Genomic DNA, 113466 nt, shown 5'->3' on the forward strand with positions numbered 1-113466 from the left:
GCCCGAAGTTCGTGCCGTTCGTGGAGCGGGGGATTACCTCCGGCAAGCAGGTGCTGGAGGTGGCGCGCGGGTACGTGGAGCCGTTACGCGCGGCCGGCGTGGATACTCTCGTGCTCGGCTGCACCCACTACCCGCTGCTCTCCGGCGTGATCCAGCTGGCGGTGGGCGACGACGTCACGTTGGTCTCCTCCGCCGAGGAGACTTCGAAAGACGTGCTGCGCCAGCTCACGGAGGCGGACATGTTGGCGGATGCGGGTCGCACCCCGCAGCACGTGTTCGAATCCACCGGCGACCCGGAGACGTTTGACCAGTTGGCGCGGCGTTTCCTCCGCCCGCCGGTGCATGCCGTTGGGCGGGGCGCCTAGCCTGCGGTATGCAGCTTTTGCGTAAACCGGTGGGAAATTCCGTGCGTTTCGTGGCACAGTGATTTCATGAAGTTGACCATTCTCGGGTGTTCGGGAAGCCTGGGCGCGCCCGGTAACCCCGCCTCCTCCTACGTCATTTCGGTGCCGGGTGAGACGGACATCGTGATGGACTTCGGGCCCGGGGCACTCGCCGCGATGCAGGAGCGTTTCGATCCTGCGGCGGCGCACGTGATCTTCAGCCACCTGCACGCGGACCACTGTTCGGATTTCCCGTCGCTTTTGGTGTGGCGCCGCTACCACCCGCATTCGCCGGCAAATTGCAAGCACCGCCTGATCGGCCCGAGCTACGCACCGGTGCACCTGGGGCGCATGAGCGCCGACGGGCCGGACGAGGTCAACGACTTTTCAGACACGTTTGAATTTTCCGCGTGGCGACCAGGGGAAGCGGAGGAGCTTTCCGGGCTGACCATCACCCCGTTCCCGGTGGTGCACCCAGCGCAGGAATCCATGGCACTGCGCGTTGAGGCCCCATCCGGCAAAGTGCTTACCTTCTCCGGTGATTCCGCCTTCACGCCCGCGCTTATCGACGCTGCCAAGGGCGCCGATCTCTTCCTCTGCGAAGCAGCGTGGGGCCCGAGTTCCGAGGGCAAGGCCGAGGGGATGCACCTTTCCGGCGCAGAAGCCGGCCGCATTGCCCGCGAGGCCGGGGTGGGCACGCTGGTTTTGGTGCACATCCAGCCGTGGACCGACGTGGAGGCCACCGTGGAGGCGGCCCGCGCAGAGTTCGACGGGGAAGTGGTGGTGGGCACCACCGGAGCCGTGTTCCAGCTGTAGCGGTTAGGCTGGTGTGCATGACTGCACCAGATTTTTCCCGCGCCGACGGCCGCGCGTTGGACGAGATGCGCCCGGTGCGCATCACCCGCGGCTTCACCTCCAACCCGGCGGGCAGCGTGCTCGTGGAGTTTGGCCAGACCCGCGTGATGTGCACCGCCTCCGTCGAAGTCGGGGTGCCGCGCTTTAAGAAGGATTCGGGCGAGGGCTGGCTCACCGCGGAGTACGCGATGCTGCCTTCCGCCACGCATGAGCGCATGCCGCGCGAATCCATGAAGGGTAAGGTGAAGGGCCGCACGCACGAGATCTCTCGCCTGGTGGGCCGTTCGCTGCGCGCCGCGGTGGACTTGAGCCAGCTCGGGGAGAACACGATCCAGCTCGACTGCGACGTGCTGCAGGCCGACGGCGGCACGCGCACTGCCTCCATCACCGGCGCGTACGTGGCGCTCGCGGACGCGATCGCCGTGCTGAAGGACGCCGGCGTTGTGCCGGGGGAGCCGCTGCTCGCGCCGGTGGCAGCAGTGAGCGCAGGGCTTATCGACGGAAACGTGTGCCTCGACCTGCCCTACGAAGAGGACTCCCGCGCAGAAGTAGACCTGAACGTGGTCATGCAGGAAGGCGGCAACTTCGTCGAAATCCAGGGCACAGGTGAGCACGGCCTCTTCGGCCGCACCGAGCTCAACCAGATGCTGGACGTGGCGGAGAAGGGCTGCAACGAGCTCATCGCGGCGCAGAAGGAGGCCCTGGGATGGTAAAAGTCCTCGTTGCCTCTGGGAACCCGGGCAAGCTACGCGAACTGCAGCAGGTGCTCGCGGACTTGGACATCGACGGAGTCGAGCTAGTTTCGCTTCGCGACGTAGACGAGTACCCCGAGCCAGCAGAGACCGGCCTGACGTTCAAGGCAAACGCCGAGATCAAGGCCCACGCCGGCGCGGCCGCCACCGGCTTGCCGTGCGTGGCAGATGACTCCGGCCTAACCGTCGAGGCGCTCAACGGCATGCCGGGAATTCTCTCCGCCCGCTGGTGCGGCGCCCACGGCGACGATGAGGCGAACAACCGCCTGCTGCTCAACCAGATGGCCGACATCGAGCACCGCGCCGCCGCATTCGTGTCCTGTTGCGTGCTGGCCACCCCGGACGGCCAGGAGTTCACCGCGGAAGGGCGCTGGGAAGGCGAGCTGTTACGCGAGCCGCGCGGCAAAGGCGGCTTCGGCTACGACCCGTTGTTCGCCCCGGCAGACGCACCCGGGAAATCCTCCGCGGAGCTGTCGCCGGAGGAGAAGAACGCGTTGTCGCACCGCGGCAAGGCACTTAGGGAGCTCGCGCCGTTTATCGCTGCGTTGCGGTAGCGGTATTCGTCGCCCCTGGATTGCTGGTGGCGCGCGCTCCCGAGAGGGTTACAGTGGAGGGCATGATGACAACGAAGAAGAAATCCACTGTGTTTGCCACCACGCTTGCAGCTGCGGCGCTTGCCCTTGCTGGATGCGGCCAATCCGGCGACTTCGACGGCACGTGGTCCGGCGACGTTACCGCCACCCAGGCCGACCAGCAGGGCGGATCCGCGACGTTGACTGTCGACGGCGGCGACTGCTCCTTCGAGCTGACCGAGTCCAACGGCGAGACCAACGAGGGCAACTGCCTGCGCGACGACGAGGAGTTCAAGCTGGAGGATCCGTTGACCGGCCAGGATCTGGAGTACACCGCGCAGCTCAACGGCGACTCGCTCACCCTGACACCGGACAACGACGCCGCCGACAAGGTTGGCGTGATGGTGCTAACCAAGGCTGGCGAGTAAGCCACCCGGTGCGGCTGCCCGCCGCCAATGACACGTGCACCCCGGCAGGGCAGCCTGCCGGGGTGTTTTGTCTGAGTGCGGGTGAGAGGTACGTTATGCCAGCTGGAACGCGTGCGTGACTTCCTTGCGGCGCTTCGCTTCCACGACGAAGGAGAGGAACGGCACGACACCCGAGATAGCGGTGACCAACCACGTCGCCGCGGGCCAGCGAGCTTTCAGCCCGAGGTTGAGCGATGTCATGAGGAACGCGATGTAGGCCAACCCGTGCACTCGGGCGACCCAGGCGAGCGCGGAGACATCCATGTCGAAGCCGTACTCCAAAATCATGCGCAGGCACAGCAAGAGCAGCAGCACGCCGGTCACCCAGGCGGCGACGGAGAACATCGACAGCGCCTGCTTCACCCGCTTCTGACGCTCAGGGTGGATGCGTGCCGCGGGCGATGGGCCCGGGTTCCCAGCTCCCTCGGTACGCGTTTGCGTCGGCTGGTTCTCATTCGGCGTAGTCATAGGGTGTAGCTTCCTGCTTCTAGATTTCGTGGCTGGTTTCGGGGCCTTTACCTGAACCGCGACGCGGCGCGAGCATCTCGTTGTACGTATCCACGTCCATCTCCGGGCGCTGCGGGAGGAAATCTTCGTCAATCTCGGTCACCGGCGCTGTCTCGTCGGCCCCGTACCTAGCAAGGTCAGCTTCGTAGAGGTCCTCGAAAGCTTCCCCGGAGTTCACCGCGTCGATTTTTTCGTTTTCCATCTTCAGCCCCGCGCGGTACGCGAAGATAAAGAACACGGCGAAGAACGGCCACTGCAGGGCATACCCCAGGTTTTGGAATGTGCCGGTGCCGGATTGGTAGCGCTCCCACTGCCAGCGGGCCAAGAGGAGGCAGGTCACAGCCGCGGCAATGAGAAGGAGGATGTGCCACCAGCGCACCTTCACCCGCTCGCGCTTCTGGGGTGCGTCGGCTGCGACCGTATCCTCCGTTGTGTCGCCCGTGCTCCTCGTCTCGCTCGCCTTGCTCACAGGGTTTAATTCTAGCAATCATGTGTTAAAGGCCAAACGAAAGTTGTACGCGGGGTATTCAACGCCAGACAGTTTCAAGGCTCACCAGGTGGGCGTGTACGATGCTTTTCTACGCGCCCGTGGCGGAATTGGCAGACGCGCTGGATTTAGGTTCCAGTGCCTTACGGCGTGAGAGTTCAAGTCTCTCCGGGCGCACCATTTGGGGGCAATTTGAACGTCTGCTGTGACTCTGGACAGCGTTTACTGCGAAATCTCTCTCGCGTGGGGGGTAGGGGAGGGGGTATTTTTATCTTCAGATTTGATCAGGAATGCTTTTACGGCTGGAAACGATCTTTGCCGGATCGAGCGGGTCGTTGATCTGGTCCTAGCGCCGATCCCGTAATCTGCCTGCCCTTATAAATGGTCAAGCATGAAAGGCCGCAGGCGGATCACAGCGGTGGAATACCGGGCTCGACGTAAAGACTTTTCATATTTTTCATAGCGATTAGGTCAACCGTTGATAACCGTTCCCTGTGAAACTACTCTTTTTGCTGGTAGCAGCCTGTCATATCCGTTTGTCAGGTGATGCCTGTCCTAAAGGGCCTTAGAAATTCCGATTCGGGGAAGGGGTAGCAGTGTTCAGTAACGTCAAGCACAAGCCAAGATTGGGGGTGTTGGTTGCTCTAATCACGGCGCTGTCGATGATCGTCTCGATGGTTGTCGCACCAGCTCCTGCGAATGCACAATTGATTAAAGTAGGGAAGCTGTACGGTTCACCGATTGCCGGTGGGTACGACATTTCAGAGAGCAAAGTGTTGGAAAAGACCAACTACGTTGATTTGGGGGAAACCCCTAAGCGAATCCCTTTCCACCTCCTTCAGTTGACCGGCGCGGACGAGGACTCGTCGTATACATACTTCGCCTACTGCATCGAGCACTTCAAAGGTGACCCTCAAAGTGAGCCCGGGGACATTAAAGCTCCGACCGAGTACAACGGTAGCGCTAATCTGGACAACCACTCTAGGATTCTCGCAGTCTTAGCGAACAGCTATCCGTACCTGTCGCAGCAAGAAGCGTCTCGTGTTGCTGGGGTCGATGAGGTCTTATCTCCGAGGGTTTTGATTGCGGCGACACTCGGGGCGGTGCAGTATTACACCGATGGCGTGGAGTTTACGTGGGATGACCGTAACGCTACCGAGCGTCAGATCAAACAGGTCTATGAATTTCTTCGCAGCGACAACCTTGTGTTGCCATCTGACTTGAACGGAGAAACGGGCAATATTTGGCACAACCAGACCGAAGGCCAGGATGCAATTATCGTCGATCCGCCGGCCAGAAAGGTTGAAATCGACACGATGCTCGCTACTTCCAAGTCGGAGAAGGTAGCGCGAGCGAACAAGAACGCCGATTTAAAAGATGCTGTAAACGTTTCGGGTGACATTCAACTCGGCAAACACAAATTCATTGGAACCCTGTACGACAAAGAAACGGGCCAGGCGACCGACATCACCGCAAAACGGAACTATACAGTCGACGCAAACGATCTCGGCGGTTTTCAGGTGTCGTTGACCTACGACCTTCCTAGAGTGCTGGCAATAGACGGGAAACAATACGTTTCCGTTGTAGAGGTCATGCGTAACGGCGAAACCGTTGGAACTCACCACGACCTTTCTGACTGTGCGCAAACAATTCAGATCGGTGGATCTTTCTCTTGTGATCCTGAACCGCCTAGCTCGCAAACCACAACTCCACCGACGACGGGTGCGGGAGGGGCTAGCACGACTGAAGTGGTCCCGCCATTGACCACGACGATAAGTGTGCCGGTCGAAACCATTACGGTGACTCCCACGACAACGGTGACGGCTGCGACGTCTACCACGACGGTACCGGGTACGACTGTGGTTGAGAATGGTCCGTCGACTACGACCACTGCGCCTGGTACGACTGTGGTTGAAGATGGTCCGTCGACTACGACCACTGCGCCGGGTACGACTGTGGTTGAAGATGGTCCGTCGACTACGACCACTGCGCCGGGTACGACTGTGGTTGAAGACGGTCCGTCGACTACGACCACTGCGCCGGGTACGACTGTGGTTGAAGACGGTCCGTCGACTACGACCACTGCGCCGGGTACGACTGTGGTTGAAGACGGCCCGTCGACTACGACCACTGCGCCGGGTACGACTGTGGTTGAAGACGGCCCGTCGACTACGACCACTGCGCCGGGTACGACTGTGACGGTTACCGAGGGGAAGGTAACTGAGACAACGACGGTTGGTACCTCCACGCTGACCACGACCCCGGTTGTCACCATCACCCTCCCGAACGAGACCACCACGGTCACGCGTGGCTTCACTCCGAACCCGGAGATCCGTACGCGTGCGGAATTCAAAGATGCCGCGTCTCAGGTGAAGGCTGGCACCACTGTGGTGGATACGGTGTCATACTACGGCCTGGTTGCAGGTAAGAACTACACGCTGAACGCAAAGCTTGTAGATAAGCAAGATGCGAGCCGCGTCTTGGGCACTGGTGCGGTGACCTTCAAGGCAGAGGGCACCGAGGGTCAGCTGGTGAACGGCTCTGTCAAGGCGGAGATCGCCGTAGACGCGAAAGTGACGGAGCCGGTGGAGGCCGCGGTTGCGTTCGAACGCCTGACCTCCACCGAGGTAAACGCGCAGGGCGAGGACAGCTCGAAGGGCGCGGACACACCAAAGTATTCGTCCGACGATAACTTGATCGCGACGCACGAAGACATTAGCGACGAGGCCCAGACGGTTCGCAGCCAGCTGGACGAAAGCACGACGCCGGAGACAACCACCGAAGTAACTAACTCGGAGGAAACGACGCCGGAGACCACCGACCCGACCAATACGGTTCCGGGTGGGGTGACCGAGCCGTCCACGACGCCGGTTACTACGACGCGGGTGACGGAGCCGTCGACAAGTGAGACTGCTCCGAGCAGCACCCCGGTGGTGCCGCTGGTGCCGTCGAACCCTGAGGGCAAGATCGACACCAAGGTGACGGTGAACGGCAAGACCATCGTCGATGGCAAGCCGGTGACCGTGACCGAGCAGGACGTGATCAACGGCCTGAAGGTGACGGACGAGATCACCTACTCCGGCCTGGTTGCGGGTGCCAAGTACCGTTTCGAGGGCCAGCTGCAGCACGTTGAGTTTGACGAGGCGGGCGAGGTTACCAAGGTCACCTCGGTGACCGAGGTGAAGTCCACCGACGTTGTGGCTGCGGAGAACGGCGCGGGTACGGCGACCGTCGACTTCGGTACGCTGACCGAGCTGACCGCTGGTGAGACGTACGTGGTGTACGAGCGGGCGATCCCGCTCGACGAGAACGACCAGCCGACGACGAACCCTGACGGCACGCCGAAGGATCCGTCGAAGGACAACCGCAAGGTTGTTGAGCACAAGGACCCGAAGGATAAGGCGCAGACGTTCGTGGTTGAGAAGACCCCGACCACTTCGCCGACTGTGCCGGTGGCTCCGTCCACCACGCCGGATAACTGCGTGCCGGTGACCACGGTGAGCACGGTGCCGGGTACGACGGTTGCGGAGTCCACGGTTCCGGGCACCACCGTTCCGGGCACGACGAACCCGGGCAGCCCGGAGACGCCGGGTACCACGGTTCCGGGCACGACGAACCCGGGCAGCCCGGAGACGCCGGGTACCACGGTTCCGGGCACGACGAACCCGGGCACCACGGTGCCGGGTACGACGGTTGAGGAGTCCACTGTTTCGGTGACGACGCTGCCTGAGCACTGTGTGACCACGACCCCGGTGACCACCACTCCGGTGGCCCCGACGACCGAACCGACGGTGCCGACTGAGCCGACGCAGCCGACTGAGCCCACTCAGCCGAAGCCGAGTGTTCCGGTTGTCCCGCCAAACCCGACCACGACCACTCCGGACGTGCCGGGCCTGGTCTGGTTCCCGACGCCGCAGATCGGCACCAACGCGGACTTCGCGGGCGGTGCAACGGAAGTCAAGTCTGGTACCACCATCGTGGATACGGTGAAGTACCAGGGCCTGGTTCCGGGCAAGACCTACACGCTGACCGCTGAGCTTGTGAGCAAGGACGTATACAACGGCCTGGCTGACAATAACGCTTACGGCGAGGCTGTCATCGGCACCGGCACCGCCACGTTCACCGCGTCCGAGACGGGCGTGGGCACGGTGACGGTGGACATCCCGGTCATCGACGGCATCACAGAGCCGGTTCGCGCGGCAGTGGCGTTTGAGACGCTGACCTCCACCGAGGTCGACCGCAATGGTAAGGAGAACTTCGCTGGTGGGGACACCCCGGGCGATGTCTCGGACGACAACCTGATTACTGAGCACAAGAACATCAACGACCTGAATCAGACGGTGCGCAGCCCGCTGGTGCCGGGGACCCCGCAGGTGTTCGAGCCGTACATCAGTACCACCGCAAACTTCGCGGAGGGCTCCGCTCAGACGGTGGCAGGCGAAAAGGTCATCGATACCGTGAAGTACTCCGGCCTGGTGCCGGGGAAGACCTACACGCTCACCGCTGACTTGGTGGCAAAGGACAGTCAGGCCGTGATCGGCCAGGGGCGCACGCAGTTTAAGGCGGACGCTGCAGGCTTCGGTTCGGTTGACGTGGAGATCACGGTGGCGGACTGGGTGAAGAACCCGGTCTATGCTGCAGTCGCGTTTGAAACGCTGACCTCTACCGAGGTCGATGCCAAGGGCACCCCGCAGGAGCCGGGCAACCGCGTGCCCGTCACCATTGCGGACCACCGCAACATCGAGGACGCCTCACAAACGGTGATCACACCGGACTTGGATGAAGGTATCCCTTCGGTGAAGACGCCTGGTGTATCCACTAACGCTGACTTCTCGAAGGGCGCGGAGGTGACCAACAGTGCAGTGATCCGCGACGTGGTGAAGTACTGGGGTCTCGTCCCGGGTAAGGAGTACACGGCGACTGCGGACCTGATGGAGCGTCTCGGCGCCGATGCTCCGTACAAGGCGGGTCGCAAGCTGGGTACCGGCACCGCAACCTTCATTCCTACGCAGCCGGCAGGGATGGTTACGGTGGAAATCCCGGTAACCGGTTTGAACGACGGTGAAAAGGTGGCCGCCGCCGTCGCCTTCGAGACGATCACCTCCACTGAGGTGGATCGCTTTGGCAACGAAACCCCGAACGAGGGCGGCAACAAGATCGCTGAGCACAAGGACATCAACGACAGCTACCAGACGGTGGTGACGGACGGTGGCCAGACGCCGCCGACCACCACCACGACCACTCCGGGCACTCAGCCGACGCCGGGAGACAACCAGAGCTCCGAGTCGAACCTCTGGTGGTTGTTGCTCATCCCGGGCCTCGGCCTGATCCCGGCGCTCATCGGCGGCGGTGGCGGCTCCTCACAGCCGACTCCGAAGCCGGCACCGACGCCGGTGCCTTCGAAGCCAGCTCCGGCGCCAGCAACGTCGACGGCTCCGAAGCCGCAGGGCAACCCGGTCGCGCCGGATAGCCCGCGCTCGGTGATTCAGCAGGTGCCGTCCGGCGGTACCGCCCGCGACGCGCAGATGCCTGCCTTCATCTAGGCGGTACGCGGCTGCGCTAACGCCAAAAACCCACCTTCCGGCCGTAAGGCACGGGAGGTGGGTTTTTGTTTAAATTGATGCGCTAAATCTCCCAGTCGCGCAGGATGCGGCCCACATGTCCGGTGGCCTTGACGTTGTACTGTGCTTTTTCAATCGTGCCGGTGCCGTCCTCGTCCACTGAAACCAGGAACGTGGAGCGGATCACGCCCTGGACCACCTTGCCGTAATTCTTCTTCTCGCCGAACGCGCCGTAGGCAGACAGCGTTTCCTTCGACGGGTCCGAGAGGAGCTCAACCTTCAGGTCGTGGTCGGCGCGGAACTTGGCCAGGGCTTCGGGCTTGTCGGGGCTGATGCCGATGACGCGGACGCGGGCATCGTCGAAAAGCTCGAAGCTCTCGGTAAAGTCGCATGCCTCAGTGGTGCAACCCGGGGTGTTCGCCTTCGGGTAGAAGTAAACGATGACTCGGGAGCCAGCGAAATCTGAAAGTGAGACTTCCTCGTTACGGTCGTTCGTGAGCGTGAATGCAGGTGCCGAATCGCCTGCTGCAAGCTGTGTGGTGTCAGTCATGACACTCCGTTTTACACTAGGCTGGTAAAAGTTGAACCGAAACTAGCGAACCCCTGAGGAGCATCACATTATGGCACGTGACATCCACGACATTGAGCGCGACATCGAGCGCACCCGCGGCCAGCTCGCCTCCACACTGGACGAGCTCGCGGACCGCACCAACCCGTCTAACCTCGCCGACAGCGCGAAGGGCCAGGCGAAGGCCTGGGCTCAGGACGAGACTGTGCAGAAGGTGCTCGGTGGCATTGCCGCCGGCGTCGCGCTGCTGGTAGCCATTAAGGCGTACAACGGCCGCAAGCGCAAGAATGAACTCAAGGAGCTTCAGCGCCTGCTCGCGCGACGCTAAACTCAACTGTATGTCTACGCGCATCTCCTTCGACACCCCTGAGCCACAAGAGCCACCGGAAAGAGCGGGGGAGGAACGCGCGCAAGAGCGCAACCGCCGTCCGCTGTGGATCATCCTCGCAGTGGCGGCGGTTGCTCTTGTGTTGCTGCAGTTCGCGATCTTCTCATCGCGCCAGAATTCGCAACCGCTTGACGACGCTTCGGGGACCAACCCACAGGAAACTGCTGCCGAATCGGCTGCGCAGGACCCCTCGGCACCCGAGTCGCCGGTGCCAACCGACGGTGGCTACGTCGACCCCGCCGGTGAGCAGGAAGTGCCCTACGAGCCTGCGCCCGGCCAGTTCGTCGGGTTTGAGGGTATGGCGATGAGCATTGGCGGCGATGTCGCTGCCGTGGACCCAGTGCAACTCACTGACACAGGCTCTCTTATTCCGCCTGTGGATGTGCAGCGGCTCGGCTGGTACTCGGCCTCCGCCGTGCCGGGCGCGGAGGGACCCGTGGGGACCTCCGTGATCACCGGCCACATTAACTACCAGGGTCAGGGCACGGGCTACGCGGCCCGGTTTGCGAATCTGGAGCTGGACCAGGAATTCGACATACTTATCAACGGTGAACCGCGTACCTTCCGCGTCACGCAAGCGCCGTACCGCCTGCCGAAGGGTTCGGACTTCCCTCCGGAGGTCAACGACATGAACGGGCCCAACCGCGTCGTCCTGATCACCTGCGGAGGGCAGTTCGTCGGCGGTGCGCTGGGGTACGCTGACAACATCATCACAATTGCGGAACCGGTCGCACCTGTCGCTCCGGTCGCACCGTTAGAGGAGGAGTTTTAATGACCAACGCTGACCGCGACCCCGAGCTTGAGGCCATGCGCAGCAAAAAGCCGCTGTGGATCGGACTCGCCGTCGTCGCTGCGATCGTGGTGCTTGTCGCCGCGCTCGTGCCGATGCTGCGCGGTTCGTCCGTCGGCGATGAGGCGCCAGGCGACGAGGCGTACAACGCCACCGATGTCCATTTCCTTGGGATGATGATTCCGCACCACGATCAGGCGATCTACATGTCTGACGTGCTGCTCGATTCCGACGTGGAGGATCCGGAGGTGCGCGACCTGGCCCAACGCATCAAGGACGGCCAGGAGGCGGAGAACGAGCAGATGCGCGCCTGGGCCGACGAGTGGGGCATCGAAGAGGATATGGAGATGCACTCCAACCACGTCGCGAACGGGATGTTCATGCCCGCGGACCTGGAGGAGTTCGCGAAGCTCCGCGGCGACGAGCTGCGCACCACGTTCTTGGAGTGGATGCACCACCACCACAAGTACGTCATCGACATGACGCAGGGCGAAGTCGCCGCGGGCGGGTACGAGCCGCTGCGCGAGATGGGCAAGCAGATGATCGAGGTGCAGACCGCCGAGATGGCGGAGATGGAGCAGATGCTGGGTTACACGCCCGATCTGACCGAATAACCCTTCGGGTTGTAACCCTTCGGTTCCGCCGGCGGCTTGAGCTCTGTTTTAGACGAGCTCGGCGCCGGCATTCATCATTTCCTCGAGGGCTTGGGCGCCGCGCTTGTCATCCACCGGGGAACACATGCTGCGCAGCACACGCACCTTGAAGCCTTCCTTTAGTGCGTCGAGCACTGTGGCACGCACGCAGTGGTCGGTGGCGATGCCGCAGATGTCCAGCGTGCGAACCTCGTTTTCACGCAGCCAATCCGCAAGCAGCACACCGTCGTCGTTTTTGCCCTCGAACCCGGAGTAGGCGGCGGAGTAGTGGCCCTTCTTGAAAAACACGTCGATCTTCGACGTGTCCACGGGGCCGCGGATCTGCGCCCCGTACGAGTCGGCGACGCAGTGCACGGGCCAAGTATCCACAAAGTCCGGCTCGTCGGAGAAGTGCTCGCCCGGGTCGATGTGCCAGTCTTGCGTTGCCAGCATGTGGGAGTACTCGCGTGCACGGGTATCCGGATCGGACACAAGCTCAGCGATTTTCGAAGCGACTTCGTCGCCCCGCGCGGTAGCCAAGTTTCCGCCGGGGCAAAAGTCGTTCTGAACGTCCACAAGAAGTAACGCGGTCTTCATGTTTGACAGCTTACTCTCAGTTCCGGACAAGCGACGAGGACGGGTGTTCGGTGTGAGGCTTGTCTCTGCTACGGTACGAAAAAGGCCGACCCGGGGAGCGTGATGCTCCCCGGGTCGGACAATTGGTGCGCCATCAGGGAATCGAACCCCGAACCCACTGATAGGCAAACCTGGCGTTTGCGTTTCTGACTGTTTTGGTCTAGTGCCGAGTACTCCCAGTGTATAGCGTCAGACGTGCTGACCGTTCCGTCTTATGTTGCTCGTTATTGGCGACTATTTGGCCACTTTTTGGCCATTTTCGGACGGGAACAAGTGATCGTTAAGCACCTGGGCGACCGCCGGGCCGGCCTTCGGCCGCGATATGTAGTGGTGCTGCGTGACTGTTGTGTCGGCGTGGCCAAGTTGCTGAGTCGCCGCGTTGACACTGACGCGCTCCGACAGCACCGTCGCGACGTGCTTTCGCATCGTGTGGAACGTCACCCACGACACATCTGGCTGGCCTTTTGATTCGTTGGCCTTCGCCCATTCGTGCCGCGCTTCGCGTATCCACCGCTCGGCGGTTGACTTCGAGATGTGCGTGCCCGTGGAAGTGGGAAAGAGCCAATCGAACGTGCCGCCGGTGTCTTCGAGTTGATCGCGTGCGGCGTCGGCCGCGATCTTCGGTAGCTGAACGACGCGGGTTGAAGTGCCGCCGTCCTTCGTCGGCCGCACGATCGCTGTTGGCGTCTCGGCGTTGAGGTCGACGTCGCCCGCGCGAATCGACAGTGCTTCGGACAGGCGCACGCCGGTGCCGACGAGGAAGCGCACCAGGCGGGGGAAGGCGGCACCGCGACCTTTGCGGCCGCTGGTGGCGTAGAAGTCAACCATGTCGAGGAACGTCTTGAGCTCGTCGCCCTGGAAGGCGCGTACTTCGCCCCGCTTTTGCTTCGGTGCGATGGTCTCGCGAATCGGGTTCGATGCGATGAGGTCTTGCCGCACTGCGAGACCGAATGCCGACGAGAGTATCGACCGGGCGCGCTTCGCTGTCGCTGGTGTCTCGTCGAGTTGGTGCAGGAAGGTTTGCATCGTTGACGGTCGCACTTCGTTGAGTCGTAGCTGTCCGATGTTCGGTGTGATGTGGTTGCGGGCGGTGCTTCGGTAGACGTCGACGGTGCCGGCGGCGCCGTCGTGGTGGTCGAGCCAGTGGTCGACGAGCTCGGCGATGGTGCTGTTGGTGCGTAGCTCGTCGTTGTCGCGAAGGCTGACGGCTGACGCCGCTTGTGCTTTTACTTTGCGGGTGGCTTCCGCTTTCGTCTTGCCGCGCACCCGTATGCGCTTCGTCTCGCCGTTGAGAAGTCGAACGCGCGTGTGCGCTTGCACCTTGCCGCCGGCAAGGTTGGTGTAGCTGATCTCGCCGTGCGTGCCGGGCTCGAGCGCCGGCCTACCCCTCGGCATCAGGTTTCTCCCAAGTCGTGTAGCCCAACTCTTTCAGCCGCTTGTTGATCTCTTCGCGTCGCGTGATAATCCTCGCGAACTCTTGCCGGAACGCCGCATTATCACCCTGGCCCAGGCTGCCAACGTGAAAAAATTCGTTCAACCGCAGCCTTTCCTCAGTAAGCTCATCGACCTCATCCGGCCTTCCTCCAATAGGCACGTCGGCATTGTCGGAGAAGTCTGCTTTAAGCCGACCCGTAAAGATGAGGGCAGCTTGTTCCGCTGTTGCCGGCCAGTCCGGAAGGTACTCGACGAGACCGTCCGGATAGTTAGGCCACAGAAGCCGAGCCGGAGGTACATCGAGTGCGGCTGCCAGTACTAGCAGCTCCGCGACGTCCAACCTTGCGCCCCGGCGGCCATACTCCAGATTGGAGAGAACCGATTGCCCGATGGGGTAGCCAAGCTTTGCGGTTTCGTCGGCCAGCCTTTTGATAGACCACTTTGGATTCTTTGCTTTTCGAAGCCGGGAAACCTCTCCGGCGACTGTCGCTGCTAGCCGTTCGGCCCAATCTCTATTTTCTGCCATAGAGACACAATATCCGCGCCGTATTGCGCTGTCCAAACAAATGTGGTTAGTATGTTCCTGTAGCGCAAATCCGTTACATAATGTGTCGCAGGAACATAGAAAGGTTTGCTTCATGCCTGCAACCCGCCCAACACTCAACATCGCTGAAGCTGCGAGTCTGCTCGGTATCGGCCGCAGCAGCGCCTACGAAGCCGCGCGCACAGGCAAGTTTCCGACGCCCGTTCTAAAGATCAACGGCCGGTACGTCGTGCCGACGAAGCCGCTTCTCGACGCGCTCGGCCTGGACGAGCTCCCCGCAACCGCCTAACTGGAAGGAACCACCATGCTTTTTATTCCCACCGTCGAGAAGCGCGGCGCTACCGCCGCCGTCTTGCTCGACGAGCCCCGCACCTTCGCTGAAGGTCTCGATTACGACACCGCTCGCGATATGGCCGCCACGCTTTCGGAGCGCTTTGAGATCTACGCGATCAAAGACAACGCCGGCTACATCGTCATGATCTACGCCAACGAAGAGTGCATCGAGACCGTGAAGGTCGAATCGTGGAGCGACGCCCTCGATGCCGTAGCTCAACGCTCGGCCGATCTTGCCCCGGAAGATTCCCTCGAAGGTGCCGAAGATTCCTACTCACACGAACGGGAACCTTCCGGCACCTTCGAGACCGCACACTCGCCACGTATTGACTACTCGCCGGTTGATTCCCTGCGATTCCTCCATCACGGCAACCCGCTCGACATTGCTCTCAACGTGCTCGCCGAGTGCCCTGAAACCGACGAACTCGACGAAGTTCGTGCCGTAATCGAGCAAGCGATCGCACAGATTCGCCGCGAATACATGCACCACCGCGACGCGAACGAAGACCCGGCCGCCTACTCGAACGGCATGCCAGTGTCGACCGTCGTGCCGCACATCGCCAACGACGGCAAGCATGCCTTCGTCTCGCCCGCGCAACACATCAACCACCCCGGCGAAGGCTTCCGACTCTTAACCCGCTCGGCCGACGCCGACCGCTACTTCGACGGCCTAGAAGACGGCTACGTCGCTTAGGAGAACCCCAATGACTACACCGAAAGATAAAACCCCGGCGGCCGCGCCAACGACCACCAGGGCACAGGAGAAGCTTGAACAGGGCATCTCTGCCAAGAACGATACCGCAAAGCCGGTCGAACTCCACCTACCGAACCGAACGAACGGACGCCTGGACACCTGGGGCGAGTGCGACATCCTCCAAGAGAACCGTCGAACTGTATTCGTCGACGTCGCCGATTACCTCGACATGAGCGACGGAGCGCGATCCGCGCAGCTTTGCCCGGCATGTGTCGACGCCGCAGTTGCCCACTCCGAGCAGGAGAAGCGCAAGGAAGAAGAGCGACTTCGCCGCCAGAAGGAGACAGAAGAAGCTCAGCAACGTCGCGTGCGCGAGCTAGAGATGCATTACGAACTCGTCGACGCGTACCGTGCCGGCGACACCGAAATGGTGACGAAGCTTCTCGACGAGCTTCTAGCCGAAGACGATGCCACACTCGCCCGGCTCGGCATCTCGTCGTGGGACGAGGTTAACGACGATGAATGACCTTCTCGACCAGGCCGACGCCTTGATCGTCGCCGACGCTGAAGACCTACTCGCCAACCTCGACCAGGTTCACGCCGTCGCCCTAGCCGGCTAACGCAGGGCAAGCCGACAAAGCAGGCAGGCGGGTGCAAGCCCCGCCCGGCTACTGGGTAGCCGTCACCCGAGTACCAATGAAAAACCACGACATACCCCCTCAAGATGGAAGGACATCATCAGGTGACAGCCAGAATGAACGGCGTCAACGCCTTCGAAAGATTGCGTGCCGCCGTGGAAGAAGAAGGGCTTGCCTGGAATGAGACCGAAAGCGGCCGGCGCGCGCGTTTCCAGACACCGGGGCATAGCCTGCGGCACGCGAACGATCTCGGAGGCGCGGTGCTCTACGATGGCGAACAGGTATCGTTGCACTTCTTCGACGAACCCGACGAGAAAGAGGTCAAAGAACGCTTACTCGGCGAACTCGGCCTAACGTGGGCCGACCTCTTCGACAACAACGAAATTCGCTACCCGTACTCCGACGGATTCGTCGTGCGGCGCCTGCCAAACAAGGTCTTCCGCCAGGTGTGCAAGCACAACAAAACACCTTCGAGGTGTGAGGAATGCAAGTACATCGACGTACGCGCGCTGTACGGCATCGACACTGTCGGCGACACGGGCCCGGTCTACATCGTGGAGGGGGAGAAGGACGTCAACTGTGCCCGCAAGTTTTGGGGCGCATCCGCGGTGTCACAAGCGCAAGGCGCGCAGACTGGGCCGGAGAAGGCCGATTGGGCGCCGCTCATTGGCCGCGAGCTCGTCATCGTCACGGACAATGACGAGCCGGGGGAGAAGCGCGCCCGCAAGGTCTTCGACCACCTCGTCGCGATCGGGCAACCCGAAGACAAGATCGCTCTCGTCCGTGCCGCTGAGGGGAAAGACCTCACCGATCACATCGCTATCGGCCACGGCCCGGACGAGCTCGTCACTATGTCGGAGCGGCCGAACGCCCGACGAATCACCCTCATCCCAGCATCGAGCGTGAAGACCGAACGGCTCGACTGGCTCATTCCGAACTGGATACCGAAGCGCTCACTTACCCTGCTCGCTGGTCGCGAAGGGCTTGGCAAGTCGACGATCGCGTGCGATATCGCGGCACAGGCCACGCGCGGCGAGCTCACCGGCGCGCCGATGCGGGTTGCCTACCTCGCGACCGAAGACAGCCCCTCGATTACGGTGAAGCCCCGCCTGCAAGCCGCCGGCGCCGACCTCGAAAACGTCTACTTCTTCGAAGTCGCCACCGAGACCGGGGGTACGGGTTCGCTCACCCTCCCCGGCGACACAGGGCTACTCGCCCGCGCGCTGGTCGACCAGGACGTGCATCTCGTCGTGCTCGACGCGGCAAAGAGTGCGATGCACGGGTCGCTCGACGGCTACCGCGACGACGATGTGCGGCAGTTCCTCGAACCGCTCGCGAGCATGGCCGACAAGCACGATATCGCGGTGCTCGGTCTCGTCCACTTCGGTAAGCGCGAAAGCGCCGACCCCGGCAAGCTGATTCTCGGTTCGATCGCTTGGTCGCAGATCGCCCGAAGCGTGCTCTCCGTGGCCGCGAAGGAAGATGGCGGTCTCGTCGTGACGAATACCAAAGGCAATCTCGCCCCGGCAACTGTCTCGCGGGAAGTCCGTATCGTCTCGGCGACCGTTGACGTCGACCAGGGCGGCAGCGCTGAAGTTGGCCGCGCCGAGTGGGGTGAGGAGACCAACATCTCAGCCGCCGACCTACTTGCCCCGCGTGACGAAGCGAACGACGAGCGCGACGAGATCGAAGCCGTCGTGATCGACTACCTCATCGCCAACGGCGGCAGCGCCCCGGCTAGCGACGTGCTCAAGGCGACACGTGCCGCCGGTCTCAACGACGGCGCCGTGAAGAAGGCCCGTAAGCGAATCGGCGTCAAGACTGAGAAGCGCGGCATGAATTCGGGCTGGGAATGGTCGATCGACACTGCGAAGGTTCCCGAAGAAGCCCGCGCATTTTTTGGGGAATCTTCGGCACCTTCGGAACCTTCGGCGGAATCTTCGGCGACTTCTTCGGGGGACAAGGGCGCCGACAATCCGCCCCGATGGGCGGAGAAGCGCGCCACTACGGGGCCGGCACTCGACGATCTGCGCGACCCGATTCTTGAAGCGCTCAGCACGCACACAGGGCTGTCGCTTGCCCGCGTGCAGGCATCCATCCCCGGCAAACTTCTCGGCAAGCACAACCCCGGCCGACACCTTGCGAAGGCGCTCGACGATCTCGTTGCCGCCGGAGCTGTACGCCAGGACTCTCGCGGCAACTACTACCGGAACGGAGCGGCCGCATGAGGGCACGCTTTAAACAGCCCGGGCTATGGTGGTGCACCGTCAACGTCACCGTCGAAGCTGGCAATAGGGAAGGACACCGGCGCGCAATAGTCACTGTGACGAAAAAAGACGGTATCCGACATACCCTCGAACTCAACCAGTCAGACGCCTACGAGCTCGCCGACCGCATCGTCGACGCGATGGAAGGCGGTGCCGCATGAGAGACGAGCCCGCACGCCCGCCGCTACCAACTCGCGCCGAAGTCGCCGCGGCACCGGTGCGACTGCCCGGCCCCGCGCTACTGCGATTCGTCAGGAACATTCAACCGGCATACGACCTACGCTCAGGCCGGTGCGTAGGGCAAGCGCCACGCTTCGACACCGACCGACTGGAAGGCGAGACCCAAGCGGACTATACGGAGCGCATCGAGTGGGCACAGGGACAGTGCCGCAGCTGCCCGATTCTCGCCAAGTGCGGCATACGAGTGCCGAAGAATGCGGATGGAGTGTGGGCGGGCGAGCTTCGCCGCTTCGGGAAGCGGCCGGCAACGAAGGCGTCGAACCAATGAAGCCGGTATCAATTCCCGAACCGTCGGTTGTCATCGCCGCTTCGGATGCGCACGAATTGGCCGTGGCAGTCTTCGCTGCCGCCGATCTCGCCGCCCGCCACGGCGCCCGTATCTCGCCGCGGGTGCTCTCCCTAGCTACCGATCTCGTTTCCTCCGCCGGAACTACGGAACCCGCGTATGTCGAGATCGAAGACCATGTCGAACATGAGCAGATCGACACCGCCACCGCCGCCGCGCTTTTGGGTTGTACCGACCGAAACGTGCGTGCACTCGCCGCGAAAAAACATCTCCCCGGCGTTAAAAATGGCGGCCAGTGGCGGTTCAACCGCGACGACGTCGAAACCTTCCGGGACTACCGACACTAAGCGCTTCTGCTCATTCCCCGGTGTCGAGCTCGCCCGCGTCGGCAAGTGGCACGCTTCGACCGGCCCGGTCGAAATCACCCGCGCCGACCTGGCGGCCGCTGCCGCGGCGTCGCACCGGCTACCACATCCGGTTCTCAAACTTGGCCACGATGACCCCCGCTTCGGCGGCTCACCGGCCCTCGGCCACCTCGAGAACCTCCGCGTGACCGACCGCGGCAACACACTCGTCGGAGACCTCGTCGACGTGCCGCAATGGCTCGCCGCCGACATGGCGAAGCACTACCCGCAACGAAGCATCGAAGCGTGCGCCAACTACGAAACCAACGGCCACACCTACCGCTTCGTTATCACCGGGCTCGCGCTACTCGGCGCGACATGGCCCGCCGTCACCGACCTACCTTCCCTGCAAGACCTACTCGCAAAGGAGCTGTAGCCAATGGCACAGATCGCCCCAATCTCGATTCGCGACGTAATGAGCCACTGTCCGATCGACCTCAACATCAAACCGCAGGCTGGCGGCGCGAACGGCTACGCCTTCACCCTCCCCGGCATCGAGGGAAGCCCCGCGTACCGCGAACTGTCCAACCTCGCAGCTTGGTTCATCGGCTACGTCGCCGGCCAGGCCGCAGCCGACAAAACGAAGGAGGACTAACCATGAGCTTCTACCCCGCACGAGCTGACTACAACGACGGCGTCATCTCCGTCGACGAAGCACTCACCAACCCGACCACCATCACCGAGCGGATCGCCGAAGTCGCTGCCCGCGACCTTCTCGTCGAGACGATCTTCTCAACCGATTCGACCCCGGTACAGGGCGGCGCGGTCATCTTCTCGAAAACCACCGAGAAGAACTTCTACACCGAAACCGACGTCACCGCCCGCCAGCCAGGCGACGAATACGGCATCGTCTACCGCGAGCGCCCGGCCGCCGAGCTCGCCCGCGTCGAAGACTACGGCGGCAAGTTCGCCGTCTCCGACGAAGCACGCCGCCGCAACGACAACGTCAGCTTCGACAACGACGTCACCGTCCTTGCAAACACCGTCACCCGCAAGCTGAACCAGCGAGCAATCGAAACCGTACAAGCCGCCGAAGCAGCCGGTGAAACAACCGTCGGAGCGCACACCGGGGCATCGTGGGAGAACGTACGAATTGACGGCCCGAGCGACCTCATCACTCCACCGATCGACCGCCCGATCTCGATGATCGCTAATCTCTTCGCAATCGCCGAGAGCAAGGAGCTGGGAATCCAGTACACGAAGATGCTCGTCTCCCCGCGCACGCGCGCTGAGATGCGCATCGCCTACGGCCAGGACCTCAAACCGCTGCTCGATACCTACGGCCTTGAACTCATCACTTCCACCTTCGTGCCGGATGATCGAAGCTATCTCGTCGACCCCGGGAAGGCCGGCTTCGTGAAGTTCGAGGAGCCGCTCACCGTCACCACGTGGCGCGACGAGCACCACCGCCAAACCTGGGTGCAGGCCTACGCCATGCCGGTCATGGGCATCACCATGCCCGCTGCGATCGCAACCATCGAGTACCACACATAAGGAGCGAAGATGTACACCAACCAAACCCGTGACCGGTTCAACCCCGGCACCGACCTCACGGCCGTCGCCGCCGTCGACGTCACCGGCAAGACCTTCGTCGCATACGCCGGCCCAATGCGCAAGGGCAACATCACCGTGCGCCCCGCAGCCGCCGGAAAACCAGTCGCAGGCGTGGCAAAGTACGACGCAACCACCGACCGCCTCGTTGGCGTCGCCCGTGGCTCAAGCCGCGTGCTAACCGTCACCACCGACACGCCACTTACCGCCGGCGACCCGGTCGAGGTAGGCGACGGCGGCCGCGCCACCAAAGCGACCACAGGAACCGTTGTTGGATGGGCCGCAGACGACGCCGAAGCCAACACCGACGCCCTCATCAGTCTCGCCCACTAAGGAGCTACCGTGAACCTGTTCAATCTCAAGAACCAACGAATCACGCTCAGCGCTCCGCAAGACGAAGAAGCCGCCGACACCGTCGACGTGCCCACCTTCACCGCCGAGCAGTGGGAGACCCTCACCGCCGCGCTCGAGCTCGAAGACACCGCCGGCACCGACGAAGTCCTTGCCGCCGTCACCGAGCTCGTCGAAAGCAAGACCGGCGACAGTGAGAGCGCGGAGATCGCGGCGGCCGGCGCCGACGTTGAGCAGCCGGTCATCATTGACCCGGTTGTCTGGAAGGACATGCAGCGCTCGCTGAAGGTTGGCATGACAGCCGAGAAGCAGCGGCATCGTCTAGCGGCCGAGCAAGTGGTCGACCAGGCAATCCGGCTAGGCAAGACGGGCGCGGGCCAACGTGAACGATGGATCGCCGCCTACGGGCAAGACCCCGAAGCAACCCTTCACGCGCTTAACCGCGGTGAAGAGATTCCCCGAATGGAGATTGGCTACGGCATCGACCCCGAGGCCGGCGACGGCAAGAAAATGCCGAAGGGCTGGGTTCGGTAGCGCAATAGTGGGGCCCCCGATATTCTTTGGCACCCCCCAGCCCTGACTGACCCCCGGCAGCCCGAGTCAGGTTTTCTCTCTCCCCGAGTTTAAGGGGGGTCGCGCGCGTTATAGAGGTATCCGTCTTTCTGGCTCAAGTTGCCGCGCGCGGGAAATCTGTTCGACCAGTGCCGTTGACAATCTGGCCATTATTTGGCCACTTTATGGAAATTGGCCAGGTTAGGGAGTGAATATTTACCCTCTGACCTGGCCTTTTGGTGCGCCATCAGGGAATCGAACCCCGAACCCACTGATTAAGAGTCAGTTGCTCTGCCAATTGAGCTAATGGCGCGTATTTTCTTGTGTGTTGCTCGTTGGCAACGAGAAGATACTTTAACACCGCAGTGGTGTGGTGTGAAATCGCCTGTTCAACGCGGTTTTCTCACGTGCTGAAGCGGGGCGCGACATTGCGGTTGCCAATAGTGGTTTTTTAAGCGATTCCCGCTAGGGTAGAGGGGTATTGCCGGTAATGGATACACCATCTGAGGGGTAGAGAGTGCGCAAGTTTGGGGCGGTTCGCCGCGTTAACGCGGCCGTGGTTGCAGTGGCCGCAGCAGCCGCATTGGTGGCATGCTCGGCTGACCAGCAGCGATTGGAGCCGATGGCGCAAACGGATACCTCAGTGGCTCCGGAGGAGGTGGCGCGGCCACCGAAGGCGTCGGTAAGCAATGGCGCAACTGAAGTGGAGCCCGGCCAACCTGTCACTGTCTCCTCGGCCGCGGGCCTGGAGAAGGTCACCATGACTAATGAGGACGGCAAGGAAGTCGAGTCGGAGTTCAACGACGACAAAACGGAGTGGACCACCGCGGAGCCGCTTGGTTACGGGCGCACGTACAGCATCGTGGCGAAGGACACTGAGGGCCAGACGATGAAGAGCTCGTTTACCACCGTTTTGCCTTCGGCACAGGTGAACGCCTACATGTCGCCGATCGACGGTTCGGAGGTTGGCGCCGGCCAAGCCGTGACCATCCGCTTCGATTACCCGATTGAGGACACCGAGGCGATGGAGAAGCTCATCGATGTGGAGACTTCCAACGACACTGAGGGCGGGTTCTTCTGGCTCGACCCGTACGAGCTGCGCTGGCGCCCGAAGGAGTACTGGGAGCCGGGCACCGAGGTCACGGTGAAGGTGAACCTGTACGGCCGCAAGCTTGCCGAGGGTGTGTACGGCGCCGCGGATACGGAGACCTCGTTTACCACCGGCGACCTGGTCGAGGCGGTGGTGGACAATAACCTGAAACTGCTGCGTGTGTATAAGAACCACGAGTTCGTGCGCGAGTTCCCGGTGGCGCTGGGCACTGACGGCAGCTTTGACACGCCGAACGGTTTCTACGTGGTGGGCGACCGCCACGACAACCTTGTGATGGATTCGCGCACGTACGGTCTGGGTTTGGAGAGCGGCGGCTACGTCACCCCGGTGGATTACGCTACGCAACTGTCCTATTCCGGGATCTACGTGCACTCCGCCCCGTGGGCGATTGGCAACTTGGGCTACAGCAATGTCTCCCACGGATGCATCAACGCCAGCCCGTCCGACGCGCAGTGGTTCATGAACTACGTCAAGCGCGGCGACATCTTCGAGGTGCGTAACACCGGCGGCGAGACGCTGAGCCCCTATGACGGTCTCGGCTACTGGAACTTGGATTGGGAGCAGCGCTCCGGCGGTAGCGAGGATCCGCTGTACGAGTAAGCAGAAGCTTATCTGCGAACTAAAGCCCGGTCTGCGAAACGATGCAGACCGGGCTTTAACTTTGGGGTGGCTGACGGGACTCGAACCCGCGACACCTAGGATCACAACCTAGTGCTCTACCAGCTGAACTACAGCCACCATATGTAATTCGCTGCTGTTTTTGCAGCGGGATCTACCTTAATACCTGGGCTGTGGTTTACAAAAACCGCTGGTAGGCGTCGCTTGCCTCGTTGCTTGCCTGGGCGGCGGCGGCGGAGTCGGGCCCGGGTAGGTTTACGAACACGCTGCGCCGGTAGTAGTCCAGCTCCCGAATAGATTCCACGATGTCGGCCAGCGCGCGGTGGGCCATGCCTTTTTCCGGCTGGTGGTAGTACGCCTTGGGGAACCAGCGGCGGGAGAGCTCCTTCACGGTGGAGACGTCGATCATGCGGTAGTGCAGCGCCGCGTCGAGGCGCGGCATTTGGGCGCGGATGAAGGAACGGTCGGTGGCGATGGAGTTTCCGGCTAGCGGCGCCGGGTGTGCAGGGTCGCAGTGCTTCTCGACGAGGGCGAGCACCGCGTCTTCCGCCTCCGTAATCGACACCGGGGACGCCTTGATTTCCTCCAGCAGGCCATTTTCGGAGTGCATGTTGGTCACGAAATCGTCCATCTCAGCCAGCTCGGCGTCCGTGGCGTGCACCACCAGGTCGATGCCTTCGTCCAGGATGTTCAGGTTTGCGTCGGTGACCAACGCGGCAACCTCGACGATGACGTGGCGGGAAGTGTCCAGGCCCGTCATCTCCAGATCGACCCAAACGACGCGGTCGTCCTTGGCTGCTACGGTGTGCGCGTCCATCTATTCTTCTCCCATCTGCGCGTAGAACTTGCCAATTACGGGCGGCAGGACGCCGCGCGGCGCGTAGTTGGACACCACGTCCATGGTTTTGCCGATCGGGCCCGGCACAATGCGGCGGGCGTTGCGTCGCATGGCTTTCAGGGTGGTGGCGGAGCAGGACTCGTAGGTGGTCCACAAAACGTCCGGCACAACCCTGTCCACGATGGTCTGCTCGTCCTCGGGCACCACGGCCTCGCGCACCGGGCCAGGCGCCAGCAGAGTGACGTGCACCCCGGAACCTTTGAGCTCGTAGTGCAGCGCCTCGGTGAACGCGTTCACGCCGGCTTTGGTGAGCACGTAGGTGGCGTTGTTCGGAATCGGGATATTGCCCGCGGCGGAACCGACGTTGCACAGCGCGCCCTCGCCGCGGGGCACCATTTGGTCAAGAACGGCCTTGGTGATGCGGAACACGGCTGTCGCGTTGAGGTTGAACTGGTCCGTCTCGTACTCCCAGTCCTGCGCCATAAACGGGCCGAAGGAGGCGATTCCGGCGGAGTTCACACAGATGCTCACCGTGCGGTTTTCGATGTGTGCAAGGAGTGCGTCGAGGTCGCGGCGCTTCGACAAATCGGCGGCGAAGACTTCGATGTGTACGCCGTGGGCCTGCGAGAGCTCGTCGGCAAGCTGTGCAAGCACCTCCTCGCGCCTGGCAACGACGATGAGGTTGTAGCCAGCTTTCGCGAGGTCGCGCGCCATAGCTTCGCCGATGCCTTGGCTCGCGCCGGTGATCAGCGCGTAGGAGTCGATGCTCGGTCCAGGAAAACTCATGGGTACGAATCTACCCGCCGGCAATCTCACGCAGCGCCGCGATGTGCCCCTCGTAGGCCGCGCGACCTTTCTCTGTGAGCGTCACCCACACGGTATCCTTCGCGCGCGACGAACCGTATTCGCGGAAACGCGTGACGTAGCCGTGTTCCTCAAGGGTGGCCAGCTGCTTCGACAGCGCCGAATCCGAAAGCGCGGCAGTTTCCGCGAGCGCGCCGAAGCGCATTTCGTGCCGGGACGTTTGCTTCTCGACGGCACCCGCGTGGTACAGGGCCGCGCAAATCTTGAGCCGGGTGAGCGGGTGGATGACGGGGTCAATGGCGGGGTCAACGGCGGGTTCGCTCATCGCTGCATCTCCCCGTAGGCCATGAGCCCGGTGGTGACGGCCGCGGCGACGATGCCAGCGATCGTTGCGCCGACCACGCTGCCCTCCGGGACGAACCAGATCAGCGGCATGATGAGTACGGGTCCGGCCACGCCGAACCAGTTCGGTTTCGGATCCTCCTGAAGCGGCTGCTTCATGCTCGGGCGCACGTTGCGGTTGTGCTCCCACACGGCGATTCCAATGCACGCAATGATCACCACTGCGAACAGCGCCCACCAGTACGTCCACTGCATGATCGCCCCTGCGACCGTTGCTCCGAACGAGATGCCGAGTACAGCGTACGTCCACATGGGCGTCGGCTTTGGTGCGGCGTTTCGCTGGATCCCGTCCACCGACTCAAGGGCGGTGCGGGCCTCCTCTTGCGAAATCTGTTTACTTTCCATATGGCCAAGTGTGCCACTTGCCGGAGTGGAAAACAAGGGCGGTCCTAGATTTCGTGCATCTCCTTATCCTTCGTTTCGGGCGCCGTGACGATAGCCACGAGGGAAATCGCGGTGACTACGACGAGGTAGATGCCCACCGCCTGGGGGCCGTACTTCGCATTGAGTGCCGTTGCGATGAACGGCGCAATGGCCGCACCCAGGATGGAGGAGACGTTGTAGGCGATGCCCGAGCCGGTGTAGCGCACGTTGGAGGGGAACAGCTCCGGCAGGATCGCGGACATGGGGCCGAAGATGAAGCCCATCAGGATCATGCCGATGAACAGGAAGATGCCCAGCGAGATCATGGTGAAGGTCTCCGGGTTGAGCAGCCACTTAAAGCTCAGGCCGTAGACGATGATCGCCACCGACGTCAGCCCCAGCACCGGGCGGCGGCCGTAGGTATCGGCGAGGTGTGCCGCCACAGGGATGCCGGCCATGAATCCGAAGATGCACACCAGCTGCAGTTTGAGGAACGTCGGGTAGGCGATACCCAGGCCGACACCCTCCTCGGCGGAGCCGATGCCGTAGGAGAGGAACCAGGTGGTCACGATGTAGAACAGCGTGTAGCACCCGACCATGATGAAGGTGCCCTGGATAAGCGGCTTCCAGGCCGTCTTGAACACCTCGGCCAACGGAGAGGCCGCCTTCTGGTCGTTCTGCTCCACCTGCTGGAACACCGGGGTCTCTTCAACCTGCAGGCGCACCCAAAGTCCGATGGCCACCATGACGATGGAGAGCAGGAACGGGATGCGCCAGCCCCAGCGCATAAACGCGCCCTCGAAGTCGCCGGAGGTGTGGCCGAGCACGGTGACCAGGATGAGGAAGAGGCCGTTCGCCAGGAAGAACCCGAACGGGGCGCCGAGCTGCGGCCACATACCCGCCCATGCGCGGCGGCCCTTCGCGGCGGTTTCGGTGGAAAGTAGTGCCGCGCCGGACCACTCGCCGCCGAGGCCGAGGCCCTGACAGAAACGCATCAGGGCGAGCAGTGCCGGGGCCCAGATGCCGGCCTGGGCGTAGGTGGGCAACAGGCCGATGATGAACGTCGCCAAGCCCATGGTGAGCAGCGCTCCGACCAGGGTGGCCTTGCGGCCCACCTTGTCGCCGAAGTGCCCAAACAAAATCGAGCCGAGCGGGCGGGCGATGAACGCCAGTCCGAACGTGGCGAACGACGACAAAAGCGCTACCGTGCTCGACTCGGACTTAGGGAAGAACAGGAACGGAAACACCGCGACGGCGGCGGTGGCGTAGGCGTAGAAATCGTAAAACTCGATTGTCGTGCCGATGGTGGAGGCGATGCGTACGCGACGGCGTTCTTCTCGGGTCGTTTCGCGGATGGCTGCCGGGTTCGCCGAGGTCGACGGCGGGGGTGTGGGGTGATTGCCGACTGCGGTCATCTCCCGTCCTTTCATTCCAGTGTGCAGGACTGCTGTTCTGTAGAACAGGAGAAAGGTATCACAATGCGAGATATGAATCTCATATCGGAGGTCGCAAACGGCTTCCTGGCTGGATATGCCATGAAAAACCGGCCGCCCGCGTGATGCGGGGGCCGGTGTCGAAGTAGTGGGTGAGCTAAGCGCGATCGTCGCTGACGCCGCGCTCCACCTGGTCGGTGCGCTGCTCGGTGTTTGGGTGCTCGTCCTGGTGGTCAGAGTCCGTGTCGAGGGTCTCGTTCTCCGCGTTCTCAAAATCATCCACGGAGCTGAAGTTCGTCGGTGCGTTGCCGATGCGGGCAGTGGCTGCGTCGAGGAGCTTGTCCAGCTCGGATGCCTGGCCTGCGTCCGGGTTCAGGTTCTGCTCGTTGGTATCAGCCATTAGTTGCGACCATCCTTTTCAAAGTCGTTGTCTTCGCCGGTTTCCTGTACGGATGCGTCCGCGTCCGGGTCGGAGAGGTTGTTTACGCTGTCCTCGTCGATCGGGCTCGACGGCTTCTTCTCGGCGTCGTCGAAGTTGGGGCGAGTCATGGAGCCTCCTTTTGAAAGGGTTTGCCGTTCGTGGCCCCGATGATACGCACACCCCTCCCCATAAAATGTGATTTAGAGCACAAAAAGCGCCCCCAGCAGGATTCGAACCCGCGACCAGCCGGGTAGAAACCGGATGCTCTAATCCACTGAGCTATGGGGGCAGCGATTGGTGCGAACGTTTCGCATCCGGGAGGACGTCGATAAGCATGCGCACCGAAAACGCGGACCATATTGTAACGCAGCGCTGGTTAGGGCAAACAATGCACCGAAAGTAGGGTGATGGGCATGACTGACACGGTTGCGCAAAAACCGGCGGGAAACCCCACGGCGAAACGGGGCGCGGCCCCCGGATGGCCCATCTACCTCGCCGGGGCGCTCATCGCCGCCGTGGTAGCGGGCGCTGTGGCGCAATCGATGGCGGGGGAGTCGCTCGTTGCCCTCGGCATCCCCGATCCGGGCGTGGTGACCACGTTCGGCCTGCCCGCGATGCGCGGCGTGGCCTGGATGCTCATGGCGCTAGCGGTGGGTTCCTTCATGTTCTCCGCCTGGCTCATCGCGCCGCAACGAACGGGCGAAGATTTCAACGGCGCGCGCTTGACCGTCGACGGGCACATCGCCGCCCGCACCGGCGCGCACGCCTCGTTCGGCGTGGCGCTCATCGGGCTGGTGATGATCCCGCTGGTGCTTTCCGACGTCTCCGGCCAGCCGCTGTCCACAGTCTTCTTCAGTCCGGACATGTGGGCGGTGGCGCTGGGGCAAGTGGCGGACGCGCAAATCTGGCTCATCGTGGCCGCGCTCGCAGCCGTGGTTGCGATTGGTGGGTACGTCGCGAATAGCTGGTGGCCGCAGGTGGCGCTATTCATCGGGGCGATTGCCACCACGATGCCGCTGGCGCTTTCCGGCCACTCCGCAACCGGCGGCAACCACGACTACGGCACGAACTCGTTCATCTGGCACCTGGTGTGCATGATGCTCTGGGTGGGCGGGCTTATGGCGTTGCTCGCGCACGGTCGGCGCCTTGGCCCGGATCTCGGGTTCGCGGCGCGACGCTATTCGCGCATCGCGCTGTTCGCCTTCATCGCGATGGCGCTCTCCGGTGTGATTAACGCCGCGATCCGGGTGCGCTGGGAGGACCTTACCCAGTACGCCTACGGCTGGGTGCTCATCGTGAAAACCATCGGCATTCTCGTTTTGGGCGTGATGGGCTATATCCACCGCGAGCGCACCATCCCGAAGCTGGGCACCGAGCCGCGCGCGTTCACGTCGTTGGCCGCGGTGGAGGTCGCCGTGATGGCCGCCGTGACCGGGCTAGCCGTCACCCTCGGGCGCACCCCGCCACCCCCGCCGCTGGACCCGGACCTCACTCGCATGGAAGTGCAGATGGGATACAACCTGCACGAGCCGCTCACCGTGGGCAACTGGCTCACCCTGTGGCGCCCCGAGTTGCTGTTCAGCGTGATCGCGGTGCTGCTGGCCGTGTATTACCTGCGTCTCACCCGCCGCGTAGAGGGGTGGCAGGCGTCTCGCACCGTGTGGTGGCTGTTGGGGTGCGCGACGGTGGTGGTCACGTTGTCGTCGCGAATCGGCATGCACATGCCCGCCGCCTACTCCGCCCACATGACGGTGCACATGATCCTGTCCATGGTGGTGCCCGTCTTCCTCGTCCTCGGCGCACCGTTGACGTTGGTGGCGCGCGCGTACCCGGCGGGCGAATTCAATCCGCGCGCGTGGGTGGAAAGCTTCCAGCGCTCGAAGTTTTTGAAGGTGATCACCTACCCGCCGGTGTCACTGGCGCAGTTCATTTTCTTCTTCTATGCGCTCTACGTGTTCATCCCGCTCTATGAGCTGATGATTTCGGAGCACGCCGGCCACGTGATCATGAACGCCCTGTTCATGCTCTCCGGCTACTTTTACTTCTGGGAGCTCATCGGGCCGGATTACATTGAAGGCCGCCGCGACGCGAAAATCCGCCTTGCCTGGCTGTGGATCTCAATGCCCGTGCACCTGTTCATGGGTGTCTACCTCATGCAGCTCAACATCGTGATGGCGGAAGACTTCTACACCTCGCTCATGCTGCCGTGGGAGCCGGACCTGCTCGCCGACCAAAAGGTCGGCGGTGGCATCGCGTGGGCGTCCGGCTCGTTCCCGCTTGTCATCGTGTTCGGGGTGTTGTTCAGGCAGTGGCTTATCGACGACCGCAGGGAAACCACCGAATCCGACAAGCGGGCCGAAGAGACTGACGACGAGGACTGGCGCCGCTACAACGAGATGTTGGCGCAGTACAACAAATCCCACTAGCTGCGATTTGGGGATAACTTCGAAAAAACTATCCACAATTTTCGCGCCCCCTTTTCCAGGGTTGCGCACCGTGTGACGCTAATGCGCACGGCGAGGGAACACCCCGCGCCGGGCCAGCCGGCGCACCCGGCGGGCGCAACCTCAAATTTTGGAAAGGGGGGCTCTTCCATGAGCCACTTGAGCACGAACTTCTCCGGCAACCTGACGAACGACCCGGTGTTTAGAAAAGTGGGGGACAACAAGGCGGTGACCCGTTTCCGCCTCGCGTCGTCGCGGCGGCGCATGACTGGGGAGACTGATCAGAACGGCAACCCGGTCTGGGAAGACACCGACACGTTGTACATGGACGTGGAGTGCTGGGGGCAGCTCGCGTTGAACACCGCGGCCTCGCTGTCGAAAGGTAGCCCAGTCCTGGTTGAAGGCAAGCTGGTCACTGACACCTGGGAGACCAAGGTGGGGGAGGACAACTTCGGCAAACCGGTGATGGAGACGCGTTCGAAGAACGTGATGAAGGCCAACCGCATCGGCTTCGACATGTCGAACTACCAGGTCACTGTTCGAAAGGTGACGGGCGCGAACGCCGAGCCGGAGGAGCCTTTGACCGTGGAGCAGGCCCTCGCCCGCCAGGCGGCGGCCGAAAACGGGGTGGATGAGCGCCGGGTGAGCGCGGAGGACTTCGCGGCTTCGTCGGCAAGCGGCGGGGCGACCGGCGGCGGTGCTGCTGACGGTGCTGCTGAGGATGCGACTGACGGCACCGAAGACACTTTCGCGAAAGACGATAATGCGGTCCTGGTTGGTGCCGGTGAAAGGGGAGATAAGAAGCCGTTTTAGCGGCGGCAACGGCACGGCGTGGGGCTTGGCTGCGTGATGTACCCTGATACGCGGTATTTGACTACTAATTCGTATCTAAAGGGGAACCCACGTGGCTGAGTTCATCTACACGATGAAGAATGTTCGCAGGGCCATCGGTGACAAGGTCATTCTGGACAACGTCACCATGGCCTTTTACCCCGGCGCCAAGATTGGTGTCGTGGGCCCGAACGGCGCCGGTAAATCGTCGCTGCTGAAGATCATGGCCGGCATCGACCAGCCCAACAACGGCGAGGCCTTCCTGCAGCCGGGCGCAACCGTCGGCATCCTTTTGCAGGAGCCGCCGCTGAACGAGGACAAGACCGTCCGCGGCAACGTGGAAGAGGGCCTGGGCGAGCTGTTTGAGAAAAAGCAGCGTTTCGAGGAAATTGCCGAGGAGATGGCCACCAATTACTCCGACGAGCTCATGGAGGAAATGGGCAAGCTCCAGGAGGAGCTGGACGCGGCGGATGCCTGGGAGATCGACTCGAAGATTGAGCAGGCGATGGAGGCGCTGCGCTGCCCACCGTCGGATGCGCCGGTGACCAACCTGTCCGGTGGTGAGCGCCGTCGAGTAGCGCTTGCGAAGCTGCTGCTCTCCGAGCCGGACCTTCTGCTTCTCGACGAGCCGACCAACCACCTCGACGCCGAGAGCGTGCTGTGGCTGGAGCGCCATCTGAAGGACTACCCGGGTGCCGTGCTCGCCGTGACCCACGACCGCTACTTCCTGGACAACGTCGCGGAGTGGATCTGTGAGGTCGACCGTGGCCAGCTCTACCCGTACGAGGGCAACTACTCCACCTACCTGGAGAAGAAGGCCGAGCGCCTTGAGGTGGCCGGCAAGAAGGACCAGAAGCTGCAGAAGCGCCTGAAGAAGGAGCTGGACTGGGTTCGCTCCTCCCCGAAGGCACGCCAGGCGAAGAACAAGGCGCGCCTGGAGCGCTACGAAGAGATGGCAGCCGAGGCCGAGCAGTACCGCAAGCTCGACTTCGAGGAGATCCAGATCCCCACCCCGCCACGCCTGGGTAACAAGGTCGTGGAGGTCAACGAGCTGGTCAAGGGGTTCGGCGACCGTGTGCTGATCAAGGACCTGTCGTTCACCCTGCCGCGCAACGGCATCGTCGGCGTGATCGGCCCGAACGGCGTGGGTAAGACCACCCTGTTCAAGACCATCGTGGGCCTGGAAGAACCGGATGCCGGCACCGTGGACGTCGGTGAGACCGTTCAGCTGTCCTACGTGGACCAGAACCGCGAGAACATCGACCCGGAGCAGACCGTGTGGGAGGTTGTCTCCGGCGGCTTGGACTACATCCAGGTCGGCCAGAACGAGATGCCTTCGCGCGCCTACCTGTCGGCGTTCGGATTCAAGGGTCCGGACCAGCAGAAGCCGTCCAAGGTGCTCTCGGGCGGTGAGCGCAACCGTTTGAACCTGGCGCTCACGCTCAAGCAGGGCGGCAACCTGATCCTGCTCGATGAGCCGACCAACGACCTGGACGTGGAAACGCTGGGCTCGCTGGAGAACGCTCTGCAGAACTTCCCGGGCTGCGCCGTGGTGATTTCGCACGACCGCTGGTTCCTGGACCGTACTTGCACCCACATCCTCGCCTGGGAGGGCAACATCGAAGAGGGCAAGTGGTTCTGGTTCGAAGGTAACTTCGGCGACTACGAGAAGAACAAGGTGGAGCGCCTCGGCGAAGAGGCCGCGAAGCCGTCACGCGTAACGCACCGCAAGCTCACCCGCTAGCCCAGTAGGACTCCACGAGACTACTTCGCTTAAAGATACCCGCCGCCTGTACCCCTCACCGGGTACGACGGCGGGTTTCGCCATGCGAAGGTAGGGTGTTCACCATGGCTGAACAGGACCTCTCAGGCAACATCCACGTGCACAACATCCCCGTCCGTTGGGGCGACTTCGACCGCTACGGCCACGTGACCAACTCCGCCTACATCGAGTTGGCGCAGGAGGCGCGCCTGAAGTTCGCGCAGGACAACTTCTACTCCCAAGGCCACGAGTTCGTGGTGTTCGTCCGTCGCCTTGAGGTTGATTACGTTCGCCCGCTGCTGCCGAATACCCAGGTAGTTACAGTGGAAACGCGGGTGTCCAACGTTGGCACCACTTCGTTCACCACCCGCCAGGAGCTCAAGGACGCCCAGGGGCGTGTTTGCTGCGTGATTGAGTGCGTGCAGGTCACGGTGGATACCCAGACCACGTCGCCGCGTGAGATCACAAGCAAGGAGATCGGCATTCTTTCGCAGACCGCGGCGAGTAGCGCCGAGGGCCAAGCCGAGTAGCGGGCACAGGAGGTGGAGTCCCTCGAGATTATTTCTGGCGCCCGCGGTTTGACTACGTTGCTGGGGCGCGCGGTGGACCTCGACGCCCGGGCGCTCGCCCGCGTGCAGCAGGTCGGCGAAGACGCGGTGGATGTGTTTGTGACCACCCCGTTCGAGTGCATTGCTTCTCGACGCGTCCGTGCCACCCCCTCCCGCAACGGCGCCACCGTCGCCGCCGCGGATGCCCTCACCGCGCTGCGCGGCGGCCAGGTTGAGATCGGAACCGCGCGCGATGCGGCGTGGGCGGGCGCGTTGCCGCCAGTAGACGGCTTCGTGCAGCGAGACATCGTTCCGGTTGGGGTGGCGCGTCGCTTAGCTGACGAGGGGCGCTCGCTTGCCCGGCAGTTTTCTGGACCCGCGGGCCCGCCGAAATCCCTGCTGGAAGGGGTCGTACTCACAGCGGACGCGGAGTCGGCCGACCCGGTGGAAATCCCCATGCGGATGATCTTCACGTGCACGGCGCTGGGTCTCATTCCGGGCTTTGAGGCTCCCACCGAGGTGCCCCGCTACCTTCGCGTCGCTACCGCGGGGCGCTGGACCCGCCTCGACGCGCCGTTCGGAAGCGTGTACCGCGCGCAGCAACTCAACCTGCTGTTTTAAACCCCTCCGCCCCGCCGCAGGGGGCCGCGAGTTAGTAGGCGCGCGGGCCCTGGTTGATCACCATGTATGCCACCCGCTGCATGTGGTTCCACATCAACGCGCGGTAGCCCTCCGGCAGCTCCTCGCTGCTGAACTGGTCGAGCGAGTTGCTCATCAGCTCGAGCCACCTGTCGGCCTCCGGCTCGCCGATGGGGAAGGGGAAGTGACGGCGGCGCAGCATCGGGTGGCCGCGCTGCTCCTGGTAGGTGTGGGGCCCGCCCCAGTACTGGATGAGGAACCAGCGCAAGCGGTTTTCTGCGCCCTCCCAATCATCGTCCGGGTACATCGGACCGATGAGGTCGTCGCGCTTGACCTGGTCGTAGAAGCCGGCGACAAGTTTTTGGAAGAAAGGTTCGCCACCCACGGCGTCGTAAAGCGATTGCTCCTCGTGCGGGCTAGTCATTGCTACCTCCGTTGATGCCCCCGTCGATGCGCTGCACCTGCATCGGGTCGATGCCCGCCTGCTGCAGGGCAGTGAGAATGCGCTGGTTAATGTGGCGGGCCACCGTCCACTGCTGGCCCGGAAGGGTCTTCACGCTCACGCGGAAGGACATGTGCGTGGGGTTAAACTCGCTCGCGCCGAGCAACTCCGGGTCCTCGAGGATAAGATCGCGGACCTCCGGGTCGAAGGAAGCGTCGATCGCGGCCTGCTCGATCACCGGGGCAGCATCAGCGGGGTCAACCAGCAGGGAAACCGGGATCTGCAAACGTGCGATGGAGAAGCGATCGGAATGGTTGCCCAGGCGCGAGATGTCGCCGTTTTGGATGTACCAAAGCGTGCCGTCGATGTCGCGGATGGTGGTGATACGAAGCGTCATCTCCTCGACATCGCCCACGATGTCACCGACCTGAATGGTGTCGCCCACGCCGTACTGGTTCTCAATAAGCATGAAGATGCCGGTAAGGAAGTCCTTCACCAGTGACTGGGCACCGAAACCCAGCGCCACACCCAGCACACCGGCCGAGGCGATCAACGGCGCGACGTTCACGCCGAGCTGGTCCAAAATGGCAAGCGCCGCCCACACCCAAATCACAATCGCCGCGGCCGAGCGCCCCACATTCGCGAGCGTCCTGATGCGCTGGACGCGCCGGGCTTCCTGCGAGCGGGCCTGCGGCGAATCATCCTGCTCCGCAACGCGCAGCTGCGTGTTCTCGATCGTTTTGTTTGCGGCGCGGTTGATGATGCGGTTGGCAAAGCCGTGGAGGGCGAGCGCCACCAGAATAATCAGCAGGATCTTCGCCGGGCGGGCGATGAACAGGTCTTGAGTCGCCGGGTCGTTCCACCAGCGCGAGACGCCGTCCACAGCTTCGTCCACGGTGGGGACGGGGGGAGCGTCCTGAGCCAGAACGAGCGCGTCTGCGTGGGCAGAGACGTGGGAAAAGGTTTGCGCGAGGTTCATCACGGCCATGAGTGTAGCCGACCGGCCTGCGAGCCAGATTGGCCCTAGCTGTGCATATTAATCCCAGGAAAACCCACCCAGAACGGACAGCATGGTCTACTGTGGGGGTCGATTTTGCGCACCAACCATACTCGCCGCCACCGGCGGCGCTTGTAAACGCGCACCGACCCCGAAAGGACATCAGATGACCGACGGTTCCACCCCCGGGTTCACCACGAACGCCATCCACTCCGGCTACGAGCCGGACAGCCTCTACGGGCCGATCAACACACCGATTTACGCCTCCACCACCTTCGCCCAAGATGGCTTGGCGGAGCTGCGCGGCGGCTACGAGTACACCCGCGTGGGCAACCCGACGGTGACCGCGCTGGAGAAAACCGTGGCGGCACTTGAAGGCGCGGACTTCGCTGTCGCCTACGCCTCGGGTATGGCGGCGGTCGACACGGTGCTGCGCATCCTGCTCAAACCAGGCGACCACATCGTGGTGAGCAACGACGCGTACGGCGGCACCTACCGCCTGATCCAGCAGATCTTCACCCAGTGGGGCGTGGAGAACACCGTGGTGGACATGACGAATGCCGACGAGGTTGCCGCCGCAGTACAAGACAACACCAAGGCGATCTGGGTAGAAACGCCCACGAACCCGATGCTGGACATCGTGGACATCGCCGCCATCGCCGCGGTGAAAGGTGACGCGAAGCTGGTGGTGGACAACACCTTCGCCTCGCCGTACCTGCAGAAACCCTTCGACTTCGGCGCGGACGTGGTGCTGCACTCCACCACGAAGTACATCGGCGGGCACTCCGATGTGGTCGGTGGCGTGGTGTGCGGCAAGCACGAGCTTATCGACGCTTTCGAGGAGAACCTTCGCTTCTTCTTCGGCTGGGTCGGCCCCATCCCTTCGCCGTTCGACACCTACCTCACCGCCCGCGGCCTGAAGACACTCGCGGTGCGCATGGATCGCCACTGCGACAACGCCGAGGCGGTGGCACGCTACCTGGACGCACAGCCGCAGGTGGCGCGAGTGTGCTACCCGGGGCTGGAATCGCACCCGGGCCACGAGGTGGCGAAGCGACAGATGACCCGCTTCGGCGGCATGGTCTCCGTGCTGTTTAACACCACCGAGCAAGCCAAGGCGTTCTGTAAGTCCACGAAGCTGTTCTGTCTCGCCGAGTCCCTCGGCGGCGTGGAGAGTCTGGTGGAGCACCCGGCAACCATGACCCACGTCTCCGTGGCAGGCTCCGCGCTCGAAGTGCCGGGCGAGCTGGTGCGCATCTCCGTGGGCATCGAGGACGAGGCCGACCTGATCGCCGACCTCGAGCAGGCGCTGGCGCAGATTTAGGCGCGCGCGTTAGCCGTCGAAAAGCAGCTGCATCATCCCGTACGGGTGGTACGGGTTCGCTACCGGGGTGCCGCGGGGCGAGACCCAGATGCCGCGCCCGCGGATGATCTCGATGTGGCCGCGTTTTCGACGGTGGCGGTCGTCGTCGTTGACGCGGTTGTGGTAGCGGCACAGGGGGACCAGGTTGCCAACGTTGGTCTCCCCGCCGTGCTTCCACGCGGTCACGTGGTGCGTCTCGCAGTGGATCGCGCCGCGCCCGCAGTCGGGGAACGGGCAGACCGGGTTCGCCATCCGCGCCAGGTCGCGCTGCTTCGAATTCGCGTGGCGGCTGCCGCGGTACAGGTTCACCGGCCCGGACTGCGGGTGGAACAGCGCGAACTCGAGCGTGTCGCCGAGCAGCAGCGGCAGCAGTTCCGCGCCGGTCATCGTGGTGCCGTTGTCCAGGCCGAAGATGGTCTCGTCGCCTTCGTGGCGCAGCACCCGGATGCAGTCGGGCAGCGGCACGCCGACGATCGGCCGCTTGACGGCGCGGGTGACGCCCCCGGCGTAAAACGCCGCGATCAGGTTTTTCGCCATCTGCTTCGACTCCGGCGCGCGCGAGTCCAGCTTGACGCGCGCGGCGGCGACCATGTCGGCGATGACGTCGTCGTCGGCGGTCAGGCTCAGCCTGCTCTTGCCCTGATAAGACTTCGAGGTGCGCAACGCATCATCTGGCGCCTTGCGCTCGGGCTTCGGCACGATCTCGGCGGCGCGCCGCTTCAGCGCGTCGAAGTTGCCCCGCACCCGCAGCAGCGTAAGGCGCAGCTCGCGCCGCTCGCCCGGATTGTCCACGTGCGCGATCCGCGACTCGATGTAGGCCAGCTGGTCCAGCGACTTGCCGCTTTCCAGCGCCTCCGAAAGCGCCCGCGCCTGCTGCTTCGGGGCGTTCGTTGAACCGTAGTAGGCGTGGTGCACGCGCTCCCACGCGCGCACCTGCGTGGGGTTCAAGCCCGCACGCAGCGCGGCGTCGCGGTCAAAGCCCGCAAGCGCCTCAAGCCCTGCCCCCAGCAATGCGCCGAGGAGTTCGTCGAACGTCATGCCTCAAAACCCTAGACGCGCCCAGCAAAAGCACAAGACCCCCCCGGGAAAACTGTGGATAACTTCGTTGCGGCGCCGAAAAACTGGGCTAGTTATCCACAGACGCCGCGTCCACGGTGCGGTTGCGAAGCGCACGAGCCGCGCGGTCTTGCCCCTCGGCGATGACGCGTTTCAAGCCGGCGGGCACGTCCGAGTTCAGCAGGTCGTTCGCCTTATCGATGGCACCCTGCTCAATATCCCAGCGCGGGTACATCCCCTCCAGCGTGCGCTGCGCCATCTCGTTGGTCAGGCGGTCCCACAGGCCCGGTGCTACGCGGAAGTACTCGTCGGTAAGCCCCTCGAGACTCTTTTCAAAGAAGGTCAGGCCGTCCATGAGGTAGCGGGCCTCGAGGTTGGTCAGATCTTCGTTGACCAGCTGATCCCAAGCCCAGCGCTTATCCACTGTGGCGCGGGCGCGTAGGCGGGAGATCCTGCCCTCGGAGGAGTCGTCCTTCTCATCCTCGGCAGCCGAAAGCGGCAGCTCACCGGCGGCGATGAGGTTGGTCAGCGCGAGCCAGCGAACCTCCTGGTTGCGCTCCGGCGCGTCCGGGTCCTCGGTGCGCTCCAGCAGGTTCTTGAAGTAGGCGACAGTCTCTTCGGTCGGCTCGAGGCGGGCCAGCGCCCGGTCGAACACTGCCTTCGGCTCCGCGCCACGGAATGCCACGTTGAGCAGGTCGAAGCCGGTGCCCCGCCAAGCCGGGTCGACGTAGCGCTTCACCGCCTCGGTGGCCTGGGCGGCGATGCGCTCCTGCATGTCCGGGTTCACTTCGCGGGCCACCAGCTCCACGTAGTCGCGGGCGGGCAAGCGGCCATCGCGGACGGACTCCCACAGCGAGGACCACACCAGGGTCTTCGCCAGCGAATCCTCAATCTCGCCGAGGTGGGCTACCGCGAACTCCTGCTGCGCCGGGTCGAGGCCCATGAGGCAGTAGGTGAGGTCGTCGTCGTTGACCAGCGCGAGGTCGTGCTCGATACCCGCGAGTTCTGGGACCTCGGTGCGCTCGCCAGTGACATCCAGTTCGACTTGATGGGTCCGCTTCACGGAGCCGTCGATAAGCGAATAAAGCCCCACGCGAACGCGGTGATCGCGCAACACCGGCGACTCCTGAACCACCGTGAAGGTGCCGTCCGAACCGATCTCCGGGCGGAGTCCGGAAACGCCGGTGGTGCGCAGCCACTGCTCGGCCCAACCGGAAAGGTCGCGGCCCGAGGCCTCCTCGAGTGCCCCGAGCAAATCGTCGAACGTGGCGTTGCCGTAGGCGTGGTTGTCGAAGTGCTTGCGCACACCGGCGAAGAACTCGTCGTAGCCCACGTAGGCCTGGAGCTGCTTCAGCACGGACGCGCCCTTGGCGTAGGTGATGCCGTCGAAGTTCTGCTCCGCGGTCTCGATGTCCGGCGCGTCCGCGGCGATCGGGTGCGTCGACGGCAGCTGGTCCTGCGAGTACGCCCAGGCCTTCTCCACGGTGGCGAAGGTGGTCCAGGCCTCCGGGTACTCACCGATGCCCACCTGCGCGGTGGCGGCGGACCACGTGGCGAAGGACTCGTTGAGCCACAGGTCGTCCCACCACTCCATGGTGACCAGGTCGCCGAACCACATGTGCGCCATCTCGTGGAGGATGGTGTCGTTGCGGCGCTCCAGGCGGTACGGGGTGGGGGCAGAGGTGAAGACGTACTCGTCGCGGTAGGTCACGCACCCCACGTGCTCCATGGCGCCCATGTTGTACTCGGGGCAGAAGACCTGGTCGTACTTGTCGCCGAACGGGTAGGTGCGGCCGAAGTTGGCGTGGTAGAAGTCGAAGCCGTCCTTCGTCTGGCGGAACAGGCGCTCCGAGTCCATGCGGGGGATCAGGCTCGCGCGGGCGTAGAGCCCGAGCTCGATCGTTCTTTCTTGGCCATCATCGCCCGCGCAGGTGTAGGTGTCCGAGACGCGCTCGAACTCGCCCGCGCAGATGCAGATGAGGTAGGTCGACAGCGGGTAGTCGATGGCGGTGGACCAGGTCGCCGTGCCGTTGCCGTTGTCCTCGCGGGTGACCTCCTCGTTCAAAATCACGGTGTAGCGCTCCGGCGCCGTCACCCGCACGTTGTAGGTGGCTTTGAGGTCCGGCTGGTCGAATCCGGCGAACACCTTCATCGCCATCGCCGGTTCGAACTGGGTGTACAGGTAATCCTTGCCGTCCACCGGGTCGGTGAACTTGTGCAGGCCCTCGCCAGTGCGGTTGTACGGCTCGGTGGCCTGCACGTGCAGTTCGTGGGAGCCTGCCTTGAGGTTCAGCGTGCGCCCGTCGAGGACGTTGCCGTTCAGCGTCGCAGTGAACTGCTCCGCAACGAGGTCGAAGAACGTCTCGCCAGCTTGCGCGTCGAATCGGATGGTGGTGGTAGAGGTGAACTTCTCCTCCCCGGTGATGTCGACGTGGATGTCGTAGTGGATGTTCGAGATGAGCTTCGCGCGCTTCTGCGCGTCTGCGCGGGTGAGGTTCGTTTTCATGGGCCCAACTGTACAAGGGCCAAAATGGCTACCCTGGGGTGGCATGACTGAAGCAAACCGTGAAAAAGTGACGTTCTACTTCGACGTGTCCTGCCCGTTTTGCTGGCAGACCTCCCGCTGGATGAAGGAGGTGGAAAAGGTCCGCGACATCGAGGTGGAGTGGGTGCCAATGTCGCTCGCAGTGCTTAACGACGGTCGCGACCTCCCCGATGACTACGCCGCCATGATGGAAGCGAACTGGGGCCCTGCCCGCGTGTTCGCCAAGGTGAAGGAACAGGAGCCGGAAAAGGTCGACGAGCTCTACACCGTGATGGGCGAGATGGTCCACCCGGGCGGCGAAGGCGGCAAGAAAGGCTACGGCGCCTACGACGACATCATCGCCAAGGCGCTGGACAAGGTGGGCCTGCCGGCGGCTTTCGCGGAGGTGGCCAACACCTCCGACGAGGACGACCTGCTGCGCGGCTTCCATGCCCAGGCCATGGAGGCCGTGGGCGACGAGGTGGGCACCCCGGTGGTGAAGTTGGGCGAGACCGCCTTCTTCGGCCCGGTGATCACGCGCGTGCCGGAGGGCGAGGACGCGGGCAAGCTCTTCGACCACGCCGTGGGTCTTGCACAGTTCGACTACTTCTTCGAGCTCAAGCGCTCCCGCACCGAGGACCCGCAGGTGTAGACCCGCCCCGGTCCGGCGGCCCGGCGGCCCTCACGCGTCAGCTCGTACCACCCCAGGGCAAGGGCCCGAGTGCACTACTGTGAGACGCATGCGTATTTATCTTGGAGCAGACCACGCCGGATTCGAGCGGAAGAACCAGATCAAAGCACACTTGGAGGCCCAGGGGCATGAGGTGACCGACTGTGGCGCGCACGAGTACGACGCGCTGGACGATTACCCGGCGTTCTGCATCGCCGCAGCTGAGGCGGTAGTGAACGACCCGGGTTCGCTGGGCATCGTCCTTGGCGGTTCCGGCAACGGCGAGCAGATCGCGGCGAACAAGGTCAAGGGTGCGCGCTGCGCGCTCGCATGGTCGGAGGAGACTGCGAAGCTTGCCCGCGAGCACAACAACGCCCAGCTCATCGGCATCGGTGGCCGCATGCACACCGAGGAAGAAGCACTCGCGATTGTCGACGCGTTCGTGGCCCAGCCGTGGAGCGAGGAGGAGCGCCACCAGCGCCGCATCGACATTCTCTCCGAGTACGAGAACACCGGCGTCGCCCCCGAGGTGCCGCAGGCGTAGCGCGGGCATGTGTAACCACGATCGTAGATCGCCTACCACCCGGCGAAGTAGCGCTCGAGCTGCAGCGGCCCATTGACCGGGGTGAGCCCGATGTCCTCTGGGTGCGCAGATTCCGGCTCGAGCCCCAGCGCGGCTGCCCGCGCGGTGCGCACCATGGTCCCGTCGGGGCACAGTACGTATTCGAAGCTAAGCAGCTTATCGACGTCTAAAGGCGCCCACGCCGCCCCCACCGCCACACGCACCCGCGCTGCAGGCCCGTCCGGTTCCGCGGCAGACGCGCCCACACGCGGGTCGGCCTCAAACAGCGGCGGCACCTCCGCCACCTGCACGTAGGCCCCGATCTTCACCCACTCTGCGATGAGGAACTCGGTCACGCCTTCCTCGTCGAACGCGGGGATGGTCACGGCGATGTCGAAGGTGTCGAAGACGACGTGCTCGGGGCGCGCGAGCGGGTGCGTGATGCGGCGCGCCAGCGCGAGCGACTCGGCGTTTTTCACCCGCACGGCCTCCGCCGGGTCGTCGTAACGCGACCCGAAGTCCTCCTCCTCGTGCACCGCAACGGCCGCGGGTTCGTGCACGAACGTGGCGCCGGCGTTCCAGGCCCGGAAGCCGAATTCCCAGTCTTCGCCGCCGTAGCCGACCATCGTGGCGTCGAAGCCGCCTACTTCGCGGAAGAACTCGGTGGAGCAGCTCAGCACGGCGGAGATGATGAACCGCCAGGAGGTGTGGTCGGCGTCGCGGAGGTTGGTGGTGTCCCGCCAGGCGTCGATAAGCCATTGCGGCTCTTCGCGCTGCGCACCGGTGAGGCGCGCGCCGATCACCACTGCGCGGCTGTCGCCCATGATGTGCGGCACGACCGCGGAGAGGTAGCCGGGCTCGGGGACGGTGTCGGCGTCGATAAACGCGAGCACCTCGCCACTGGCTGCCTGCGCCCCGAGGTTGCGCGCCGCCGCCGCCCGGAAGCCCTGGTCGTCTTGCCGCACGACGGTGACGCCCTCGATCACCGGTACTTCAGCGGAACCGTCGTCTGCGACCACGATTTCCACCGCGCCCGCGTAGTCCTGCCCGCGCACCGCCTCGACTACCCGGGCGAGCGACTCCGGGGCGTTGTAGTGCGGGATTACCACTGTTACTGCAGGCCAGCTGAACGCCATGCATCCTCCCATTGCTGTGCTACCTCCGCCCAACCGTAGTGCGGCGGGTCCATGCGTTTTGGCACATGCTTATCGACGGCTCCGCGCAACCCACCCGGCCCCACCAGCTCCACGCGGCCGGGCAGCCACGCGTCGATCTCTCGTGCGTAATCTGAATCGCTCACCAGCACGTTTCGCCCCGCGCCGAGCCACGCCATGAGCGAGCCGGAGGCCGAGAAGTGCCGGTGTGCGCACACCGGGGTCTCGATGCGACCCATCTCTTTGGCGAGCTCTTCGTCGGTCAGCCAGCCGGTGACCTCCATGTTCACCCCGCGCTCACGGGCCGAAGCGACAAGCTCATCGGCCCACGCCTCGTGGCCCGCCGACACGGCTCCTAAGCACCGCAATGTGCGGCCGGTGCCGGTGAGCGCCTCGATGACGTCCTCGTGCCCTTTGCCGGGGTAGAGGAACCCGAGCACCCCGACGGTGCCGGGCTCCGGGGCGAAGTGAGAATTCACCACGGGGATGGGCAGGCGTATCACCGCTGGCGCGTCGGCCGCTGGCGCGTTCGAGGTGAAGAAGCGTGCTTCGTGCTCCGAGTTCACCACCGAAAGCTGCGCCGCGCCCACCACGCGCCGGTAGATCTCGGCGCGGCGGCGATAGCGTGCTTCGCCTTCCTCCGGCTGCGGGATGTCGTGCAACGACACCGAAAACGCCCGGCCAGCAAGGCGTTCCAGCAGTGGCGCGGCCGCGTCGCCGAAGAGGTGGTCGGTGAACGTGACGTGGATGGGCCCTTCGGGTAGCGGGCCGGTGCCAAAGGTTTCCTCGCGGATGACCTGCGCACCGGTGGCCTGCGCTAGGCCGCGGGCGTATTCGGTAACCCCGTGGCCGTCTGGGCCGACAATGAGATGTTTCACGCCAGCAACCCTAGGTTGGCTATCCGCTCCGCGTGGCGCTCTAGCCCGTGCTGCACGAGCGCGGGGCGCTGAAGGTAGTGCGCGAGCTGGGCCGAGACGATCTCGGATGCATCAATCACGCCGGCGGAGCGGTCGCGCCACGCGTCGCGGCCGGCGACCTTGGCCGGATCAACGCCGAGCGCCGCCGCGGAGTCCGCATCCACCGGAGCGTCGAGGCCGCCGAGCATCTCGTAATCCGGCGGCTGTGGCTCACCGTCCAGGCGGAGGGCCTCGAGCACCCGCGACGCCAGAAACGTCAGCGTGGCGTTGTCCGGGTGGTTCACGGTGTGCCATACCGGGTTGGTCTCCAAATAGTCGGAGACGGCCACCGCCCCGTGGGCGCGTTCGCGTACGCGGATGTGCTCGACTGACATGGCGGCAGCTCGTCGCAAAGCATCGTGCCCTGGATTGGCCTCAACCGGCGCGTCGAGGCCCCGCGCGGCCGCCGCGAGAATGCGCAGGTCGTGGTACGGCACCACCGGCGGGTTAAGCGAGGTGTCCGCCGGGTCGCGGATGATCGCCTGGTAGGGCATGAGCCCGTCGAAGCGCAGCACCGGCACCACCACGTGGCGCGCGCCGCGGGGCAAAAGTTCGCGCATCTGGCGGGTGCCCACGGGCAGGCCGCGGTAGTCGTCGCGGATCGGTTGGGTGACTAGTACGTCAGTGCGCCGCAGAAGCTCGGTGAACCAGCCCATGTCGGCCTGCTCGAGTTCGTGGACGGGGGTGATGCGTTCGCCGGCAAAATGCCCGGTGCTCATGAGCAGTTTGCGGGTGGATTCGGCCTGGCAGTTGCCCACCACAGTGAGGATTGGCATGCGCACCAATCTACAGATGCGAAAGGGTTTATATTAGTGGAATGACCAATGATCCGGCCGCGCTGCGGGTGCTGTCCATCCCCGCGCAACACCCCTACACGCAGGCGATTCGTCCTGCGTGCGCGGAGTTTTTGCCGGATCCGGACATCGACGGCAACTGGTGGCCGCACCCAGCGCTCGAGGCCGAGTACTGGCAGCAGCCGCGGGACGTGGATATAGTGCACATCCACTTCGGCTTCGAGCACCGCACCCCGGCCGAGATCGCCGAGCTCACCCGCGCGCTGCCGGTGCCGCTCGTGCTTACGGTGCACGACTTGGATAATCCGCATCTTGAGGATCAGGGGCCGCACCACGAGCGGTTGCAGTTGCTTATCGACGAAGCTTCCGCCGTAATCGCCCTCACCGATTGCGCCGCCGAGGTCCTCTCCCGCGACTACGGCGCCCAAGACGTGCACGTCGTGCCGCACCCGCGTATCACCGGCGAGCCCGTGGCAGTGGAGCGCGGCGAGCGTGCGGCGGTGTTCGTGAAGTCGCTGCGCGGCAACGTGGTGGCGGACCCGCAGTTCTACCTGGACGCAGCCGCCGAGGTGCCGCTGGATGTCTACGTCCACGACGTGGCAGCGACGGAGCAGCTGCGTCGTGCGCTGGAGGCGGGCCCTGGCGACCTGCACCTGCATGTGCACGAGCCGATGAGCGACGCGGAGCTGTTTACAGCTGTGGGCCGCGCCCGCGCATGCATCCTGCCGTACACTCGGGGAACGCATTCCGGGTGGTTGGAAATGTGCCGCGACCACGGCACACCCGTGGCTGTGCCGGACACCGGCTGCTACGCGGGCCAGGCGGACGTTGCCGAGGCGGTGCGTGTCTACGCCGCAGGAGATGGCCGGGCTGCCGGGCGTGCGGCGGCGGAACTGACAGCTTTAGGCCCGGTGCCGTACGCGGGCGACCGTGCGGTGCAGGCGGAGAAGGTGCGTCAGGCGCACGAGGAGATCTACAGAAGGGCGGTGGCGAGGTGACGGTGGTAGCGCAACCAGCGGTGCGTTGTGACCGCGCCCCGGGTTTACGCATCGCCTTCATCGGCCCCGCCCGCTACCCGGTGCGCGAACCCTACGCCGGTGGGCTTGAGGCGTTTTGCCACACCATGGTCGCCGCGCTGCGCGAGCAAGGCCACGAGGTGGACTTCTACGCCGCCGAGGGTTCCGACGGCAACGTGAAAGACTTCGAGCTGCCGGGCGTGGACTGGGGCGAGCACCCGGAAGACGCCACGGACACCACCTACCCGGCCGGCGGCAAAGAGCGCGAGGACATCGCGTTCGCCGAGCTGCGCCGCCGGTTGGTGCGCGAAGACTACGACGTGGTGCACAACAACTGCCTGAACCCGCTCATCTTCCCTGGCCCGCACAGCCCCGAGCCGTTGCCGATGCTTACCACGTTGCACACCCCGCTTGTGGAGGAGATCCAGGACGCGGTGAGCGCCGTAGGCCGTGCCGCAGGGCGTTTTGCCGCGGTGAGCCGCACCACGGCGCAGGATTGGCGCCTGCCCACGGAGCCGGTGATCATCCCCAACGGCGTCGACGTGCGTAAGTGGGCACCCGGCCCGGGCGGCGAGCAGGCGGTGTGGTTCGGCCGGCTTGTGCCGGAGAAGGGCGCGCATTTGGCTATCGACGCCTGCCGGGCCGCCGGCATCCCCCTTGTGCTGGCCGGGCGCAACGGCGACCACCACTACTTCCGTGAGGAGATCGAGCCGCGGCTTGCGCGTGCGGGTGGCCCGCCGGTGCGCTGGCTGGGGGAGTGCTCGCACGCCGAGCTGCGCAAGCTGGTGGCGCACTGCTCGGTCGCTGTGGTCACGCCGCGCTGGGAGGAGCCCTTCGGCCTCGTGGCGTTCGAGGCGCTGGCCTGCGGCACGCCAGTTGCCGGGTTCAACCGCGGCGGTATGGGCGAGCTGCTGGTGGACGCCCCGGCGGTACTCGCACCGGCCGACGATGTGAACGCGCTCGCCGCCGCCATCGTCGAAGCCCAAGACATCGACCGGGCCGCCGCGCGCCAGTGGGTGGTGGCGAACCACTCGCTCACCGAAACTGCCCGGCGCTACACCGAGGTGTTCGCGCACGTGGCGGCGCAGTACGGGGTACGGAAGGCGGCGTGCGAATGAGCGCGGACGTGATCGGGATCTACGCGCATCACCACGGCTCCGGGCACATGCACCGCTGCCGCGCCATCCAGCGAGAATTGCGCTCGCTCGGCTTCGATGGCGGATGGCGCGGCACGGCGGATGGCGCGGACATTTCGCTTATCGACGATGCCCCTGCCCCCGGTCAGCCCTCCCACGGCAAGGGCAACGGGCGCGCCATGACAGCGGGCGGCACCTTGCACTACGCGCCGTACGGCCTGCCGCAGCTGCAGACGCGCTTCTCCCAGATCGCCTCCTGGGTGGCCCAGCACAACCCGGCGGCGTTTTACGTGGACGTGTCGAACGAGGTCGCAGTCTTCGTGCGCACCATGGGCGTGCCCGTGGTGGTGCACGCCATGCCCGGCTTCCGCGGCGACGCGCCGCACCAGCTCGCCTACGCGCAGGCGGACGCCATTGTTGCGGCGTGGCCGGACTGGGTGGAGGTTCCCGCGCCCCTCGCGCTGCATGCAGACCGGCTGCGCGCCGTCGGCGGGATCTCCAGGCTCACCCCAGCCCAGGGCGTGGAGCGAGACCCGCGCCACGTGCTGGTGATGGCCGGCAAGGGTGGCTCCACCTGGTCGCCCGAGGACTGGGAAGCGGTTCAGGCGGCCTGCCCGCAGTACTCTTTCACGTTCCTCGGCGGCGACAACCACGTTGACGACCCGACTGAGCTGCTCCAAACCGCGGGCGTAGCAGTGATCGCGGGCGGGCAGAACTCGATTGCGGATGTCGCAGCCACGCGCACCCCGGCCGTCGTCCTGCCACAGCCGCGCCCGTTCACGGAGCAGAAACTCGCCGCCCGGGTGCTCGCGGACGCCGGGTTGGCGGTAGTGCGCGAAACCTTCCCGCCGGCTGACGCGTGGCCTGGGTTGCTGCGAGACGCGGCCGCACTCGGCGGGCAGTGGCAGCGTTGGCAGACGCAGGGCTCGGCGCGCCGGGCTGCGGAGGCGATCGCCGCGGTGGCGCGCGAGCCCGGCCAGCCGAAAACGTGCGTGGTCACGCTTGCCGACGCAAACCGGTCCGAGCACCTCACCCGCCAGGTCGACCTCATGCCGATGGGCGTCGACCACGTCACGGTCGCGCTCGCCGACGCAGAAGTACTGGCCAAGGCTGTGCCGAAGAGTCACGTGGTCGAGGCGCCGTCGCAAAGCATGCACCGCAACCTCGCCGCAGCCCGCAACTTCGGGGCGCGCACCGCCATCGAGCGCGGCGCCGAAGTGATCGTGTTTCTAGACGCGGACTGCCTGGCTTCCGACGGGCTGGTTCCGCGCTACGTTTCTGCGCTGCATCGTCGCCCAGACGCCGTGGTCGCAGGCCCGGTGACCTACATGGCAGAAGACGAGGTGCGGGTGACGCGCCCGGACCCACACCCGGCGCGGCCCAACCCGGCGGACGGGGAGCTGGAGGACGCGGAGAACTACAGCCTGTTCTGGTCGCTTTCGTTCGCCATGACCGCCTCCACGTGGCAGCGCATCGAGGAGGACTTCGGCGGCTTCGACGAAACCTTCGAAGGCTACGGCGGCGAGGACACCGACTTCGGCTGGCAGCTCGAGGCGCACTCTATCCCTCTGCTGTGGGTCGGCGGGGCCCACGCGTTCCACCAGTGGCACCCGGTGTCCTCCCCGCCGTGGGAGCACCTGGACGACATCGTGGACAACGCGAACAGGTTCCACACAAAGTGGGGCGTGTTCGCCATGGAGGGCTGGCTCGACGAGTTCGAGCGAGCTGGGGCGATCGCGTTGGAGGGTGGGGCGTACCGTCGCCAAGCGCAATAGCCCAAGAGCGAATACCCTCGCACACATGGCTGCGAACTTCACCATCACACCCGGCTCCGAGGACTGCCCGGTCATCCTGCACGTGCCCCACGCCTCCCGCGAAATCCCGGAGGAGGTGGCGGCCGACTTCATCGCCAGCGACGAGCAGATCGCCGACGAATTGGACAAGGTCACCGACGACTACACGGACACCCTCGCCGAAGCCGCGCGCGCAAAGACGCAGGTTGAGCCGTGGATGATTGTGAACAACCTCTCGCGCCTCGTCGCCGACCCGGGCCGGTTCTCCAACGAGCGCGAGTCCCTCGAGGCCACCGGGCGCGGCGCCGTGTTCACCAAGCTCGCCGACGGCAACCCGCTGCGCCCGGCCGACATGAGCCTGGCCGACCTCAAGGCCGACTACTACTTCCCGTACGCCGACGCCGTGTCGAAGCTCACGGGCGAGCGGATCCGCGCCTGCGGGGCCGCGGTGATCGTGGACATCCACTCCTACAACAACCAGCCGGACGAGTACCAGATCCACCCCGGCAAGCTGCTGCCGGACATCTGCATCGGCACGCACTCCGTGCACACCCCGGCGCTGCTCGCCGACACCGCGGACCGCGTGTTCACCGCCGCCGGGTTCAACACCGAGCGCAACACCCCGTTCGCCGGTGCTTACGTGCCGCTGGATTACGACAAGAACACGCAGGTACTCGCGGTGATGCTCGAGGTCCGCCAGGACCTTATGGAGGATGAAGAGACGGCCCGGCGCGTCGAGGACGCGCTCGCCGAGTTGGTGGCCAAAGCCGCGGAGATCAGCCAGATGGGCATGGGCCGGCCACTGTAGACGCCGTTAAGCGAACATGCCCTCGCCGATGTAGCCCTCGTCCCCCACGCCCGGCACGATGAGGTAGGTGCCGGTGTTGGTGGTTTTCAGGTACTCGGTGAACATCTCGTCCCGCGACATCGACTTGTGCACGCGCGCGAAACGCTCCGGTGTCTTCGTGAACGCGATGAAGAACAGACCCGCGTTCATGCGGCCCTGCTCGTTCGTGCCGTCGACGTAGTTGAAGGGGCGGCGCAGCATGCGGATGCCGTCGTTTTGCGCCGGGTGCACGTTGAACAGGTGGGACGCGCGGTCGATCTTCGGGTTGCCGCGCTCGTTGACCGCCTCGAAATCGGGCTCGGTGAACTCGTCGCCGCCGGACAGCGGAGCGCCGACCGGCTTGTCGCGGCCGGTCACGCGCTCCTGCTCGCGCAGCTGCAGCGTGTCCCACACCTCGATGTTCATGGCGATGCGGCGCACCGTCATGTACGTCCCGCCCGCGGCCCACGGCTGGGAGCTGTCGGCGGGAATCCACACGTGCTCCGCTAGCTCCGCGTCCTCGTCCGCGCGGATGTTTGCGGTGCCGTCCTTCTGGCCGAACAGGTTGCGCGGCGTCGCCTGCTCCGTGCCGGTTGCACCCGCGCGCCCGAATCCGAGCTGGGTCCAGCGCAGCGTCGCGGTGGGCACGGCCAGGCGGGTGAGGTTGCGAATCGCGTGGCTTGCCACCTGCGGGTCGTTCGCGCACGCCTGGATGCAGATGTCGCCCTCGGAGAACTCGGGGCGCAAAAAGTCGTTGGTCATCGTGGGCATCTCGGTGAACTCGGCGGGGAGTTTACCGGCAGTGCCCAGCTGCTCGCGGAAGAAGGAGCGGCCGAAGCCGAAGGTGAGCGTGAGCCCGGAGGGGCCGTGGTCGACCGCCTCGCCCGAGTCGTCCGGCGGGAAGCTGTCGCCGGTGCCGAACGCGCCCTTGGCCGAGACGTCGCCGCCGAGCGTGAGCCGGCGCGCCGCCGCGGTCCAGCGCTCAAGCAGGTCGATCACGTCCTCGCGGTCCGCCTTCTTCGAAATGTCGAACGCCGCGAAGTGCAGGTCGTTCTGCATGGGCGTGATGATCCCGGCTTGGTGCTCGCCGGCAAAGTCCACGATGAGCTCTTCGCTTATCGACGAACCCCCGGCCCCACCTGCCGTCTCCTTCTTCGCCCCGTCCTCGTTCGCGCACCCGGCGAGGGCGGCCGTGCTGGCCGCGCCCAGGGTGCCCAGGCCGCCGAGGGTGAGAAGCTGTCGCCGGCTGACCATTAGCCCAGCTCCAGCACGGTGCCGGTGAGCTGCGACAGCGGCTCGCGCAACGCGTCGAGCGCCCGGGTCAGCTCCGCCTGCGCGGCGGCGTCGACCGTGTCGTAGGAGACGAACCCGGTCTCGAGCGAGCCGTACTCCTTGAGCAGCTCCTCGACGTCGTCGTAGCGGTCGTTGATGTCTTGGACCAGCTTGGCGCCGGTTTCCCCGCGGTCCGCGGCGATGGGGGCGACCAGGTCGAACGCGATGCGCGAGCCCTGGATGTTCGCCGCGAAGTCGTAGAGGTCGGTGTGGCTCCACCAGTCCTCTTCGCCCGTGACCTTGGTGGTGGCCACCTCTTCCAGAAGCGAGATCGCGCCGTTGGACACCGAGTCGATGGTCAGCTGCTGGTCCTCGGCGAAGTTCGGGTCATTGACCGTGTCAAACAGCTGGTTGACGTCGGCCACGAACAGCTCCGCGACCTCTTTGCGCTGGGCCGGGGTGGAGGGCTCCCAGTCCTGCCAGGCGTTTGCGCCGTCGGCGTTCTTGGCGTCCTTTTCCGGCACCCACAGATCCTTTTCCATGCGGTGGAAGCCGCGCCACTGGTCGAAGGAGGGGTCTTCCGCCTTCAGCTCGTCGGCTTCGGCGATGTAGTCCACCTCGCGGTAGTCGATCTTCGGGTCGAGGATGCCCAGTGCCTCCGCGATCGGCTCGATGCGCTCGTAGTGCACGCGCGAGGTGGTGTAGAGCTCGCGCGCCTTCTCGTCGTCGCCGGAGGCGTAGGCGGCGGCGAACTCCTCCGCGAGGGGGACGAACTCGGCCACTTCGTTTTTGGCAAAGTTGACGTAGGAGGCGACGGCGTCGTCGAAACGCTGCTGGTCCGACTCGTCGACGGACACGGCCTCGCCGGTGACTGTGAACGCGCTTTGGCCGACGTTCGGGCCGCGCAGGCCCGGCTTGCAAGCGGTGAAGTAGTCGCCCGGCATGAGCGAGACCGTCAGGTCGGCCGTCTCGCCGGGGGCGATGTTCTCGCGCTCGGCGATGACGCGCAGGCCGTCGCTGGCGAGCAGGTAAAACTCCGTCACCTGGCTACCGGTGTTGTTGATCCTGAACGTGCGCGCGCCGGATTCGGCGCTGTCGGTGCTCACGGCGCAGGTTTCGGCATCGGAGGTGACTTCGATGCTGTCGGCGTTGGCGGCGTTTTCCACGCACGACGTGAGCGTTAGTGTCACTGGCAGTGCGGCCGCGGCAACGAGGGTTCGGCGGTGTGACATTAGATTTCCTTTCTTACGGGAACAGGGTGCGTATCGACGGCCTCCGGCCGCCCCACCCCCCGGTCCCGACGAACGTGGTTCACAAAAATTGGGACAACAACGGCGATGTAGATGGCCCAGCCGATGACCTGCAGCCAACTCATCTTCGGCTCGAACCCGGTGAGCGCGTTGACCAAGGTGGCGATCGGTCCGGTGGGGTCGATGGCGTGCTCGAAATCGAATGCCCAACCGAAGGGGAACGACGCCATCCAGAACGGGTACGCCGCAAACCCCACGAGCACCTCCCCGGTGCGCGGGTGCGTCGGGGCGATCGGTGCGCCGGAGAACGGCCCCGGCAAGAATTGCGCCTCCTGCAGGTCGTGGATGGCGTAGGCGAGGATGCCTGCGGCCACGACAATGAGCAGCGCGGAAGACACCTGCATGAACGTGCGCATGTTCATCTGCAGCGCGCCCTTGTAGATGGCGTAGCCCATCACCAGCGCCACACCGATGCCGAGGAACGCCCCGATGACCGCCGCCGGCTGCACCACCCACCCCCACATCAGCAGCGTCAGCTCGAGGCCCTCGCGCGCAACGGTGATGAACGCGAGCCAGAACATCGCCTTCGCGCCGGCCGCGACAGCGTCGCCCGTCTTGGCGTCGAGGACTTTGCGCACCATGCCGTCTTTGTTGGACATGGACAGCACCATGCCGGTGATCATGGCCACCGCGACCAGCGACAGCGTGCCGCCGATGGCCTCCTGGGCGCGGAAGCTTAAGCCGTAGCGGCCGAAGGTGAACAGGGCACCGAGGACGACGCAGATGGCCACCGCGAGCCCGACACCCCACCAGAGGCTGCGACGGGCGCCGACGGCATCGCGCCGGTCCAGGCCGGCGAGCAGGATGCCGACGATCAGCGAGGCCTCGAGGCCTTCTCGCAGGCCGACCAGGAATGCGGCGAGAAACATGAACTCACGCTAAACCACCGCGTATGAGCCAGGCAAGTCTAACCTAACTTAGGCTTGTCTAGCTACCCCGAAATGGTGTGCCGGCCTAGCGGCGCGTCACCTTGCCCGTGGCCTGCGCCACCGGCGTGACCACAGAGGATTTGGCCGCCCACCAGCCGGCGGCAGTCACCGCGGCGGCGAGAATGAATATCAGCGTGCCAGTCCAGTCCGCGGCGTACACGCCGGGGTCCACGTCGCCTCGCGCGGCGAACATCGCGTTCATGTTGCGACGCAGCCCGGTGGTGAGCACCAGGAAGACGTGCACCACGGTAAACACCACGAAGTAGATCATGGTGGGGAAGTGCACCGCCCGGGCCCAGGACACCGGGAGCCAGGTCCATCCCTTCGGCCACATCCCGCTCATGCGGAACCCCGACACGATTGCCAGTGGCGCGGCGATGAACACGGTGGTGAAGTATGCGAGCTCCTGCAGCGCGTTGTAGAACACCCAGCCGTTCTCCGTGGGCCAGTCCAGTGAGAGGTACTGCAGCCCTGCGGATACGGCGTTCGGGATTGTCTCCCAGCTTGTCGGGACGATGCGCACCCACTGTCCGGTGGTGAACAGCAGCACGTAGAAGATCACGCCGAGCGCCACCCAGGCGACGTCGAGGCACTGGTGCAGCCATAGTGTCACCGAGATCTTCTTGCCTCCGCGTTTCGGTTGCCAGTAGGCCTCGGGGCGTTGTTCGCGGCGCACGTCGATGCCTGTTTTCACGATCATCGCCATGAGGAACATGTTGAAAAAGTGCGCCCAGTTCAACCACGCCGGCAGCCCCACAGGAGCACCGTCCGGCAGCGGCTGCTCGCCGTCGTAGCGCGCGATGAAGTCCGCACCGGCGTCGGTGCCCAGGAACCAGCGCGAACCCGCCACTCCCAGCAACAGCAGCCCGAGCGCGAGGAGCAGCGCGCCCCACGAACGGTTTCGCGATTGCTTATCGACGGCTCCCGCCGCCTGCGCAGGCTCCGGTTTCGGCGCAGGCTCGGCAGTAGGGGACAGCGCCGCGGTGGGGGACAGCGCCGCGGTGGGGGACAGCGCCGCGGTGGGGGCTGCGGAAGCCGGATCGGTTTCAGGCTCCACGCTGGGCGTCTCCTGCACCACGGGCACAAGCGCGGTGGTGCCTGCGGGGGGCCACGGCTCGCCGCCGGGCGTACGGGGCAGGCCGCGGCGCACTTGCACCTCGGTGAGCTCGACACCATCGGTTTCTGAGGCAGCGGGTGTAGCGGTAGCTGCGTTTGCGGAGTCCTCGTCCTCGCGGGGCAGGTCCTGCGGCGCTGGCGCGTCGACCCACGCGGTGCTGCCAGCTGGTGGCCACGGCTCACCGCCGGGCGTACGCGGCAAGCCGCGGCGCAGCGGGACCTCCACGCGGGCACCGTGATCAGCTGGTGCAGGCACCGCCGCAGCGACCGGCGAAGACGATGCAGCAGCATTGCCCTCCTGCGGTGCGGGGCCCTCAACTTCAACGGTGCCAGCAGGCGGCCACGGTTCGCCGCCCTCCACCCGGGGCAGCCCCCGGCGCAGCTCAACGCGCATTAGCTTTGGGCCTTCCCGGGTTCGGTCCTGGGCTCGATGCCATCCTCGGTCCGGGCCTCGATCTCTTTGATTAGGTCGGGGACCACGTCGAAGATATCGCCGATGATTCCGAAGTCGGCGATGTCGAAGATCGGGGCATCCTCGTCGTTGTTGATCGCCACGATGACATCGGAGGTCTGCATGCCCACCAGGTGCTGCACGGCGCCGGAAATCCCCACGCCGATGTAGAGCTTCGGGCTGACCATCACGCCGGTCTGGCCGATCTGTGCTTCGTAGCCCACCTGGTCTTCGTCAACCGCGGAGCGCGTCGCGCCGACAGCGGCTCCTAGTGCGTCGGCAAGCCCGCCCACGAGGTCTTCGAACATGTCGGCATCGCCGAGCGAGACACCACCCGCAACCACTTTCTCGGCGGTGACCAGGTCAGGGCGGGTGGACGTGCGCTCCACCGGGGTGACGGACTCGATCGTCGCGCCGCGGCGACCTGAGGGCTCAACTGTGAGCGTCCCAACAGCGCCCGCGGCCGGTTCCGCGCGGCGCTCGATGGCGCCGGGGCGCACGGTGATCACGGGAGCGGAGTGTGTCGCAGCCGCGGTGGCGGAAAAGGCGCCGCCGTAGTTTTGGTGGTCGGTGACGATGCCCTCGTCGTCGCGGCGCACGTCAGTTGCGTCAGTGAGCAGCGCCTTCCCGGCGCGCACTGCGACGCCCCCCGCCACATCGCGGCCGCGAACGGTGTGCGCGAACAGGGCTGCGACTGGGTGGTAGGTGTCGAAGGCGGCCACGGTTGCGTCGATAAGCGCAATGCTTTGCACTTGCTTATCGACGTCTACAGTCACCACCACCTCAGCCCCGAGCCGACCGAGTTCCTCGGCATGCGCGGCGTTCGTGGTGAGCACTACCGGCGTGCCGACCGCAGAAGCCGCGCCGATCAGCTCGGCGGCGCCAAGGTCGACGCTGCCGTCGAAGGAGATGTCCGGGACAACGAGGACCGCGTTGGAAACTGGCATGACCCTTGTACTCCTTAGATCAAGTTCTTCTCGGCGAGGAAGTCGGCGAGCTGCGCGGCCGACGTGGACGAGGCATCGATGATCTCCCCGCGCTCACGGGCGGGTCGGCGAGCGATGTCCACCATGATTGCGCGTGGCGTGGTGAAATCCTCCGCGTCAATGCCTAGGTCCGCAAGCGTGTAGGTGGAAAGCTCTTTCTTCTTCGCAGCCATGAGTCCCTTGAAATTAGGGAAGCGGGCGTCGGCGAACTCGTCGGAAACCGCCGCAATGACGGGCAGTTCCGCGGAAAGTTTCACGGTGGCTCCGTCGGACGCCTGGGTGGCGCGCGCTGTGGAACCTTCCACGGTGAGCTCGGTCAGGTTGGTCAGCGCCGGCCAATCCAGGTGCGCGCCGAGCATGGCCGGCATCACCCCAGATGCACCGTCGGACGACATCGCGCCGGTGAGCACCAAGTCGTACGGCTGCCGGCGAATGAGTGCGGCGAGGACCTCTGCGGTGAGTGTGACGTCGGCACCAACCAGCGCGTCGTCAGTGACCACGCAGGCCTCGTCCGCACCCATCGCGATGCCGCGCCGCGCCGCCTCCGCAGCGGAAGCCGGGCCCACCGTAAGAATGTCCACCTGCACGCTTTCGCGCCCCTGCGCTTCCGCAATACGCAGTGCGGCCTCTACTGCACGCTCGCCGACCTCGTCTGCTGCCACGTCGCCTGAGCGGTCGGTCAAGCCCGTCTCCAGGTTCATGTCGCGGTCGCTGTAAGTGTCGGGCACTTCTTTCAGCAGCACTGCAATGCGCACAGCCACTCCTCACTCAAGTTCAAATCAACCGGATATACGTGCCGGAATCGACCCGCAGTCTATCGCACCGCCCCGACGCGCTTGCAGGCGCCGGTAGAGCGGCCTGCAGGCAGGGAAGCCTCTCGGCTGCTAGAAACCGAAATCGAAGTCGAAGCCGCCGCCCAGGTCGCCCCCGAAATCCCCGCCGAAGTCTCCACCCATATCGCCCATATCACCCATGCCGCTGGCATCCCCCATGCCGTCCATGCCGTCCATGCCTTCAGCTCCACCGAAATCGCCCGCCTCAAACTCGGACGCGGAAGGCGTTCCAGCCATGCCCGCAAACATGGCGGAGTAGAACATCATCGAGCTCGCCGCCCACATGCCCGTCATCATCGCGGGCGCCCACCACGCGGTGGAGTACCAGCCTGCGGGCACAGGGCGACCTGCCACTGCGCCGCCCGGGTAGTAGTGCGGTGTTTCCGCAGTCGCGTGCGGGGAGGCGGTGACCACGGTGCCGTCTTCCTGTGTCACCGAGCGTGTCTCAGTCACGCGGCCCGCCTCGCGCTGCCCCTCCAGCTCCGGAAGCTGCGGCCCGGCGGGCATACCCATAATCTCGCGGGCCGCGTTCACGTAGTGCAGCCCCTCGAGCGCGGACTCGCGCGCCAGCATGGCCTGCTTGGCGGTGCGTGCATCTGCGAGGCCAGCCGAAGCCGCGTTGAAGCGTTCGGACGCGTCGGCCATCGCCTGCTGCGAGGCGGTGTCGTTGCCCGAGATGTTAAGCACCTGCGAGCCGAGGCGGTCGGTCCACCTCTTCGCGTCCGCCAGTGCGTCTTCAAACTGCAGTTGCTCGCGCTGCTGGATTTGCTTCTGCGACCCTTGGCCGCCACCGCCACCGGACATGCTCATTAAGGCGCCGACGGCCATCACGATCAGGAGGAGTGTAAGTAGGCTCATGCCGCCAAGTGTAACGGTCTCGCCGACGCGGCCTTTGGAGCTGTTTGGTCACGGGCGGGCAGGTGGGCTACACTTCCGTGCAGCATTTCGGCTTCATTGCGGGCCGGAAATCGCGTTTTGGGAATGTCGTATAGTGGCTAATACCTCAGCCTTCCAAGCTGAAGACGCGGGTTCGATTCCCGTCATTCCCTCCAAAGTTTCCGCAGTTCAACGCCGGTCCCAAACTTGGGGCCGGCGTTTTTGTGCCCTCAATTGTCGGATGGTTTTTGTGCCCCGCTACAATGGCTGTCTTGAGTCGCGCGACAGTGTCGATACAGTGCTTCGCGGGGCTTGACACCGAGGCGGTTTTGCCGCCCACGGGGCGTGGCGCAGCTTGGTAGCGCACCTGCTTTGGGAGCAGGGGGTCGCAGGTTCAAATCCTGTCGCCCCGACAAAGGCGGGGCCGTGTAACAGCGGCCCCGCCGCATAACACGTAAGAAGACGAAGACCAGATCTAGTACAGGAGAAATCCGTGAAGACATCCGTCGAAAAGCTCAGCGACACCCGCGTCAAGCTGAACGTCAGCGTGCCGTTCGACGAGCTGGGCAAGGAGATCGACCAGGCGTACGCGGCCATCGCCCAGCAGGTCGCCATCCCGGGCTTCCGTCGCGGTAAGGCACCGCGTCAGCTTATCGACGCGCGCTTCGGCCGCGGCCCGATCCTCGAGCAGGTTGTCAACGACATGCTGCCGACCCGCTACGAGCAGGCGCTCGAGGAGAACGAGTTGAACCCGCTCGGCCAGCCCGACATCGAGATCACGAAGATTGAGGACAACGATGTCGTTGAGTTCACGGCTGAAATGGATGTTCGCCCGGAGATCACCGTGCCGGACTTCTCCAAGATCGCGGTTACCGTTCCGGAGCTGAAGCTTGACGACGAGGCCGTGGACGCAGAGCTGGACACCCTGCGCGAGCGCTTCGGCGAGCTCAAGGACACCAAGCGCAAGCTGAAGAAGAACGACTTCGCAGTCATCGACCTCGAGGCGACCATTGACGGCGAGAAGATCGATGAGGTCTCGGCTGAGGGCCTGACCTACCAGATCGGCTCCGACGACCTGATGGACGGCCTGGACAAGGCGGTCAAGGGGCTGAAGACCGGTGAGGATGCTGAGTTCACCACCGAGATCGCCTTCGGCGAGCACAAGGGCGAGGAAGCAACTGTGAAGGTCACTGTCCAGCAGACGAAGGAGCGCAAGCTGCCGGAGCTGGACGACGAGTTCGCGCAGATGGCATCCGAGTTCGACACTGTCGACGAGCTCCGCGAGAACGCTAAGGCTCAGCTCGAGGAGAACGCGAAGGCGAAGCAGGCGGCCGACATTCGCGACGAGGTGCTCAAGGCCGCGCTGGCTGATTCCGAGTTCGCGTTGCCGGAGTCCGTGGTGGACGAGCAGGTGCACAACACGCTGCACCAGCTGCTCGGCCAGATGGCGCACGACGAGAACGCGCTCGCCCAGCTGCTTGAGGCGCAGGGCACCACCCGCGAGGAGTTTGACCAGCAGAACCGCGAGCAGGCCGAGGAGTCTGTGCGCACCCAGCTGTTCCTCGACGCTGTGGCAGAGCAGGAGCAGCCGGAGGTTTCCCAGCAGGAGCTCACCGACCACATCCTGTTCACTGCGCAGTCCTACGGCATGGACCCGAACCAGTTCGTGGCCCAGCTGCAGCAGTCCGGCCAGATCGGCAACCTGTTCTCCGACGTGCGCCGTGGCAAGGCTCTGGCGATTGCTATCTCGCGCACCTCTGTGAAGGACGAGGCAGGCAACGAGATCGATCCGAACGAGTACTTCGGCGAGATCGAGGACGAGGACCTCGAGGACCTCGAGGACCTCGAGGACACCGCCGCAGAGGAGAACTAAGCCCCCGAGGCCTCCAAGAGGCTTCACGCCAGCCAGCAGCCGCATCGGTTGCTGGCTGTTTTTCTGCGTGGGACGCCAAAACCGAATGGTCCGCCACCCACCCTCGCCCGGTTGACGGGCATGCCGCGTGCCCACACACGAAGTGCCCGTACGCCGGTAGCGAACATGGCGCTCGGAAAGGGTTGCTGTGGGAACAGGCAAGTAGGGTGGGGACGTTACTGGTTAAAACAACCGATATGAAAAGGAGCGTCTGTAATGACTTCCCCGACTCAAGGAATGAACCTGGGCGACTCGGTCTACGAGCGTCTTCTGCGGGAGCGCATTATCTTCCTCGGCCAGCAGGTGGACGACGAGATCGCCAACAAGCTGTGCGCCCAGATTTTGCTGCTGTCCGCTGAGGATCCGACGCGTGACATCAACCTTTACATCAACTCGCCGGGCGGTTCTGTCACTGCGGGTATGGCGATTTACGACACGATGAAGTACTCGCCGTGCGACATCGCCACCTACGGCATGGGCCTGGCTGCCTCGATGGGCCAGTTCCTGCTCTCTGGCGGCACGAAGGGGAAGCGCTTTGCGCTGCCCCACGCGCGCATCATGATGCACCAGCCGTCCGCAGGCGTTGGCGGCACCGCGGCAGACATCGCTATCCAGGCCGAGCAGTTTGCGGCCACGAAGCGCGAGATGGCGGAGCTCATCGCGGAGCACACCGGTCAGAGCTTCGAGCAGATCACGAAGGATTCGGACCGCGACCGTTGGTTCACTGCCCAGGAGGCACGCGACTACGGCATCGTTGACCATGTCATTGAGAACGCAGCCCAGGCGGGCGAGCACTCCATCGGCGAGTAATTAGGCAATCACGAGAAGGAGAAACCCCACTATGACGTTCCAAATGCCCAACTCCCGCTACGTGCTGCCGCAGTTCTTGGAGGAAACGAGCTTCGGCACGAAGCAGATCGATCCGTACGGCAAGCTGTTTGAGGAGCGCATCGTCTTCCTCGGCACCCAGGTGGACGACACTTCCGCTAACGACATCATGGCGCAGCTTTTGGTGCTGGAGTCCCAGGACCCGGACCGCGACATCACGATGTACATCAATTCGCCGGGCGGCTCTTTTACTGCGCTGATGGCTATCTACGACACGATGCAGTACGTTCGCCCCGACGTGCAGACGGTCTGCCTCGGTCAGGCCGCCTCTGCGGCAGCGGTGATCCTTGCTGCTGGTGCGAAGGGCAAGCGTGCGGCGCTGCCAAACTCGCGTGTGCTGATCCACCAGCCGGCCACCCAGGGCACGCAGGGTCAGGTGTCTGACCTGGAGATCCAGGCCGCCGAGATCGAGCGCATGCGTCGCCTGATGGAGGAGACGCTGTCGCACCACACCGGTCGCACGGCAGAGCAGGTTCGCATTGACACGGACCGCGACAAGATTCTCACCGCGCAGGAGGCCGTGGAGTACGGCATCATCGACCAGGTCTTCGATTACCGCAAGCTCAACGCTTAAGAGGCTCTTCGTGATTGGGAGTGCGTAGGTTGTTTCTAGGCCCCTGGGGTGTGGCACAAGATATGGGGGTCCTTGCTGCGTTAAGGATGTAGGTGTTCAAGCCAATCCACAACACAACAAGGACCCTGCGATGCAGCCTAGTTCCAACATCGTCGCCGACACCATTTGCCGCACCGCGGAGCTCGGCCTGGCGATCACGAATGCCGCGCACAACGATGAGTGCACCGTCATCGAGTGCGAAGCTCTCGCCCCGATCAACGCGTGCCCCGCATGCGACCGGCCTGGTGTGCTGCGCGATCACGCCCACCGTGAACTGGTGGATTTGCCTGTCGTCGGGTTTCCCACGAAGCTGCGGGTGCGCCTGCCGCGGTATGTGTGCACCAACCAGGTGTGCCCGAAGAGGGTCTTCCGGGCTTCTCTTGCATGTGCTGATGACCGCTCGAAGGTCACCCACCGGGTGGTGCGCTGGATCCTACAGCGTTTAGCGATCGACCGGATGAGTGTTGCCGCCACCGCCAAGGCACTCGGTATCGGCTGGCAGTTGACATGCGATTTGGCTCTTTCTATGGCCAGGGAGCTCGTCGCTGACCCCGACCATTTGGCTGGGGTGCGCATCATCGGGGTTGATGAGCACAAATGGGCCCACAACCGGCGTGCGGCTGGCGGCGGGTTCGTCACCGTGATCGTGGATATGACCCACCAGCACACCGGTCAACCCGCCAGGTTGCTTGATGTCATACCGGGCAGAAGTGCGCACGTGCTCACCAGGTGGATCAACCAACGCCCGAAGGCGTTCCGTGACCAGGTGGAGGTGATCACCATGGATGGGTTTCAGGGCTACGCCACCGCAGCCGATGAGGCGCTTCCGCAGGCTACGCGGGTGATGGATCCGTTTCATGTGGTGCGTCTTGCTGGCGACAAAGTCACCTCGTGTAGGCAGCGGTTGCAGCGTGAAACCTATGGTCGGCGCGGTAGAACCAACGACCCCTTGTATAAGAACCGTCGCACCATGCTCACCCGCATCGACCTTTTAACCGGCGAGCAGCAACATCGCCTGGATGCGTTGTTCAACTACGATGACGATTACGCCGTGCTGCAAGAAACATGGCTGGTGTACCAAGAGATCATCGACTGCTACGACGACCCGAATAAGCGGCGTGCGAAAACCAAGATGCGCAGATTAATCGACAGGCTGCGCGGGCTTCGTCAAGCCGGGCTAACGGAGCTTGCCCAACTCGGGCGCAGCCTGCACAAGCGGCGCACCGACATCCTCGCATTTTTCGACATCGGCGCCTCCAACGGCCCGGTCGAAGCCATCAACGGGCGCCTTGAGCACCTGCGCGGCATCGCACTCGGGTTCCGCAACATCAACCACTACATCTTGCGGTGCCTGATCCACTCCGGAGGCCTGCAACCCAAGATCAACGCACTCTAAAACGCGAAGAGCCGCTTAAGAGCACATTGCTTATCGACGCCTCCGGTGCCCCACCCCGCACCTAAAGGAAAACGCCCGGCTTTTCGCCGGGCGTTTCGCGTACCGCGTGGAGAGCCCGCGGTGACTCGCGCGGGGCTAGGGGCAGTACTCCACGGCGTTGCGGATCGCCTCTGGAGCGTCCTGGAAATCGTCGCGGTGCCAGCATGGGCCGTCCGGGTAGCCAGCCGGGTCGATGGTCACCCACTCGCCACCCTCGGCGACCCAGTAGAAGTCCTGGTTGTCCCTCGGCGTGACGGTGCGGGCCCACTGCCTGTCGCAGAAGGTGCTGTACTCCTCGTCCGGGCCGTGGTTGCTCTGCGTGGGCCACGGGCAGGCGGCGCCGGGCTGCTCCGGACGCGCGTTGTTATTCTGCGGTGCCGGTGCGGGAGCCGGCGCGGGGCGGTACGTCGTGGTGCCCGGGCGTGAGCCGGAGTTCGACCGCGTGGAGGTGCGCGTCGACGACCGCGTCGTGGTGGATGTAGACGACGAGGTTGAAGATGACGTGGTGGTGGACGTGGTGGTCTCGTCCTCGTCTTCGTCTTCTTCGTCCTCGTCATCTGCCGCGGTGGTGGTCGGCGTCGGCGTCGGGGTCGTGCTCGTTTGGGGGAAATCCAGCACTGGCTCAGCGATGCGAATCTCTTCCTCGTCGCTTCCGCCGCACCCTGTCAACAGGGACGCGGAAAGAGCAGCGGTGGCGATCGCGGTGAGAGCTCGGCTGCGGTTCACGGGTGGTGGGTTCCTTTCCAAACAGTTGAACGTGTACAGGCTATCCCATTACTCGCCGAGAAACCGCGTCAGCGCCAGATTGACTGCCTCTGGATTCTCCACGGCGACTTGGTGGGACCCAGGATCAATCACTTCGGATTCAACTGGGCCTGACACTCCAGCAGCGATTTTCGCTAGCTCGTCGGGCCCTGTCGATGGGTCGGAGGCGCCCGCGATCGTGAGCACCGGGCAGGTGATCTGCGCAAGGTCGCCCTCGAAGTCCCAGGTAGCTAGTGCGTCGCCGTTTTGCGCGTAGCCTTCGTCGTCAATGCTGCAAACCATCTCGCGCACCCACTCCACTACGTCTGCGTGCTGCGAGCGGAAATCGTCGGTAAACCAGTTCTGCATCATCCCGTCTGCGAGCGCCTGGGTGCCCTCCTCACGCGCGGTGGTGGTCTTTTCAGCCCACTTTTCCTCACCGCCGAGGAACGTTGCAGTGGCGCAGAAAACCGCCTTGTCCACGCGGCCGCTGTGCGCGGCGAGCCACTGGGCGATGGCGCCGCCCAGTGAAAGGCCAACGACCTTGAAGCGGTCCACCCCGGCGGCGTCGAGTGCGGCCAGGACATCCCGGCCAAGGTCGGCGACCCCCTGCGGGCTCGTTGCAGGGGTCTCGGATGCGCCGTGCCCGCGGTGATCTACCGTGACCACGCGATGGGTCTTAGCCAGCTCGGGGATCTGGGCGCGCCATGTCTCGTGGGTGGTGCCGATGGAGCTGAGCAGTACCACAGTGCTGGCCGCGTCTGGGTTGCCGTGTTCGGTGGTGTGAAGGTTAGTCATAGCTTCCATTGTGGCGTGAAAATGCGGGAAGGGTTATGCGTCGGCACGCGTTGTAGGGTGGTGGGAACCTCGGCGGGGGAGACCCTTAGTGAGAAAGTCGGCCTACTAAACTTGGTGGGCAACATTTGACGGAACAGGAGTAGATACGCGGTTATGGCAAGCACCCACGACAGCGCCAGTCTTTTGAAGTGTTCCTTCTGCGGCAAGAGCCAGCAGCAGGTGCGCAAGCTCATTGCTGGCGGAGGTGTCTATATCTGCGACGAGTGCATTGAGCTGTGCAACGAGATTATTGAGGAGGAGCTGGCGGGCTCCCAGCGCGAAAAGGGCGGCGAAGAGGACCGTCTGCCGCGCCCGTCAGAAATCACGGCGTTTTTGAACGAGTACGTCATCGGACAAGACACCGCTAAGAAGACTTTGGCGGTTGCGGTGTACAACCACTACAAGCGCATGCGGGCCGAGGAGTCCGTGGTGTCCAGCCGCAGCCGGGACGAGGACGTTGAGATTGCCAAATCGAACATCCTGCTGCTCGGCCCCACCGGTTCCGGTAAGACGTACCTTGCCCAGACGTTAGCGCGCATGCTCAACGTGCCGTTCGCAATTGCGGATGCGACGAGCCTCACCGAGGCGGGCTACGTGGGCGAAGACGTGGAGAATATCCTGTTGAAGCTGCTGCAAGCCGCGGATTTCGATGTGAACCGCGCGCAGCACGGCATCATCTACGTCGACGAGGTGGACAAGATCTCGCGCAAGAGTGAGAACCCCTCGATCACCCGCGACGTTTCCGGTGAGGGCGTGCAGCAAGCTCTGCTGAAAATCTTGGAGGGCACCGTGGCGTCGGTGCCGCCGCAGGGTGGGCGCAAGCACCCGAACCAGGAATTCATTCAGGTGGATACCACCAACATCTTGTTCATCGTGGCTGGCGCGTTCGCCGGGTTGGACAAGGTGGTCGCGGAGCGTGTGGGTAAGAAGGGCATCGGTTTCGGCGCGGAGATTGATTCCAAGGACGAGCGCGACGAGGCGAACCTGATGGCACAGGTGCAGCCGGGGGACTTGGTGAAGTTCGGGTTGATCCCGGAGTTCATCGGGCGTCTGCCCATCATCGCCCACGTCGACGACCTGGATCGCGATTCTATGAAGCGCGTACTCACCGAGCCGAAGAACTCGCTTGTGAAGCAGTACGCGCGGCTGTTCGCGATGGATGGCGCCCAGCTCACCATCACGGACGGGGCTCTCGGCGTGATCGCGGACAAGGCGGCGGAGCGCAAGACCGGTGCTCGCGGCCTGCGCGCGATCATGGAGGAGCTTTTGGTGCCGATCATGTACGAGCTGCCGGATAGAGAGCACGTCACCGAGGTCATTATCGACGAAGCCGCCGCCCGCGGGGAGGATGAGCCACGCTACGTCGAGGCTAAGGAGCAGCAGTCCGCGTAACGCCAGCCGCTACGCCCCTGCTACACGCCCCTCCCACGCTGAGCTGCGCTCACACTAGGCGGCCGCCGTCGCCGTAGACGTCGGAGAAATCGCTCTGCGGCACCGCGTCATCCGGGTCGGGCGCGGACGCGGGCTGCACGTAGGAGTCGTAGCCCGCGCTCGGGATGTTCGAAGTCAAAAACGCGAGTACTGCGTCCACCACGAGCCGGCGGATCCCTTCAATGTTTCGGGTGTCTTCCACGTCGACCCGCCCCACGTGTAGCGCGGTAACGCCCGAGCCCACACGGAAAAAGCAGAGTGAAGTGGTGAGGATGAGCAGGTCGGCCGCGCTTACACCAGGGCGAAAGGCGCCGGCGTCTTGGCCGGCGAGCAGGAGCCGCTCGACGTGCAGCGTGACGTCGTTCGCCCCGGGCAGAAGCGCAGCTTCTTCGTCCTCCAGTACCGGGTCAACGTTCTCCCGGATCACAAGCCGCACCGCGTCGGGGTGCTCCATGAATGCGTAAAAGAGCGCGTCCGCGAAGCGGCGCATCCCTTCCACCGGCACCGCGTACGAGCGGTTCATGATGTCCTCCGGCGGGGCGAGCTGCGACAGCGCAAGGTGCAGCGCGCGCACGTACAGGCCTTTTTTGTCGCCGAAGTGGTAGTGAATCATGCGCTTGCTCATGCCCGTACCCTTCGCCAGGGCGTCAAGGCGGGTGCCGTCGTAGCCGCCCTCGGCAAACGCATGCAGTGCGGCCCGCACGACGTCGTCAGGCGATGCCTGCTCGGCCGGGGCGTGTGTCGCCCCAAACGGCGCGCTCGTCGGTGCACTGCTCACGGCCTTCTCCTTCACTCAATCCACCGTTCATCGTGCCTGAAAGGTAGGGCTGCGGTGGCAGAAGCGAAGGAATCCGCCTAGGCGGGGGTGATATTGCGCGATAGGTGGGGGGATATACCAACCGAGCGGGTGTACCTGTAGGCGAGTAGATTTTAAACGGTAAGACTTCTCCGGTGCCCAGGCACCCGCTCGAGCACCGGCGCACGAACTCAACGAAGGGAAGCAACTATGGCTTCGAACACTAAGAACAATCCGGTCAACGTCGTAGTCACGGGAGGGGCCGGCAACATCGCGTACTCGTTGCTGTGGCGCATCGCGGCTGGTGACGTTTTCGGCCCCGAACAGCCGGTGGCGCTTAGGCTGCTAGAAATCCCGGCAGCTGTCGGCGCAGCGGAGGGCACTGCGATGGAGCTCGCCGATTCCGCGATGCCGCTTGTTGCCAGCGTGGATGTCACCGACGACGAGCGGAAGGCTTTCGACGGCGCCCAGTCGGCGTTTCTGGTGGGCGCGAAGCCGCGCGGCAAGGGGGAGTCGCGCGCGGACATGCTGGAAGCCAACGGCAAGATCTTCATCGGCCAGGGCAGGGCGATTAACGACGGCGCCGCGGATGACATCCGGGTGCTTGTGGTGGGCAACCCCGCGAACACGAACGCATACATCGCCGCGAAAGCCGCGCCGGACGTGCCGGCGGAGCGCTTTAACGCGATGATGCGGCTCGACCACAACCGGGCGGTGTCGGTGCTGTCGGGCAAGGTCGCGGAGCCGTCGACAAGCATTGAGCGCCTCTGCGTGTGGGGCAACCACGGCGACACGCAGTTCCCTGACCTCACGTACGCGCAGGTGGATGGCGAGCCGGTGGAGGTGGACCGCAACTGGTACGTCGACGAGTTCATTCCGCGCATCGCTGGGCGCGGTGCCGAAATTATTGAGGTGCGCGGCAAGTCTTCGGCAGCCTCGGCGGCATCGGCGGCGGTGGACCACATGCGCGACTGGGTGCAGGGCACGAACGGGCGCTGGACGACGGCGGCGGTGCCGTCTACCGGCGAATATGGCGTGGATGAAGGCCTGATGTTCGGCTTCCCGGCGACCGCCGAGGACGGGCAGTGGCGTGTGGTGGAAGGCCTTGAACTCAGCGATTTCCAGCGTGAACGCATCGATGCGAACATCGAGGCGTTGCGCGCCGAAGCCGCGGTGGCGGACAAGCTGTTTTAGCGCGTCGCGGCGCCGACTAAGATGTTCGGCGTGACTGAACCGAATGAGCTGATTGGCACCAACCGCGCCGACGCGCTTCCGAAATCCTGGGAGCCGTCCGATCACGAGCAGCCGCTTTACGAAGGCTGGGTGAACGCCGGCTACTTCACCGCCGACGCCACCTCCGACAAACCGCCGTATTCGATCGTGCTGCCACCGCCGAACGTGACCGGCCAGCTGCACATGGGGCATGCGCTGGACCACACGCTCATGGATTCCCTGGTGCGCCGAAAGCGCATGCAGGGCTACGAGGTCCTGTGGCTGCCGGGCATGGATCACGCCGGTATCGCCACCCAGACGAAGGTCGAGGCGAAGCTGAAGGCCGAAGAGGGCAAGGACCGCTACGACTACGGCCGTGAGGAGTTCATCGACCGCGTCTGGGAGTGGAAGGAGCAGTACGGCGGCACCATCACCACGCAGATGCGCGCGATTGGTGATTCGGTGGACTGGTCGCGCGAGCGCTTCACGCTTGACGAGGGACTCAACCGCGCCGTGGTGACCATCTTTAAGCAGCTCTACGACGCGGGCATGATCTACCAGGACTACCGCCTGGTGAACTGGTCGCCGGTGCTGGAGACCGCAGTCTCCGACATCGAGGTGGTGTACAAGGACGTCGACGGCGAGTTCGTGTCCATCCGCTACGGCTCGCTCAACGACGATGAGCCGCACTTGGTGGTTGCCACCACGCGTGTCGAAACAATGCTTGGCGACGTGGCTATCGCGGTGCACCCGGACGATGAGCGCTACGCGCACCTGGTGGGCCAGGAGTTTGACCACCCGCTGCGCGACGACTTGAAGCTCAAGGTCATTGCGGACGATTACGTGGATATGGAACTGGGTACCGGTGCCGTGAAGATCACGCCGGCGCACGACCCGAACGACTATGAGATGGGCCTGCGCCACAACCTGGACATGCCGATCATCATGGACAAGACCGGCCACATCGCCGACACGGGCACCGAGTTCGACGGCATGGACCGCTTCGAAGCTCGCGTGAAGGTGCGCGAGGCACTCGCGGAGCAGGGCCGCATTGTCAAGGAGGTGCGCCCGTACCCGCACTCCGTGGGGCACTCGGAGCGCTCCGGCGAGCCGATCGAGCCGCGCCTGTCCCTGCAGTGGTTTGTGAAGGTGAGCGAGCTCGCCCGCATGTCTGGCGAAGCCGTGCGCGAAGGCGACACGAAGATTCACCCGGCGTCGATGGAGCAGCGCTACTTCGACTGGGTGGACAACATGCACGATTGGACGATTTCGCGCCAGCTGTGGTGGGGCCACCGCATCCCCATCTGGTACGGCCCGGAGGATGAAAACGGCAACCGTGACGTGGTGTGCTGCGGCCCGGACGAGGAGCCGCCGGCTGGCTACGAGCAGGACCCGGACGTGCTGGATACCTGGTTCTCGTCTGCGCTGTGGCCGTTTTCCACGATGGGTTGGCCGGATAAGACCCCGGATTTGGAGAAGTTTTATCCCACCACCGTGCTGGTCACCGCCTACGACATCCTGTTCTTCTGGGTGGCGCGCATGATGATGTTCGGTACCTTCGCCGGTACTCAGACCCCTGAGGTACTGGGCGAGGGCAAGGACGGCCGCCCCCAGATTCCGTTCGAGCACCTCTACCTGCACGGCTTGGTGCGCGACGAAAAGGGCCGCAAGATGTCGAAGTCCCTGGGCAACGGCATCGACCCGATGGATTGGGTGAACCGCTTCGGCGCCGACGCCCTGCGCTTCGCACTCGCACGTGGCGCGAACCCGGGCGTGGACCTGCCGATCGGCGAGGATAACGCCACGGCCGCCCGCAACTTCGCCACCAAGCTGTTCAACGCCACCAAGTTTGCGCTGATGAACGGCGCTGGCGTGGGGGAACTGCCGCCGCGCGAGGAGCTCACGGACGCGGACCGCTGGATCCTGGACCGCGCGGAGGAACTACGCCAACAGGTGGACCGGTACTTGGACGACTACCAGTTCGCAAAGGCGAACGAGGCGATGTACCACTTCGCGTGGGACGAGCTGTGTGACTGGTACCTGGAGATCGCAAAGACCCAGATCCCGCGCAGCGAGGCGGACACCGAAGCCTCCGGTGCAGCCGACGCGGAGCAAGCCCGCAACCGTGGGCGCAATACCCAGATTGTGCTGGGCCGTGTGCTCGACGTGGTGCTGCGTCTGTTGCACCCGACGATGCCGTTCGTCACCGAGGTGCTGTGGACCACGCTCACCGGTGAAGAGACGCTCAACCGCGCCGCCTGGCCCACCGCAGACGACACCAACGGCGGGGCGGAGACCGACGTTGAGGCCCGCCGCCGCATCGAAGACGCCGTGAAGCTGATCACCGAGCTGCGCCGCTTCCGCTCCGACCAGGGAGTGAAGCCGAGCCAGAAGGTGCCGGCGCGGATCGACTTCGCCTCCGCAGGCCTCGAGGCGCAGGAAGACCTGGTGCGCCAGATTGCCAAGGTGGAGGCGCCGGGGGAGGACTTCGTCTCGTCGGCAAGCATTGAAATGCGCCTGAGCAAGGCCAACCTGGACGTAGCGCTGGATACCTCCGGCACCGTCGACGTCGCCGCCGAGCGCAAGCGCCTGGAAAAGGAGCTGGCCGCAGCGGAGAAAGAGCTCGACACCACCGGCAAGAAGCTATCTAACGAGCAGTTCTTGGCCAACGCGCCGGAGGCCGTGGTGGAGAAGATCAAGACCCGCCAGAAGGTCGCGCAGGAAGAGTTCGAGCGCGTCACCGCGCGCATTGCCCAGCTTCCGGAGGCCTAGTGGCGGACAGCAACACCAACGACAGGGACAACCACAACGGCAACCAGGACGAGTTCCTCGAGCTGCCTGATCTGGCGGAGTTGCCGGAGCTCGCCGAGCAGTTCGACATCACCCAGTCGGATTCTGGGTTCACGCTGAACCTCGGCGCGCCGGGCGAGGGTGAGGAGGAACCCGCGGCCCCGCGCGGCGTGAGCGAGCAGGACCTCGCGCAGCTTGCGCAGGTGGAGGCGGAACTTCGTGCGCGATGGCCCGAAACCAAGATCGATCCGAGCCTTGAGCGTATCGAGCTGCTTATGGACTACCTGGGTGAGCCGCAGAAATCGTTCAAGGTCATCCACGTCGCGGGCACCAACGGCAAGACGTCCACGGTGCGGATGGTGGAGTCGCTGCTGCGCTCGTTCGGCAACCGGGTGGGGCGCACCACGAGTCCGCACCTGCAGTCGGTCACGGAGCGCGTGGGCATTGACGGCGAGCCGATTCACCCCGCCGATTTCGTGCGCATCTACCGCGAGATCGAGCCGTACATCCAAATGGTGGACGAGCAAACCGGCACACCCATGAGCTACTTCGAGGTGATGGTGGCCATCGCGTACGCGGCGTTCGCCGACGCGCCCGTAGACGTCGCCGTCGTCGAAGTCGGCATGGGTGGCACGTGGGACGCGACGAACGTTGTCGACGCGGACGTGAACGTGATCATGCCGGTGGGGTTGGATCACACCGACTACCTCGGTGAGACGCTCGCGGAGATCGCAGGCGAGAAGGCGGGCATCATCCGCAGACCTGAGGCGGTGGCAGTGATCGCCGACCAGGAACCGGAAGCGATGCGGGTGATTTTGGAACGCACCGTGGAAATCGGCGCGGCCGTCGCGTGTTTGGGCCAGGAGTTCACGGTGGAGGCTTCCGAGGTCGCAGTCGGCGGACAGACGGTGACGCTGCGCGGACTCGCTGGCACGTACGACGGAATTTTCCTTCCGTTGTCCGGCCCGCACCAGGCGCGCAACGCGGCGGTGGCGCTCGCCGCCGTCGAGGCGTTCCTCGGTGCGTCCGCAGAACGCCATTTAGACATAGACACAGTCCGGGAGGGCTTCGCGGCGACGACGTCGCCGGGCCGGCTGGAGCGCGTGCGCGCCACGCCCACGACGTTCATCGACGCCACCCACAACCCACACGGAGCCAGGGCGCTCGCCGCGGCACTTGAGCGCGACTTCGATTTCACCCGGCTTATCGGTGTGCTCGGCGTGCTGGATGACAAGGACGCCCGTGGGATTTTCGAGGCGCTCGAACCCGTACTCACCGAGGTGGTCATCACCCAGAATTCGTCCCCGCGCGCCACCGACGCCTACGATCTGGCGGAAACCGCCCGCGAGGTCTTCGGCGACGAGCGCGTGCACGTCGAGGAGCACCTGCCCTCCGCCTACGAGCTCGCAGTGGAGCTCGCCGAGGAAGCGCTCGCTGAGGTGGGGGTGCAGTCCGGCTCCGGTGTGCTCGTTACGGGGTCGGTGGTTACCGCAGGAGAGGCCCGAGCCATATTTGGAAAGGACCCGCAATGAGTTCCCGCTTTTCGCCCAGGTCGCGACGCCCCGAGCCCGAGATGGGCCCGCTCGGCCCCGGCAAAGCACCGGTAAAAGACCCGATCCAGGGACTCCACGGCGTGCTTGTGGGCACGCTGATCATGGAGGCCATCACGATCTTCCTCATCCTCACGGTGATTTTGAAGGTCAACGACGGGCAGTACTGGACCACCTTCAACTGGGTCTACGTGACGATCGTTGGCCTCGCCCACGTGGTGGCGACATTCTTCCAGAAGAAGCCGTGGGCCCTGTGGCTCGACCTGGCCCTGCAGATCCCGTTGCTCATCGGTTTTTTCGTGCACTGGTCGGTGCCCGTGGTGGGCGTGATCTTCGGGTTCGTCTGGTTCCTGATTGTGAAGATGCGCTCCGAGATTCTGCAGCGCATGCGCCACGGCTACCTGGTCACCCAGCACCTGGGCACCTCAGAGGACCCGGCGCGCTGACGCCGGCCGAACCGGAGATGCTTAAAGCGGCAGGTCGCGCAGTTTGCGCCGCAGGATCTTGCCCGCGGCGTTGCGCGGGATCTCCTCGACGAAGGTGACTTCGCGGACTTTCTTATAGGGGGTCACGCGCGCCGCCACCCAGTGCATGATCGTTTCTGCATCCAGGTTTGAGCCATTGCGCTTGACGACGAAGGCCCGGGGCACGTCTTCTTTTCCATATCCCTCGCCGCGGGTGTACGCGGCTACCGCCGCATCGTCGATATCCGGGTGGGTGAGCAGGAGTGCCTCTAACTCGGCCGGCGCGACCTGGAACCCGTGGTATTTGATGACGTCTTTGGCGCGGTCGACGATGTAGACGGTGCCGTCCTCGGCCACGCGCGCGATGTCGCCCGTGCGCAGCCAACCCCCGTGCAGCGCGCGGGCGGTGGCTTCCTCATTACGCAAGTATCCGCGCATGAGTTGGGGGCCGCGTACCTGCAACTCGCCGCGTTCGCCGTCTTCGACTTCCTCACCGGTGTCTAGGTCCACCACGCGGAATTCGGTGTTGGGCACGGCGAAACCAATGGAGCCGGGGCGGGATTTTCCGGCGATGCCCACGTGGGTGACGGGGGAGGACTCCGTGGTGCCGTAGCCCTGCAGGATGGTGGTGGTAAGGCGGCGTTCCACGGTGCGGGCGAGCTCCTCGTCGAGCGGGGCGGCCCCACAGACCATGTGCTTGGAGGCAGTAAACGCTTCCGGGTCCACCGAAGGGTGGTTCGCCAGGGCGATAGCGATTGGTGGCGCGATAAATGTCAGTTCGATGTCGTGCGCTCGGTGCGCTTCAACGAATTGCGGGAGGTCGAAGCGGGCCGCGGTGTACACGTGGCGCCCCGCGGCAAGCGAAGACAGCAGCAGCGTGTTCAGTCCGTAGATGTGCGAAAACGGCAGGGGAGCGGCCACCGGGATGTCACCGTCGATGCCACTGGCGGCCAGCGCAGCGTTGAACTGCGCGGCGTTGGTTGTGATGGAGCGATGCGTGAGCACAACACCTTTCTGGTGGCCGGTGGTGCCGGAGGAAAAGGGGATGGCCGCCACCGCATCCGGAGAGACAGGAGGCAATTCCGGGTGTGGCTCGGTCTCGCCCGCCGGCGCCGCGAGGTCGGCGGCTCTCACTGTGTCGGTCACTCCGGCGAGGCGGGCGAGGTGGCGCGCTTCAGCGTCGATAAGCGTGGGCCCGATCAAACACGCCGCGGCGCCAGTTGCCGAAATGGCGATGAACCCGACCGCGAAGTCGATGGAGTTGGGCTGGCGCAGCTCCACCACGGAGCCGGGGCCGATGCCACGGGCGGAAAGGCGGGCCACGGCAGCGTCGATAAGCAACTGCAACTGTGCGTAGGTGACGCTGCGACCTGTATCTAGCTCTGTGATGGCGGGGCGCTCGGGGTGCGCTGAAGGGCCGAAGACCGTGCCATACACGGTGTCCGCAGGCAGCGTAATGTCCGGCAACGGGCTGCGGTGAAGCATGGCCTAGAGCGTACGGCATGCGATATAAACGGGGCATGCGCATCCTGTGTTTCGTCGTCGCCGGAATCTTCTCGCTCGTGGCGGTGTACTTCGCCTACGTGGAAACAGCGGCGCCCGACTGGGTGGGCGGCGTAGCCATCGTGGTGGCGGGGCTGTTCCTCGTGCTCGGTTTCTACGAGCAGTACAAGCGCCAGGAAGAACCCTCGCTGGAGCTCGACGCCGAGGAACGCGAGACGATCAAGCGAATGAAGAAGGAAGGCGACTTCCAGCTCGCGGTCAAGCAGGTGCAGATGTGGAAGCGGCACGCCTCGGCGGAGGACGCGGCACGCATCGTGCGCGACGTTTAGCACGCCTTCAGATAAGCCCGGGATAAGCCCGGGATGTCAGCGTTGCAGTGTGTAGGTAAGATTCAGCGTTATGACTGAACGTACTTTGATTCTGATCAAGCCGGACGGTGTGGCCAACGGCCACGTCGGTGAAATCATCACCCGCATCGAGCGCAAGGGCCTCAAACTGGTGGAGATGGACCTGCGCACCGCCGACCGCGAGACCGCTGAGAAGCATTACGCTGAGCACGCCGACAAGCCGTTCTTCGGCGAGCTGGTGGACTTCATTACCTCCGCTCCGCTGGTTGCGGGCATCGTCGAGGGTGAGTCCGCGATCGCTGCATGGCGTCAGCTGGCTGGCGGCACCCACCCGGTGGAGAAGGCCACCCCGGGCACCATCCGCGGTGACTTCGCGCTGACCGTCGGCGAGAACGTCGTGCACGGCTCGGATTCCCCGGAATCCGCTGAGCGCGAGATTGCCATCTGGTTCCCGAACCTGTAGTTCACGCGCATCATTCACGGCGCCGCAGCCCGGATGGGCTGTGGCGTTTCGCGCATTTTGGGGAGTGCTCCTCACTTCGCCGGTCTTGGCCCCTACGATAATGTATAACGTTTATTGCATGTATTTGGTAACCGTCCCGCGATAAGGGGAGAAGGGAAGCACTACGGTGGAAATGCGCTCGGAGCAGTCACGCGCGGTGGAGAAGCGGAAGTCGATTCTGCGAGCCGCTACTGAGTTGCTGCTTTCCGAAGGCCTCAAAGGGGTCACACACCGACAAGTTGCCTCCGCTGCGGGCGTGCCCGTCGGCTCGATCGGTTACTACTACTCCACGCGCGAGAAGCTCATCGCTACCTGTTTCGAGCAACTTGCCGCTACCCGCCAAGTTGCTTACGAGAACGCGATGAGCGGGAGGGTGGACTTGACCGATCCGGTGCAATTCGCCGAGTCGGTGGTGGATGTCATCTCGTGCGGGCGCCCCCACCGCACCCGTGAGCTATCCAGCGCGTTTATCGACGCGCAGCGCGAGGGTGGCGAAGTGGAACAGCTTGTGGAACGCACTTTGACTCAGCTGCGCTCGATGCTCACCGAGATGATGGGCCGCGCAGGTGTGGAGGGCATTACCTCCTCAAGGGTGCTGCAGATGGTCATCGGCACAGCGCTTACGGAGGAGCACCCGACCGCGCCGGTTGCGGCCGTGACGGATCTGCTGCGTCTCGCCGAACACTAAGCGCGATTGGCAGGAGCAAACGGCCCGCCTACGGCATTGGGACTTTTGCTGTGCAACAATGGGCGGCAAGTGTCTCGCATGAGGACTTGCCCGCACAGGCAGGTTTGAGTGGGGTGACGCTGACGAACTTTTCACGCTCCCGCGAGCGCACAGTGCACCGCGCGGCCGCTATCGGCGATGACCGCCAGCGCCCGGTGCTTGTCGGATGCCCGCGGCTTAGAAAAATTGGAGAGTGCCGTTTTGGCTCAGCAAGAGGATACGACCGACGCAGCGAACGCGAACGCGACGGACAGCGCCAGCGCCAGCGCCGGCGCCGGCGAGAAAGACGACAAGGGCACTGCCCAGGCAGCTGGCTCGCGCCGAGCGAGCCACAAGGCCACAAAGAAGGCAGTAAAGAAGACCGCCAAGAAAGCGGCGAAGAAAAGCGCGAAAAAGACAGCCAAGAAGACTGCCAAGAAATCTACGAAGCGCGCAACCACCAAGGTGGAGCCGCAGGTTGAGGCCGCGCCGAACCCGTACGCAGACTTCGACCGCTCGAAGCTTGCAGACAAAACGCGTGTATTCAACCTTGCTAAAGAGCTTGGTGTGCCGTCGAAGGAACTGGTGGTCGCGCTCGCCGATATCGGTTTAGTGAAGGTCGCGCAGTCCACACTCACGCGCGCGGAGAGCGAGCAGCTTCTCGACGCGCTGGCGGCTACAACCCCCGCCACCAAACCGGCTGAGGCTGAACAGGAGGCGGACCAGAAAATCCGTCAGCGCGTGCGCAAGGATGTGGAAAACGAGATCCACCAGATTGAGAAGAAGGTGGACGACGAGCTAGGCGCGGACGACCAGGAAGAGACCTCCGAGAAGCAATCGGACCTGCTCACCGACGTTGAGCCGGAGGTAACTCCGGCACCGGAGGAAGAGGAGGTTTCAGCTACTCGTGCCCCGGTGTTCAAGGCACCGCAGCGAAGCAAGCGTCGCCGGGCGAGCCGCAGCAGCGGCGACACACAGCTAGAGCAGGACGGCACGCAGCGCGACGCTGCACAGCCGACCAAGGCTGAGGAAGCGTCCAAGGCTGGAAAAGCAGCGGACGCAGCGGAACGTAGCGAGGCTACGGCGTCGGCCGGCGAGCAGGACCAAGAGCAGGGGGCGGGCGCCGGCTCGAAGCGCAACCGCCGCCGCCGGAGCCGCCGCAGCCGTAACGACGACAACCGGGCGCCGGAGGACACCCCTGCGCTTGCGGACACCCTCGTCGGTGAGGACATCGGGGAGGACCTGGTGGACGCCAGCGCAGATGCTGCCGCCAGCGCTGATGACGCAGATACCGCCGATGGGCCCGACCTTGCGGAAGATGTCGAGGCCATTGAAGAGCCGAAGGCGATCAAGGGTTCGTCGCGACTCGAGGCGCAGCGCCGCCGCCGCTCGGAGAAACGCGAAGAGCAGCGCAAGCGCAGCCGAATTGTGAGCCAGGCGGAGTTTTTGGCACGTCGCGAGTCCGTCACCCGTCACATGGTGGTGCGCGAGCGCGACCGCCACGACGGCCAGGGCCGCATCACGCAGGTTGGTGTGCTGGAAGACGGGCTACTGGTGGAGCACTTCGTCACGTCTGACTCGCAGGCGTCGATGATTGGCAACATCTACCTCGGCCGCGTGCAGAACGTGCTGCCCAGCATGGAGGCGGCCTTCATCGACATCGGACAGGGCCGCAACGGCGTGCTCTACGCCAGCGAGGTGGATTGGAAGACAGCGGGCCTTGGCGGGCGCTCCCGCCGCATCGAGCACGCATTGAAGTCCGGCGACCAGGTGCTGGTGCAGGTGACCAAGGATCCGGTCGGCCACAAGGGCGCGCGACTGTCCACGCAGATCTCGCTCGCAGGACGCTACCTGGTGTACGTTCCGGGCGGCCGCAGCGCGGGTATCTCCCGCAAGCTGCCCGGGCCGGAGCGCAAGCGTCTCAAGGAGATCCTGAACAACGTCGTCCCGGGTAAGGGCGGCGCGATCATCCGCACCGCAGCAGAAGGCGTGTCCGAGGAGGCCATTGCCGCAGACGTGAACCGCCTGCACAACCAGTGGACGGCCATCCAAAAGCAGGCGGAGAAGGAGAAAAACTCCAAGGGCGCGAAGCCGGTGACGCTCTACGAGGAGCCGAACCTTCTGGTCAAGGTGGTCCGCGACCTGTTCAACGAGGACTTCACTTCGCTGGTGGTCGACGGTAAGAAGGCGTGGAACACCGTCCACGCGTACGTCCAGTCCGTCGCCCCCGACCTGGTGGATCGTCTGGAGAAATTCGACCGCGGTGCCCACGGCGGCAAGGATGCGTTCGAGGCGCACCGCGTCGACGAGCAGCTGCAGAAGGCACTCTCCCGCGTGGTGTGGCTGCCGTCTGGTGGCACGCTGGTCATCGACCGCACTGAGGCGATGACGGTGATCGACGTCAACACCGGCAAGTTCACCGGCTCCGGCGGCTCGCTGGAGGAGACGGTGACGTCGAACAACCTCGAGGCGGCGGAGGAAATCGTGCGCCAGATCCGTCTGCGCGACATCGGCGGCATGATCATCATCGACTTCATCGACATGATCCTGCCGGAGAATCAGGATTTGGTGCTGCGCCGACTCAACGAGGCCCTCGGCCGCGATCGCACGAAGCATCAGGTTTCCGAGGTCACTTCGCTGGGGCTGGTGCAAATGACGCGCAAGCGCCTGGGTACCGGACTGCTAGAGACGTTCTCCACGCGTTGCGAATGCTGCGAGGGCCGCGGTGTGATCCTCACCGACGACCCGGTCGACCAGGACACCGCGCGCACCGGCCTCTTCGACAAGCCCGAGGGTGACAAGGGCAGGGGCAAGCGCCGCGGCAAGGGCGACAGCAACAGCCAGGAGAAGCCGCAGGGCGGCAAGGGTGCTAAGAAGCAGTCGCTTAACGACGACGAGATGGACGACCTGCTCGATTCCATCTTCTCCGAAGATTCCTCCGAGACCTCTGGGACCTCAGGGGAAAACGGGGACGGTGAGAAGCGCCGTTCGCGTCGCCGTGGCCGCCGCGGAGGGTCACGCGGCCGAGGTCGCACCGGACAGGACCAGAGCCCGGAGTCGAACCAGGGCTCGGACCAGAGCTCGGGCCAGGACACGAACCAGGACTCGGAGCAGCGGGAGCGGCCGAGCGGAGAGCGGACCACCGAGCGCGCTTCCGGTCAGACGTACGAAGAGGCGGTAGAAGAGTTCGAGAACTCGCCGCGCCGCAAGCACCGCACCCGTGGCAACTCGCGCTCGGATCACCGTCCGCGCAAGGAGGACTTCGAGGCAGCCGAAGCAGCCGACGCAGCAGAGGCAGTCGACTCGGCCGAGACGGCCGACGCGGCCCAGGCAGCCGACACCGAGCGGTCCGCTCCGAAGACCGCGGTGGTTTCCGGTACCGGCTCCAGGAGGGGACGCCGCCGGGCGACGCGCAAGACGCAGGCTCAGTCGCAGGAGTCGAAGCGCACTAACCGGGATGGGTCGAGGAACGCACCTGCTGAGGGAGGCGCTGCGGGGAAGGGCGAAGGCCAGCCAACGAAGCGTCGAGAAGCGCCCAGCTCCGAACAACCCGCACGGCGCGGACGGCGGCGCGCAACCCGCCGCCGCGGCAACTAGCGGGCCTGCTGCCAGGCACGGTTTGGAAAAGCGGCGGGGCGCGGTGTAGTCTTGCACAGTCGCTGTTTCGGGGCGCGCCGCCTCGTTGCCTACGCATGCGGGCACGGCAGGCCTTCTAACCAGGCCCCGAAACGCTAAGCAATGTTCCAAACCGTCGCCGTGGCATGCCGGGGGCGGGCGAGTAGAGATAAGGGGTAACCCTCTATGTACGCGATCGTCAAGACCGGCGGCAAGCAGTACAAGGTTGCCGAGGGCGACCTGGTCAAGGTCGAGAAGCTTGAGGGTGAAGCGGGCGACAAGGTCGAGCTCACCCCGGTCCTTCTCGTGGATGGCGCAGATGTCACCGCCGGCGCGGACGCACTGTCCAAGGTGAACGTTGAGGCTGAGATCGTCGAGCACGGCAAGGGCAAGAAGATCGACATCCTCAAGTACAAGAACAAGACCGGCTACAAGGTCCGCCAGGGCCACCGCCAGCCGCAGACCACCATCAAGATCACCGGCATCAAGTAAGCCGTTTACCCACTTAGGAGAGATTGAACTATGGCACACAAGAAGGGTGCATCCAGCTCCGCGAACGGTCGTGACTCTGAGTCCAAGCGCCTCGGTGTGAAGCGCTTCGGTGGCCAGCAGGTCAAGGCCGGCGAAATCCTCGTCCGCCAGCGCGGCACCAAGTTCCACCCGGGCGACAACGTCGGCCGCGGCGGCGACGACACGCTGTTCGCTCTCGCTGACGGCTCCGTGCAGTTCGGCATCAAGCGCAAGCGTCGCATTGTGAACATCGTTCCGGCCGACGGCGCTGGCGTGGCTTCCGAGGTCCTCGAGCAGGCCGAGGCCGCGGGCGTTGTCGAAGAAGGCACCGCCGAAGAGGCAACCGCTACTGCGTAACACTCTTTGAGTGATCGGCGCCGCTGGGTCCCTTTATGAGGCCCGGTGGCGCTTCTGTTTTGGCTTTAGCCCGCGCGAAACACGACCTCAACGCCAATGGCCCCCAGGTAGGCTCGCACACATCCCGATGAAAGGCGGAAAACCACCATGGCACAATTCGTAGACCGCGCCGTGCTGCACCTGCAGGCAGGCGACGGTGGCCACGGCTGCGCTTCGGTGCACCGTGAAAAGTTCAAGCCTCTCGGCGGGCCCGACGGCGGCAACGGTGGCCACGGCGGCGACATCATCCTGCTGGTGTCCGACCAGGTGCACACGTTGCTTGACTTCCAGTACCGCCCCCACGTGAAGGCGAAACGCGGTGGCAACGGCGAGGGCGATCACCGCAATGGCGCCCGCGGGGAGGATTTGGTGCTCGAGGTACCGATCGGCACGGTGGTGCGCAGCGAAGACGGTGAGGTACTCGCGGACCTCACGGTGCCTGGCACGAAGTTTGTCGCGGCTGAGGGCGGCTACGGCGGCCTGGGAAACGCGGCGCTTGCGACCCACAAGCGCAAGGCGCCAGGGTTCGCGCTGAAGGGCGAGCCGGGTGAGGCACACGATCTCATCCTGGAGCTGAAATCGATGGCGGACGTTGGCCTGGTGGGGTTCCCGTCGGCAGGCAAGAGCTCGTTGATCTCCGTGATGTCCGCTGCGAAGCCGAAGATTGCGGATTATCCGTTCACCACTCTTGCGCCGAACCTTGGCGTGGTCAACGTCGGTCACGACACGTTCACTATCGCGGACGTGCCGGGGCTCATTCCAGGCGCGAGTGAGGGCAAGGGCCTCGGTTTGGATTTTCTGCGCCACATCGAGCGCACGGCGGTGCTCGCCCACATCGTGGACTGCGCGACGATGGAGCCGGGACGCGACCCGATTTCGGATATCGAGGCGCTCGAGGCGGAACTGGACTCGTACGCCGGCGACTTGGACATGGATTCCGGCCTGGGTGATCTGCGGGAGCGCTCGCGCCTGGTTGTGCTGAACAAGATCGACATCCCGGATGCGCGCGAGCTCGCTGAGTTCTTGCGCGCGGATATCGAGGAGAAGTTCGGTTGGCCGGTGTTTGAGATCTCCACGGCCACGCACGAGGGCGTGGACGAGCTGAAGTGGGCGATGTGGGACGTGGTCAAGCGCGCCCGCAAAGCGCGCCCGAAGGTCGCGGCCGACGCTGCGCCCCAGGTCATTCGCCCGCGCGCTGTGGAGGAGTCGAAGGACGGCTCAACTGGGATCGAGGTCATTCAGGACCCGATGTACCCGGAGGGCTGGCTGGTTACCGGGGAGAAGGTGGAGCGCTGGGTGCGCCAGACCGACTTCGAGAACGACGAGGCGGTGGGCTACCTCTCGGACCGTCTGACCAAGGCGGGCGTGGAGGACCAGCTGCGCCAGATTGGCGCGAAGGAGGGCGACACGGTGACTATCGGCGATGTGTCCTTCGACTGGGAGCCGTCCATCGGTGGCGATCCGACGCTGGCTGGCCGCGGGCAGGATGCGCGTCTGGGCGGCACCGACCGTGCGTCGGCCGCAGAGCGCAAGCGCGCCTCCCAGGCCCGTCGCGGCTTGATCGACGAGTACGACTACGGTGAGGACGGCCGCGGCCCCGACCGCGAGCGTTGGCAGGGCTAGACTGCTCCTTCATGGAGACAGCAACACCCATCCCAGAATCCGAGCTTCGACGCGGTATCGCGTCGGCGCGCAAGATCGTCGTTAAGCTTGGCACGAGCTCGCTTGTCGACGCCTCCGGTGCCGTCTCCCAAACCAAAATCGACCGCATCGTCGATGCGATTGAGGCGCGTATCGCTCGAGGCACGGACGTGATTGTGGTGTCCTCCGGCGCAATCGCGGCCGGGATGCCGGGGCTGGGGTTGAAGGTGCGGCCGAAGGATTTGGCCACGAAGCAGGCCGCGGCGGCGGTGGGGCAGATTCACCTCGCGCAGTCCTGGGGCCAGTCGTTTGCCCGTTATGGGCGCACGATCGGGCAGGTGTTGCTCACCCAGGCGGATGCGGGGGTTCGCGAGCGGGCGCGGAACGCGCAGCGCACCATTGACAGGCTGCGCCAGCTGGGTACGGTGCCGATTGTCAACGAGAACGATACGGTGGCCACCTCCGAGATGCGTTTCGGCGACAACGACCGGCTCTCTGCCATCGTGTCGACGCTTGTCGGCGCGGATGCTTTGGTGCTGCTCTCGGACGTGGACGGGCTGTACGACAAAAATCCCGCGGAGCCGGGCGCGCGCTTGATTTCGCAGGTGCGCACCGGCAAGGACTTGGACGCGGTGCAGGCGGGCGACGGAGGAGTCTTCGGCACCGGCGGCATGGCGGCGAAGGTTTCGGCGGCTCGCCTTGCCGCACGCGGCGGGGTGCCGGTGTTGCTGACCTCGACGGCGAATATTGAGCGGGCGCTCGATAGCGCTGAAGTGGGCACCGTCTTCCACACCCGCCCCGGGCGCAAACTTTCGGCGTGGAAGTTCTGGGCTCTTTATGCCGCCGATGCGGAAGGGGTGCTGCGATTGGATGCGGGCGCTGTGAGCGCTGTGACCCGGGGTGGCACCAGCCTGCTCGCGGTGGGCATTACTGGCATTGAGGGTGAGTTCCACGCTGGCGACATCGTGGAGATTCTGGGCCCGGAGTCGGAGGCTATCGGCCGCGGCGAGGTCGCCTACGACGCAGCCGAGCTCGCGGGGATGCTGGGCAAGGCCACGGCCGATTTGCCGGAGCACGAGCGCCGCCCGGTGGTCCACGCGGATTACCTGTCCAACTACGCGTCACGGCTGTAGGCGCTACCCTGGGCGGGCATGAAGTTCGCATTTCTGCCGAAGCCCTGGGACACGCCGGTTGAAGAACTCGAGGGTGAAGGCCACGAGTTCGTGCAGCTGGAGGACGACCCAGACGTGCTGCTGTTCCGTGGCGGCCCGGACGATTTTCCGGACACGCTGCCGGAGAGCGTGAAGCTCGTGCAGATTGTTTACGCCGGAGTTGAGGCGTTGCTGGAAAACGGCACGCTGGAAAAACATGCGAAGAATGGGGTGCGCTTCGCCAATGCGGGCGGGCTTTACGACGATACGGTGGCCGAGTCTGCTCTCGCCCTCCTGCTTGCGGTGGAGCATCGATTGAAGGCCGTGGACCGGGAGTGGAACAACCTGCAGCTTTTTGAAGAGAAGCAGTATCTTTTCGGCGAAAAGAAGCTCGCGCTGATTGGCGCAGGTGGCATCGGCAAGACGTTGATCCGTTTCTTGGAGCCCTTCGGGATGGATATTACGGCCGTGAACCGCTCCGGCAACGAGGTGGAGGGCGCGAACCGCACGGTGAAGATGGATGATGCGGCGGATGTCTGGGCGGAAAACGATTACTTCGTGCTGCTCACGCCCCTGACGGAAGAGACCCGCCGCATGGTGAACGATGAGACGCTGGGGAGGATGAAGGATTCTGCGGTGGTGGTCAACGTCGGCCGCGGGCCGCTGGTGGACACCGACGCGCTGACCCGGGCGCTGGAATCCGGAGCGATCCGTGGAGCGGGCCTGGACGTCACCGAGCCGGAGCCGTTGCCCGCAGACCACACGTTGTGGGACCTGGATAATTGCGTGATCACGCCGCACGTTGCGAACATCCCGCGGTACATGAAGCGGCGCATCGGCGCGCTGACGCAGAAGAACTGGGAGCTGTACGAATCTGGCGAGAAGATGGCTACCGAGGTTGACGTGGAGGCTGGCTACTAGCGCCCGCCGCTGAAGCGCTAAATTCAGAGCGGGTGGTGAACTACTATTGCCCGCATGACCCGCATGACCAGCATGACCACCATGACACAGACACCCGAGGCACGGCAGGCGGAGCGCGACGAGGTCCTGGCGAAGGCGCGCGCAGCGAAGGAAGTTGCCCCGAGGTTGGCGGCGTTGCCCACGCGCGAGAAAGACGCGGTGCTTGTTGCCGCCGCGGAGGCGCTGCTGAGCCGGGCCGAGGAGATCCTGGAGGCGAACGGGGAGGACCTCGCCTCCGGCCGCGAGCAGGGCATGGCGGATTCGCTCCTCGACCGCCTCGCGCTGGACCAGGGCCGCATCGAGGGTATCGCCGGCGGCCTTCTACAGGTGGCGGGTCTGCCGGACCCGGTGGGGGAGGTGCTCACCGGCCGCACGATGCCGAACGGCATCCAGATGAAGCAGGTCCGCGTGCCGCTGGGTGTGATGGGCATGGTGTATGAGGCGCGTCCGAACGTCACCGTGGACGCGTTCGGCCTGGCGTTGAAATCGGGAAACGTCGCGCTGCTGCGCGGGTCGAAGACGGCGCGGCACTCGAACGAGAAGCTCGTGGACATCCTGCAGGACACCCTTGCGCAGCAGGGCCTGCCACGGGAGGCGGTACAGCTGCTCCCGTGCGACAGCCACGACTCGGTGCAGGACTTGATCACGGCGCGCGGGCTCGTGGATGTGGTCATTCCGCGCGGTAGTGCGCGGCTTATCGACGCGGTGGTCACCGGCGCGACCGTGCCCGCGATTGAGACGGGCACCGGCAACTGCCACGTCTACATCGACGCATCCGCGGACGTCGAGGAAGCCATCGCGGTGCTGCTCAACGGCAAAACTCGGCGCGTGAGCGTGTGCAACGCGACGGAGAGCGCGCTTCTCGACGAAGCCTTGCCCGCCAGCACGCGCCTGCAAGTGATTACCGCGTTGCAGGATGCCGGGGTGGTGGTGCACGGAGACGTCGATAAGCTTGCTGCTTCTGGTGTGGTGCCCGCGACCGAAGCCGACTGGGAGGAGGAGTACCTCTCGATGGACATCGCTGTGGCGGTTGTGGACGGGGTGGACGGCGCGATCGAGCACATCCGCCGCTACTCCAGCGGGCACACCGACGCCATCTGCGCGCGCGACGCGTACGTGCTGCAGCGCTTCGCCAACGAAGTGGACTCTGCTGCGGTGATGCTCAACGCCTCGACCGCGTTCACGGATGGGGAGCAGTACGGATTCGGCGCGGAGATCGGCATCTCCACCCAGAAACTGCATGCGCGCGGGCCGATGGCGTTGCCCGAGCTGACCACCACGAAGTGGATTTTGGAGGGCACCGGTCAAACCCGTCCGTAGCCGCCAATGGGACAACCGGGGGCCGGCGGGATAAGGTATCGGGCGTGCTGAACCCCCGTACTACTTTCCGCGGCCGTTTCGCGCTGCTCGCCGTTGCTTTCATCGCTGCCGTTACCGCGACGGTCAGCCCGGTCGCGCCCGCTCCGGAGGCGCACGCGCAGACGCGCTGCCCCGCCGTGGCGGTTATCGCCGCGCGCGGCTCCGGACAGAACACCCAGGTGTACCGCACCCGCTACGCGCCGGAGGCACCGTGGGTGTCCAATGGCTGGGAAGGCGAGACGATCCGCGCGTTCCTGCGGCACGCGGAGGGGCGCTACCGCGCCACGCACGGCGGCAACTCGCTGATGAAGGACGTCGAAGTCATTGGGCTGGAGCCGCGCTACTACCCGGCGACGTTCCCGGAGTACGACAAGCCTGAGATTGCCGTCCCGGCCACGCTGCTGCAGGCCTTAGGCCTTGCGGTGCAGTGGGCGAGCCCGGTGTTTATGCAGGCGCGCCGGGCGGCGAACGAGTTCATGGATTCCGTGCAGACAGGCCGCGGCGGCGTGATGCAGATGGTCAACGATTACGAGCGCGCCACCGGCTGCCGCCCGAAATACATCCTCTCGGGCTTCTCGCAGGGCGCGATGATCCTGCTGGAGCACGAACGCGAACTTGCGCGCCGCGGTCAGCTGGCGGGCGTGGTGTACTTCGGCAACCCGAACACTGCCCCGCGCGACCCGTCCACCGTGGGCGTGCCCGGCGGTGGCGCGGGCGGCATGCTGGGTGCGCTGCCGTTTAACTCCAAGTCCGCCGCGGCCACCCGCAACCGTGTGAATTACTGCCTGCCGCAAGATGCGGTATGCGACCTGTCTATCCAGACGCTGGTTGCCTCCGCCCCAACGGGCGGCAACCACGGCCGCTACTACCTCCGGCCGTCGCGCTGGGACAACCAGGTCTCGGATGCTTTCGGCCGCTTCGTGGATCAAGTACGATACCGCTAAGTTTTTCCCCTTCGAGTTATTCAGTTCGGAGCCTTCATGCACCGCTTTTCCCGGGTCGCTTTGGCGGCCACGACCGTCGTGGCCTGCGCAAGTGGTTCAATTCCTGCGGCTCACGCCGTGGCAGTCCGCGAGGCGGAGACGTTTTCGAAGCAGACCTGCTCCTGGTTAGTCGATGAAAACGGCGACGTGTTGCGTGACAACCAGGGCAACTGGGTCCCGGCTCTCGGCCCGGACGGCAAGCAGCGGTGCAGAACCGACCCCGTGCCTGCCAACGCGGTGAAGCCGGGCAGCTCACAGCCGATGCCGGTGACCGCTGGTTCTTCCGCCGCCCAGGCGGGGGAGCAGCCGAACTGGGTGGACAAGGACACCTCGTCGTCGGAGCTGGGTATCGGCGCCGTGGTTGGCATTGTGGGCGCGATCATCGCAGCGCTGGTTGGGCTGGGCTGGCTGTTTGTCGACGCGTTGAACGTGCGGGTCGTCCCGCCGCGGTGGTGAGGGAAAACATGACTGAGCATTTCGCGGCGTCACTGGATAATGCCCGGCGCATCGGGGTGATGGGCGGCACCTTCGATCCCATCCACCACGGCCACCTGGTTGCGGCGAGTGAGGTGGCAGACCGCTTCGCGCTGGATGAGGTGATCTTCGTGCCCACCGGCCAACCGTGGCAGAAGGCGGACCGGTCGATCTCCCCGGCGGAGGACCGCTATCTGATGACAGTGATCGCCACCGCGTCGAACCCTCGGTTTTCCGTTTCGCGCGTGGACATCGACCGCGGCGGGCCGACATACACCATTGACACCCTTAAAGACCTGCGCAAACAGTTCCCGGAGGAAGCCCTGTACTTCATCACGGGTGCGGACGCGTTGAGCTCGATCATGTCCTGGCACGATTGGGAGGAGATGTTCACGCTCGCTGAGTTCGTTGGCGTCACCCGCCCGGGCTACGAGCTGAGCGAGGACATGCTGCCTGCCGACATTCAGGAGCGGGTGCACCTGGTGGAGATCCCGGCGATGGCGATCTCGTCCACCGATTGCCGCGAACGTGCCAGCCAGCACCGGCCCGTGTGGTACCTCGTGCCTGACGGGGTGGTGCAGTACATCGCGAAAAACCGCCTATATTCCTCGAACTGACGCGCACAGGTGGCGTTTAGCCGGGTTGCCGTGGGACAATGGCGAAGTCTTATCCCGCGCGTGGTGTGCGGGACCCTGCGTGCCCAATACACAAGGTAAGGATTGCCCCAGTTGACAGCTCAGCCCATCTCTATTGAACAAGCCACCATCGCGGCGAAGGCCGCAGATGAAAAGCTCGGCGCGAACATCGCCGTGCTCGACGTGTCCAACGTTATGGCCATCACCGACATCTTCGTCATCGCTTCGGCCGAGAGCGAGCGCCAGGTGGCGGCGATTGTTGAAGAGGTGGAAAGCGAGCTGACAGATAACGGGCTCGAGCCGCAGCGCCGCGAGGGCAACCGAGAAAACCGCTGGGTGCTGCTGGATTACGGCAACTTCGTGGTGCACGTGCAGCGCGAGGCGGAGCGCGACTTCTACGGCCTGGACCGTCTCTACGCCGACTGCCCGGTCATCGAGGTGGAAGGGCTGGAGGCGTACCGGCGCCCGGCCGCGTTCGGCGATGAGTCCCAGGCGCGCTCCGCACAGCACCTGGAGGACCTTCCGCTGGCTGGCGACGGCCCGGCACCTGCGGAAGACGAGTTCTAGCGGCGAAGCGCCCGGTAATCCCACGACCATGCGACGACGACTGATCCTGCTGCGCCACGGCGAGACGACCTACAACGCCACGCGCCGGATGCAGGGGCAACTGGACACGGAGCTCTCCGAGCGGGGGCTCGCGCAGGCACACGCAGCGGCCGAGGAGTTGCGTGACGCCGGTATCAGGAAGATCGTCTCCTCCGACTTGCAGCGGGCGTATGCCACGGCGCAGGTGGTGGGAGATGATTTGGGGTTGGAAGTGAGCGTCGATAAGCGATTGCGCGAAACGAACCTTGGTACGTGGCAGGGGCTGACCCACGACGAAGTGGATAATGCGCATTCGGGTGCGCGGGCGCATTGGCGCAACAATGCGCATTGGGCGCCGCCGGAGGGGGAGAGCCGCGTGGATGTTGCCGCGCGGGCGCGCGAGGCCGTCGATGAGCTCATGCGCAGCTACGCGCAGTGGGAGGACTCGACGGTGCTCGTCGTCGCGCACGGCGGAACAATTTCGGCGCTGACGTCCTCGCTGCTCGGACTCGAGGTAGCGCAGTACCCGCTGCTCAAGGGGCTGGGCAATGCGAACACGTCGCGGTTGGTGGCAATGCCGCGGTACGGGCAGGAGCAGATGCTTCTCGACGAGCCGTCCGGTTGGCAGTGGTACCTCGAGGCATGGAACCGGGGGCTGAACTGATGGCCGTGCGCGTCGTGGTGGACTCCTCCGCCGGGTTGACGGACGAGATCGTCGCGGAGCTGGGGATCACAGTGGCGGACATGCACGTCGTCGGAACTGCGGGTGCGGAGGGCGAGCCTGATAGCGCGACAACCTCGGGGTTGAGCGCGCTGGAGCTAGCCGCCTGCTACGCCCGCCAGCTCGAGCGCGGCGGCGACGACGGAGTAGTGGCGCTGCACTTAGGTAAGTCGCTGTCTTCGACGTGGTCGGCGGCGGTGTCGGCCTCCGCGGTGTTTCCGGGCACGGTGCGGGTGGTGGAAACGCAGACGGCGGGTATGGCGATCGGGGCGGCCGCGATGGCGGCGGCGACGGTGGCGCGCGAGGGCGGCAGCCTAGACGAGTGCGTCGCGATGGCGGAATCTACGCTGGCCCGCTCCGAGACGTGGCTTTATCTGCACCAGCTCGACGACCTGCGCAAGTCCGGCAGGCTGTCCACCGGCACCTCGGTGCTGTCGGCGGCGCTGCTTGCGAACAAGCCGATCCTGCACGTCAGCGACGGCAAGCTGGAGTTGGCGGGCAAGACGCGCACCCAGTCGAAGGCCTTCGCGAAACTCGGCGAGTTGGTGGCTGAGCGTGCCGCGGGCAACGCGGTGTTCGCCGCCATCCAGCACGCAGACGCACCCGAGTCGGCAGCGCAGCTCGCCGAGCTTCTACGTGATCAGTTGCCGGAGGGCTCCCACGTGTTAGTCGAGCCGATGTCGCCCGTATTGGCGGTGCATACCGGCTCTGGGGCCCTCGGACTGTCCGTTGTGTTTTCGGCCCAAGAGCAGGGGTAACGCGACGCCCCTGTGGATAACCTTGCGAGATAGGTGACGTCTCGACAACGTTATCCACAGGTTTCGGGTGGGGGTCTTCCGCTACGTGCGCGCGGGGTTTAGCGTGTGCGCCATGAGGGCTATCGAGCGTATCGGGGAGTTGACGCGGCCCACCGGGGAAGAGGACCTACTTAAAGTGCGGTACCCGGAGCCGCGGGTGCACGTGACGGTGAAGCAGGCCGTCGCGGCTGCCGGTTGCGTGCTCGCGCTGGTGCTGGGGTGGGCGGTGCTGCGTGGCGGAAATGCTCCGGGCGAGGAGGGGGTAACTGAGGTGGAGTGGGAGCAGGTGGCGGCGCCCACTGAGCAGCTCGGCGTGGTGGTGGTCTCCGTGGTGGGTGAGGTGGAAAACCCGGGGTTGATCTCGCTGCACGAGGGAGCGCGGATCGCCGACGCGCTGCACATCGCCCGCCCGTTTCCCCACGCCGACACAATTGTGCTGAACCAGGCGCAGTTGCTTGTCGACGGTCAACAGATCCACGTTCAAGCCAGCGGCGCACCACCGCCCCCGCAGGCCAATCCGCCCGGAATGGCAGCACCGGGCGGTGGAGCGGGCGGCGCCGGCGGCGTTTCGCTCAACCTCGCCACCGCCCAGGAGTTGACCAGCCTGCCGGGGGTCGGCGACGTCACCGCCGCGGCGATCGTGGCGCACCGCGAAGCCCACGGTCCTTTCGGCACTGTGGAGGAGCTCATGGACGTCAAAGGCATCGGGCCCGCGAAATTCGAAGCGTTGCGCGATCTGGTGGTGCTCTAGCCATGGGGGAGCTTCGCCTGGTGCCGGCAGCGCTTACCGTGTGGGCAGCGGCGGCGTTGTGCATCCTGTTCGGGGCGTGGGCCGGGGTGCTTGTGGTGGCGGCCGCCGCGGTGGCGTGCGCGGTGTGGCGTGAGGCGGGGCAAGCTGTACTGGTGGCAGGGTGTGGTGCCGCCGCGGTGGTCACGTCGCATGTGCGGGTGCGGATTGCGCGTGCAGTGGAGTTGGCCGGGGTGGTGGAGGGCATCGTAAGCGGTGCGCCCAAACGCACCACGAGCGGGGCCTACCTCGTGCGTGTGCTGGCGCCGGGCCAGCCTGCGCCCACGCCGGTGTTCACCGAGCAACTCGACGCCGAGGTGGTGCCGGGCGCGTGGGTGGCCGTGCGCGGCCAGGTGGGGGAGTCGGGCCGACCCGGCGTGAACCCGTTCACCATCAACGGGGCGGTGGAGGCGCTCGCCCCGCCGGAGGGCATCGCGGCGTTCGCGCAGCACGTGCGAGTCACGTTCGGCGCCGCGGTGGAACGGCAGGTGGGCGAGGGTGCGCGCGGGCTCATTCCGGGCATGGTGCTTGGCGACGTTTCCTTGCAAGCCCCAGCCGAACAACAGGCCTACATTGATACTGGCCTGTCCCACTTGTCGGCCGTGTCGGGGGCGAACATCGCGATCGTCACCGCGTTTGCGGCCGTGGCTGCGGCGGCGGTGGGCCTCGGGCTGCGGGGGCGCATCGCGGCGGCGGCCGTGGCGCTTTTGGTCTACGCCGCGCTCGTCGGGCCGGAGCCGAGCGTGCTGCGCGCCTCGGTGACTGGGCTGGTGGGGCTCACCGCAGTGCTCGCCTCCCGTCAGTCGGAGCCGATGCACGCGCTGTGCCTTTCGGTGATCGGGCTGGTGCTGGTGGATTCAGACCTCGCGGTGCACTACGGCTTCGCGCTCTCGGTGGCGGCGACGGCGGGCATTGTTGCGCTCACGCCGCTGCTGTACCGGGTGCTGGCACCTACCGGGTGGCCGGACATCTTCGTTCGTGCGCTCGCCGTCGCGGTGGCGGCGGATCTTTCCACCATGCCCGTGGTGGCGATGATGGCGGGGCGCGTCTCGCTTGTCTCCGTGGCCGCGAACGTGCTCGTGGCCCCGGTGACCGGGCCTGTGACGGTCTTGGGGCTTGTGGCAGCAGTGCTGAGTCTTCTGCCCGGCGGATTGCACGTGCCGGTGTTGCGGGTGGTGGAGCCTCTCGCCGGCTGGGTGCGGCTGGTGGCGGAAGCTGGCGCGGGGTTCCCGGGCGCCACGGTAGCGGCTGGGCCCCTAACTGTTGCGGTGGCCTACGGGTGGATCATCTTCGGCTTCCTCAGCGCTCGCCCGCGTGCCACCATCGGGCTCACCGCGGCCGTACTCGCGTGGGTGGTACTGCCCGGACCGCACCCGCGCCCCGTCGACCTGTCCCAGCTTGACGCGCACGTGGTTTCCACGCTCGACGAGGTTGAGCCCCTGCCTGCAGGCACCCAGCTAGTGGTGGTGCTCGAGGAGGGCGCCCCGCACTCGCGGCCGGTGGTCACCCGGGAAGGAGTACCCGTGATCTTTCCCAACCGCGACGGCGACGTGCGGGTTTACCCGGACGGCACCCAGGTACTTGGAGGGGCTTTAGAATGACGGCCATGAATCACCCCGTGCACCTCGTGCTTGGCGAAGAAGAATTCCTCGCCGAACGCGCCACCAAGGCAATCATCGAAGCGGCTGGTCCCGCCGCGGAGGTGACCACACTGCGCGCGGGGGAAGTCAACGAAGGAGAGCTGGTGATGGCCACTAGTCCCTCGCTGTTCGCGGAGGAACGAGTGGTGGTGGTCAAGCACGCCGAGCTGGCTGGTAAGGAACCCACCCAGATTCTGCTCGAAGCCTGCGTCAACCCCGCCCCCGGCATGACGCTCATCATCGAGCACACCGGCGGCGGGCGGCAAAAAGCGATGGTGAAAAAGTTCGAGAAGATCGCCGAGGTGCACGACGCCACACCGCTTCGCGACGGCGACCGCCGCAGCTTCGTCACCAACGAGTTCCGCCGCCACGGCGTGCGCCCCACCCCTGACGTCGTTGCCGCGTTGCTTGAGTCGGTGGGATCCGACCTGCGCGAGCTCTCATCCGCTGTCGGCCAACTCGTCGCGGACACCGAAGGAGAGATCACCGTCGCCTCCGTGCGCCAGTACTACGTGGGCGTGGCGGAGGTGGCCGGGTTCGACATCGCGGACCAAGCGGTGGCGGGGCGCGCAGACAGGGCGCTCGCCTCGACGCGGCGCGCACTGCAGCTGGGCACCAGCCCCGTCGCGATTGCGGCGGCGCTCGCGCACAAGGTCGGCGACATCGCCAAACTGTACGGCCAACGCGGCAACCCGGACCAAATCGCCCGCGCCGCCGGCATGAACCCCTACGTGGCGAAGCGCACCATGCAAGTCGCCAGGCAGTGGTCCGGCGACGCGGTATCCCAGGCCGTGATCATCGTCGCCGACCTCGACGCAGAGGTGAAAGGCCAGGGCGGGGACGAGGAATTCGCGGTGGAAAACGCTGTGCGCCGCATCGCGGAACTCGCATGATAAGTTTGCGCGCGTGACTGTGCCACAAGACGTGCCCGCCGACATACAAGCCTTCGCGGGCAAACTGTTCGACCTCGCCCGCGCAGGCGACATGGCCTTGCTCGATTACGTCGACCACGGCGTCGCCGTGGACCTGTCCAACCAGGACGGCAACTCACTCCTCATGCTTGCCGCCTACAACGGGCACGCGGAATTGGTGCGGGGTTTGATTGGCCGGCAGGCGGACGTCGATAAGCAAAATGCTCGCGGGCAGTCGCCGTTAGCGGGCGCGATCTTCAGGAAGGAAGACGAGGTCGCCGCATTGCTTATCGACGCTGGCGCCGACCCCAAAGCCGGCACCCCCAACGCGATTGACACCGCGCGCATGTTCGGCCGCGACGACCTTGCGGAGCGCATGGAGTGATCGCGCCCGGCGACCTCGCGGTAATCGTCGGGCTCAACCTGGTCGGCGCCGCCGCGCCCGGCCCCGACATGGTGCTTATGACACGCACCGCGGTGCGCTCGCGCAGGCACGCGTGGGCAAGCACGCTCGGTATTCAAACCGGAGTGCTCGTATGGTGCGCGCTCACGGTGTTCGGCGCAACGGCGCTGCTCAACGCGTTTCCGCAAGCGCTGACCTACATCCAGATCGTCGGAGGGACCATACTGATCTACATGGGCGTGCAAAACGTCCGCTCGGGCGTGGCGGAACGCTACAACCCGCCGCTCGACCTCGCGGAGGCCGAACGGCGACTGGGCACCGTCAAAGCCGCCTACCTGCGCGGTCTGGCCACCAACCTGGCCAACCCGAAGATCGTGGTGGCGCTGTCCGCCATGATCGCGCCACTCCTGCCGCCGAACCCCTCGCTGGCCACCGCGGTGCTGGTCGTCCTGGCGCTGTGGCTGAGCTCGCTTGCGCTCTTCGCCGTACTGGTGCAGACAATCTCCACCGAGGTGGTGCGCCACAAGTTCCTGCGCGCCGGGCCCTACATCGACATCGGCGCCGGCGTGTTTTTCGTCGTAGTGGGCGCCACCCTGATGGTCAGGGGAGCGCTCGCCTTGTAGTCGCCTTAGAGGTGGCGCGAGAGGAACTTCGTGGTTTCCTCGGACGCGACCGGGGCGGACGGGAACCAAGTGTGGCCGCCGCCGTGGACCGTCTGCAGCACCGTCTCGGCGTTGCAGCGCTGCGCCGTGGTGGTAGTGACCTTCCAGGAGCCAGTGTCGCTCACCGTATAGCCGCAACCGTTCTTCGTGCGGAAGGTGTCAAAGACCTGGTTAACCGACTGGTACGGCGCGCCGTGGCGGGTGCCGCCGTAGTAGGAGACGATGTCGTCGGCGGTGCCGTGGATGATAAGCGTGGGCACCGCGCCGGGGGCGCAGCCGGTGACCGTCGGGTTGTAGAATGCGCCCGCCACCGTGGCCACCGCCTTAACCGTGTCCGGGGCGTGGCAGGCGAGCGCTGCCGCCATGCCGCCGCCGTTGGACAGACCCACCGCGGCCACCCGGTTTCTATCGCCGCCATACTTCGACGCCACGTCGTTGATCACGTTGCGCACGTACGAGATATCGCTGTTCAAAGACGCACTCGCGTACGGCGCGCCGCCCCACGCGTTGTCTTCGCCCTGGGCGTACACCACGATTGTGTCGCGGGTGTTGTCTTCCAGGCGCTGGTAGCCGCGAGCCTGCTCGGCGGTGTGCTGCCAGCCGCCGAAGCCGATGATTACCGGGTAGGTCTTCCCGTGCTCGTAGCCTTCCGGCAGGATGACGTTGTACGTGCGGCCGCCGGGTAGCCCCCGCTTGTACTGCTTGCCGCCGCGCAGGTCTTCGCCGTCCACATCTCCGAAGCTGGGCACGAACGACGAACCCATCGCCTCCGCCACCGGCGCGATGATCAGCCCTGCGATAACCAGCGCCAGCAAGGACAACCCGGCCACCACCTCAGGGGTGAGCACCGGCATAAACCGCTGCAACATCTTCTCAATGTCCTGGCGCGCGGCGTACTGCGCCTGCACCTCGGCGGGCTGGGCCCCGGCGGGCTGGGAAACGGTGACAGTGGAAAGCGGCAGGCTGACGGCAAGCGCGGCAGCGGCGGCGCGGCGGGAGATTTTCACAACGGGTAATCGTAGACCACCCGGCCCGGCGTTACACGCGGGACCAGAAAAACTGGCTGAGCGGGCCTGAGCACGAAAAAACCGCCCTGCATTGAGGGCGGTTCATCGACAGATGGTGCAGGCGCAAAAGCTTACGCGGACTGCTCCATCTTGTTCAGGGCGCGAGCCATGTTGGACTTCTTGTTCGCCGCGGAGTTGCGGTGGAACACGCCCTTGGTCACGGCCTTGTCCAGCTTGCGGGAAGCCACGCGCAGCTGTGCCTCAGCGGCAGCCTTGTCGCCGGACTCCACAGCCTCGCGGAACTTGCGGATCTCGGTGCGGGCCGCGGAGCGGACCGACTTGTTGCGCATGCGACGCTTCTCGTTGGTCAGCACGCGCTTCTTCTGCTGCTTAATGTTTGCCATCTTCAGATACCTCTTCGGTTCAAATCGAGTGTCATAGTCGACGACCCGGCCAGGGCTTTTGCACCCCGCTTTCAGAAGAACGCGGACCCAAGGTCCTGCCCGCGCAGCGGAGCGCACCCGTTAAACGGCCGGGTACGAACAACCCGAAAAGAGTAGCAAGCGGAGCCGTCGATAAGCAAAAGCCCCCTACATCAGGTCCAGTCGAAACGCTCCCGCAACCTGTTCGCAATGCGCTCAAAGCGCCTCGGAGGCACCGTCGTGCCGCGGCGGTGCACGTCGGATTCCGGCACTACCAGCGTCTTATCCAGGCGCACCCAGCACGGCCGACCCGTCTCGCACCACTCGCCCGGGCCGATTTCGAACCAGCGCTCGTCCTGCTCATGCGCCTCATCGGGGGAGATGAGGAGCCCCAACACGTCGTGGCGCTCGCGGCCCACAATCAACATCGAGCGCTGCTTCGGCGGATTCGACGGCACCGTCAGCCACACCACCTCGCCTGGCTCCGCACCGCCATCCATGTCCGGCGCGTACGTGATGTTGCGTGCAATCGACGCGGTGGGGCGCACATCCACCCGCGACGCGCGAACAACCTGCGGCTCGTGGCGACTGCTCATGCGCTCGTTCAGCAGCGCCAGCCCCTGCTCCAGGGACCCCGGTTTGCGCCGGTCCTTGAGCCGTTTGAACCGCTCGAACGCCATGTGCTCAACCCTCCGGATTGCCTCTTCCGGTCACTCTATAGGTAAAGGTGAGGGCCCCACAAGTCGTTTCGGCGCGAAGAATTCCTCACCCCGCCCCCGCCCAAGTAAGATGCGGTAATTATGGCTGCCAAGAAGAATTTCGCGGAAGAGACGTTCACCGACCCCTCCCGCATCAGGAACTTCTGCATTATCGCCCACATCGATCACGGCAAGTCCACCCTCGCCGACCGCATCCTGCAGCTGTCCCAGGTGGTCGACGAACGCGAGATGCGCGACCAGTACCTGGACAACATGGACATCGAGCGCGAACGCGGCATCACCATCAAAGCCCAGAACGTGCGCCTGCCCTGGACCACCGCCGCCGGCGACGAGGTTGTCCTGCAGATGATCGACACCCCCGGCCACGTGGACTTTTCGTACGAGGTCGCCCGTTCGCTCGACGCGTGCGAGGGGGCAATTTTGCTTGTCGACGCAGCCCAGGGCATCGAGGCCCAAACCCTGGCCAACCTCTACATGGCCATCGACAACGACCTGGAAATCATCCCGGTGCTGAACAAGATCGACCTGCCGGCGGCCGACCCGGAGAAGTATTCGCTGGAGATTGCCAACATCATCGGCTGCGAGCCGGAGGACGTTCTGCGCGTCTCCGGCAAGACCGGCGAGGGCGTGCCGGAGCTTTTGGACCGCGTAGTGGAAATGGTTCCACCTCCGACCTCCCCGTCGGGCGCGGCAGCGACCGACGCCCCGGCGCGTGCTTTGATCTTCGACTCCGTCTACGACACCTACCGCGGCGTGGTGACCTACGTGCGCATGATGGACGGCCGCCTCGAGCCGAACCAAAAAGTCCAGATGATGAACACCGGCAAGACGCTGGAAATCCTGGAGATCGGCGTCGTCTCGCCCACCATGAAGAAGACGAAAGGGCTGGGCCCCGGTGAGGTGGGCTACCTCATCACCGGCGTGAAAGACGTGCGCGACACCCGCGTCGGCGACACCGTCACCTGGGCTTCCAACGGCGCTTCCGAACCTTTGGAGGGCTTCGAGGACGTCAAGCCGATGGTGTACTCGGGCCTGTTCCCCGTGAGCCAGGAGGACTTCCCGGCGCTGCGCGAGAGCCTGGAGAAGCTGCAGCTTAACGACGCATCCCTGACCTGGGAGCCGGAAACATCAGTCGCCTTGGGTTTCGGTTTCCGCTGCGGGTTTTTGGGGCTTTTGCACATGGAGATCACCCGCACGCGGTTGGAGCGCGAGTTCGACCTGGATCTGATCTCCACCGCGCCGAGCGTGACCTACCGCGTGGTGCGCGAGGACGGCGAGGAGCAGATCGTGCACAACCCCTCCGACTGGCCCGGCGGCAAGATCCCCGAGGTCTACGAGCCGATTGTGAACATGACCATCATCGTGCCGCAGGAGTTCGTCGGCCCGACCATGGAGCTGTGCCAGTCCAAACGCGGCCAGATGAAGAACATGGAGTACCTCTCCGAGGACCGCGTGGAGTTGCGCTACATCATGCCGCTCGGCGAGATCATCTTCGACTTCTTCGACATGTTGAAGTCCCGCACGAAGGGCTACGCCTCCTTGAACTACGAGGAGGCCGGCGAGCAGCTCGCCGACCTGGTGAAGGTGGACATTCTGCTGCAAGGCGAGCCCGTGGACGCGTTCTCCGCCATCGTGCACAAGGACTCCGCGCAGTGGTACGGCAACAAGATGACCAAGAAGCTCAAGGAGCTCATCCCGCGCCAGCAGTTCGAGGTGCCCGTCCAGGCGGCGATCGGCTCCAAGATCATCGCTAGGGAAAACATCCGCGCGATGCGCAAGGACGTGCTGTCGAAGTGCTACGGCGGCGACATCTCTCGTAAGCGCAAGCTGCTGGAGAAGCAGAAGGCCGGTAAGAAGCGCATGAAGGCCATCGGTTCGGTGACGGTGCCGCAGGAGGCGTTCGTCGCGGCGCTGTCCACCGACGAGGAGTAGGGGCGTTTCGGGCGGGCCCCCTTTCTTGGCCCGCCGCACTGAAGGATTCTGCATTGCCGTGTCAGATCCTTCATTTTCCCAGGGAGATTTCCGGGCAGGTGCGGAATCCTTCAGCCGGGCAGCCAGGATTTCGGCAGCAGCCCAAGCTCGGAGAGGCGTTTGACTATCAGCTGCTCTAAGATCTCCAGGCAGCGGTGCATGGTGGCCTGGTAACAGCGCAGCACTGTCCACTCCATCAGGGTTGAGGTCAAGCCGATGATGGAGTCTTTTTCTCTCTGCTTGAAGTCCATGTGGTGGCGGCCGTCGTACATTAACGCGATCCGGAGTTCGGGTAAGGCGAGGTCGAAGACGGTGATGATGCGGTCGCCGTCGTGAAGCATGACCTGCTCCTTGAGTTCGAGCCCATAGTTCTCGGCGATCCCCTGCACCAGCAGGCGCAATTCTGTCTCTTTCGGGGAATCCGCGCTACCGCTGGATTGTTTGAGCACCCGTTTCAACCAGCGGCCGTCGATGAGGCCTTTCGCGGCGGATCGGATTTCTGCGCAGGTGAGGTTGAGGAAGCGGCGCGCGCAGTCGACGAGTTGGACAGCCCGGACATCAACGGGCTTCAACCCAGGCACCGGCGCGACCTGCCACGCGTGCAGCCCCGTTTTCACCTGTTGGAGTGCCTGGAGCAGGGCGAATGCCGGCGGGGTTACCCGGATCGGGGAGCCGTGATACCACAGCTCCCAGGCAGGAGGTACCGCGCCGCTCGGGCGGATCAGGGCGGGGGTGGAGGCAGTGGCTGCCTGATTGCGCTCGACGGGCGCCAGCAGGGTAGTGTCCGCACCTTCGACGAGGTACGGCATCCCGTAGATCGCCAGGGCGGAAAACCCGGCGACTGTGCAGGTGGCGCGCTCGAGGGCGTGCGCGACGGCGCGGGCTGCGGCGGGTGCGGGGTAGTGAACGCCCCTTGGGTGTTGCGCGGCGGCGTGGCTTACAGCCCAACCAGCGCGCAGATGGTGGGTTGCAAGGCAGTGGTGCTGGCTAATGAGACAGTACTCCACCCCTCCTACCAGCTGGTTTCGGTGAACGATGGGTGCGGCGAGCTCAATTTCCATTCCGTTGTGCATAGCCTTTAGACGCCCAAAGCCACGCCGCGGTTCCACCCGCCGCCACAACTGCGGCGAGAGTGTCTGGGCCTAGGTGCACCGGCGCGCCGGAGTAGATCGGCAGGTAGAACGCCAGGTTCGCGCCGACGTGTAGCGCGAAAGACGCCTCGAGCCCGCCGGTGTACCACGCAAGCGCCGCGGCACACGCGCCGAACGCCAGCGCGCCCAACACGTCGCCGTGCCCGAGCGAGAACAACAGCGCAGGCAGGCCGTAGGCCACCAAAGGCGCGCGCACCCACGCGCCGATGATCTGCGGCAACGCCCCGCGGAACACGGCTTCCTCCGCCGCGGCTTGCAGGGGCACGATGGCGAGTACAAGGAGCATTTGCTTATCGACGCCGCCCGGTCCCTGCCCGTACCTCCACAATCCCAACGCCCCGTACACCAGCGCCGCAACCACCAGGCTGCGCGTCAGCACGTCCCAGCGCACGCGCCGCGCCGGCCCGAGTACGTCGCGTTCGTGTCGCCCGGCCGCACGGGCCGCGATGAACGGCGCCGGCAGCGCGCACGCCACCACCAAAAGCGGGCGAAGCAGGCCGTGGGGCGGCTGCATGAGCAGCGAGGCGGCGGTGGTGAACGCCACCCAGCACAGCGCGAGCCATCCAAGTTCCTTCAGCGGCCGCACTGCGGTGTTCATGTGGCCTCCACGTGGAAGCCCACGGTTGCTTCCTCGCCGGGTGCGAGCACCGCGCCGGCGCCGCCTTCGCCGAGCAGCGCGGGGCCCACGATGCCGGGCTGGCGCACGAGGATGTGGTCGGCGTCGGTGGGGGAAAGGGTGATGGACCGGGAGGCGTCGATAAGCAAAATGCTCCCCTGCGCGGTGTAGATGCCCGGGGCGACCTCGCGCTCCAGCCCGTACGCGGTGCCGTCGGCGGTGAGGTTCCACTGGGGGAGCAGCGCGAGTTGGATTGGGCGGGGGCTGCGGGAGGTGTTGCGCACGCGCAGCTCGACAGCGCTGGGGGAGGCGTAGAGGTTCAGCTCGAGGCCATCGCGGGTGAGCCGCGCGCGGTTGTCGCCCACCGTGTGCCAGCGCGCGTTCGCCGCCCAGCCGTCGGGCTCCGCGCCGAAGCTTTGCCCAACCCAGGGGGCCGCGACGCGCACCCCGGCTGGCCCGGCGAGCTCACCGGTTGGGCTGGGCAGTGAACGCACCTGCGCGTCCGTAGTAACCACCTGCACCACGGATTTCGCCGTGGTGGCCACCGCCAAGCCCACCACGGAGGCCACCAGCGCCAGATCCGTTACTGCGAACAGCCAGTAGCGCGGGCCCTCCTCGGCGGTGATGCCGGAGAACATGCCGTAGGAGATGGAAACGTTGTTCACCATGTGTACCGCCGCCGCGGATTCTAGGCCGCCGGTGCGGTGCACCAAGAACGACGCGGCGAGCGCGAACAGACCCACGCTGAGCATCCCGGCGGCGTCGTAGGGGTGGCCGATGATAAACAACGGGACCGGCAAAACGTAGGCGAGCCAGGGACTTTTCGTCCAGGCGCCGATGGACTGGGTGAGCGAGCCGCGGAAGATGAGCTCCTCGGCGAGACACTGCACCGGGATCACCGTCAGCGCGACGGCGAGGCAGGCCCAGAAGGTCCGGTCGACGCCGGCTGGCACCTCGCCGAAGATGAGCAGGTCCGCGGCGAAAATGGTGGCGATGGGCCCGCCGGTGGCCAGCAGCGCGATGATAAACGGCCGCCACCGCCACCGGCCCTCCACCGACCAGATGAAGCGCGGTTTGCGCCCCGCCGCCCAGGCCGCGACGAACGCCACCGGGGTGGTCGCGGCGATGGCGCCGTAGGTGAACACCATGGTGGCGGGATTACTGTCCAGCTCTTGGCCGAACTCGTCGACAGGGGCGTCGAGCACGACCGACTCGATCCAGCTGAAGCCGAACACGGCCGCGGCGCCGAACACCCACACCACCTGCACGACCGCGAACAGGGCGAGCACGACGGCGATTTCTATCACCGGCCGCCAGGCGCTGAAGGCGCGCGTGCGTTCCGTGAGCGCGAGGCGGTGGTATGGGGCGATCATGGGCAATGAGTGTAACTATCATTCTCGGCATGCATGCCACGGTCCAGTTTGAACGCGACGGCTTCGACATTTTCGCCCGGGTGGTGGGGCCGCAGGACGCACCTGCGCTGCTGTACCTGCAGGGTGGTCCGGGCATGGCCGCGCCGCGCGAGCGGCACGGTTGGATCGACGCGGCCCTTGCGCGCGGCTACCGGGTGGTGTTGTTGGATCAGCGTGGCACGGGCCGTTCCACGCGCATCGATGCGGCGGAGCCTACGCTTATCGACGCTACCGTGCTCACCCACCTGCGCCAAGAGCACATCGTGGCCGATGCGGAGGCGCTGCGCGAGCGAATGGGGCTGAAGCAGTGGGATGTGCTGGGCCAGTCTTTCGGCGGCTTCTGCCTCACCCACTATCTGGCCGTCCACCCGGAGCGGGTGCGCAACGCGTTTTTCACCGGCGGGCTGCCAGCAACGGGCGTCCCGGCTGACGAGGTGTACCGGGCGACGTTTAAGAAGCTGCGCGTGCGCCACGAACAGTTCGCCGAGCGCTACCCGCAGGCCGAGCGGATGGTGCGCGACGTTTGTCGTCACCTGGCGAACGAGGAAGAGACGCTGCCCACCGGCGAGCGCCTCACCCCGCGCAGGCTGCGCACCGTGGGCATCGCACTGGGGCGCGAGGACGGTTTCGAGGCGCTGGCGCGGTTGTTCGAGGCGCCGTTCCACCCGAGCGGGCGGCTGCGCACGGACTTCATGGCGGAGGTGGGGGAACGGGTGAGCTTCGCCAAGGCCCCGCTGTACGCCGCGATCCATGAGTCGATCTACGGTGGCGTGGCATCGGGCGCGACGGCGTGGGCGGCGGAGCGTGCCTCACGCGGCCTCGACGGGTTTGCCCCGGACGCTTCGCCCGACGATGCGGAGTTCTTCCTCACCGGCGAGCACATCTTCCCGTTCCAATTCGATGAGGACCCGGCGCTGCGCCCCTTCGCAGCCGCGGCGGAAAAGCTCGCCCAGAAGTCGGACTGGCCGGACCCGTACGCGGGGTTGCGCGAGCACGACAGCGCCTACGCGGTGGTTTACACCGACGATATCTACGTGCCGCGCGAGCTCAGCCTGGACACCGCGCGGCGCGTTGGCGCCGAAGTGTTCGAGACGGCGAAGTTCCAGCACGACGGCCTGCGCCGGCACGGGGCCGAAGTGCTGGGCACCCTGTTTGAGATGGCCGGAGTGTAGCTACTTCTCGTCCTGGTTGTCCACCGCGGTGTCTTGGTAGATCTCCTTGACGCTGGTGCTGCCGCCTGCGGAGGTCTGGGAATCAGCTTCGCCGTCTTCTTCCTCCTTCGGCGTGTAGCCGTCGGACCATTCACCGGTTTTGTAGTCGTAGCCCACGGGCTTGCCCTCTTCGTCGGTGCGCCGGTACCACTCGGTGAGGTCGTCAGCGGTGGAGTCGAAAGTGGCGCCGGCGCCCATGCCTTCCTCGGCGGGCTCGACGGCCAGCTCGAAGTCGTCGCCGTACTCCTCCAGGCCGCGGATCACGGCGGACTTCATCGCGTTGCGGGCGTACGCGTTGCGGATGGCGATCGGGTCTGTAGAGAGATCGCGCACGAAGGAATACATGAGCACGATGACCACGATGGAAAACGGCATCGCGCTCAAGATGGTCAAGGACTGCAGGCCGGAGAGCGCATCTTCGCCGCCGGTGAGCAGCATGACGACGGCGATGCCCATCATGCACAGGCCCCAGAACACCACGACCAGCTTGTTCGGTTCCGGGTCACCCTTCGACGACATCGAGCCCATCACCACCGACGCCGAGTCGGCGGAAGTAATGAAGAATACCGACAGGATGCCCACCAGGATGAATGGAGTGATCGAGGCGAGCGGCAGCTCGCCGAACATGTTGAACAGCACCTGCTCAGGGGTGGCGGAGCCGTCGAAGCCGTCGATGTCCGCTCGCGAGAATGTGATCGCAGTGCCGCCGAAGACGGTGAAGGCCAAGATGAGCACGATGGTGGGCACCATGATGGACACGGTGACGAACTGGCGCAGGGTGCGTCCGCGGGAAATCTTCGCGATAAACATGCCCACGAACGGCGCCCACGCAATCCACCAGGCCCAGTAGAAAGCGGTCCAGTCGGTCTGGAACGCGAGCGTTTCTTCGCCCCAGGACAGCGAGCGGGACGCCATGTCGAAGAACTTGTCTACGTACGCCAGCGAACCGGACGGCAGCAGGTTGATCAGAAACAGCGTTGGCCCGCAGATGAAGACGAACAGGATCGCGCCGAAGGTAAAGGAGATGTTGATGTTGGACAGAATGCGGATGCCCTTGCCCACCCCAGAGACGGCGGAGATGACAAACCCGATGGTCAGCACACCCATCACGGTGAGCAGGATGCCCATTGAGGTTTCCTCGCCGCCGCGGATAATCGCAATGCCCTGGCCGATCTGCAGCGTCGAGATACCCAGGGAGGCGGCGGTGCCGAACAAGGTGGCCACAATCGCCAAGATGTCAATCACGGTGCCCATCGGGCCTGAGCGCTTGGTAATCGGGGTAAACAACGAGCTCATTAGTGTCGGGCGGCCGCGACGGTAGCAGGAGTATGCCATTGCGCCGCCGACAAGCGAGTACAGCGCCCAGGGGTTTACGCCCCAGTGGAAACCAGCCTGTGCCATGGCTTGGTGGAGGGCCTCCTCCGTTTCTGCCTCTACCGTCAAAGGCGGCGGGTCGAGGTACATCGCCAGCGGCTCGGATGGGCCGAAGAAGAAGATGCCCACGCCGATGCCAGCGGCGAACATCATGGCGACCCAGGAAAACAGGGAGAACTCCGGCTCCTCGTCGTCCTTGCCCAGTTTGATGTTGCCGAAGCGGGAGAACGCCAGCACCACCATCAGGATGACGCAGAGCACGAGCAGCACGTTAAACAGCCAGCCAAAGTGGCGCAGGCCCCAGGTGAGCATTTCGCTCGATACGTCGGCGACCTGCTGCGGGTTCGTCATGCCCCACGCCACGAAGGCGAGGATGGCTACGGCGGTGACACCGAAGACAACCTTGTCCAGGCCGAAGCGGTAGCGGTTTTCCTCAATCGCAATGCCCGGCACGAGGCCGGGGTGGATGTTATCGGGGTACTTCGCTGACGCGGTGCGCTTCACGCGCATGCGGTCACCCATGCGATCAGCGGGCCGCACCTTCGATTCGGCTGACTGTTCTTCCTTTTTCATAAGGATGAGTTAACACTGCAACCGTCAAAAGGGCTAGTGGTTTGAAGTGTCCCGGGGGAGCGAATCCCCGGCGTGCGGGTAGGAGGGCTGTGCGCCTGGGCGGGTGACGCTGAAAGCGGCGACGCGGGAGGCGAACCGGCAGGCGTCGATAAGCGATGCGCCCTGCACGAGCTTCCCGCACAGCGCGCCGGTGAACGCATCACCCGCGCCGACGGTATCCACCGCCGCAACCGAGGGGGTGTCAATGTGCGTGACGGTCTCACCTGCGGCGACGAGCGAGCCCTGCGGGCCGAGCGTGAGCACCACGGAGGCGAACCCAGCTCCGCGCAGCCGAAGGGCGAGCTGTTCGGGCGTGCCGTCCGTGTCCAGGCCGAACTGCGCGCAGATCAGGCCCGCCTCGTGCTCGTTGGCCACCAGCGGATCGGCTTGAAGCAGCGCGTCCTGAGGTACCTCGATTACCGGCGCGAGGTTGACCACCACCCGGTTTCGCGCCAGCTGGATGGCGCGCGCGAAGCCGTCCGCAGGGATTTCGCCTTGCAGCAGCACCAGGTCAGCGGACTGAATCGGGGCACAATGCTTATCGACGAGCTCCCGCCCCACCAACCCATTCGCCCCCGGCACCACCAACACCGTGTTCTCCCCGCCGTCCGCAACCGTGACCACAGCCAGCCCGGTTGGCGCGTCGAGGCGCTCTACGTGCTCAAGGTCCACGCCCGCTTCTGCGAGCAGCTCGGTGGCGGCTGTGGCGTTCGCGTCCTGGCCCACCGCCCCGACCAGTACTACGTCCGCCCCGAGGCGGGCTGCCGCGCACGCCTGGTTCGCCCCTTTCCCGCCGGGTGTGGTGCCGCCACCGCCGCCGAGCAGTGTCTCACCGGGCACCGGGTGCCGCGCGACCGTGACGGTGATGTCGGCGTTTACGGATCCCACAACCACAACCTGGCTCATGCCGCGCCAGTATATTCGGGGGCGCCGCTGCTCAGCAGATACTGGGCAGTTACGCCGTGAGCACCGCGCGAAGCAGCTGCTGCGTGTAGGGGTGGCGCGGGTTGTTCCAAATCTCCTCCGTTGCCCCGTGCTCCACGACCGCGCCACGGTACATCACCGCAACGGTGGGGCACAGCTCGCGCGCGACCTGCAGGTCGTGCGTGACAAATACCAAGGTTCCGTCGCCGACGGTGTCGCGCAGCAGGTCGAGGACCAGGTCTTGGGTGGTGGTGTCGAGTGCGGAGACCGGCTCGTCGGCAAGCAGGATGTCCGGTCGTGGGGCGGCGGCGCGTGCGATGGAGATGCGCTGGCGCTGCCCGCCGGAGAACTCCCGGGGCCTTCGCGCGGCAGTGCCCTCGAGGCCGACGGCGCGCAGCACCTCCTCCGCACGCGGCTGGCCCACGCCCGCCTCGCGGATGGATGCGCCCACGCTCATGCGCGGGTCGAGTGAGGAATACGGGTCTTGGAACACCATCTGCAGCCCGCCGTCGACGCGCACTGTGCCGGCGGTCGGCTGCGCAAGCCCCGCGATGAGGTGCAAAAGACTCGTCTTGCCGGAGCCGGAACCGCCCACCACCGCGAGCCGCTCGCCGCGCGCCACCGACAACGTGACGTCGTCCACGGCGCGGGCGCCGCCGCGCTCGAGCGTGACGCCGTCAAGCTGGATCACCGGCTCACCCAGCGCCACGGGCTGCGCAGGCGCGCCCGGGGCCGCCGCCGCGGCGAGCGCGCGGGCATACTCCGAATCCGCGTCCACGATGCGCCCGTCTTTGAACACGTGCACCGTGTCCGTCATCCGCCGCACCACCGCAAGGTCGTGGGAGATGAACAACAGCCCCATCCCGCGCTCGGCCACCAGGCGATCCAACAGGTCGAGGATGTCCGCCTGCACGATCGCGTCCAGGGCCGTGGTGGGCTCGTCGCAGATGAGCACGTCCGGGTTCTGTGAAAGCGCCAGCGCGATGAGGACGCGTTGCCGCTGGCCGCCGGAAAGCTCGTGCGGGTAGGCGTCGGGGCGGTCCACGCCGACGTCGATAAGCAAACTGCGCGGCACGATGCGCCCCACCTTCTTCAGCGGGTCGAGCGCGGTCATCGGTTCCTGGAACACCATCGCAACCTTGCGCCCGCGCACCTTGCGGCGCACCCGGTCGGGCGTGCCCACCATCTCCACCCCGTCGACGGTGACGGAGCCGCGCGCAGGGAGGTCGCTGAGCCCCATGATGCTCAGCGCGGTGACGGACTTACCCGAGCCCGACTCGCCGATGATGCCCACCCGTTGCCCGCGCGCCACCGAGAACGTAATGCCGTGCAGGATGCCGGGGATTTCCAGGCTCTTAACGTCGATCATGGGCACTCCCGAGCAGGTTGAAACCGAGCACCGTCAATGCGATCGCCGCACCCGGCCACAGCGCGAGGTGCGGGGCGGTGGCCAGATACGGCTGGGAGGCCTGCAGCATCCGCCCCCAGGAGGCGTAGGGCGCCGGCGCGCCGAGGCCCAGAAACGACAGGCCGGCTTCGGCGAGAATTGCCAGGGACAACGCGACGGAGACCTGCGTGGCCACCAGCGGCCAGATGTTGGGCAGCACGTGTCGCGCCGCGATTTTCGGGCCCGGGACGCGGGCGATGCGGGCGGCGGCGATGAAGTCAGCCTGCATCACCGTCAGCGTCCCGGCGCGCGCCACGCGCACGAACCCGGGGATGCCCGCAATGCCGATTGCCAGCACGACGATCCACATGCTCGCGCCGAAGACCGCGGTGAGCACGATGGCTAAAAGCAGCGCGGGGAAGGCGAGCAGGAGGTCCGCGCCCGCCATCACGAACCGGGAGGCGCCGCGGCGCATGCCGGCGAGCACACCCAGCGGTACCCCGACGAGCGCGGAGATCGCGGTCGCGCCGAGCGCGGTGGCGAGCGTGAGCCGGGCACCGTCCATCACGCGCGAGGCGATGTCGCGGCCGAACTGGTCAGTGCCCATCGGGTGCGCCAGGCTCGAAGCCTGAAGCCGCGCAGTAACGTCGGCCTGCAGCGGGTCGTACGGCGTCCAGAACAGCGACAGGCACGCCACGAGCACCATCACGGCGACGATTGCGCCACCTAAACGTCTCATGCCGCCCTCCGAATCCGCGGGTCCACCACCGCGTACGTGAGGTCGACCACCAAGTTCACCAGCAGGGTAAACGCGACCACGAGCATCATCACGGTTTGCACGGTGGTGAGGTCGCGGTTGCCCACCGCGTCGAGAAGCATTGTGCCCAGCCCCGGGATGGTAAACACCCGCTCGATCACCACCGCACCCACCACCAGGGTGGACAGCTGAATCCCCGCCACGGTGATCACGGGCAGCGCCGCGTTGCGCAGCGCGGAGGAGTAGAGCACATTGCTTATCGACGCCCCAAGGGAGCGTCCCGTTCTCACATAATCCTTCCCCATCTCCTCGAGCACCGCGGCGCGAACGTAGCGGGTGAGGATCGCCGCCTGCACCAGCGCAAGCGAGGCCACGGGAAGCACCGCGTGCGCGGGCGTACCCCACCCGTTCGCAGGCAGCCAGCCGAGGCGCACCGAAAACAGTGCCACCGCGAGGATGGCCACCAGGAAGCTTGGTACCGCAATCCCGAGCTGTGTAAGCCCGCCCACGACCGCGCGGCCGACTGTGCCCACCCCGGTGCCGGAGCGCCGCGCGAGGAACACACCCGCCGGCACCGCCACCGCGAACGAGACCACCATCGCGGCGATGGTGAGCGTGAGCGATACCGCGCCACGCTCCAAAACCGTCGCTGTGATGTCCTGGCCGCTGGCCATCGAGATGCCGAAGTTGCCGGTGAAAAGCCCGCCTACCCAGTCGAAGTACTGCGCGTACAGCGGCCGGTCGAGCCCTAGGCGGGCGGATAGCTCCGCGACGTCCTCATCTGTGGCGGTTACCCCGAGCGCTACCCGCGCCGGGTCTCCCGGCACCGCGCGCAGCAGCAGGAAGATCACCACACTGGCCGCGAACATCAGTAGGACGAAGCGGGCGAGTGCCTTTGTCAGCGCGCGTGTCACCGGACCACCTCGATGTCGTTCAGCGGCAGCGAGTCCGTCACCGCGTTCGGGTCCAGCCCGCTCACGCCGGGGGCGAAGAGCACGATGTTCGGGGCGTTCGCGATGGTCAGCGCCGCCGCGTCCGCCATGATGGTGTCCACTGCCTTTTCCATCTCGCCAGCGGCGATCTGCTCGCGGGCCTGAGGCGAATCGTAGCCCAAGTAGTAATCCTCGCTGAACAACATCGGGATATCGCGCGGCTCCACGTGGGAGATGAGCGACGCCTGGTAGTCGTGGCCTTTGAGCACCTTCGCAAGCCATACCGCGGGAAACTCCACCGTTTCCAGACGCACCTTGAAGCCAACGTCGCGCAGCTGCGAGAACAACAACTCCGACGCCTCCTGCGCGTACGGCAGGTTCGGCACCGTGATAGTCACCTCTGGCGTTCGCCCGGCGAGCAGCTCGCGGGCCCGATCCGGGTCGAAGGGGTAGTAATCGCGGCCCGTAAACCACGGGTCCGTGGGCGGTACCGGGGCGCCGCCCGTGTCGGTTGCGCGGCCGCCGAAGACCACCGCGTTCACCGCGTCGCGGTCCACCGCGTAGGCCACCGCGCGGCGCACGTCCGGGTCGTCGAACGGCGCGCGGCGGTTGTTCATGCTCAACAGCACTTCGCCGTTCGTGGTGCCCACCTCCACGCGCACGTCCTCCGGCAGCGTGTCCACCAGCTGCGGTGCCTGCATCGCCCACACCACGTCCGCATCGCCCACACGCAGCGCATTGACGGCGGAGACCGGGTCGGCGAAGTACCGGATCGCCGCGTTGCGCGCGGGTGGCTCACCCCAGTAATCATCCCGCGCAGAGAAACTGAGCGCCTCGCCGATGTCGAAGCGCTCCACCGTGTACGGCCCCGTGCCCAGCGGGTCAGTGGCCAGGCGCTCCACAGAATCCGGCGTCATCATGGCGCCAGTGAGCGTGCCCATGGACCACAGCCATGGAAGCGGAGCCTCGTCGAGAAGCACGCGCACCGTGCGCGCATCCACCGCTTCAACCTCCACGACCGGATCCATCTGCGCCTTCAATCCGTTCGTCCATGATGCGCGCACGTAATCGATGGAAAACACGACGTCATCGGCGTCGAAAACCTTGCCGTTGGAAAACGTCACGCCCTCGCGCAGATGGAACGTCACCTCGTTGCCCGCAATGTCCCACGACTCGGCGAGGTGTGGCACGGGCGCGCCTTCGTCGTCAATGCGCACCAACGTCTCGTACACATTGCCCACGAGCGCTTGGGGCGCGGCCGCGCCGCCCACCGTCGTGAAATCGAGCCCCGCAGGCGGGGTAGGGGCAGCGACCACCACAGCCTCGCGCGGGGTGGGGGAAGCGCACGCGCCAGCTGAAAGCGAGGCTGCCGAAAGCAGCGCCGCCACCGCCAACTTTTTCATTCGCGGAATTCTAGTGAATGTGCGACTCGATCTCGAACCACAGCGGAGAAGAGTGGCCGCGCACGTTGTTCAGCCCAAACGAGAGCTGATCCGCGCGGTAGCGGTGGACCGCGTACTCCATGGGCGTGCCGTTGTGCGTCAGCGCCTTGATCTCCACCTTGAGGTACGGCGCGCCCTGGGCGATCTCGAGGCGCTCGGCGACGGCCGCGTCAGCCTGCTCAATGGTGAACGCGCGGGAAATGTTGTTGAAGTCCACGCCGCCGCGCACCAGCTCGCGGTGGATCGACTGGTCCTCGGTGTCCACCTCACGCACCGCGTCCGCGAGGTCCGGGTGGAAGTACAACGTCTCGTACACCACGGGCTCGTCGTCCGCGGTGTGCGTGCGCTCGACCACCAGCGCGCGCTCGCCCTCGGTAAGGCCGAGCTTCGCTGCATCCTCCGTGTTAAGCGTTACCATTTCGAAACGGTCCACACGCTGGCCCGGGTTCTTCCCCATGCGGTAGATCCACGAGGTGTTGGACAGAATCTCTTCGAACGTCTCAGTCCGCGTATTCGACAGCACCAGGGAGCGGCGGCCGCGGCCGGAGGAAAGCAGGCCTTCTGCGCGCAGCGTCGCCACAGCCTGACGCACCGGGCCGCGAGAGGTGTTGAACTGCTCGCATAGCTCCACCTCACTCGGCAGCGACTCGCCAGCCGGGATGTGGCCCGCGAAGATCTCGTCGCGCAGGTAATCGGCGATTTCCTCGTGCTGCTGGGGGCGACGCAACGGTCCGGAGGGCAGTTGTGCCATGGCGGGGCTCACTTCCTAAACTTGCAAAACTGGTCGGGGTGTACGACACACGTCCCCGATCGGCTGGAACGAAGCCCTACATTACCGCACGCGTCAAATGACTACCTATTTTGTCCAATGTTCGGACAGGATCTCCATGGAGTGCAGCGCCTCGTCGTGGCTGCCAGCCTGCAGCGAGATCATCAGCTCGTCCGCCTTTGAGTGCTCCTTGAACCACTCGAGGTACTCCACGACCTGGTTGCCGGTGCCCTTCGCGGTGTAGCGCAGCATGTCGATGATCTGGCGGCCCTGGAACGATTCCACCACAGCATCCAGCTGGTCCTCGCTCAAGTGGGCGCCGCGCCTGCCAGTGAGGGAGCGGACCCGGTTGCGGTGCACGATCTTCTCCTGGCGTGCTGCGTCTTCTTCCGTGTCGGCCGCGGTGACGTTCACCGCGGCGATGCAGTACGGCTCCGGGTAACGCTCGGAAGGCTCGTAGTTTTCCTTGTAGTAGGTGGTGGCCTCCTCCAGGTGCGTCGGCGCGAAGTGCGAGGCGAAAGAGTAGGGCAGGCCAAGCTTCGCAGCCAGTTGCGCGCCGAACATGGAAGAGCCAAGGATGGTCAGCGGGACCTCGGTGCCGTAGCCGGGCATCGCCGTCACGCCGTCGATGGGCGGGTTGTTCGACAGCCACGCCTCCAGTTCGATGACGTCCTGGGGGAAGCGCTCCGCCGAGCGCGGATCGCGGCGCAGTGCCCGGCCGAGCGTCTGCTGGTCGGTGCCGGGGGCGCGCCCCAGACCTAAGTCGATGCGGCCCGGGTACATCTCCTCAAGCATGCCGAACTGCTCCGCGATCACGTACGGGGCGTGGTTCGGCAGCATCACGCCGCCGGAGCCGAGGCGGATCTTCTCCGTCTTCGCGCCGACGTGCGCGATGAGCACCGCGGGCGAGGAGGAGACGATCGAGCTCATGTTGTGGTGCTCGGAGTACCACACGCGCGAGTACCCGAGCTGCTCGCCGCGCTGCGCGAAGTCCACGGAGCGGGCGATGGCTTCGCCGACGGATTCGCCGGGGTAGCGGGTGCAAAAATCCAGAAGTGACAGGGGAGTGTTCATGGCCCCCACGGTACGCTAGTGCGCGGGCACCACCCTACGCGGTGGCTCCCACCACGTCGCCCTCGACAGTGTGGTTCGTGCCGATGGCCATGGGCGCCTTCGGGCGGGCAAAGTCGATGACCAGTCCGATGATGAACATCACCACAACCGGTGCGACCCAACCCAGGCCGTCGCCCTGCAGCGGCGCCCAGCTCACCAGCGGGGTGAGGGCGTCCGCGCCCCAGCCCAGGCCGATGAACGTCTCGACGGCCGACCACACCACGGCCGTCCACACCGGCAGGATGAGTGCCCAGGTGAAGCGGGTCTTGGAGCGGAACGCGGGCTCGATGAGGATAACGAAGATCAGCGCGATCGCCGGCGGGTAGAGGAAGCCGATCACCGGCGCCGCGATCGTCATGATGAACTCCAGGCCCTGGGTGGCGAAGATCATGGACCAGATGGTGAAGATGATCGCCCAGGTGCGATACGAGCCGGCAAACTGCTCAGAGAAGTACTCGGCGGTGGCGGTGATCAGGCCCACTGCGGTGGTGAGGCAGGCGAGCAGTACCACGAGCGAGAACACGACTTGGCCCGCGGTGCCCATGGTGAGGTTCGCGGCCTCCGCGAGCAGGCCAGCCCCGGAATCGAAGTTCTCGCCGCCCGGGATGACGCGGCCGATGCCGCCCAGGCCGAGGTAGATCAGCCCGAGCATCACGCCAGCGCCGACGCCGGCGATGATGGTGCCGTTCACCATCTCCTTGCCCTCGTAGCCCTTGTTGCGCAGGTTGGAGATCACCACGATGGCAAACGCGAGCGCGGCGATGGAGTCCATGGTGAGGTAGCCCTCGAGAAGCCCGGTGGTGAACGGGCCGTCGGCGTACGCCTCAGCCGGGGTGGCCGGCTGCGCGTCCCAGCGGGTGAGCGACACCGCAATCATGATGATCAGCAGCACCACCAGCGACGGCACCAGGAACTTGCCCAGGGTGTCCATGATGCTGGACGGGTTCCAGCTCAGCGTCAGCGCAATTCCGAAGAAGATGACGGAGAAGATGCCGGTGGCGAGGGTGCCGGAGACGTTGAACAGCGGCGAGATGGCGGTTTCCATGCTCACCGCGGCGGTACGCGGCAGGGCGTAGAAGGCACCGATGGACAGGTACGCCAGCAAAGGGAAGACGATGCCGAAGACGGTACCGGCGCGCTGCGCGAGGTCGCGCACGTTCGCGCCCGAGAGTGCAATCGCGATCACAGCGAGCACCGGAAGCAGCGCGCCCGTGCCCAAGAAGCCCAGGATGGCGGGCCAGAAGTTGTCACCGGCTTGCACGGCGAGCATCGGCGGGAAAATCAGGTTGCCCGCGCCGAAGAACATGGAAAACAGTGCCAGCGATGTGACCAATAGCGTCATGCCGGAGCGCTTGCCGCCGGCTGTGCCCGCTGTGCCCTGCGCGCCCTGTGTAACGGCTGTCGAGCCCATAGGAAATCCTCCCTCAATGCGTTCAAGTGGGCTTAGTGTAAACAGCCGCGTCGCATTACGGACAACCGTTTCACAAAGTGGAACGATTACAGGAGTGTTTTAACCGCATTCAGGGGTATTTCCACCCACTCGGGGCGGTTGTTGCGCTCGTAAACTACCTCGTAGCACGCCTTATCTACCACGTACGCGCGCAACAACGCTGAATGCTCGGCGCCGTAGCCGTCCAGCAGCGCCTCGACGCGCTCGCGCTCCCACTCCTCGTCGAATCCGCCCACCGCGCGGGCGTAACCGAAGGAGCGCACCATGCCGGCGACGTCGCGCAGCACGTGGTCCGGTCGGCGACGTTCCCGAAGCGGCCGCGCGGGCTCGCCCTCGAAATCCACCAGGTACCAGCGGTCCGCGGTGCGCAGCGTCTGCCCGAGGTGCGCATCGCCGTGCACGCGCTGCACCTCCACCTCGCCCAACCCCTCGTACAGCTCGCGAACGCGCGCGGCGTAGTCGCCCACCGCCTCGCCGTAGCTTGCCAGGTTGCGGAGCAATTGCTTGGCGACGTCCACCCGCTCCGTACCAAACGCATCCTTCAACGCGGCGTGCACCCGCCGCAGCGCGGCACCGAGCTCCCGGGCATCGTCCGCGTCCACTTCTCCCGCGGTGGCGAGGTCGAAGCCGTCCACGCCCCCGTCGATACGCTCCTGCAGCATCGCCACCGTGCGCCCACCCCGCTCAATAGTGCCCGTCACCGCCGCAACGTGCGGGCAGTCACCGATGCGGCTGAGCAGCTCAATCTCCGGGTTCAGCCCGCCCTCGAGGCGCCGGTAGACCTTCAGTAGCTCGCCTTCCACCACGAGCGTGGTGTTGGACTGCTCGGCGCCCAGCGGACGCGCGTCGTCAAGCCCCGCGAAGTGCCGCGCGTACGCCCGGGCGCCGGCGTCGGTGGCCAGCACGTCGCGTGAGCCGTCGGTGAGCACTTGGTAGGTGTCGGTGACGTCGCCGTGTGTGACGTCGAGAAGCTGCCACTCAAACTCGCCCACCTGCTCGCGGGCGACAACCTCCGTCGCGTCGACCGGCTCCGATTTCGCGCCGTAGAAGCGCTCCTGCTCTATGCGCA

113 protein-coding genes, 6 tRNA genes and 1 pseudogene (3 of these 120 only partly in view) are annotated in these 113466 nt (G+C 65.0%); 69 read left to right on the forward strand and 51 right to left on the reverse strand.

Features of this window, described 5'->3' with window-relative positions; translation table 11 throughout:
* From murI to HWX32_RS02200, 5 genes are all read left to right on the forward strand, one after another.
* Positions 1-365: the final stretch of a glutamate racemase gene (gene murI / locus HWX32_RS02180; RefSeq protein WP_175934553.1), read on the forward strand. 430 nt of this gene lie to the left of the window's left edge; the window shows 365 of its 795 coding nt (coding positions 431-795); its start codon lies off the left edge, out of view; its stop codon occupies positions 363-365.
* 66 nt (positions 366-431) lie between these two features.
* Positions 432-1199, forward strand: a complete 768-nt coding sequence (locus tag HWX32_RS02185) for an MBL fold metallo-hydrolase (RefSeq protein WP_175934554.1) — start codon at positions 432-434, stop codon at positions 1197-1199.
* 17 nt (positions 1200-1216) lie between these two features.
* Entirely contained in the window at positions 1217-1951 is a 735-nt protein-coding gene (rph, locus tag HWX32_RS02190) for a ribonuclease PH (RefSeq protein WP_175934555.1), read from the forward strand.
* Positions 1945-2544: an RdgB/HAM1 family non-canonical purine NTP pyrophosphatase gene (rdgB, locus tag HWX32_RS02195; protein WP_175934556.1), complete on the forward strand. Its 600-nt coding sequence runs from the start codon at positions 1945-1947 to the stop codon at positions 2542-2544. Before rph ends, rdgB begins: the two co-directional genes overlap by 7 nt.
* A gap of 62 nt (positions 2545-2606) precedes the next feature.
* Positions 2607-2990, forward strand: a complete 384-nt coding sequence (locus HWX32_RS02200) for a hypothetical protein (RefSeq protein WP_254868224.1) — start codon at positions 2607-2609, stop codon at positions 2988-2990.
* 93 nt (positions 2991-3083) lie between these two features.
* Here HWX32_RS02200 and HWX32_RS02205 read toward each other — a convergent pair whose 3' ends face one another.
* Together HWX32_RS02205 and HWX32_RS02210 are read right to left on the reverse strand one after the other, a co-directional pair.
* The gene (locus HWX32_RS02205) at positions 3084-3374 is read right to left on the reverse strand and encodes a DUF3817 domain-containing protein (protein ID WP_254868292.1); all 291 of its coding nucleotides are present in this window, start codon (positions 3372-3374) and stop codon (positions 3084-3086) included.
* A gap of 142 nt (positions 3375-3516) precedes the next feature.
* Positions 3517-4005: a hypothetical protein gene (locus tag HWX32_RS02210; protein WP_254868225.1), complete on the reverse strand. Its 489-nt coding sequence runs from the start codon at positions 4003-4005 to the stop codon at positions 3517-3519.
* Positions 4006-4118: 113 nt separating this feature from the next.
* Between HWX32_RS02210 and HWX32_RS02215 the strand changes: the two genes are divergently transcribed.
* The 3 genes and pseudogenes from HWX32_RS02215 (at position 4119) to HWX32_RS11290 (ending at position 9566) form a co-directional block, all read left to right on the forward strand.
* Positions 4119-4203: transfer RNA gene (locus tag HWX32_RS02215), tRNA-Leu, on the forward strand.
* Positions 4204-4697: 494 nt separating this feature from the next.
* A pseudogene (locus HWX32_RS11375) lies at positions 4698-5666 on the forward strand (thioester domain-containing protein); the annotation flags it as partial.
* Positions 5667-5822: 156 nt separating this feature from the next.
* Positions 5823-9566 carry a VaFE repeat-containing surface-anchored protein gene (locus HWX32_RS11290; protein ID WP_303049131.1) on the forward strand — a complete coding sequence of 1248 codons (3744 nt, stop codon included), beginning with the start codon at positions 5823-5825 and terminating at the stop codon, positions 9564-9566.
* 82 nt (positions 9567-9648) lie between these two features.
* On the opposite strand, the gene bcp is transcribed toward HWX32_RS11290, so the two are convergent.
* A complete protein-coding gene (gene bcp, locus HWX32_RS02225) occupies positions 9649-10134 on the reverse strand; it encodes a thioredoxin-dependent thiol peroxidase (RefSeq protein ID WP_175934559.1) in 486 nt (161 codons plus the stop codon).
* Positions 10135-10204: 70 nt separating this feature from the next.
* Here bcp and HWX32_RS02230 point away from each other — a divergent pair, with 70 nt between their 5' ends.
* The 3 genes from HWX32_RS02230 to HWX32_RS02240 are packed head-to-tail and all read left to right on the forward strand — an operon-like array spanning position 10205 to position 11944.
* On the forward strand, positions 10205-10480 hold the full coding sequence (locus HWX32_RS02230; protein ID WP_175934560.1) for a DUF3618 domain-containing protein: 276 nt from the start codon (positions 10205-10207) through the stop codon (positions 10478-10480).
* 10 nt (positions 10481-10490) lie between these two features.
* The gene (locus HWX32_RS02235; RefSeq protein WP_254868226.1) at positions 10491-11312 is read left to right on the forward strand and encodes a class F sortase; all 822 of its coding nucleotides are present in this window, start codon (positions 10491-10493) and stop codon (positions 11310-11312) included.
* Complete coding sequence (locus tag HWX32_RS02240) at positions 11312-11944, forward strand: DUF305 domain-containing protein (protein ID WP_254868227.1); 633 nt, start codon at positions 11312-11314, stop codon at positions 11942-11944. Before HWX32_RS02235 ends, HWX32_RS02240 begins: the two co-directional genes overlap by 1 nt.
* Before the next feature lie 48 nt (positions 11945-11992).
* Here HWX32_RS02240 and HWX32_RS02245 read toward each other — a convergent pair whose 3' ends face one another.
* The 3 genes from HWX32_RS02245 to HWX32_RS02255 all read right to left on the reverse strand — a co-directional run bounded on the left by HWX32_RS02245 (position 11993) and on the right by HWX32_RS02255 (position 14558).
* Entirely contained in the window at positions 11993-12559 is a 567-nt protein-coding gene (locus HWX32_RS02245) for an isochorismatase family protein (RefSeq protein ID WP_175934561.1), read from the reverse strand.
* 273 nt (positions 12560-12832) lie between these two features.
* Positions 12833-13993 carry a site-specific integrase gene (locus HWX32_RS02250; RefSeq protein WP_175934562.1) on the reverse strand — a complete coding sequence of 387 codons (1161 nt, stop codon included), beginning with the start codon at positions 13991-13993 and terminating at the stop codon, positions 12833-12835.
* Entirely contained in the window at positions 13980-14558 is a 579-nt protein-coding gene (locus HWX32_RS02255; protein WP_175934563.1) for a hypothetical protein, read from the reverse strand. Before HWX32_RS02255 ends, HWX32_RS02250 begins: the two co-directional genes overlap by 14 nt.
* A gap of 112 nt (positions 14559-14670) precedes the next feature.
* Here HWX32_RS02255 and HWX32_RS02260 point away from each other — a divergent pair, with 112 nt between their 5' ends.
* The 11 genes from HWX32_RS02260 (at position 14671) to HWX32_RS02310 (ending at position 21874) form a co-directional block, all read left to right on the forward strand.
* Entirely contained in the window at positions 14671-14865 is a 195-nt protein-coding gene (locus tag HWX32_RS02260) for an AlpA family transcriptional regulator (protein WP_175934564.1), read from the forward strand.
* A 15-nt stretch (positions 14866-14880) separates the two neighbouring features.
* A complete protein-coding gene (locus HWX32_RS02265; RefSeq protein ID WP_175934565.1) occupies positions 14881-15603 on the forward strand; it encodes a hypothetical protein in 723 nt (240 codons plus the stop codon).
* 10 nt (positions 15604-15613) lie between these two features.
* Positions 15614-16129 (forward strand): hypothetical protein, encoded by a 516-nt coding sequence (locus HWX32_RS02270; protein WP_175934566.1) that lies wholly within the window; start codon positions 15614-15616, stop codon positions 16127-16129.
* A 228-nt stretch (positions 16130-16357) separates the two neighbouring features.
* Positions 16358-18469 (forward strand): AAA family ATPase, encoded by a 2112-nt coding sequence (locus tag HWX32_RS02275; protein WP_175934567.1) that lies wholly within the window; start codon positions 16358-16360, stop codon positions 18467-18469.
* Positions 18466-18669: a hypothetical protein gene (locus HWX32_RS02280; RefSeq protein WP_175934568.1), complete on the forward strand. Its 204-nt coding sequence runs from the start codon at positions 18466-18468 to the stop codon at positions 18667-18669. The genes HWX32_RS02275 and HWX32_RS02280 overlap by 4 nt, the downstream gene beginning before the upstream one ends.
* A gap of 343 nt (positions 18670-19012) precedes the next feature.
* A complete protein-coding gene (locus HWX32_RS02285) occupies positions 19013-19381 on the forward strand; it encodes a helix-turn-helix domain-containing protein (RefSeq protein ID WP_175934569.1) in 369 nt (122 codons plus the stop codon).
* Positions 19320-19814, forward strand: coding sequence for a hypothetical protein (locus HWX32_RS02290; protein ID WP_175934570.1), 495 nt, complete (start codon positions 19320-19322; stop codon positions 19812-19814). The genes HWX32_RS02285 and HWX32_RS02290 overlap by 62 nt, the downstream gene beginning before the upstream one ends.
* A 3-nt stretch (positions 19815-19817) precedes the next feature.
* Positions 19818-20033, forward strand: coding sequence for a hypothetical protein (locus HWX32_RS02295; protein ID WP_175934571.1), 216 nt, complete (start codon positions 19818-19820; stop codon positions 20031-20033).
* 2 nt (positions 20034-20035) lie between these two features.
* Positions 20036-20932 carry a major capsid protein gene (locus HWX32_RS02300; protein ID WP_175934572.1) on the forward strand — a complete coding sequence of 299 codons (897 nt, stop codon included), beginning with the start codon at positions 20036-20038 and terminating at the stop codon, positions 20930-20932.
* 9 nt (positions 20933-20941) lie between these two features.
* The gene (locus tag HWX32_RS02305; protein ID WP_175934573.1) at positions 20942-21322 is read left to right on the forward strand and encodes a capsid cement protein; all 381 of its coding nucleotides are present in this window, start codon (positions 20942-20944) and stop codon (positions 21320-21322) included.
* Positions 21323-21331: 9 nt separating this feature from the next.
* The gene (locus HWX32_RS02310; RefSeq protein WP_175934574.1) at positions 21332-21874 is read left to right on the forward strand and encodes a phage protease; all 543 of its coding nucleotides are present in this window, start codon (positions 21332-21334) and stop codon (positions 21872-21874) included.
* Between the two features lie 255 nt (positions 21875-22129).
* Here the strand turns inward: HWX32_RS02310 and HWX32_RS02315 are convergent.
* Positions 22130-22205: transfer RNA gene (locus tag HWX32_RS02315), tRNA-Lys, on the reverse strand.
* Positions 22206-22409: 204 nt separating this feature from the next.
* Here HWX32_RS02315 and HWX32_RS02320 point away from each other — a divergent pair.
* Positions 22410-23603 carry an Ig-like domain-containing protein gene (locus HWX32_RS02320; protein ID WP_075469582.1) on the forward strand — a complete coding sequence of 398 codons (1194 nt, stop codon included), beginning with the start codon at positions 22410-22412 and terminating at the stop codon, positions 23601-23603.
* A 62-nt stretch (positions 23604-23665) separates the two neighbouring features.
* Here HWX32_RS02320 and HWX32_RS02325 read toward each other — a convergent pair.
* From HWX32_RS02325 to HWX32_RS02365, 9 genes are all read right to left on the reverse strand, one after another.
* A tRNA-His gene (locus HWX32_RS02325) sits at positions 23666-23741 on the reverse strand.
* Between the two features lie 58 nt (positions 23742-23799).
* A complete protein-coding gene (gene orn / locus HWX32_RS02330) occupies positions 23800-24438 on the reverse strand; it encodes an oligoribonuclease (RefSeq protein ID WP_175934575.1) in 639 nt (212 codons plus the stop codon).
* Positions 24439-25245, reverse strand: a complete 807-nt coding sequence (cmrA, locus tag HWX32_RS02335; protein ID WP_175934576.1) for a mycolate reductase — start codon at positions 25243-25245, stop codon at positions 24439-24441.
* 10 nt (positions 25246-25255) lie between these two features.
* Positions 25256-25588, reverse strand: a complete 333-nt coding sequence (locus HWX32_RS02340; RefSeq protein ID WP_075469579.1) for a transcriptional regulator — start codon at positions 25586-25588, stop codon at positions 25256-25258.
* Positions 25585-26010 (reverse strand): hypothetical protein, encoded by a 426-nt coding sequence (locus tag HWX32_RS02345; RefSeq protein ID WP_175934577.1) that lies wholly within the window; start codon positions 26008-26010, stop codon positions 25585-25587. Before HWX32_RS02345 ends, HWX32_RS02340 begins: the two co-directional genes overlap by 4 nt.
* Positions 26011-26054: 44 nt before the next feature.
* Positions 26055-27443, reverse strand: a complete 1389-nt coding sequence (locus HWX32_RS02350) for an MFS transporter (RefSeq protein ID WP_175934578.1) — start codon at positions 27441-27443, stop codon at positions 26055-26057.
* A gap of 175 nt (positions 27444-27618) precedes the next feature.
* Positions 27619-27861, reverse strand: coding sequence for a hypothetical protein (locus tag HWX32_RS02355; RefSeq protein WP_175934579.1), 243 nt, complete (start codon positions 27859-27861; stop codon positions 27619-27621).
* On the reverse strand, positions 27861-28010 hold the full coding sequence (locus HWX32_RS02360) for a hypothetical protein (RefSeq protein WP_175934580.1): 150 nt from the start codon (positions 28008-28010) through the stop codon (positions 27861-27863). Before HWX32_RS02360 ends, HWX32_RS02355 begins: the two co-directional genes overlap by 1 nt.
* Positions 28011-28097: 87 nt before the next feature.
* Positions 28098-28171, reverse strand: a tRNA-Arg gene (locus HWX32_RS02365).
* A 124-nt stretch (positions 28172-28295) separates the two neighbouring features.
* On the opposite strand from HWX32_RS02365, the gene HWX32_RS02370 reads away from it, so the two are divergent.
* From HWX32_RS02370 to HWX32_RS02390, 5 genes are all read left to right on the forward strand, one after another.
* The gene (locus HWX32_RS02370) at positions 28296-30308 is read left to right on the forward strand and encodes a cytochrome c oxidase assembly protein (protein WP_175934581.1); all 2013 of its coding nucleotides are present in this window, start codon (positions 28296-28298) and stop codon (positions 30306-30308) included.
* A 168-nt stretch (positions 30309-30476) separates the two neighbouring features.
* Positions 30477-31139, forward strand: coding sequence for a single-stranded DNA-binding protein (locus tag HWX32_RS02375; protein WP_175934582.1), 663 nt, complete (start codon positions 30477-30479; stop codon positions 31137-31139).
* 91 nt (positions 31140-31230) lie between these two features.
* Entirely contained in the window at positions 31231-32901 is a 1671-nt protein-coding gene (gene ettA, locus HWX32_RS02380) for an energy-dependent translational throttle protein EttA (RefSeq protein WP_075469575.1), read from the forward strand.
* A gap of 104 nt (positions 32902-33005) precedes the next feature.
* The gene (locus HWX32_RS02385) at positions 33006-33449 is read left to right on the forward strand and encodes an acyl-CoA thioesterase (protein ID WP_175934583.1); all 444 of its coding nucleotides are present in this window, start codon (positions 33006-33008) and stop codon (positions 33447-33449) included.
* 12 nt (positions 33450-33461) lie between these two features.
* Positions 33462-34088: a hypothetical protein gene (locus tag HWX32_RS02390; protein ID WP_175934584.1), complete on the forward strand. Its 627-nt coding sequence runs from the start codon at positions 33462-33464 to the stop codon at positions 34086-34088.
* Positions 34089-34119: 31 nt separating this feature from the next.
* Here the strand turns inward: HWX32_RS02390 and HWX32_RS02395 are convergent, their stop codons facing one another.
* Positions 34120-34530: a globin gene (locus tag HWX32_RS02395; RefSeq protein WP_175934585.1), complete on the reverse strand. Its 411-nt coding sequence runs from the start codon at positions 34528-34530 to the stop codon at positions 34120-34122.
* Positions 34523-35527, reverse strand: coding sequence for a mechanosensitive ion channel family protein (locus HWX32_RS02400; RefSeq protein WP_175935003.1), 1005 nt, complete (start codon positions 35525-35527; stop codon positions 34523-34525). Before HWX32_RS02400 ends, HWX32_RS02395 begins: the two co-directional genes overlap by 8 nt.
* Before the next feature lie 184 nt (positions 35528-35711).
* Between HWX32_RS02400 and HWX32_RS02405 the strand changes: the two genes are divergently transcribed.
* Positions 35712-36869 (forward strand): cystathionine gamma-synthase, encoded by a 1158-nt coding sequence (locus tag HWX32_RS02405; RefSeq protein WP_175934586.1) that lies wholly within the window; start codon positions 35712-35714, stop codon positions 36867-36869.
* A gap of 9 nt (positions 36870-36878) precedes the next feature.
* Here HWX32_RS02405 and HWX32_RS02410 read toward each other — a convergent pair whose 3' ends face one another.
* Positions 36879-37946, reverse strand: coding sequence for an HNH endonuclease signature motif containing protein (locus HWX32_RS02410; RefSeq protein ID WP_175934587.1), 1068 nt, complete (start codon positions 37944-37946; stop codon positions 36879-36881).
* A gap of 88 nt (positions 37947-38034) precedes the next feature.
* Positions 38035-40470: an aminopeptidase N gene (pepN, locus tag HWX32_RS02415; protein ID WP_175934588.1), complete on the reverse strand. Its 2436-nt coding sequence runs from the start codon at positions 40468-40470 to the stop codon at positions 38035-38037.
* A gap of 43 nt (positions 40471-40513) precedes the next feature.
* Between pepN and HWX32_RS02420 the strand changes: the two genes are divergently transcribed.
* Positions 40514-41140 carry a DsbA family protein gene (locus tag HWX32_RS02420; RefSeq protein ID WP_075469569.1) on the forward strand — a complete coding sequence of 209 codons (627 nt, stop codon included), beginning with the start codon at positions 40514-40516 and terminating at the stop codon, positions 41138-41140.
* An 88-nt stretch (positions 41141-41228) separates the two neighbouring features.
* Positions 41229-41702: a ribose-5-phosphate isomerase gene (locus HWX32_RS02425; RefSeq protein ID WP_075469568.1), complete on the forward strand. Its 474-nt coding sequence runs from the start codon at positions 41229-41231 to the stop codon at positions 41700-41702.
* Between the two features lie 32 nt (positions 41703-41734).
* Here HWX32_RS02425 and HWX32_RS02430 read toward each other — a convergent pair whose 3' ends face one another.
* The 3 genes from HWX32_RS02430 to HWX32_RS02440 are packed head-to-tail and all read right to left on the reverse strand — an operon-like array spanning position 41735 to position 44606.
* Complete coding sequence (locus HWX32_RS02430) at positions 41735-42856, reverse strand: glycosyltransferase family 2 protein (protein ID WP_175934589.1); 1122 nt, start codon at positions 42854-42856, stop codon at positions 41735-41737.
* The gene (locus HWX32_RS02435) at positions 42832-43752 is read right to left on the reverse strand and encodes a glycosyltransferase family 1 protein (RefSeq protein WP_175934590.1); all 921 of its coding nucleotides are present in this window, start codon (positions 43750-43752) and stop codon (positions 42832-42834) included. The genes HWX32_RS02430 and HWX32_RS02435 overlap by 25 nt, the downstream gene beginning before the upstream one ends.
* The gene (locus tag HWX32_RS02440; RefSeq protein WP_175934591.1) at positions 43749-44606 is read right to left on the reverse strand and encodes a WcbI family polysaccharide biosynthesis putative acetyltransferase; all 858 of its coding nucleotides are present in this window, start codon (positions 44604-44606) and stop codon (positions 43749-43751) included. The genes HWX32_RS02435 and HWX32_RS02440 overlap by 4 nt, the downstream gene beginning before the upstream one ends.
* Before the next feature lie 41 nt (positions 44607-44647).
* Between HWX32_RS02440 and HWX32_RS02445 the strand changes: the two genes are divergently transcribed.
* Genes HWX32_RS02445 through HWX32_RS02460 form a run of 4 tightly spaced genes read left to right on the forward strand, consistent with a single transcriptional unit; the run spans position 44648 to position 49377 of the window.
* Positions 44648-45622 carry a glycosyltransferase gene (locus HWX32_RS02445; RefSeq protein WP_175934592.1) on the forward strand — a complete coding sequence of 325 codons (975 nt, stop codon included), beginning with the start codon at positions 44648-44650 and terminating at the stop codon, positions 45620-45622.
* A gap of 20 nt (positions 45623-45642) precedes the next feature.
* A complete protein-coding gene (locus HWX32_RS02450) occupies positions 45643-46758 on the forward strand; it encodes a glycosyltransferase (RefSeq protein WP_254868228.1) in 1116 nt (371 codons plus the stop codon).
* Positions 46755-48551: a glycosyltransferase gene (locus HWX32_RS02455; RefSeq protein ID WP_175934593.1), complete on the forward strand. Its 1797-nt coding sequence runs from the start codon at positions 46755-46757 to the stop codon at positions 48549-48551. Before HWX32_RS02450 ends, HWX32_RS02455 begins: the two co-directional genes overlap by 4 nt.
* Positions 48552-48576: 25 nt before the next feature.
* Complete coding sequence (locus HWX32_RS02460) at positions 48577-49377, forward strand: N-formylglutamate amidohydrolase (RefSeq protein ID WP_175934594.1); 801 nt, start codon at positions 48577-48579, stop codon at positions 49375-49377.
* A gap of 6 nt (positions 49378-49383) precedes the next feature.
* On the opposite strand, the gene HWX32_RS02465 is transcribed toward HWX32_RS02460, so the two are convergent.
* The 7 genes from HWX32_RS02465 to HWX32_RS02495 form a co-directional block, all read right to left on the reverse strand.
* Entirely contained in the window at positions 49384-50649 is a 1266-nt protein-coding gene (locus HWX32_RS02465; RefSeq protein ID WP_175934595.1) for a Dyp-type peroxidase, read from the reverse strand.
* On the reverse strand, positions 50649-51899 hold the full coding sequence (efeO, locus tag HWX32_RS02470; RefSeq protein ID WP_175934596.1) for an iron uptake system protein EfeO: 1251 nt from the start codon (positions 51897-51899) through the stop codon (positions 50649-50651). Before efeO ends, HWX32_RS02465 begins: the two co-directional genes overlap by 1 nt.
* Positions 51899-52846 (reverse strand): FTR1 family protein, encoded by a 948-nt coding sequence (locus HWX32_RS02475; RefSeq protein WP_175934597.1) that lies wholly within the window; start codon positions 52844-52846, stop codon positions 51899-51901. Before HWX32_RS02475 ends, efeO begins: the two co-directional genes overlap by 1 nt.
* An 85-nt stretch (positions 52847-52931) precedes the next feature.
* A complete protein-coding gene (locus HWX32_RS02480) occupies positions 52932-54416 on the reverse strand; it encodes a cytochrome b/b6 domain-containing protein (protein WP_175934598.1) in 1485 nt (494 codons plus the stop codon).
* Entirely contained in the window at positions 54416-55420 is a 1005-nt protein-coding gene (locus HWX32_RS02485) for an electron transfer flavoprotein subunit alpha/FixB family protein (protein WP_175934599.1), read from the reverse strand. Before HWX32_RS02485 ends, HWX32_RS02480 begins: the two co-directional genes overlap by 1 nt.
* 14 nt (positions 55421-55434) lie before the next feature.
* Complete coding sequence (locus HWX32_RS02490) at positions 55435-56214, reverse strand: electron transfer flavoprotein subunit beta/FixA family protein (RefSeq protein WP_175934600.1); 780 nt, start codon at positions 56212-56214, stop codon at positions 55435-55437.
* A gap of 129 nt (positions 56215-56343) precedes the next feature.
* The gene (locus tag HWX32_RS02495) at positions 56344-57150 is read right to left on the reverse strand and encodes a DUF1542 domain-containing protein (protein WP_175934601.1); all 807 of its coding nucleotides are present in this window, start codon (positions 57148-57150) and stop codon (positions 56344-56346) included.
* 119 nt (positions 57151-57269) lie between these two features.
* Here HWX32_RS02495 and HWX32_RS02500 point away from each other — a divergent pair.
* The 6 genes from HWX32_RS02500 to HWX32_RS02525 all read left to right on the forward strand — a co-directional run bounded on the left by HWX32_RS02500 (position 57270) and on the right by HWX32_RS02525 (position 61977).
* Positions 57270-57344: transfer RNA gene (locus HWX32_RS02500), tRNA-Gly, on the forward strand.
* A gap of 163 nt (positions 57345-57507) precedes the next feature.
* Positions 57508-57581 (forward strand) — tRNA-Pro (locus tag HWX32_RS02505).
* 80 nt (positions 57582-57661) lie between these two features.
* On the forward strand, positions 57662-59041 hold the full coding sequence (gene tig, locus HWX32_RS02510; RefSeq protein WP_075469556.1) for a trigger factor: 1380 nt from the start codon (positions 57662-57664) through the stop codon (positions 59039-59041).
* A gap of 255 nt (positions 59042-59296) precedes the next feature.
* Positions 59297-59890, forward strand: coding sequence for an ATP-dependent Clp protease proteolytic subunit (locus HWX32_RS02515; protein ID WP_175934602.1), 594 nt, complete (start codon positions 59297-59299; stop codon positions 59888-59890).
* Between the two features lie 31 nt (positions 59891-59921).
* Positions 59922-60542, forward strand: coding sequence for an ATP-dependent Clp protease proteolytic subunit (locus HWX32_RS02520; RefSeq protein ID WP_075469554.1), 621 nt, complete (start codon positions 59922-59924; stop codon positions 60540-60542).
* Positions 60543-60672: 130 nt separating this feature from the next.
* Positions 60673-61977: an ISL3 family transposase gene (locus HWX32_RS02525; protein ID WP_175934253.1), complete on the forward strand. Its 1305-nt coding sequence runs from the start codon at positions 60673-60675 to the stop codon at positions 61975-61977.
* A 135-nt stretch (positions 61978-62112) separates the two neighbouring features.
* On the opposite strand, the gene HWX32_RS02530 is transcribed toward HWX32_RS02525, so the two are convergent.
* Both HWX32_RS02530 and HWX32_RS02535 read right to left on the reverse strand, forming a co-directional pair.
* Positions 62113-62742: a hypothetical protein gene (locus HWX32_RS02530; RefSeq protein WP_075469553.1), complete on the reverse strand. Its 630-nt coding sequence runs from the start codon at positions 62740-62742 to the stop codon at positions 62113-62115.
* Positions 62743-62790: 48 nt separating this feature from the next.
* A complete protein-coding gene (locus tag HWX32_RS02535; protein ID WP_254868230.1) occupies positions 62791-63558 on the reverse strand; it encodes an alpha/beta fold hydrolase in 768 nt (255 codons plus the stop codon).
* Positions 63559-63711: 153 nt separating this feature from the next.
* On the opposite strand from HWX32_RS02535, the gene clpX reads away from it, so the two are divergent.
* Positions 63712-64989: an ATP-dependent Clp protease ATP-binding subunit ClpX gene (gene clpX / locus HWX32_RS02540; RefSeq protein WP_175934604.1), complete on the forward strand. Its 1278-nt coding sequence runs from the start codon at positions 63712-63714 to the stop codon at positions 64987-64989.
* A 49-nt stretch (positions 64990-65038) separates the two neighbouring features.
* Here the strand turns inward: clpX and HWX32_RS02545 are convergent, their stop codons facing one another.
* Positions 65039-65806 (reverse strand): TetR/AcrR family transcriptional regulator, encoded by a 768-nt coding sequence (locus tag HWX32_RS02545; protein WP_242648353.1) that lies wholly within the window; start codon positions 65804-65806, stop codon positions 65039-65041.
* 228 nt (positions 65807-66034) lie between these two features.
* Here HWX32_RS02545 and HWX32_RS02550 point away from each other — a divergent pair, with 228 nt between their 5' ends.
* The 4 genes from HWX32_RS02550 (at position 66035) to HWX32_RS02565 (ending at position 71822) form a co-directional block, all read left to right on the forward strand.
* Entirely contained in the window at positions 66035-67018 is a 984-nt protein-coding gene (locus tag HWX32_RS02550) for a malate dehydrogenase (protein ID WP_175934605.1), read from the forward strand.
* 30 nt (positions 67019-67048) lie between these two features.
* Complete coding sequence (locus HWX32_RS02555) at positions 67049-69808, forward strand: valine--tRNA ligase (protein WP_254868231.1); 2760 nt, start codon at positions 67049-67051, stop codon at positions 69806-69808.
* A gap of 62 nt (positions 69809-69870) precedes the next feature.
* Positions 69871-71358 carry a folylpolyglutamate synthase/dihydrofolate synthase family protein gene (locus HWX32_RS02560; protein WP_175935005.1) on the forward strand — a complete coding sequence of 496 codons (1488 nt, stop codon included), beginning with the start codon at positions 69871-69873 and terminating at the stop codon, positions 71356-71358.
* Positions 71355-71822, forward strand: coding sequence for a DUF4233 domain-containing protein (locus HWX32_RS02565; protein ID WP_075469547.1), 468 nt, complete (start codon positions 71355-71357; stop codon positions 71820-71822). The genes HWX32_RS02560 and HWX32_RS02565 overlap by 4 nt, the downstream gene beginning before the upstream one ends.
* A 21-nt stretch (positions 71823-71843) precedes the next feature.
* Here the strand turns inward: HWX32_RS02565 and HWX32_RS02570 are convergent, their stop codons facing one another.
* On the reverse strand, positions 71844-73325 hold the full coding sequence (locus tag HWX32_RS02570; protein ID WP_175934607.1) for an AMP-binding protein: 1482 nt from the start codon (positions 73323-73325) through the stop codon (positions 71844-71846).
* Positions 73326-73342: 17 nt separating this feature from the next.
* On the opposite strand from HWX32_RS02570, the gene HWX32_RS02575 reads away from it, so the two are divergent.
* The 21 genes from HWX32_RS02575 (at position 73343) to HWX32_RS02675 (ending at position 93089) form a co-directional block, all read left to right on the forward strand.
* Positions 73343-73672, forward strand: a complete 330-nt coding sequence (locus HWX32_RS02575; protein WP_242648351.1) for a hypothetical protein — start codon at positions 73343-73345, stop codon at positions 73670-73672.
* Between the two features lie 70 nt (positions 73673-73742).
* Positions 73743-74153 carry a nucleoside-diphosphate kinase gene (ndk, locus tag HWX32_RS02580; protein ID WP_075469544.1) on the forward strand — a complete coding sequence of 137 codons (411 nt, stop codon included), beginning with the start codon at positions 73743-73745 and terminating at the stop codon, positions 74151-74153.
* 172 nt (positions 74154-74325) lie between these two features.
* Positions 74326-74880 carry a TetR/AcrR family transcriptional regulator gene (locus HWX32_RS02585; protein WP_175934608.1) on the forward strand — a complete coding sequence of 185 codons (555 nt, stop codon included), beginning with the start codon at positions 74326-74328 and terminating at the stop codon, positions 74878-74880.
* 240 nt (positions 74881-75120) lie between these two features.
* Complete coding sequence (locus HWX32_RS02590) at positions 75121-78495, forward strand: translation initiation factor IF-2 N-terminal domain-containing protein (RefSeq protein WP_254868232.1); 3375 nt, start codon at positions 75121-75123, stop codon at positions 78493-78495.
* A gap of 204 nt (positions 78496-78699) precedes the next feature.
* Positions 78700-79005: a 50S ribosomal protein L21 gene (rplU, locus tag HWX32_RS02595; protein WP_075469541.1), complete on the forward strand. Its 306-nt coding sequence runs from the start codon at positions 78700-78702 to the stop codon at positions 79003-79005.
* Between the two features lie 30 nt (positions 79006-79035).
* The gene (gene rpmA, locus HWX32_RS02600; RefSeq protein ID WP_075469540.1) at positions 79036-79380 is read left to right on the forward strand and encodes a 50S ribosomal protein L27; all 345 of its coding nucleotides are present in this window, start codon (positions 79036-79038) and stop codon (positions 79378-79380) included.
* Positions 79381-79527: 147 nt separating this feature from the next.
* Positions 79528-81042 carry a GTPase ObgE gene (gene obgE / locus HWX32_RS02605; protein ID WP_175934610.1) on the forward strand — a complete coding sequence of 505 codons (1515 nt, stop codon included), beginning with the start codon at positions 79528-79530 and terminating at the stop codon, positions 81040-81042.
* A gap of 11 nt (positions 81043-81053) precedes the next feature.
* Entirely contained in the window at positions 81054-82193 is a 1140-nt protein-coding gene (gene proB, locus HWX32_RS02610; protein ID WP_075469538.1) for a glutamate 5-kinase, read from the forward strand.
* Between the two features lie 18 nt (positions 82194-82211).
* Positions 82212-83132: a D-isomer specific 2-hydroxyacid dehydrogenase family protein gene (locus HWX32_RS02615; RefSeq protein ID WP_175934611.1), complete on the forward strand. Its 921-nt coding sequence runs from the start codon at positions 82212-82214 to the stop codon at positions 83130-83132.
* A gap of 54 nt (positions 83133-83186) precedes the next feature.
* Positions 83187-84491: a glutamate-5-semialdehyde dehydrogenase gene (locus tag HWX32_RS02620; RefSeq protein ID WP_175934612.1), complete on the forward strand. Its 1305-nt coding sequence runs from the start codon at positions 83187-83189 to the stop codon at positions 84489-84491.
* Positions 84492-84535: 44 nt separating this feature from the next.
* Positions 84536-85474: a cutinase family protein gene (locus HWX32_RS02625; RefSeq protein ID WP_082259979.1), complete on the forward strand. Its 939-nt coding sequence runs from the start codon at positions 84536-84538 to the stop codon at positions 85472-85474.
* Positions 85475-85591: 117 nt separating this feature from the next.
* Positions 85592-85969 carry a hypothetical protein gene (locus HWX32_RS02630; protein WP_175934613.1) on the forward strand — a complete coding sequence of 126 codons (378 nt, stop codon included), beginning with the start codon at positions 85592-85594 and terminating at the stop codon, positions 85967-85969.
* 8 nt (positions 85970-85977) lie between these two features.
* Positions 85978-86604 carry a nicotinate-nucleotide adenylyltransferase gene (nadD, locus tag HWX32_RS02635; RefSeq protein ID WP_175934614.1) on the forward strand — a complete coding sequence of 209 codons (627 nt, stop codon included), beginning with the start codon at positions 85978-85980 and terminating at the stop codon, positions 86602-86604.
* Positions 86605-86715: 111 nt separating this feature from the next.
* Positions 86716-87189, forward strand: coding sequence for a ribosome silencing factor (rsfS, locus tag HWX32_RS02640; protein ID WP_075469533.1), 474 nt, complete (start codon positions 86716-86718; stop codon positions 87187-87189).
* A 28-nt stretch (positions 87190-87217) separates the two neighbouring features.
* On the forward strand, positions 87218-87871 hold the full coding sequence (locus HWX32_RS02645) for a histidine phosphatase family protein (protein ID WP_075469532.1): 654 nt from the start codon (positions 87218-87220) through the stop codon (positions 87869-87871).
* The gene (locus HWX32_RS02650; protein WP_175935006.1) at positions 87871-88686 is read left to right on the forward strand and encodes a DegV family protein; all 816 of its coding nucleotides are present in this window, start codon (positions 87871-87873) and stop codon (positions 88684-88686) included. The genes HWX32_RS02645 and HWX32_RS02650 overlap by 1 nt, the downstream gene beginning before the upstream one ends.
* 112 nt (positions 88687-88798) lie before the next feature.
* A complete protein-coding gene (locus HWX32_RS02655; RefSeq protein WP_175934615.1) occupies positions 88799-89476 on the forward strand; it encodes a ComEA family DNA-binding protein in 678 nt (225 codons plus the stop codon).
* A 2-nt stretch (positions 89477-89478) separates the two neighbouring features.
* Positions 89479-91113 carry a ComEC/Rec2 family competence protein gene (locus tag HWX32_RS02660; RefSeq protein WP_175934616.1) on the forward strand — a complete coding sequence of 545 codons (1635 nt, stop codon included), beginning with the start codon at positions 89479-89481 and terminating at the stop codon, positions 91111-91113.
* Positions 91110-92045, forward strand: a complete 936-nt coding sequence (gene holA, locus HWX32_RS02665) for a DNA polymerase III subunit delta (RefSeq protein ID WP_075469529.1) — start codon at positions 91110-91112, stop codon at positions 92043-92045. Before HWX32_RS02660 ends, holA begins: the two co-directional genes overlap by 4 nt.
* Before the next feature lie 13 nt (positions 92046-92058).
* Positions 92059-92448, forward strand: coding sequence for an ankyrin repeat domain-containing protein (locus tag HWX32_RS02670; protein ID WP_254868233.1), 390 nt, complete (start codon positions 92059-92061; stop codon positions 92446-92448).
* A complete protein-coding gene (locus tag HWX32_RS02675; RefSeq protein ID WP_175935007.1) occupies positions 92448-93089 on the forward strand; it encodes a LysE family translocator in 642 nt (213 codons plus the stop codon). Before HWX32_RS02670 ends, HWX32_RS02675 begins: the two co-directional genes overlap by 1 nt.
* A 5-nt stretch (positions 93090-93094) precedes the next feature.
* On the opposite strand, the gene HWX32_RS02680 is transcribed toward HWX32_RS02675, so the two are convergent.
* The 3 genes from HWX32_RS02680 to HWX32_RS02690 form a co-directional block, all read right to left on the reverse strand.
* Positions 93095-94135: a PHB depolymerase family esterase gene (locus tag HWX32_RS02680; protein WP_254868234.1), complete on the reverse strand. Its 1041-nt coding sequence runs from the start codon at positions 94133-94135 to the stop codon at positions 93095-93097.
* Positions 94136-94266: 131 nt separating this feature from the next.
* Positions 94267-94539: a 30S ribosomal protein S20 gene (gene rpsT, locus HWX32_RS02685; protein ID WP_075469528.1), complete on the reverse strand. Its 273-nt coding sequence runs from the start codon at positions 94537-94539 to the stop codon at positions 94267-94269.
* A 191-nt stretch (positions 94540-94730) separates the two neighbouring features.
* Positions 94731-95237, reverse strand: a complete 507-nt coding sequence (locus HWX32_RS02690) for a type II toxin-antitoxin system PemK/MazF family toxin (protein WP_075469527.1) — start codon at positions 95235-95237, stop codon at positions 94731-94733.
* A 120-nt stretch (positions 95238-95357) separates the two neighbouring features.
* Between HWX32_RS02690 and lepA the strand changes: the two genes are divergently transcribed.
* Complete coding sequence (lepA, locus tag HWX32_RS02695) at positions 95358-97208, forward strand: translation elongation factor 4 (protein ID WP_175934617.1); 1851 nt, start codon at positions 95358-95360, stop codon at positions 97206-97208.
* Between the two features lie 110 nt (positions 97209-97318).
* Here lepA and HWX32_RS02700 read toward each other — a convergent pair whose 3' ends face one another.
* The 3 genes from HWX32_RS02700 to HWX32_RS02710 are packed head-to-tail and all read right to left on the reverse strand — an operon-like array spanning position 97319 to position 100387.
* Positions 97319-98308, reverse strand: a complete 990-nt coding sequence (locus HWX32_RS02700; protein WP_175934618.1) for a hypothetical protein — start codon at positions 98306-98308, stop codon at positions 97319-97321.
* Positions 98298-98996, reverse strand: coding sequence for a CPBP family intramembrane glutamic endopeptidase (locus HWX32_RS02705; protein WP_175934619.1), 699 nt, complete (start codon positions 98994-98996; stop codon positions 98298-98300). The genes HWX32_RS02700 and HWX32_RS02705 overlap by 11 nt, the downstream gene beginning before the upstream one ends.
* Positions 98993-100387: a CPBP family intramembrane glutamic endopeptidase gene (locus HWX32_RS02710; RefSeq protein ID WP_175934620.1), complete on the reverse strand. Its 1395-nt coding sequence runs from the start codon at positions 100385-100387 to the stop codon at positions 98993-98995. Before HWX32_RS02710 ends, HWX32_RS02705 begins: the two co-directional genes overlap by 4 nt.
* 29 nt (positions 100388-100416) lie before the next feature.
* On the opposite strand from HWX32_RS02710, the gene HWX32_RS02715 reads away from it, so the two are divergent.
* Positions 100417-101598 (forward strand): alpha/beta fold hydrolase, encoded by a 1182-nt coding sequence (locus HWX32_RS02715; protein WP_175934621.1) that lies wholly within the window; start codon positions 100417-100419, stop codon positions 101596-101598.
* On the opposite strand, the gene HWX32_RS02720 is transcribed toward HWX32_RS02715, so the two are convergent.
* On the reverse strand, positions 101599-103533 hold the full coding sequence (locus HWX32_RS02720; protein WP_175935009.1) for a BCCT family transporter: 1935 nt from the start codon (positions 103531-103533) through the stop codon (positions 101599-101601). It abuts the gene before it with no gap.
* A gap of 84 nt (positions 103534-103617) precedes the next feature.
* Complete coding sequence (locus HWX32_RS02725) at positions 103618-104529, reverse strand: ribokinase (protein WP_175934622.1); 912 nt, start codon at positions 104527-104529, stop codon at positions 103618-103620.
* 49 nt (positions 104530-104578) lie between these two features.
* Positions 104579-105916 (reverse strand): ABC transporter ATP-binding protein, encoded by a 1338-nt coding sequence (locus tag HWX32_RS02730; RefSeq protein ID WP_175934623.1) that lies wholly within the window; start codon positions 105914-105916, stop codon positions 104579-104581.
* On the reverse strand, positions 105903-106673 hold the full coding sequence (locus HWX32_RS02735) for an ABC transporter permease (protein ID WP_175934624.1): 771 nt from the start codon (positions 106671-106673) through the stop codon (positions 105903-105905). The genes HWX32_RS02730 and HWX32_RS02735 overlap by 14 nt, the downstream gene beginning before the upstream one ends.
* Positions 106670-107605: an ABC transporter permease gene (locus HWX32_RS02740; RefSeq protein ID WP_303049132.1), complete on the reverse strand. Its 936-nt coding sequence runs from the start codon at positions 107603-107605 to the stop codon at positions 106670-106672. The genes HWX32_RS02735 and HWX32_RS02740 overlap by 4 nt, the downstream gene beginning before the upstream one ends.
* Entirely contained in the window at positions 107602-109026 is a 1425-nt protein-coding gene (locus HWX32_RS02745) for an ABC transporter substrate-binding protein (protein WP_175934625.1), read from the reverse strand. The genes HWX32_RS02740 and HWX32_RS02745 overlap by 4 nt, the downstream gene beginning before the upstream one ends.
* 10 nt (positions 109027-109036) lie before the next feature.
* A complete protein-coding gene (locus tag HWX32_RS02750; protein WP_175934626.1) occupies positions 109037-109816 on the reverse strand; it encodes a GntR family transcriptional regulator in 780 nt (259 codons plus the stop codon).
* Positions 109817-109921: 105 nt separating this feature from the next.
* Positions 109922-110908: an LLM class flavin-dependent oxidoreductase gene (locus tag HWX32_RS02755; RefSeq protein ID WP_175934627.1), complete on the reverse strand. Its 987-nt coding sequence runs from the start codon at positions 110906-110908 to the stop codon at positions 109922-109924.
* 34 nt (positions 110909-110942) lie between these two features.
* Positions 110943-112289 (reverse strand): branched-chain amino acid transport system II carrier protein, encoded by a 1347-nt coding sequence (brnQ, locus tag HWX32_RS02760; RefSeq protein WP_175935011.1) that lies wholly within the window; start codon positions 112287-112289, stop codon positions 110943-110945.
* A 155-nt stretch (positions 112290-112444) separates the two neighbouring features.
* Positions 112445-113466, reverse strand: the 3' portion of a protein-coding gene (locus HWX32_RS02765) for a trehalose synthase (RefSeq protein WP_175934628.1). It continues 1 nt past the right edge of the window; 1022 of the gene's 1023 nt are visible here — the last part of the coding sequence; the start codon is cut by the window's right edge — 2 of its three bases fall inside, at positions 113465-113466; its stop codon occupies positions 112445-112447.
* A protein-coding gene (treS, locus tag HWX32_RS02770; protein ID WP_175934629.1) for a maltose alpha-D-glucosyltransferase crosses the window boundary here: on the reverse strand, positions 113458-113466 show its 3' portion. It continues 1716 nt past the right edge of the window; 9 of the gene's 1725 nt are visible here — the last part of the coding sequence; the start codon falls outside the window, past its right edge; it ends in the stop codon at positions 113458-113460. Before treS ends, HWX32_RS02765 begins: the two co-directional genes overlap by 10 nt.

The sequence above is a fragment of the Corynebacterium sp. Marseille-P4321 genome (assembly GCF_903645305.1).
GTDB lineage: Bacteria > Actinomycetota > Actinomycetes > Mycobacteriales > Mycobacteriaceae > Corynebacterium.

Bases quoted from the DNA above. Each gene is read 5' to 3' on its own strand.
- HWX32_RS02185 (WP_175934554.1), top strand. From the start codon at position 432: ATGAAGTTGACCATTCTCGGGTGTTCGGGAAGCCTGGGCGCGCCCGGT.
- rph (WP_175934555.1), top strand. From the start codon at position 1,217: ATGACTGCACCAGATTTTTCCCGCGCCGACGGCCGCGCGTTGGACGAG.
- rdgB (WP_175934556.1), top strand. From the start codon at position 1,945: ATGGTAAAAGTCCTCGTTGCCTCTGGGAACCCGGGCAAGCTACGCGAA.
- HWX32_RS02200 (WP_254868224.1), top strand. From the start codon at position 2,607: ATGATGACAACGAAGAAGAAATCCACTGTGTTTGCCACCACGCTTGCA.
- HWX32_RS02205 (WP_254868292.1), bottom strand. From the start codon at position 3,374: ATGTTCTCCGTCGCCGCCTGGGTGACCGGCGTGCTGCTGCTCTTGCTG.
- bcp (WP_175934559.1), bottom strand. From the start codon at position 10,134: ATGACTGACACCACACAGCTTGCAGCAGGCGATTCGGCACCTGCATTC.
- HWX32_RS02230 (WP_175934560.1), top strand. From the start codon at position 10,205: ATGGCACGTGACATCCACGACATTGAGCGCGACATCGAGCGCACCCGC.
- HWX32_RS02235 (WP_254868226.1), top strand. From the start codon at position 10,491: ATGTCTACGCGCATCTCCTTCGACACCCCTGAGCCACAAGAGCCACCG.
- HWX32_RS02240 (WP_254868227.1), top strand. From the start codon at position 11,312: ATGACCAACGCTGACCGCGACCCCGAGCTTGAGGCCATGCGCAGCAAA.
- HWX32_RS02245 (WP_175934561.1), bottom strand. From the start codon at position 12,559: ATGAAGACCGCGTTACTTCTTGTGGACGTTCAGAACGACTTTTGCCCC.
- HWX32_RS02250 (WP_175934562.1), bottom strand. From the start codon at position 13,993: ATGCCGAGGGGTAGGCCGGCGCTCGAGCCCGGCACGCACGGCGAGATC.
- HWX32_RS02255 (WP_175934563.1), bottom strand. From the start codon at position 14,558: ATGGCAGAAAATAGAGATTGGGCCGAACGGCTAGCAGCGACAGTCGCC.
- HWX32_RS02260 (WP_175934564.1), top strand. From the start codon at position 14,671: ATGCCTGCAACCCGCCCAACACTCAACATCGCTGAAGCTGCGAGTCTG.
- HWX32_RS02265 (WP_175934565.1), top strand. From the start codon at position 14,881: ATGCTTTTTATTCCCACCGTCGAGAAGCGCGGCGCTACCGCCGCCGTC.
- HWX32_RS02270 (WP_175934566.1), top strand. From the start codon at position 15,614: ATGACTACACCGAAAGATAAAACCCCGGCGGCCGCGCCAACGACCACC.
- HWX32_RS02275 (WP_175934567.1), top strand. From the start codon at position 16,358: ATGAACGGCGTCAACGCCTTCGAAAGATTGCGTGCCGCCGTGGAAGAA.
- HWX32_RS02280 (WP_175934568.1), top strand. From the start codon at position 18,466: ATGAGGGCACGCTTTAAACAGCCCGGGCTATGGTGGTGCACCGTCAAC.
- HWX32_RS02285 (WP_175934569.1), top strand. From the start codon at position 19,013: ATGAAGCCGGTATCAATTCCCGAACCGTCGGTTGTCATCGCCGCTTCG.
- HWX32_RS02290 (WP_175934570.1), top strand. From the start codon at position 19,320: ATGGCGGCCAGTGGCGGTTCAACCGCGACGACGTCGAAACCTTCCGGG.
- HWX32_RS02295 (WP_175934571.1), top strand. From the start codon at position 19,818: ATGGCACAGATCGCCCCAATCTCGATTCGCGACGTAATGAGCCACTGT.
- HWX32_RS02300 (WP_175934572.1), top strand. From the start codon at position 20,036: ATGAGCTTCTACCCCGCACGAGCTGACTACAACGACGGCGTCATCTCC.
- HWX32_RS02305 (WP_175934573.1), top strand. From the start codon at position 20,942: ATGTACACCAACCAAACCCGTGACCGGTTCAACCCCGGCACCGACCTC.
- orn (WP_175934575.1), bottom strand. From the start codon at position 24,438: ATGGACGCGCACACCGTAGCAGCCAAGGACGACCGCGTCGTTTGGGTC.
- cmrA (WP_175934576.1), bottom strand. From the start codon at position 25,245: ATGAGTTTTCCTGGACCGAGCATCGACTCCTACGCGCTGATCACCGGC.
- HWX32_RS02340 (WP_075469579.1), bottom strand. From the start codon at position 25,588: ATGAGCGAACCCGCCGTTGACCCCGCCATTGACCCCGTCATCCACCCG.
- HWX32_RS02345 (WP_175934577.1), bottom strand. From the start codon at position 26,010: ATGGAAAGTAAACAGATTTCGCAAGAGGAGGCCCGCACCGCCCTTGAG.
- HWX32_RS02350 (WP_175934578.1), bottom strand. From the start codon at position 27,443: ATGACCGCAGTCGGCAATCACCCCACACCCCCGCCGTCGACCTCGGCG.
- HWX32_RS02355 (WP_175934579.1), bottom strand. From the start codon at position 27,861: ATGGCTGATACCAACGAGCAGAACCTGAACCCGGACGCAGGCCAGGCA.
- HWX32_RS02360 (WP_175934580.1), bottom strand. From the start codon at position 28,010: ATGACTCGCCCCAACTTCGACGACGCCGAGAAGAAGCCGTCGAGCCCG.
- HWX32_RS02370 (WP_175934581.1), top strand. From the start codon at position 28,296: ATGACTGACACGGTTGCGCAAAAACCGGCGGGAAACCCCACGGCGAAA.
- HWX32_RS02375 (WP_175934582.1), top strand. From the start codon at position 30,477: ATGAGCCACTTGAGCACGAACTTCTCCGGCAACCTGACGAACGACCCG.
- HWX32_RS02385 (WP_175934583.1), top strand. From the start codon at position 33,006: ATGGCTGAACAGGACCTCTCAGGCAACATCCACGTGCACAACATCCCC.
- HWX32_RS02395 (WP_175934585.1), bottom strand. From the start codon at position 34,530: ATGACTAGCCCGCACGAGGAGCAATCGCTTTACGACGCCGTGGGTGGC.
- HWX32_RS02400 (WP_175935003.1), bottom strand. From the start codon at position 35,527: ATGAACCTCGCGCAAACCTTTTCCCACGTCTCTGCCCACGCAGACGCG.
- HWX32_RS02405 (WP_175934586.1), top strand. From the start codon at position 35,712: ATGACCGACGGTTCCACCCCCGGGTTCACCACGAACGCCATCCACTCC.
- HWX32_RS02410 (WP_175934587.1), bottom strand. From the start codon at position 37,946: ATGACGTTCGACGAACTCCTCGGCGCATTGCTGGGGGCAGGGCTTGAG.
- pepN (WP_175934588.1), bottom strand. From the start codon at position 40,470: ATGAAAACGAACCTCACCCGCGCAGACGCGCAGAAGCGCGCGAAGCTC.
- HWX32_RS02420 (WP_075469569.1), top strand. From the start codon at position 40,514: ATGACTGAAGCAAACCGTGAAAAAGTGACGTTCTACTTCGACGTGTCC.
- HWX32_RS02425 (WP_075469568.1), top strand. From the start codon at position 41,229: ATGCGTATTTATCTTGGAGCAGACCACGCCGGATTCGAGCGGAAGAAC.
- HWX32_RS02430 (WP_175934589.1), bottom strand. From the start codon at position 42,856: ATGGCGTTCAGCTGGCCTGCAGTAACAGTGGTAATCCCGCACTACAAC.
- HWX32_RS02440 (WP_175934591.1), bottom strand. From the start codon at position 44,606: ATGCCAATCCTCACTGTGGTGGGCAACTGCCAGGCCGAATCCACCCGC.
- HWX32_RS02445 (WP_175934592.1), top strand. From the start codon at position 44,648: ATGACCAATGATCCGGCCGCGCTGCGGGTGCTGTCCATCCCCGCGCAA.
- HWX32_RS02455 (WP_175934593.1), top strand. From the start codon at position 46,755: ATGAGCGCGGACGTGATCGGGATCTACGCGCATCACCACGGCTCCGGG.
- HWX32_RS02460 (WP_175934594.1), top strand. From the start codon at position 48,577: ATGGCTGCGAACTTCACCATCACACCCGGCTCCGAGGACTGCCCGGTC.
- HWX32_RS02465 (WP_175934595.1), bottom strand. From the start codon at position 50,649: ATGGTCAGCCGGCGACAGCTTCTCACCCTCGGCGGCCTGGGCACCCTG.
- efeO (WP_175934596.1), bottom strand. From the start codon at position 51,899: ATGTCACACCGCCGAACCCTCGTTGCCGCGGCCGCACTGCCAGTGACA.
- HWX32_RS02475 (WP_175934597.1), bottom strand. From the start codon at position 52,846: ATGTTTCTCGCCGCATTCCTGGTCGGCCTGCGAGAAGGCCTCGAGGCC.
- HWX32_RS02480 (WP_175934598.1), bottom strand. From the start codon at position 54,416: ATGCGCGTTGAGCTGCGCCGGGGGCTGCCCCGGGTGGAGGGCGGCGAA.
- HWX32_RS02485 (WP_175934599.1), bottom strand. From the start codon at position 55,420: ATGCCAGTTTCCAACGCGGTCCTCGTTGTCCCGGACATCTCCTTCGAC.
- HWX32_RS02495 (WP_175934601.1), bottom strand. From the start codon at position 57,150: ATGAGCCTACTTACACTCCTCCTGATCGTGATGGCCGTCGGCGCCTTA.
- HWX32_RS02515 (WP_175934602.1), top strand. From the start codon at position 59,297: ATGACTTCCCCGACTCAAGGAATGAACCTGGGCGACTCGGTCTACGAG.
- HWX32_RS02520 (WP_075469554.1), top strand. From the start codon at position 59,922: ATGACGTTCCAAATGCCCAACTCCCGCTACGTGCTGCCGCAGTTCTTG.
- HWX32_RS02525 (WP_175934253.1), top strand. From the start codon at position 60,673: ATGCAGCCTAGTTCCAACATCGTCGCCGACACCATTTGCCGCACCGCG.
- HWX32_RS02535 (WP_254868230.1), bottom strand. From the start codon at position 63,558: ATGACTAACCTTCACACCACCGAACACGGCAACCCAGACGCGGCCAGC.
- clpX (WP_175934604.1), top strand. From the start codon at position 63,712: ATGGCAAGCACCCACGACAGCGCCAGTCTTTTGAAGTGTTCCTTCTGC.
- HWX32_RS02550 (WP_175934605.1), top strand. From the start codon at position 66,035: ATGGCTTCGAACACTAAGAACAATCCGGTCAACGTCGTAGTCACGGGA.
- HWX32_RS02565 (WP_075469547.1), top strand. From the start codon at position 71,355: ATGAGTTCCCGCTTTTCGCCCAGGTCGCGACGCCCCGAGCCCGAGATG.
- HWX32_RS02570 (WP_175934607.1), bottom strand. From the start codon at position 73,325: ATGCTTCACCGCAGCCCGTTGCCGGACATTACGCTGCCTGCGGACACC.
- HWX32_RS02575 (WP_242648351.1), top strand. From the start codon at position 73,343: ATGCGATATAAACGGGGCATGCGCATCCTGTGTTTCGTCGTCGCCGGA.
- ndk (WP_075469544.1), top strand. From the start codon at position 73,743: ATGACTGAACGTACTTTGATTCTGATCAAGCCGGACGGTGTGGCCAAC.
- HWX32_RS02585 (WP_175934608.1), top strand. From the start codon at position 74,326: ATGCGCTCGGAGCAGTCACGCGCGGTGGAGAAGCGGAAGTCGATTCTG.
- rplU (WP_075469541.1), top strand. From the start codon at position 78,700: ATGTACGCGATCGTCAAGACCGGCGGCAAGCAGTACAAGGTTGCCGAG.
- rpmA (WP_075469540.1), top strand. From the start codon at position 79,036: ATGGCACACAAGAAGGGTGCATCCAGCTCCGCGAACGGTCGTGACTCT.
- obgE (WP_175934610.1), top strand. From the start codon at position 79,528: ATGGCACAATTCGTAGACCGCGCCGTGCTGCACCTGCAGGCAGGCGAC.
- proB (WP_075469538.1), top strand. From the start codon at position 81,054: ATGGAGACAGCAACACCCATCCCAGAATCCGAGCTTCGACGCGGTATC.
- HWX32_RS02615 (WP_175934611.1), top strand. From the start codon at position 82,212: ATGAAGTTCGCATTTCTGCCGAAGCCCTGGGACACGCCGGTTGAAGAA.
- HWX32_RS02620 (WP_175934612.1), top strand. From the start codon at position 83,187: ATGACCCGCATGACCAGCATGACCACCATGACACAGACACCCGAGGCA.
- nadD (WP_175934614.1), top strand. From the start codon at position 85,978: ATGACTGAGCATTTCGCGGCGTCACTGGATAATGCCCGGCGCATCGGG.
- HWX32_RS02645 (WP_075469532.1), top strand. From the start codon at position 87,218: ATGCGACGACGACTGATCCTGCTGCGCCACGGCGAGACGACCTACAAC.
- HWX32_RS02650 (WP_175935006.1), top strand. From the start codon at position 87,871: ATGGCCGTGCGCGTCGTGGTGGACTCCTCCGCCGGGTTGACGGACGAG.
- HWX32_RS02655 (WP_175934615.1), top strand. From the start codon at position 88,799: ATGAGGGCTATCGAGCGTATCGGGGAGTTGACGCGGCCCACCGGGGAA.
- HWX32_RS02660 (WP_175934616.1), top strand. From the start codon at position 89,479: ATGGGGGAGCTTCGCCTGGTGCCGGCAGCGCTTACCGTGTGGGCAGCG.
- holA (WP_075469529.1), top strand. From the start codon at position 91,110: ATGACGGCCATGAATCACCCCGTGCACCTCGTGCTTGGCGAAGAAGAA.
- rpsT (WP_075469528.1), bottom strand. From the start codon at position 94,539: ATGGCAAACATTAAGCAGCAGAAGAAGCGCGTGCTGACCAACGAGAAG.
- HWX32_RS02690 (WP_075469527.1), bottom strand. From the start codon at position 95,237: ATGGCGTTCGAGCGGTTCAAACGGCTCAAGGACCGGCGCAAACCGGGG.
- lepA (WP_175934617.1), top strand. From the start codon at position 95,358: ATGGCTGCCAAGAAGAATTTCGCGGAAGAGACGTTCACCGACCCCTCC.
- HWX32_RS02700 (WP_175934618.1), bottom strand. From the start codon at position 98,308: ATGGAAATTGAGCTCGCCGCACCCATCGTTCACCGAAACCAGCTGGTA.
- HWX32_RS02705 (WP_175934619.1), bottom strand. From the start codon at position 98,996: ATGAACACCGCAGTGCGGCCGCTGAAGGAACTTGGATGGCTCGCGCTG.
- HWX32_RS02710 (WP_175934620.1), bottom strand. From the start codon at position 100,387: ATGATCGCCCCATACCACCGCCTCGCGCTCACGGAACGCACGCGCGCC.
- HWX32_RS02715 (WP_175934621.1), top strand. From the start codon at position 100,417: ATGCATGCCACGGTCCAGTTTGAACGCGACGGCTTCGACATTTTCGCC.
- HWX32_RS02720 (WP_175935009.1), bottom strand. From the start codon at position 103,533: ATGGGTGACCGCATGCGCGTGAAGCGCACCGCGTCAGCGAAGTACCCC.
- HWX32_RS02725 (WP_175934622.1), bottom strand. From the start codon at position 104,529: ATGAGCCAGGTTGTGGTTGTGGGATCCGTAAACGCCGACATCACCGTC.
- HWX32_RS02730 (WP_175934623.1), bottom strand. From the start codon at position 105,916: ATGATCGACGTTAAGAGCCTGGAAATCCCCGGCATCCTGCACGGCATT.
- HWX32_RS02735 (WP_175934624.1), bottom strand. From the start codon at position 106,673: ATGAGACGTTTAGGTGGCGCAATCGTCGCCGTGATGGTGCTCGTGGCG.
- HWX32_RS02745 (WP_175934625.1), bottom strand. From the start codon at position 109,026: ATGAAAAAGTTGGCGGTGGCGGCGCTGCTTTCGGCAGCCTCGCTTTCA.
- HWX32_RS02750 (WP_175934626.1), bottom strand. From the start codon at position 109,816: ATGGCACAACTGCCCTCCGGACCGTTGCGTCGCCCCCAGCAGCACGAG.
- HWX32_RS02755 (WP_175934627.1), bottom strand. From the start codon at position 110,908: ATGAACACTCCCCTGTCACTTCTGGATTTTTGCACCCGCTACCCCGGC.
- brnQ (WP_175935011.1), bottom strand. From the start codon at position 112,289: ATGACGCTATTGGTCACATCGCTGGCACTGTTTTCCATGTTCTTCGGC.